The sequence below is a fragment of the Polaromonas sp. P4_F9 genome (genome assembly GCF_056401235.1).
Map to the genome: position 1 here is coordinate 1 of NZ_JBFUJT010000012.1, position 110,908 is coordinate 110,908.

A 110,908-nucleotide genomic window follows, 5' to 3' on the forward strand; every position below is an offset into this window, starting at 1 on the left:
ACCCGTTTGACCCCACTTGGGACGATTACTTCACCCGTAGAGCATACGCAATATGACCCGCATTGCTGCCCGGTCCGACCAGGACCGTTCGAAAGGCTTGAGCCGTATGAGGGGTGACTCTCATGTACGGTTCTGAGGGGAGGATGCGGTGGCGACATCGCATCCTTACCCGACTGAAGCTTCGCATCGGTGTGGATAGCCAAAGCGGCTTGGCCCACAGCGCAGTGGTGACAGCGGCCAATGTCCATGACAAGCATGCGCTCTCAGACCTGCTGCACGGTAATGAACAGCGCGTCTATGGTGACTCGGCCTATGCAAGTCAGAAGGTGTTGATTGCCAGCAAGGCACCCAAGGCCAAGGACTTCACAAGCCAGCGTACCCGCTACGCAGGATCATTGACGAAGCAGTGCGTGCCAGGAACCGCAACAAGTCACAGATCCGCTCACGTGTGGAGCATGTATTCGGTGTGGTCAAACGCCTTTGGGGATTTGGCAAGGTGCGTTACCGTGGCCTGCAAAAGAACGCCACACGGGCGTTCACTGCGTTGGCGCTGGCCAACATTTACCTCAGCCGCCAAGGGCTGGTGGCACAGGTACGTCCATGAGGCGAGAAATCGGGCCAATGGGCCTGCCAAACAGCCCCACTCGGGCCAAAAAGTCGCAGGAATTGATTCCGAATTCACAAACCTCGTCGTTGCGCGCCTATGCCTGCGCTTTGACCCCACTCATTCACCATAGCCCTAAGCCTATTAAAGATCAATCTATGGCCTTTCTACTTCAATGTCTGCGGGAGCTTCGAGCCCGTCAAGGCGACAACGACACACTCTTCCAGGAGTTTCCTGTTCTGACCGAAGGGTGGGGCACATGTGCTTCTTTTGCCGACCAGGCTCCGGCTTGCCAGGCTGAAGCATTGACTAACAAGCCCGACCCATTATGTTCCGCACGCTGCTCAAATCCAAGATCCACCGCGTCGCAGTAACCCACTGCGAACTGCACTATGGAGGAGGCTCTTGCGCCATCGATGAAGACTTGCTCGACGCGGCCAATATCGACGAGTACGAGCATATCCATATCTGGAACACCAACAACGGCGAGCGCTTTGTCGCCTACGCCATCAAGGGTGAGCGCGGCTCCGGCATGATCTCGCTCAACGGCTCGGCCGCACGTCGCGCATCTACTGGCGATTTGGTCATCATTGCTGCCTTTGCTCGGGTCCGCAACGACCAGGTGGCAGGGCATGAGTCTCGGCTGGTGTTTGTCGACGACAAGAATCGGCAAACCGAGTTACGTCACCAGGGTCCCAACCAGCGCTTGTGATGATGCAGGCCGGCCGCCTGCCGGCCAGCTCCCTGGTCCAGCGCAGTCTGGCTGGGGTTGGTGCCGTGTTTGGCTGCCCCTAATCCGGCCGTCGTAGCTGTGCACGAAGCCGGAACTCAAAGTGCGCTGTTGCCAACTTCCATTGCTCCAGAGCATCGAGGACTTCGAGGACAGGCTCATTGTTTGGGGTCTTTCACAAGGCGCCGTTTATTCCTGTCAGAGATCTCGCACGACTCCACGACCAACGCCCCTGTCTGCCACAGCCCTGGGAAAGGGTAACCACGGCAACCGCCGCCGAAAAACTCAAGCGTCTGGCCAAAACGCTTCGTAAAACCACCGGTACATCGCTTGCCCTCGCGCTGGATGCTGTCGCCAAGCAGCACGGCTACGAGCACTGGAAGCATGTGACCGTCTGCCTTGAGCAGACGGCCAACGTCAGCCGCAGCAAACCGCTTCCCGACTCGCTCAAGGATCTTCTGGATCGGGCCGCCACGCGCAAGCCCGCATCGGCCGAATCACAGAAGGCCTTCGCCCAAGGGTTTGTCTTCGCGATGGACGTCAAGGACGCGCAAGAGCTTTCCCTTACCTCCGAGTACGCTGAATGCGACGATGTTTGGTACCTCGCGGCCAAAGATTTATGGCGGGGCTGGTCCACTACCGTGACGACGAGACGGGCACCACCCTCTTCGAGACCCAGTCGCCCGAGGACTTGGCCAGCACGGCACTGGACGACCTGCAGAACTACAGGCTCTTCCGCTACTCGGCCGCGGCCGCGCCCGCCTCCCTTGAGGAGGCCTACAAGCAGACCCGCCAGCTCTCGTTCTTCCCACCCACCCACGTCTGGCTTGGCGGAAAGTTCATCGACATCGGCGAGGTTCCCGAAATCCGGGTGGGCGGCTAGGTGGTTTTCTCCACCACACCAGGTTTCACCGTGCTTCCGTCAGACGACGAGCGCACCCGCTTAGAAAAGTTTAGTCATCTGCTAAACGCAGCGGAGCGAGCGCTGTTCGACAGGATGACGGCGCAGGAACAGGACTCCTTGCTGCTCCAACTGGAAAAGCAGACGCCGGTCGGTCAGGCGCGATACCAGCCGGTGCACAGTTCGGCGACGTCCAACTGGCGGGACGCCAGGAAAATCTAGCTCTGTGGAGCGTCCTCTGCGGCGCCCTTGCCTGGTCGATCGTCGAACCACCATTTATCGATGGCTTCACGATCCTCCAGATGCGACACCCAACGGCCATCGAACAGCACATCGATGCTGAAGATCGGGTGAGCGTCGTAGGCAACCTCATGGTCAAAGAAGCGCCCTTGCAGCGCGTCGCAGTGGATGCAGCCATTGGATAGGTAGGGCTGTCCTTCCGTGCGGCTGCATCGCGGCTTGATCGGACCGATGCCGTGGCGCGCAAGGGTCTCGGCCGGCAGCGTTGACATCAACAGCGCGGCTCCCCTGCCCTCGTCGTCGAAGTCGTAGATCTTGGCCGTCACATCCGCGGCGCCCTGAAGCACCCGACTGGCGGCGAAACACAGATCGATCACGAGGCCCATCGTCTTCTTGCAGCGCCAGCAATCGGTGTACGCCGCGCAGACGTCCAGCGGCAAGGTGCGGCCGACTTGTGGCGCAAAGCGAAGTTTCCCACCCAATGCCCCCTCGACAAACCGGCCCAACTCGATGTGCTGCCCCCAGTAATTCGGACCATCACTGTTCTTGCTGGTCGCGAAAGCTGGATGGTAGTAAGGCCCCGGCAGTGACACAACGCACATGTTGGCCTTGGCATCATGGCTGAGCCTGAATGCCGGCACTGCCTTTTCGACGGGAATGCTCTGCTGCCGCATAAGCCACAGCGTGCGGATCCCGGCTGCCTGGAGCACGCCTTGGTAACGGGACACTTCATCCAGCGACAGGCGCCCCCATTGAAGCTTGAACGCCACCGGCTTCCCGCCCTCTCGGCTTGCCAGCACATCGACCGTCCACCCCTCCTCTCCACCCGATGTCCCAGCCGTTTCGACCGAAATATTCCAGCCCGCCCGGCGCACAGCCTTGGCGATGACCTCCCTTGCCAGCATAACCTCTGTCGGGTCCGTACCGGCCGGACAGCTCCCTTTCTTGGCATGCGCGAAATACTGAGTGCCGAGCTTCGTTTGCCGAAGAGTCACATCAGCGCCGCAGCACGTCATCTTCAATGCACGATCCTTGCGGTTTCGAGCCCGAAGGTCTTCCCAGCCCTCGGCATCGGAATCGACGGAGAGCAGTTCTTGATCGCCTGAAGTGCATTTGAACGACATGAAACTGGGTACCCTTCCCTCTACCTGTTGCGAGGGCAACCTAACGACAGCCCCCAATCGCGCTTCTCGACGGTCGCCCGGCTCTTGTCCTTCCATGCCCGAGATGTGCGCGAATGTATGGTATTCGATTGCCCGAAGAAGTCCGAGTCGTGAAGAAGCACCACATCGAGTTGATCGATGCAGAGCATTCACTCCTGTCTAAGATGCTCTCCAAACGACGCACAGACCTCTTGATGATGGTCACGCACAAGCAAGCTCCCATCCTTGCGCTGATGAAATCGCTCGGGGTTTCCCCACCTGATTGTTCGCGCCGAGGTCGACAGCGTGATCAGCAAAGCATTGCCACAGCTCGCCCCCCATGATCGCGCCAATAACGTCGCGGATACCCACCTCCGCGCCACACAGAACGAATCGCCTAGTTTCTGGACTGGCCGTGAAAGTGAGTGGCGAAATAGTCGATCACCTCCGCAGCCTGCGTGCCTTGGCGGAACCGGCGCTGTTCCTCGAAATCTATCGACGGCACCATATGGATGAACTGGTGGTCAGCATAGAGCCCCATCACTGCTTGGGCGTCCAGCTCTGCAGGACGCTGCCCAGTCAGCGTATTCGCTGCTTCGATAGCGGCGCCGATCATCACGTCGGCCACCTGCACCGCCGGGCTGGTCTTCGAGTCGACCTGCGTCACCGACGCAAGCTTGAGCGGAAACTTGATGCGCGCGATCTCGGATTGGCGGAACTCGATGGTCTGGTCGTGGTTGATGTAACGCTGCAGCAGGTCGTGGTAGGTGAGCAGGTTCTTGGACTGATCGTGTTCGACACAGTATGGCCCGGCGGCCATTTCCTCCATGCGACTGACTAGCGACTGCAACACCACGAAAGCCGCATCGGTACTGACACCGGGCGTTGCGATCGCATCCAGGCACTCCGGCGCCGCATACTGTGCCAACGGCCCCAGCGCCTCCGGTAGCGCTTGCCACTTGGTCTTGCGCGCCGCGGTGACCAGATCGCCAAGGGCCTCCAGTGTCTTTTCCTTGACGGCGCGCTGGAAGGCGGCTTGCAGGCCATCGAAGGCCGCCTTGCCCAAGAGCGTGGGGCCAACGGTGTACAGCAGGGACGCCATACCGTAGTTTTGCCCGTCCTCGTAGAAGTTCAGATCCCGCTCGTAATAGAACGGCTCGACCGCGTAGTCCAGGAACATCAGCAATAGCAGGTAGCGCTTGTCGCAGACGTATGTCACACACTTGTAGTTGGTCAGGACGTCCCGCTGCAGGCCCAACAGACGGGGATGGTTGCCGGGCCTGCGCGCGAGTGACCGGTACTTGAGCTCAGAGGCTTGCAGCTTCGGAAAATACTCCTTGATCAGGCGCGCGGCATCCTCGTCGTTGATAGCGACGGCCGTGGCCCCTTGGAAGCGCTGCTCGGCGTTCAGCAGGTCGAACCCCGTGTAGCCGCTCTCGTCGATTCGGAAGCATTCCATTCGATTCTTCCCTGCACGATGTTTACGCCGGTCCGACCCGCGCCAGTGACGGCGTGGTGGAGGACGGCTCATTACCGTTTCCACAATTTTGACTAGCATAATAACTTGACGAGCGCGCTCCCTGCCTGGGAATCAGCGCACCTGAATCGCAGGAGGCGACCCAATGAAACCCCGGAAGCTATACGTGATCGGCAACGGCTTCGACCTATGGCACGGCATCCCGTCCAGCTTGGCCCGGTTCAAACAGTACGTCCAAGCCACCGGCCGCGACGTTTACCGAGAAGTCGAGGACTACCTCCCCACCCAGGAGGACTGGAGCGACCTGGAGCGGGCTCTGGCCGACGTGGACGTGGATGCGCTGATCGACAACCTGGGGCATTTCATGGGCTCGTACGGAACCGAAGACTGGAGTGATGCCGGGCATCACGATTTCCAGTACGAAGTGCAGAACGCCGTCGAGCGCCTTTCCACCGGCTTGCGGCTGAGGTTTTCTGAGTGGATCCGGAAGCTGCCGATCCCCACCCCGGCAACAGCTCAACAGCTCGCGACGCTGGATGCCGATGCGGTGTTCTTCACCTTCAACTACACCAGCACACTGGGCTCGTTGTACGGAGTGCCTCCCGAGCAAATCCTGTTTATCCACGGCTGCGCCGATCTGGCGGACGATGACCTTGTGCTGGGCCACGCCTGGCATCCGCAGACCCGAAAGTCGCTGAACGATCGCCCCGACGTCGAGGATATCGACACGCGCTTGATGGAGGCCAACGACACCATAGACGGCTACTTCTCTGCGACATTCAAGCGCTCGGCCGACCTCATCGCGCAGCACCGGGGCTTCTTTGACGCCTTGACCGACATCGAGCAAGTGATCGTGCTGGGTCACTCACTATCAGATGTCGATGCAGCCTATTTCATGGCCCTGCTCGAGCAGCGCAGCGTCGCGGAAGCCGCTTGGCTCATCGCATGCCGTTCCCCGGCCGAATGGCCCGAAAAGCAATCGCTGCTCACGCACCTGGGTGTCGATTCCAACAAGGCTTTCCCGGTTGCCTGGGATAACCTGTAGGCAAATCGATCACCATGCTTCGGCCAAGAGGGGGGATATGTGCGAACGGCCGCCTTTGCTTATGTCACTTCGTCAGCCATTGGCCATAAGCCTCGACGTCGACCATGGAAACCGACCCGCTGAACTGAAGCAGGGAGCCACGGCTTGGATCAGTTGGTCCCACTCACAACTTTTCCGCGAGTGCCTTCAGCCTCTTGCTCGCCCGCGCTACCTTGATCTGCGCCTTCCCGTCCTTGCTCACTCGAATCGAGGTGGAATATTGAATGATGGCGTCATATGCCTCTTTGCTCTTCGCTTCATACCAGCCGGATTTATAGGACAGCCTTCCTGCAGCAACCATACCGTCCAGGTCAGGGTAGTTGTCTACTCGATCTCTGATCAGCTTCTTCAGGTCGGCGATCTCTTTCTGTGTGAGTGGCATGGTCGTTATCCTCGTCTTCGGTTAGTGCGTCGGTGAAAGAAAATGGCGGAGTGAAGGGATCTGGCCCCCTACCGGCTCTTCGGGGGTATCTGCTCACCATGTTCAAGCAAGCTGCGCAGGTTACGCCGTACGGTCGCTGCGACCGTGGCCGACGGAACACTATGCAAACTGCCCAGCAGTTCAACAACCACCGCAACATCTGCAGGCTTCGAAGGCCTCGACCCCGTCTTAGTGAAAGGCCCATCCGTCTCCGTCAGCAACCTGTCCATCGGGATGGCCGCGACCATGGCCGAGTGTCGCTGGTTGTCCAGCATCGCGGCATTGATCGAGAAGTAGCACCCCAGCTCGAGCGCGCGCTTGGCCTCCGCCTTCGTACCCGTAAACCAGTGAAGCACAACTTTGCCTCGTGTTGGTGGAAGATAGGACTCGATGTGATCGAGCACGATCTTGGCAGCACGGATGCTATGGACCGTGATGACCTTGTCCCCTGCTTCCGCGCAACGCTGCAGGACATGCTGAAAAACTCGCTTCTGCAGATCAAATGACTTGTAGAACCTTGGGCCCGCGTCAAGGCCCACTTCGCCGACATAACGGGTCTCCGACAAGTATCGATCCCAGAGATCGAGTTCACCTGACCGTTCTGCGACCAACTGGGGATGCAGTCCAAGCGCAGCACGAACGTGACGCGTGCTTTGGGCTAGTTCATGGTTACGTGGCCACGCCCTCGGAGTTGTCGTCACCGCCAACGTAAAGACACCCGCATCCTCCGACTCTTGAACCGCGACCTGATGATCCGGATACAGGTCCAGATGGCAATGAAAGTCCACGAGGCCTGCGGTGGTGACCGTGTTGGATCCTGGCATCAGCTTGGCCTTGTCTCAACGCCATCGATTAAGCGCGCAACTTCGTCAAGACCGCGGCGGTAGACATCTGCGAGCTGATCAAGGTGTGCAACCTCGTCGGCAAGCGAGCCAGACTTATGGATCAAGAGGTTTGCGAGCTGCGGCCGGCCACGCAGGCGCTCGATCGCGTACTGAAAGGATCGCACCTGCTTGCCCGTCGATTCTCGGGTGTCCAGTGTCTTGGCACGAAGATCGGGCACCGTATAGGTTGTCTTGTCCTCGCCCGCACCCCATGCGCTATCCAATGCGGCACGCCGAATCAGGCACGGCAAACAGTAACCGCAATGCTCGATGCCGAGCCCCTTCCACCGCCCCTTTGTCGGAGATGAACACGACAGAGAATCCGGCGCAAGCTTGGTCAGCAGCGCCTGGTTGCCGCAACTTGATGCCATCTCTCCCTTCGTCTTATCCCAACACGGATTCTCGATACGCCCGTTGATGCCCAGTTCTATGAGCAGTTCGTTCCAGCGCGCCATGTAGTAGGGATGCGTGGTACGCGTGCTGTTCGAACCAAGTCGCAATGGGTCGAGGGGAACGTTCAACGCAATCAGTCCATTCTCGGGCACCCGCAGGATGAAAGCCTTACCCAGCCCGGTCCCTGCGAACACACCGAGTGCAAAGAACAAGAATGAGCGACCCCGTGTGCTGTTCTCTGACCCGACATCCTCGACCAGCCCATCGACGAATGTCATGCCCACGCGCAAGCGTTCGAACGAGGACTTATAGTAGTGTTCCTTCAAAGCGGCGAAGAGCTTGCCTTGAGCATCACTGGTCGCGCCTTCCCCAAAGTGACTGACCAGCAGTGGCGTCGCTCCGACTTCCAACAGATCGATAGCACCAATCAAACTGTCCAGGCCACCCGAAAACAGGCTCACGGCGTCAAACGGCGGCGCAATCAAAGTGGGTGGGGCTTCTTTGGCGATGGTCGAAAACCTCGGCGGCCGCGCCCGGAACCCAATCGTCCAGCGATCGCCGGTTAAGAAATTCAGGGCTTTTGTCAGCGTTGAGACCGCGCCAGTCCAGCGCACCGGGTCGCTGACCGGAATGACCAAGCGGATCTCCCGCGTCCACGAGTCCTGAGACTGTTCCGCGCGAGAAATGCGGGTATCCGCCGCATGGACATGCGCAGCGACCACCAACAGATCGATACCAATTTCAGATGGGTAGACACCCAGCTTCTTCAAGCTCGTCAGCGCGCCACCGATGCCGTGGTCCAGTGATTTCTCGCCGGCGACCATCTGGAGTAAGGTGCGCTGTTCATCTTGGCCCGTGGGGATGTCCGCTCGATCGTCAGGGCCGAAGCGCCCCGCCAGGAGTTGTCGTTTCATTGGTCCGCCTCCGCTTGCCCGAGAGACTGCAGGATCGCGAACGCGGACTCATACACCATGTCCACGAACGACTGAATGCGCTCGGGGGGCAGGTTCGGAGATTCGGAACGCGCCCTCGTGAGCGCATCGCTGACACCGCCCCGGATGAAGTCGCGCAGTTGCGCCTCCACCCGATGCGCGGCCTGCACGTCAGTCGGCATCGTCACGGCCTTCGTGCCGACGTCGTTGCAGATGCGCGCTTCGATCGCATGCGTCACATACAACTCGAACACGGTTTGCATCTGGTCTGGCGTGAAGGTCGAAAGGTCGGTCAACCCTTCGGTGGTCAGTTCAATGATCGTTTCGATGTAGGCCTCCCGTGCGATGCCCTCATCGACAGTGCCGGCTCCAGGACAGATGACGTCGGCCAATCCCACAAAGATTTCTGCGATCGGGCGACCCGCAAGCGCCTCCAGATTGAACTCGCGCAGCGCTTCCCGCACGCCACGGGCCTGTGCATCCGCCAAGAATCCGAGCAATCTCTCACCGGATACCCGCGATGCTCCCATTCGTTGAGCCGCCTGCCGCGCGCCCCCGGAGGACGTGGATACGTATCGTGAGACGGCGCGACCGAGGCTGGCCCGGTCAGTTCCTCCTGAGCCAGCGAATCGGGTGAAGCTGTTTCGCGCGCCGGAAAAGCGCTGGGGATCGGCCGCAGCGGGAATGGCCGGTCGATTGGGCGCAGCAGGTGGTGCGGCGCCATCGCCGTTCGCCCCATCGCCAGCCGCGGGGGACGCTGGCGGCGAACCACTGCCGTCCGCATCCCCCAACCATGTAGGCACCAGCGGCGTGCCGCCGCCCGGACCGCCATATGCCGTCGACGTTCCCATCAGCGTGCTCCCTTCGTATCTTTCAGTGCCAGCTCGGCGGCTGCTTTGAGGGTGTGGTTGTTCATCACCTTGCTCCATTCCGTGAGCAACGTCGTAAGACGGCGGACACAGTCCGCATCCTTGACGACACCCTGCCAGCCGCTGACCGCCCACGGGCCGCACTTGCTACTCGGCAGAGCCTCCAGAAAGTCCAGCAGCTTGCTCTGCAACCCCGGTTGCGCCTTCACCAACACGATGAGGCCATTGACACCTGCGGGCAGAGTCTCAAGCGCACCGGTGCCCATGATCTTGGTGCGCACGGCCTCGAAGACCTTGTCCGCTTCCGGCTGCACAAGCTGCCTCAGCTCGGCCTCATAACCCTGAACGGTCATCTTTCCGCCGAACAGTTTCTCCACGACGCTGGCCAAGTGCCCCAAGACCGACACCGGGCCGAAGTAGTCCTTCTTGTCCTTTGTCACGAAGAGGTACGGGCGCAGATCGATGCCAGAAAGCAAGGGCTGCACCCGAGCCCAGTCGCGAACCGTTTCCGACGACTTCCATTCCGACAGGATGACGCTCTCCGGTTCCGACGCAACGACTTCCGTCGTCTTGGACGCGTTGCGCACGTCCGCCGCCGCCTTACCGTCACCCTTGACGTTCGCACCTTCGGCGACAAGGCTCTTCTCAAGGTGCTCCAAGTCGTCGCAAATCCCCTTGGGATGAACTGCCGAGACGAAAGCAATCTGCTCGAAGAGTCGGGGAATGAAACGCTCGGCGAGCATCAGCTTCGCCAGCACGGGCAAGGTGATGTCAGCACCGAATCCGCGCGCGTTCGCCGTGCGCTCCCGCAGCAGCAACGTATTGAGGAAGCGCTTGATCTGGCGAGGATTGCCTTTGGTACCGCTCGCCAGAATCGGACCGATCTGATCGCTGAGCGCGAGCGCGTTATTGGCCTTATCCGCCTTTTCCCCGAGTGCGGCCTTGACGGTCGCAGCATCGAGACCGGCGTTTTCCCAAGGTCGCTTGAGGCGTTCCCGCGCCGCGGCAATGAGCTTTGCGTAGTCCGAATCCCCGTCGCCGATCTCAGCACCCGTCAACAACAGCGTCACGTAAATGCGCGTCTCGGTCTCGCCCAAGGCCGGGATGCGAAACGGTACCTGGATCAGTTTCTCCAGGTAATTTCGAGCGTAATCGCGCGGCCCCGTGGTCTCTGGCAGGTCAGGGAAGTGCTTACGCACTGCGTATTCGATCATCGCCTCATCCGCGGCAACAACGAACGCCGTGCGGGCGGTAAACACGAACAGCCGGATCGCTTCGAGTGTCTCTATGGCCGTATCCGGCAAGCAGCGGTCAAGGTCATCAATCAACACAATGAGTTGCTTGATGCCGGCGTCCTTCAGAAGCTTGTCGAACGCCTTGCGAAAGGCTTCAACCTCCTCCGGAACGTTCTTGGTTTCTGCCGGCTTCATCATCGACTTCACGCCTTCAATTGCGGACGTGAGGTTCTCTTTCGTCGCCAGCTTGCCGGGGTCCGCGAACATTCCTTCAAGCGTCCCCACGATGGCACTGATCTGGTCCGGCGTCGGGATGCCGGTGAATGCTGTGACCGCCAAGCCACCTGCGCGCTTCGCGACCTTCAACCAATCAATGCGATTGAAGACATCCTTGACCGCGCCAGCGGCCTTCGTCATTGCCGGGCGCTTTTCAACCAAGCCGGTGACGATGCCTTCGATCAACGCAATCTTGGCATCCTCGAAACCTTGGAAGCGCCAGCCGTTGAACTTCAGGCACAACACATCGTCGTTGCCTGAAAAACCCACCTCGATCATCTCAAGGACACTGGACTTTCCGGCCCCCCAATCGCCGTGAACTCCGATCGTGACGGGACGGTCCGGCTTCTCCCGCAACAGTTCAATGATCGTCGTCGCGATCGCTTCGTTGTTGAGCAAGTCAATTTTGGTTTCGTTGTCGGTCAGAATCATTCGCGTAGTCCTCCCCCAGGTAAGTAGCTCGGCAGCGGCAGCAACACCGACCGAATCGCAGCGGAAATCGCATCACATGGCCCTTGACGTCTCAGTGCCAACGTCATCTCAATTTGCACGCCGACTCCGCGGCGCCCCCGGTTGCAGATGTTCTTCGGTTCGATTGCAGGGAATTGGTGGCCTTGCAACCGAGTGTCGATGCCAAGTTCGGCGATGGCTTTCCCCACCCTGGCCTTCAGGGGCTCATCAAGGCCACCAACAAGCACCTGTTGCTCTTCCCCACGACATCCGTGTATCGCAATCACATGATCGCATTTGGATAGCAGTTCCAAGCATCGCGGCTCATCAAACTTATGACTGGTCAGATGCAGCGCGGCGTAGTTTCCGGCGGGGCGAATTCCTTCGAACAGATAAAGGTTGAGATTCGCGCCGGCAATTGCGCGCGCGATGTCCGACGTATCTTGCTCGATGCTGCCTCCATGTGGCGCTATCACGGCGATGGACGAACCTGCGTTCGGACGCATGTGAACTCGGTAATCGGAGCCTTCGACCTGGACTTTGGCCAGATCTCTGAAGCCCCTGTAACTGTCCGCGGGGTTGCTCATAGCTCAGGCCGGCTCGGCGATTGCAACGCCCGCCTCCTGAAATCCACGGGCGAGCAAAGCCGGCCGCAGTTCCGCGAGCGCGTTGGCGGGCATGCCCAGCCATAGGAGATTTCTGGCGCGCGTGGCGGCGACGTAACCAATACGGCCGACCTCGGAGTCAACACCAGCCAGCAACGCGGAGACATGCTCCTTGGTTGCAAGGTAGAGCACCGCATCCAGGCTTTCGCCTTTCGCTTGGTGCACGGTGTCCACACGGATACGGTTCCTCATGTCCCGCCAGCAAGGCGCGGGCGCGCAGCGCATCGACAACCGCGGTTTTACCCACGTTGTTTGCGCCCACCAGGATGTTCAACCCGGGTTGAAAACTCAGCTCAGCCTTTTTCAGCTTCCTGAAGTTCGAGATGTTCAACTGAGCCAGATGCACCGGCTGTCCCTCCTATCGCATTTCTGACGATGCTTCAAATACTTATGGTTACATCGTAACGTATCGATCGCGAATTGACGCAGTAGTGGCTCCGTTGGCGAACGGAGAGCGTCCCGGCGCACGGCGCCGTGAGGCTCGCGGGCTGCGCCCCATGCCTCGTGGCGAGTCATGGCCGTCCGGCTTTGATCCCTGACGCCCCCGGCCCTTGAGGGCCTGCGCGCTACGCTTGCCTTGGGGGCAACGGAACGGACGGGGGGAGGTCTTGCTGTTCCCTTCAACGTCCCACGCTGTTCTCGCTTCTCGCTATCAAGGTCTGCGCGCCCTGGCAGCCGTCTGCGAACCCTGACATCTGCGCTGCAGCGTGCTGGGGCCGGTCTCGGGCAATACCGCCCGCTACAGACCGGATCAGACCATGTCGCAGCTTTCTCTTTCCATCGAATCTTCCCTTCTCGTTCGCGATATCGCGGGTGCGTACCGTCCAGCGAACGCCGACGAGGTGCTGCAGGCCGCGCAGCGGCTGCTTGGGGCCCACCTGCGCGGGCGCGAGGTGCTGACGTCGCCGCAGGCGGTGCGGGACTTCCTGCGGGTCAAGCTGGGTGCGCTGGAGCATGATGTGTTCACTGTGCTGATGCTCGATGCGCAGAACCGCCTGATCGAATACGTCGAGCCTCCCATACCAGGGTGATCAATCGCTAGCGCACGCCGCTCACGACCGAACAAAGGCATGCAGTCCGCCCAAAACTTGCCCAATGCAGCAAGCCCAGGAATGAGGAAAAGCGCCTCGCCGGCACTATTTTCCAGGGACGCTAACCAAGATTCCTTGGCGACTTCCGATAGTGGCACTACCTGAATACTCATTGAATTGGCGAAAATGTGGTGGGTCTCAGAATGCGCGTGTGTTGTGTATCTACAAGACCCACAACCGCCTCGAGATAGTTTTGCCATGCGGGATCGGCCATCATGCGATCCCTCGCTTCCAACCGGTGATCCAGGCTTTCGTAGCCCCACAGAGCCACTACATGATTTAGTTCGCCAAGCTCGGTCGTGAAGTACCCAATGAACTTTCCCAAATGGGCTTTTTGAAGCTCCAATCCATGGACTTGATAGGCTCGAACGAACTGATGTAGGTGTCCCGCTTTGATCCGATAGTCTCGCTCTTCAATTAACATTACTTATCCTTAGTGCATCCACAAGCCACCGGTCACATTTAGGGCCTGCCCTGTCATGTAGTCAGATTCGCTTGAAGCTAAAAACGCGACAATCTTCGCGATGTCATTGGGTAAGCCTACGCGCCCCAATGGGATCTGGCCGGCTCGTTGGGCAGACGTTGGACGGCCGAGGCGGATCGCCGCACGGTCAGTTTCCTCACGCATGGCGGTTTCCACGATAGTGCCCGGACACACAGAGTTCACGTTCACGTTGTATTCCGCCATTTCCATCGCCATTGACTGCGTCAAACCTATGACTGCGAATTTCGAAGAACAGTAGGCACCGTAACTGTGCTTTCCGATCTTTCCGTACCACGATGAGATGTTGACGATCTTGCCGGAGCGGCGCTCCATCATCTGGGGCCCCACAGCTTTGCAGCCATGAAATACGCCGTTCACATTCACTCGGAACGTGTTGTTAAATTGCTCTAGGGTGGTTTCGACAATGGTTCCCATTGGATTGATTCCGGCGTTGTTCACCAGGATGTCTATGCCTCCGTAGCTCTTGGTTCCATGGTCGACGGCGGCGACGACCTGATCGTAGTCACCGACATCACATTGCACAGCATCCGCCGCACCTCCTGCTGCGCGGATACTGGCTGCAGTTTCCCTTGCCAATTTCAGGTTGATGTCGGCGATTAAGACGGACGCCCCGTCCGCCGCCAAGCGCTGTGCGATGGCTCGTCCGATACCGATTCCACCCCCCGACACCAAGGCGGTCTTGCCAGTTAGCTTCTTCATGTGATTGACTTCCTTTCATTTTGAATTTGTCCTTTTTTTATTATAAAACTTACTTGCAGGTAAGCAAGTATAATTTGATTATTTCAAGATGGGGTTAGACTTGGAGCGTTCGCTATGCACCCTATATCTCCCACAGCCCAACGTGCAAGCCCGCGAAGAGCGCGCAAACAGTCTGAATCGCGCGGGAATCCAGAAATGGGCGCTCAGGACCAGTTGGACATGAAGCAGCGGATCATTGCGCTTGCGCAAGACCTCATGGTCAAACATGGCGTCCGAGGAGTGAGCTTCGGCGATATCGCTGAGATCCTGAAGATCACTCGCGCGAACATTCACTATCACTTTGGCAGCAAGAATGCCTTGGTCGACGAGGTGATTCGCGAGTATGTCCTTAGAACCCAGGGACGCTTTTCTTCGGTATGGATCGACGAGCACCTGAGTTTGGCCGAGAAGCTTGAGCGCACAATCCAGATCAATCGCGAGCGATACTTGCAGTTCAACGAATCCGGAACCGGCGGGAATGCGTGGAGTCTTTTTACCCGCATGCGCGCTGACGCTGATGCATTGGGGCCAATTGCCTTGGAACTCCTACGCAACTTTTCGGCCGAGTTGGACAGGGCAGTCCAACTCGGCCTGCAGCAAGCCATTGATGCAGAAACGCTCGGCCCCAATACACCGATATCTGCCGTTGGACTGCAGTTCGTGAACATTATGAGTTGCGCTGGATTAACGACTCAAGACGGTTTGAGCTTCGACCGCTTAGATCGGCTTTATCGAACGTGTTTGGAAATGACAATGGCCGCGTACGGAAGTAGGCGGCCAAGCAAGCGACCGGTTATTTAACTAGTCCAAAATACTTCGGTAGCGCAAGCGTCAGTTCGGGGATGAAGGCCAACAATAGAATGCAGGCTAACAAACCCGAAAAGTATTTCATTACGGGCTTCACCTCCGCAGCGCTCTCAGCTCCACGCTTGGTCGCCTTGCCCGCGCGCTTCCCACCGTCGCGTTCCGCCCAATCCGACCTACTTAGGCCCCGCTTCCATCGTCCCCCCGCGTCTTCAAACGAAAAGACGGCTTCGTGATAGCCATTGCCTGGTCCTGGATCTTGAGCGGAAGTAGTAGTGCGCTAGTGCGAAGAGCACCAGACGGAAGTCTGTGTGCAGGGCACTCACCCTCCCAAATTTTACGCAACTGACTTTCATGTAACCAAGTCGGTTCTGAGCGGTTGTGTAGTGGCTCGGACTCGAGCCGAAGAATCAGGGGCGGAACATTTGCGCCGTCTGGTCCTCGTTCGCTTGGCGCTCAGACACACTGCTGAGCCTGGCGACCATTTCCAGACTGCTGCGCTGACGCGGCACCGCAGATTCAACAGAGCTGGCCGTCCTGGAGAACAACTGGTGCCGTCAGCCCTGCATTTACGCATCCTCCCATGAAAAGAAAACTTCGATCATCCAACTTGCTTACCTGCACGTAAGTAAGTAGAATAATGCTAAGCGGTCGCCCACCGGGAGTCCGCCTCTTCCCAACAAACCAGGAGTTGCCATGTCCAACGCTTTTCTTGCTGGCTGCCACCGCAGTGCCCGGATCGCCACAGTTGCGGCCTTAGCCGTTTGCAGTATCTGGGCTCAAGCCGAGAGCTATCCGGCACAACGGATCGAGTTGGTAGTTCCTTACCCGCCAGGGGGCGGTACGGATGCTATTGCTCGGACGGCCGCTGAGTCGATTTCGAAGATTTTCCCCCAGCCGGTAGTCGTCATCAACAAACCTGGTGCCAGCGGAAGTATCGGTCTGGCGGACGTGGCCAACGGCAAGGCGGATGGGTACAAGCTCGCCATGATGACGCCAGAGGTGACCTATCTGCCCAGTCTGAACATCGGCAAAGTCTCCAACGATAACTTCGTTGCCTTAGCTCAATTCACGCAAGATCCCGCCTCTGTCACCGTGCGGGCCGATGCTCCCTGGAAAACCATCGAAGAATTTTTGGCGCACGCAAAAAAGGAGCCCGAGAGCATCCGTATTGCCAACTCAGGCCACGGCGCCATGTGGCACCTTGCGGCGACAGCACTGGAAGAAAAGGCTAAGGTCAAGTTCCTGCACGTACCCTACCAGGGATCGGCCCCCGCGTTTATGGCGCTGCTCTCCGGTCAAGTCGAAGCAACGACAGTAGCTCCGGGCGAGATGGCTACACACATAGCCGCAGGCAAGTTGAAGGTGCTGGCCGTGATGTCGCCAAAGCGTATCACGGGGTTTGAAGGCGTGCCGACGCTTGTTGAGCGCGGCGTTGACCTCAATGTCAGCGTCTTCCGAGGCATTGCAGCTCCCAAGGATACCCCTGAGCCTGTCGTTAAAGCATTGCGGGAAGCGCTAAAGAAGGCCAGCGAAGACCCGGCGCTTCGTGCGCGTATCGCTGGTCAATCGATGAATTTCAGCTACGCGGACGGCCCAGAGTTCGCCGCGTCGATGCAGAAGTCGGCAGCGCTATTCAGGCCCATCGTTAGCCGTATGAAGCTCAACTAACTCGTACACCACCATGAATCTCGATCTACAGGGGAAAACGGCTGTCATCACTGGAGCCGGTATCGGAATCGGCCGTGGTATCGCTTTGGAACTGGCGGCACACGGAGCAAACATCCTGGCCGTCGACTGGAATCAGGACACAGCCGAGGAGACAGCTCGCCTGGTTGCCGAGTTGGGCCGGCGATGCGAGGTCGTGCAAGCCGATGTAGCTAACTTTGAGCAAGTCAGTGCGGCAATCACGAAGGGAATCCACGTCTTCGGCGCGATTGACATCCTGGTAAACAACGCAGGAATCAGTCCGATGGGTACGCTGGTAGAGACCGATCTTGAGACCTTTGACAGAGTCATGCGTGTCAATGTCAATGGTGTGTTCCACGGCTGCAAGGCTGTAGGGCCCCACATGATGGAAAGGCGATCTGGAAAGATCATCAATATCGCCTCTTGGTTCGGAAAGATCGGAAGACTTAGCTACGGCGCGTACTCCGCGTCCAAGTTTGCAGTGATCGGGCTGACCCAAACACTTGCCATGGAGATGGCAGCTCATAAAGTGAACGTCAACTCCGTTTGCCCGGGGACCATCGTTGAAACGGCGATGCGCGAGGAGACAGATCGGGAAGCGGTGCGGTTGGGCAGATTGACGGCGAAGGAGCGGGAGTCTCAGATTCCGTTGGGGCGTGTTGGTTTGCCGAAAGACGTTGCCAAAGTCGTACTGTTCCTGGCCACCGAAGGATCTGACTACATGACCGGGCAATCCCTGAACGTCACGGGAGGCCTCTGGCTCCACTAGGACCACGAGGCGTAGCATAGGTCGACTGCATTCAGGGTTACCACTCGTGGAATACTGAATGAGTCCAATCAGCCGAAATTCATTCCGCGCGAGCACCCAGCTTCAGCGCTGAAAACTTTGTCGCTCATGCCGTGGACAGGTGGCTCCCGGCTGCCAGACCTTGTGGAGACCGGAGTCTGCTCTCTGGCGCGGGATAATGATTCCGGAATCGTTGGCTTGACCTATTTCGATGGCTCGGTGGCGTTTCTTGATCCCGCCCTACGCAGTTATGTCAAAACATTTTCCCTGCGCGAAGGTGCAAGGCGTGCGCGCATCATTTCACTGTCCAAAGGTGCCTTCCTCTGCCAAGACGGCTCGACGGGCCGCATTTTCAGCATCGTTAGGACTTGAGCCATCCGCACGAAGACTCCGCATCTACTTGAATGGAACACTGGCCGTGTAGACGCCGACAGTGTCAATCGGAGTTGAGTACTTGTGCACAGAGTGGCTGGACGATGCAAGGTAAAGGGGTGACGCGGGGTATGCTGGAACGAAATCCACGAGCCATGGTGCCAGGGAACTGGCGAGATCGCAAAGAATTGCCGACTCGCGTCGCAGGCCAAGTGCCTCGCGCATGCACTCCGCTCGGTGGAAAGTGCTTGCAGCTGACGCCGAGCCTCAGCTGTCGAAATGAGGGGTAATGGCTAGCGGCCGCGAGCGACGAGAAAATTCCAATGTCTATCTCGTGCTTGTCAGCGCCCTCAGGTGGCGATTTCGAGCCGTCCCGCTCCCAGCTCAGGGTTGTGAACTGCACAGAGACCCATGCCTCGTTTACCGGCGCCCCGGGTGCGTCCGTCAGTTCGAACCAAGAGTATTTCACCTTGTCTGCGGAACACGGCGAGCCCGCGAAATTCATCTCCCCATTGACCGCGTTCTTCAGGACAACCTGTCCATACGTTGGCGCGGCTGCGTAGGTGGAGAGGATGTCAGCCAGCACCACGATTTCGAAGAGACGCGCCGTGGACTTGTTCGCTTTAAAACTTAAGGCCGGAGCGGCGCTTGCCAACGACAAGAGATTCGCAACTTGGTTGTTCTTGTAGGTGCTGGCAGCGCTGGTCTTGTCAATTTCTTTCGGTTTCTTAGCCACGGTTATCTCCTTCCGGCGGAAATTTTCTTCCTCTTGACCACTCGCGCGAGGCGACTCTATCCCGAAAGAGCTTCAAGGTTACTTCTTCCTTGTCGTCAAATTTTCTGCGAACACCGAGCGCATCTCTGAGCGAAGAGCTATCTTGTGAATCGTCGAGAAATCGAACGTTCTGAATATCCGAGTGGGTCGCCTTCCGGATTTTTTGCAAGGCTACATCGAGCACTTCTTGATCCGGCGAATCCGCAATCAACAGAAGGAGCGATACAGCCGATTCGTATTTTCGCTCGCGGCTTCTCCGCAGCGCCTCGCCCTCGAGGCGCTCGTCGTCCTGCGCTGCGATGATCTCGGCAATGCGGTCAAAGACCACTTTATTGCGCTGCAGGCGACGCTTTCGGCAGAAGCCGAGTATCTGGGCTAGTGAGCCCTCAAGTTCCTCGTCTGAAATGTTCATGCCACAAGGGGATGTTTTATGATGAAGTCAATGGCATCATCGACGCTTTCGGTGATGTGGACATAGTCGAAGAAATCTTTTTCAGTGGCCAGTTTCTTGAGCACCGGGTACCTTCATACCAAGGACAGTGCTCGGTCGGGCCATCGTGTGCAAACCATCGATTCTGCCACCCTCGAATGTGCCGGGACAAATACAGAGGTCCGCGGCAGATGGCACATTGGAATCGCATCGCGGTGCCGCCGCGGCGTCGCTCAAGCCGCGCGGCCATAGCTTCCCTGCGGAGCCCGGTGAATTCGGCCTCGCGTAACTCCAGCAAGGCCTTCGAAGCTATCAGCTCCCCGGTCTCACTGTCGATCGCCAGCTTGATCGTCTGCTGACGCTTCGGTGACGAGGACTCGCCCATGCTCAGCGTGGGCGGGCATTCGGCCAGTTCAGCACAGTGGCTCCTGGCGTGACTTCAACGAGGTCGGTTGACTCGGCCGGGCGCTCGGCCTTTGACACCGAACCGGTCCAGTTCACGACGTTGCCGGTTGCCTGGGCTTGTGGCGGTTCAAGAAGCGCCTGCAGCAATTTGGGCTGCACGCGCATCTCTCTGGCCACTGCGGATTGCGGCACGCCAAAGTGTTCTCGCATGACCTTCAAGCTCTCGGCGATAACTTCGGGTTCTTCATTGACCATGAGATGGTCTTCCGATTCCTTAACGGCTTCGCCATGGCGATTGAGGCCTACGTAGCCAGCCCGCGCCTGGTCATCCGAGAACACCCCTAGTTGCCGCCCTCGAAAGAGGATGGCTGCCTTGGACATCCCCCAGCGAAGCTTGAGTTCAGAGAGGCCAGTCCAGTTCAGCCGCGTGCCGCGCAAGGCGATCCGACATTCAGTGGCGAAGGTGCTGCGCGGCAACAGCAGTGCACTGGCGAAGCGGTTAGCCTGAGTCTCCGTCAGGCGGTCGCCAGTCAGCACACCGATGTGCAGCGAGAAATGGCCCAGCTCATGGGCTATTCCGAAGCGCTCACGGCAAGCGGATCGGCCATCGCCGTTCAGCGCAATCACGGGTCGCTTGGTAGCGAAGGAGACGGCGTCGATTTCAGGCGCGAGGCCGTGCACCTTCAAAACCACGGCGCCGGCGTTTTCTGCGATGCGGGTAACGTTGCTCAATGGCCCAAGGCCCAGTCCGAACAGCGACCGAAACCGTTCGGCCGCATGCTCGATCATTTCGGGAGTTTCGGGGTCCGCTTCGCACACTTGGAAGCGTGGCAGCTCGACGTGCTCATCCAGCACACCTACCAAGCGTTTCAGGATTTCACCACGGGCCCGCGCCACTTGGCGTAGAGCGACCTTGGTCGTCAGCTGGCGCCTGAAATGGCACTGCTCATCGACGATGGGATTCGGATCGATGCGGTAGAAGAAGTCAGGCAGCACCGCCAAGGCATCGGCCAACCCAGCTTCTAGAGCGCCGGATACGACTTCCGCGCCGGTCTCGACCCGGCTGAGGAATTGTTTGGAGACGCCGACCTGCTCTCCCAGGTCTGTGAGTGACAGATCGTGAAAGAGGCGGATAAGTCGAAGGTTGGTTCCAACAAACTCGCTCATTGCACGGCTTCGGAGGCAGCGTCGCCTTCGTCGCGGCGCTTGGGTGCGACTTGGGGTTTGGCCACATGCACTGTAGGAGCTAGCGATTCCTGGGTCTCGATTCGGAGAACACGGAAGTTGTCGGATACCCAGCGGCATGCCACTTCCCCGCTGGGTGCGAAGCCCAGAAATTCGACGCGCGGCTCAGCCGACTCGTCGTGGCCGCGGTCGATAATGAAACAGAACCGGCCGGGCTCGCCAGGCGTGGTGAACTCCATAAAGTCAAACTGATAACGGTTGACCGTGAGGACTGCGTCTTTGGACGGGTTCGCAGGATCGTCGTTGCTAAACCGGCAGGGTACGCCCGACACGGTGAAAACCAGCGCGTTGCTGCTGTTGGTCAATGCCAGCCAAGAATGCCGTCCAGATAGAACTTCCGCGATGATCCGATTTTTCTGGCGCATGAATGTCGTACATCCCCGGCTGTATCCATTGTCCGTAGAACGGACGAGGTCATCCTCCGTGGCGTACAGCTCCTCCAGCAACCATTGCGCAACCAATTGAAGGCGGGCCGAGGTAAGGCCGGAATTGAACGTGGAGGGCAATGGCAGCGTCATTTTGTGCAGTTCCTTAATTTTGTCAACGCGATTTTGGTGCGAATTTCTTAAGTCGTCAACCTCTTTCGATTACATGCTGTCGAGACGGACTGTGCAAAATGTCAGAAACTCAGATAAAATTCTGATATCTGGAAGTACCACCATGTCCAAACTACCTGAAACCATCCTGTTGCATGCTCAGTCTTTGCCTGAGGGCGGCGTCCTGTCACCCAAGGAATTCCTGCATTTGGGGACTCGGGCGGCCGTGGATCAGGCACTTTCGCGCTTGACCAAGGAGGGTCGCCTGCTGCGCGTGGCGCGTGGTACTTATGTGACTCCGGTAACCACCCGGTTCGGCACCCGTGCGCCCTCCCCGGAAAAGGTCGTGCAGGCGTTGTCGACCCGTACCGGGGAAACCGTGACTCCGCATGGTGCGAGCGCGGCAAACGCGCTCGGGCTCACCCGCCAGGTTCCCATCCGGGAGGTTTACCTGACCTCTGGCCCTTCGCGCAAACTGCGGCTGGGGCGCTCCGAAGTCGCCGTCAACCATGCCCCGCGCTGGATGCTGGCCTTGGGAGGGTCGGCCGGGGCCGCCGTGCGGGCCCTGGCCTGGATGGGCCCGTCTCATGTCAGCGAGTCGCTGGCCACCTTGCGACGCACGCTGCCGTCTTCGGAGTGGCAAGCGCTGGCCGGGGCGCGCGCAGGTTTGCCTTCATGGATGGCACGGGCGATTGGTGAAGAGGCCGTCCGTGGCTGAACGCTTCATTGCGTTGAGCCCAGATGACCAGCGCGAAGTGCTGGAGCAGGTTCGTCAGACGACCGGCCGGCCCACCCATCTGCTGGAAAAGGACGTGTGGGTGGTGTGGGCGTTGGGCGCCTTATTCGAATCGCCCCTGGCCGCCGACCTGACGTTCAAAGGCGGTACCTCGTTGTCCAAGGCCTACAAGATCATTGAGAGATTCTCAGAGGACATCGACCTCACCTATGACATCCGCAAGCTGATCGGCGACTTGACGGGCAATGACGGCTCCCTGCCGACAAGCCGGAGCCAGGCAAGCAAGTGGACAAAGGCCGTGCGTGATCGGCTTCCCGGGTGGATTGCCGAATCGGTGCGGCCCATCCTCGCGGCGGCATTGGAGCGGGACGGGCTTAAAGCGACCTTGGAGATCGGAGGAGAGGAAAAAAACCAGCTTCTTTTGAGCTATCCACCGATCAACCAAGGCACAGGTTATGTTGCCCCAGTCGTTTTGCTGGAATTTGGTGGGCGAGCAACCGGCGAACCGCATGGCATCCTTCCGGTAACCTGCGACATGGCGGGCCAGATCGATGGCGTCCAATTTCCAGAGGCGTCACCGATGGTGATGAGCGTGGCTCGGACATTTTGGGAGAAGGCCACCGCGGCGCACGTGTACTGCGCCCAAGGACGCATACGTGGCGAACGGTATGCGCGACATTGGCATGACTTGGCGGCAATTGCGCGCAGTGGGTATTACGAGGGGACAGTKACGGACCGGGCAGTGGCGCAGGCCGTCGCCGAGCATAAGACGTGTTTTTTTAGTGAGAAGAATGTCGCCGGCGAAATCATCGATTATTTTGCCGCCACGAATGGGCAGTTAAAGCTAGTTCCCGAGGGGGCGGCAAAAGATGCGCTGGCCGATGACTACAAAAATATGGTGGCTGATGAAGTCATGGTGGGAAATGCCCTGCCCTTTGATGCCTTGATGCAGGCGTGTGCCGACATTGAAGCTCGCGCCAACGACACGGGTTCGGTCTGACTGAAAAATCCGACAGATCAAGGAGGACCTGTTTCTCCATCACCCCAAACCTCGCAGCGCTTTTCACAGTTTGAGGTCGCCAGTGCGCGGCGTAGCGAATTCAGCCGGCTCCAGACCGACGGGGAACGCGACGATATACAGGATTGTGGCCCCCATGGGCTTGGCCTCAGCATCGCTACCAAATTTAAATTTCACTTGCCGCTCCGCGCGGCACAAGGAAACCCCGAGTTTTCGCAGGTTGTCGATGTAAACCTGCAGTGCATCGTAGATTTCAAATTTGCTGGACTCGTTGTACATCTCGGCGCAGTCCCGGGACTCAGCCGTACAAGGCCTTGCGAACCTTGCTCGCGTTTTGGCTACAAATTGCTCTGAAGTTCTTGCTGATTCGCGCGTCGCCGCTTGCTGTTGCCCAGAAGTGCTCCGCCGCATGGGCGGCCGTGAGCCAGGCGTCTTTCTCGGCGGGCAGGGGCAGAGGGGGCACAAACTCCTTTACCGGCAACTCCACGCCGCGCACCGGGGCGTACCCCATGGGCAGCATGTCGTATACCGGGGCCGGTTGAAGCCCGGGCCTGAACGACAGGTTGCCGTCGTGCATGTCTGTGTTGGCAATGAGCTGCCCGAACAACCAAAGTCGTTGCAGGGCGGCCAGGCATTCGGTGTCGATGAGCCCTTGCCTGAGCAGGGCGGCGCCGCCCTCCGGCCAAGGCTTGCCGGCAAACCCAAACAGAGCTGCGTTCAAGGCTGACCAAGAGCAAACGGGCGAGCGCCCGAGCCTGCCATGGCGGTCAAACCGCTCCACCTCCAGGAAAGTTCGCCCGCCCGCCCGATGGATGCGGCTGACCGCGGCCTCAAGACCCAGGTGCTCGGCCACGGCGCACAGGGCCAAGTGTTCGCAGACCAGCAGGTCGGACCAGCGTACAGTTCCGGGCGCCTCATCGGAGCCCGAAAACTTGACGATGACGTGGATCGGCTTGCCCGCCACCTCGCGAAACGCGGTGAACTTCGGGAACTCTCCTCCTGCCGAGGAACCCGCAGTCCCGTGAGTCATAGCCTCTTCGGCCTTGAGCAGGTAGGCAGGCACAACTTGGCTCAATTCCAGGGGAAGTGCGTTCTGTTGAGAATGGGCCAGCCACTGGCGCAATGCCGGCTCTCCCAGGACGTAGTTGCCTGGCGTGTCACTGCCTAACAACGTCAGCGCATGCAGCGTATCGTCCTCCGACCAAACCTTGGGGTCCGCGCTGACTTGGAGCAAGTCGGCGTGACGTCGAGCAAAGTGCCGCCCCAAGAATCCTTGTGGGCGCATATCGTCCAGAAAGTAAGGCAGGCCTTCAAACCAGCCGTCCCGCATGTCTTCATCCAACGGCCAGTCAAGCGACTCAAGAAAGTCAAGCGCACACCCTGCCGGATAGACCGGATACAGCATCGCAACTTCGTGGGCCTGGCCGTCCTGGTCAATGCGGTAGAGCGGCAGCGCCTGCAAACTGCCGCGCAGCGCACGGCGGGCAGCGTATGCTGTCCTGCGCGCCCGCCCGCGAGCAACTACCTGCGAGCCAAGCTCACGAACTGCGCGCATGAGCGTCGCGCGACTGATGCCAAGCCGCTCAAGCAGTTGCTTGGCGGGCAGCTTGTGCCAGGTTTGTAGTGTTCGGAGCAGGTCCTCGGAAGTCGTCATGAAACGATTTTCAAGTAGATTAAAAAAAAATTTGTGAATGATAATTTCGCCAATAGTCATTGTAATTTGAAACGATTATTGAAACGATAAATTAAAACCTCAACACTTTTCATTCGAGGGGCACGTCGGCTTGGACTCGACCCCCGAGGCGTACTTGCGCCATGTGTTGCAGCGCATCGGTGAGCATCCGGTCAACCGGGTGGCTCAATTGTTGCCATGGAATGTGGCGGCCCAAATCCAGCGACAGCCAGACAATGACAACCAGCAGCCGCCCGCCTGACCTCTCCATCGCCTTTGCCTTGAAGGGTGTCCACCTGCGGTGCACACCAGCACGCCACTAAGCCTCATGGCGCTGGACTTGTACCCGACTCGTTGGGCACCTGCTCCGGCTCTGGCGCCGGGGCAGTGGTCGGGACTTGCGTCTGCAGCAGACCCTCCTTCAAGAGCGCTTCCACGATATCGGCCTGGCGCACATCGCGTCGCCGCTTTAGCTCTGGCCTTTTCTGCGCGTTGTCAGCCATCCAGCGTTTGAAGCTCACGAACACAGCGGGGTCAATGGTTCGCATAAGCGCCATGCGCCCCGTCGCGGAGATGRCCAGATGCTCAAACAGGGGCGTACTTGTCAGCACCGCAGCGCGCTCGGCTTGCACGGGCCACAAGTCCTCCTCGTCGTCCGTGAAACGAAACGGGTGGGGGTCACCCTCTGCGACCTGGCGGCGCAGGAAGTCCACCTCGAACCCCTTATCGTCAATCGCTGTTTCGGCCTGCCCCTCCTTGCGCCGAAAGCTCGGTTCGGCCTTTTGCAACACCTCGAGCATCGACTTGTCGAGCTTGTCCATGGTGGTGACAAAGCTCACGCGCCGCCCGGCATCCCAAAGCAGGTCGATATCCTGCGTTGCCAGCGCTCCCTGCACGATGCGAACGCCAGCAGCCGTCTCATAGGCGTACAGAGCGTGGGTACCAACCACCCTGAAATGTTCACCCAGACCCGCACCCTCAAGAGCCTGCAATACGGCAACGACTTTGGACGGCACACGACCCGCCTTCAGCGCCTTGTTCAATCGCTCGGCCTCTTTCAGGGCGCCTTGCAGTGACTTCAGTCGCGCCTCTATCTCGGTCTTGCGCTCGGTGAAATCCTTGAAAATCGCCTCCGTCTTGGCGGAGCGTGGGTCGATGCGCTTTTGACGGTTGTCGGGCAGGGTTTTGACGAGGTACTCATATTCCCCCTGCCGCTTCCAGTACATGCCGCCCACGTAGGCCCGCGCCGCCCTCTCAACGCGGCGCCACTCCTCGAAGATGGTGGAGGCGTCGATGACTTGTCGGGCTGCGTTGTCTGAAAGCGGTAGATAGTCCATTGGCCGTATAAATATTATTTTTGTATTTTGTACGGCCAATTCAATAAAATCAACAAGTTATATGAATTTTTACACCATCGATACGTCACCAACGACGTAAGTGGGGCCCCACACAGACGCTCATCGCAACGCCCCAGCGTGACCATACCGAAGCACATCCACTACGCGATCGAAGGCGCACGCCTCGATGCCGCGGGCAAGATCGCCATTTAGGAAGAGGTCCTCAGCGTATTCAACAATCTGAGAGGGCTCGGTGCCGCTCGCGCCCTGGCACACCTGTACGTTGGCTGTCGAGAGACGTAGCTCGTCCCGAATATCGTTCAGGTATTGCGGTTCTGTCTTCTCCCCTTCACAGACGATAAGGATCCGCTCGTACGGCTGGCGGACTGCGGCGCGACGTCTAAGGTTGCGAGCCGCTTGCCGATGCTTCGGTTGGTTGTCCTTACCCATGCTGAGCCCGCGTTCCGTACGGGCTCAGGCCGCAGTCGAAGGGCCAGACTTAGGGCTGGGGCGGGACGCCTTGGCCGGCATGCGCTGCAGGAAGTTTGGGAATTTCTTGAAGAACGGCACCGCGCCATAACGGCCAGTCAGATATCCTTCGTATAGATCGAGGACTAGCCTCCTAGTCCTCGAGCCACACGAAGGATGGAGTCGGCAGGAGGTCGCGCGCGTGTCCGCACCCGGCCAGCTCATTGCCCCACCCGGTGGAAATTTTTTGCATGGTCTGCTCGAGGTAATGAAGGGCCTCGGCTTTCTCGTAGCCGAAGTTGTCGCAGTTCTTCAGCAGGTTCACGGTGGTCGCGGCGGAGTCCCCCTCGCGGGTAATGGCCATCGCAAGTGTTCCTGAAAACGTGATGTAGGGGGCGATGTCAAAGGCGTCAGCCAGGCCCCAGCGCCCGTCCCGGTAAACCAGGCCGTGGTTGCGGGGGTGGTCGTCACCGTTTCCGCAGAGAGCATTGAAGGCCATGCGCCGCCACAGCTCGCGTTGCATTTCTCGGGTATCCACGTCCCCCAGGCCGCACCAGCGCTGGATTTCGTGCGAAAAACCCACGTAGGAGCGCTGCCGCTCGCCGCGTGTCTGAGTGTCCAGGCGCAGGACGGTATGCGCGCTAGCGTAGAGACTGCGGAACACGTTGCCCATCGCGTCCCTGTGCCGGTCAAAGCGCCTGACGAGCAGAATTTCGCGCTCACCTTGCTGCACAAACTCCACCTCGGCGGCCGTGATGCCGCATTGGGCGGCCAGACGCATTGCAACGAATTCTCGCAGCGGGGCATGGGGCGGGTCGCCGCGGTCCTGGAGCTTGGCAATCCACAGTTGCCCTTTGTGCAACACCGTTAGTTTGGGGCGCTCCCCGCCCAGGCTGGTGCCGTGCATCCCCTTCACCTCCCGCGCAGCCTGGCTGCTGGCGCGCTCGGGCGGCAGTTTCGCGATGGCGGCCAGCAACTGCTCTGAAGTAGGCGCGCTAAACGCCAGCTTGGACTCAATGTCATCGCACACCTCAATAGCCCCCACGGAGTCGCCTTCCGAAAGCTCCAGGCGGAGCATGGGGTCGGCCAAGGTGGTGCCACGCAACTGCTCAAGCAGCGCCAGGCCGAAGCCCTCAGGGCTCGCGTCGCGGATAACGCCAAATAGACCCCCTTGACGGGTCTCCTTGGCGCCGCGAACGCGCCGGGTGAACGGCAAGCTGAATGGGTCAAGTGACAGCGCGTCTTCACGTGCCCGGTAGGATGCGTCGTAGTGAAAAGTCCCCACACCTACCTGCAGGGAGAATGTGCCGCAATGCACCGGTTGCGCCTGGCCGGGTAGCCACACCCAAACCGGCTTTTCTGTGGCGCTCATCGCGTGCCTGCGCCGCGCACGCGGTGGGGAAGCTGGGCCTCCAGCAGTGCGACGTCCCCGGCTTCTCGTCCGAGGAGGCCAACCTGGTCCGCAAAGCCGCTCAAGAGGTCAAGGGCCCACAAAACTTGGAGCCAGTACCCGAGCTGGACACTGGACGTCCCTTTCTCCATAGCCAACAGGGTGTTGGTGCTGATTCCGGCCTTTGCCGCCAAATCAGGCTGAGTCAGGCCGCGCGCTTTCCGGGCTACACGAACGCGGCCGGCGAGCGCGCGCAACACATCCTCCGCTTCAAACGGAAGTCGACTGGTGGAAGAAGAAACTCTCATATGCTGTGACTTAACCAAGATAAATCGCAAGTTATTGTGATTATAGACACTCCCTAAACCTTGTAAATCAGAAGTGACCTCGGGCGGGGTTATGCGCAACCAGCGGGTTGGGTGAGTGCAAACTCAAAGACCTGAGAACCGATGAACACCAGCGCTTCCGGCCGGTTCGAATCAACCGGTACTGGATGCGGTGCACCGGGGAAATGCGGCCGTCAAAGGGGAACCTCGATCAGCCTGCCATGGTCTTCGCTTCGACTACACACGGCATCACGCCAACAGGGCCTCCAGAGCAGCTGCCTGCTTTTCAAAGTCCGCTGGCCGACGCTGGCGGAAGGTCTGCAAGTTGCCCACTTTCCAGCGCAATGCCGGTAACTCGGAGGCCTGCGGACATTGGAGCAAAGTCCAGTCAGGCTGTGCACGGGCCAGATCAATCAGGAACTGCTTGTGCTGTCCCGTCAGCCGTCGCGGAAGTTCCTCGCGCAGCCTGGTACGGGTTTCCAGCAGGACGTCAAGACTGACTGGCTCGGTGGTCATGCCCACGAAATTCTGGTGGTATTCATGGGCGATGTCTTTTTCATTGCCGAACAGCACTTCGTGGGTGGGCCGGTTATGCCCAGCCAAGTAGGTCACAAAGCATTCCACAGCCGCGTCCGACAAGCCGCCAGACTCGAACATCTTCAACACGCCGAAAAAGTCGCGCGGATGCTGGCGGTCCATGGCCGCGACCAGTTTGCTCCCATACAGCTCCGCAGGTGCCAGGACTGGCAGTTCCAGCGCCACGCTGAACAGGCCGGCTGTCTTCGGCTCAAAGGATGGCGCTCGACCGGAAGCACCGTGCCACGAAAAACCACGTTGACTTCAACCTTGACCTGGGCCTCGGCGTTTTCGATCAGTAGTTTGGTGTCGCCGAGATCCCTGGAGTTGACCTTGCGTGTGGCGAGACCCAATCGGCCCAGCCGATCGGCAATGGCGTCAAGCTCATCGCTAATGGCTTTCAAGGCCTGCTCGCGCGGAGTTCGCCACGGCGTGTAGACGACGTCGATATCGACCGAGAGTCGCGGCATGTCCTGCACGAACAGGTTGATGGCGGTACCGCCCTTCATGGCGAAGATGTCGTTAGCGAACACATCGGGTGCTGCTGTCAGCAGCAGGCGGACCGTATCGGCGTAGCTTTATCCATGAGGTTTGAGACTCAACAGGTTGCCGTCTTTCATGCGGGTGATCCATCGTTTGTCGCTGCCGACGGGCAGCGTGTACTGCTTTTGCAGGGCTTCCACGTCGACAACGTTGGTTTCGCGTGCCCAGGTCTGGAACAGGCGGACGGTTTTGACGCTGGTGCAGGACTGCAACAGCTCGCCCAAAACATTTTTGCGCAGGTTGCGAAGACCATCGAACAGGTTACGCGCCTCCTCCAGTCCCTGATGCGTGCCTACCTCGTAAAGCAGTTCGAGGACGGCGCGCTCCGGGACCGATACGCGCAAGCCATCCGTTACGCCGGGCGGCGTGGTCAGACTGTTGTCGGCAAGTGTGCTGTCCGGCCAGTTGAACAGCCTGGCCGACACGTAACGCGATGGAAATCGGGAGGTGAACCACGCCGGTAGCGCGAAGCGCACATCACCCCACAGCACCAAAGCCTCGCGCGTCGCGAGGTTGTGGCGCACGCCCTGAAGCGTCAGTGCGCTCCTGCCTGCCACATGCAGGCCAACGACACGGGTTTGCAGGAGCTTGATCGCGCCATGCGCGCTCAGGGTGTCACCGGCAAACGCATAAACGCCCTGGCCCAACCGGTCCAGCCAGCCGCTTTCAGCGTAGTGGGCCGCGAGTTGGGCAGACACACCGATACGCTCCAGAGTGGCCAGATCGAACGGCATCCCGCGCGGCAGACTGGTCTGGAGCTTCTTGATTAGAGCGTGTCGTCGTGTTCTATCCATATGCTAAAAATAGCACAATTTCTAATCACCCTCAAAAAATGTGATTGAATTAATCATATTTTTTATTTTCTTGTACTACTTTCAAGACATTATCCAATCAAAAATCACCGCATTGACTCTCAACAAAGACGGGCTAACCAGTGTCCGTAATGTCCACTGCTCTTATGCGAAGTTCGATCCAAAGATTGGACAACCAGACCCCGATGGCTAAGACCCCGTCAGCCGCCCTCCTCCAAGCGTGAACGCGGTAGCTTTGTTTTCAGCGCCGCCCGCATATTTCACGCTACCCCCTGTACGGTCTGATTTGCCTGCGCGCAGCTGGCGCAGCAGCCCAGAGTCCTGGGCGTTTCCCGTCCAAACTCCGCGACTTTTTTCAATGAATCCCACCACCCCTGCTTATTGTCATACGCATCCAGTGGACAATAAATTGATTTTGAACAAAAATGGCAATAAATAACCATTTTTTTACAGCCGCAATTCACTACACCTCACCAAACGTCACCGGTAATCATTTTTGAGCAAACCGGAGTCGGCACCTCAATGACATCCTTCGACAACACACTCCCCTCCGATCCGATCGGGGCTGCTTGGCTGGCCAGGGAGTTCGATATCCTGCCCATGGGCCGATTCCCTGTCCTGAGTCAAGTTGGCAGCCGACGTGCGAGCCAGGTCGAAGATGGATTCCGAGTTGAAACGTATCCGGAGGTTATGCGTCCCGGGGCGGACCCTGCGTCGCACCTGCAGTTTCACCTGCGTCATGAGGTGATGCACCTGGAGTTCCTCGCCCGCGTTTTCCCGAAGACTGGGCCGGCTCCAGTACAGGGTTGGATCATCGCAGAGCCTACCGGGCAGTACGCTCGACGCGCCGCTTTTCTCTACGAGTGGCTCACAGGGGAGCAACTGCAGGTCCCCGAGCGACTGGGGGGCAACTACGTTGACGCGATCGACGGCGACGTGATGTTGGCCGCCTCCCCAGAGAAGATCGTCAAGGTTAGTCGGTGGCGGATCAACGACAACCTGCCGGGCTCTAGGTTTTTTTGCCCAACTGTCACGAAAACGGATGCATTGAACGCGGCCGCGGCGCTCGATGTCCGGGCGCTGTTCGAGGAGCTCACGAATGAGTTTGGCGAGGAACTGCTGCTGCGTGCGGCCGCATGGATGACCCTGCGCGAGAGCAGGGCCAGCTTCACCATCGAGGGTGAGGCTGACCGCGGAACCAGGATCCAGCGCTTCGCGGATGTCATGGCCCGCCGCACTGGCCAAGGGGAATTGCCCTTGACAGATGGCGCCCTGGCTGAGCTGCAGCGTGAAATCCTTGGACCGGTGACCACACTTACTCGCCTCGGCATTCGGCAATCACCTGTCTTCGTCGGAGAGACAGTCCGGTACCAAGAAGTGGTGCACTATGTCGCTCCGCCGGATTCAGACCTGCGAGACATGCTGGAAGGCCTGCGCGTCTTCCTAGACCGCACCCAAGGGCAGTCCTCTGTCCTGCGCAGCGCTGTGGCGGCCTTTGCCTTCGTCTACATCCACCCGATGGCCGATGGCAATGGGCGTGTGCATCGATTTCTGATCAATGACATCCTGCGCCGGGATGGCGTCATTCCGGAGCCTGTGATCTTGCCTGTGTCAGCCGTCATCACCGCCGACGCCGGCGAACGACGCTCCTATGACCAGGTACTCGACCAGGTGTCCCAGCCCTTGATGCAGTCCATCCGTGACCAGGTGGAATTTGCCAGGGTCCACACACCATACCCCGATGGAGTTGTCTCGAATTTCGTTTTCAATGCCCCGGATATGGCTCGGCCGATCTGGCGCTATCCCGATATGAGCCCGCACATCGTCTATATGTCCAAGGTGATCGCACGCACCATCTCTGAGCAGATGCGTGAGGAATCTAAATACCTGAGTGGACACCATCGTGCGCGGGAAGCGCTCAAGGAGGTCGTCGAGATGCCAGATCACCAGGCTGACCGGCTCCTGCGTTCCATGGAGCAGAACGAGGGCCGGTTGAGCAACGCGCTGGCCAAGGAAATGCCGGTGCTGACGCAACCTGGCATCTGGGAGGCTATCGCCGATGCGGTGAATCAGGCGTTCAAGGGCAATGAGCCGCTGGATAACAGTGTGACCAGCCGGTACAGGCCGAAGTAGATGCGCACGAAACCGGTGGCTGTCAAGTAAGTTGTCGCCTGAAGATTTTGACGTCGGTGACCTGATGCCGAAACTGATCAGCCACGTGCTGGAATTCCGACCCGCAGCCTCAAAGTACGCAGCTTAGCTGGCAATGCCTATTGGCCAACCAAATTCGCCAAGCGCAAAAACTCCAGTCGGGTTGTCTTTGCACTTTCTGGCGAAGTGCTGTCGCCAGTGCAAATCGCGAACAAGTAGATGCCAAAATCCTGCAGGCAAGTGAACGCGTCTGGCGAAAGGAACACCGTGCCCCCTGCTTCCTCAGTTACCCGCACAACGCGAACTTCGTCCAGTTCCAACTGGACCGCAAGATCCCGCAACTCCGAGATTTCCGACGCCTTGGCAGAGCGAGCCAAAACCTCGGACAGGCCTCGTTACCCATCGTAGTCGTCCCAGTTTACGACCGGGCGAGGCCCGTCCTCGATTAACAATGCATGAGCGGGGTTGCGCTCGATCAAACGCAGATCGTAAAACGATTTCATTCAAATATTCCATTCATTGTGTAGTTGCAGCTATGGATGTTCTCGCCGACCATTTTTTTGACCAGCCAGGCAAGCGTGTGCCGACTCAGAACTTTCCAAGCGTAACACTCGGAAAACTCTGGTTAGCCCAAAATCGGCACGGGTGCTCAAAAGTTAACTGGCAGCAACACCCAGATATCCTTGCGCTTGAACGGTGCCTTCTGGCCGACGACCTTGCCCTTGTTCAATGGCTCGCGATGAAAAGCGTTGGAAACGGATCCCATGATGGACTCCCATTAAGTTGAGGGACATCAACAATGCGCCGACGAGCAATCAATGTGCTTGCCATAGGTCAAAGCGGCACAGGGTCCAAAGATGAGCCGCCGCTGGTCGGTTGGTGCTTGATTGGCCACGCACTCACTTCGAACGCCAGTTTTCTGGCAAGGCTACCAAAGAGTGATTTCTAAGCAGCAGTGGATTGCCTGCGCGCAGCTGGCGCAGCAGCCCAGAGTCCTGGGCGTTTCGGTCTTCATGCATCACTTCACTAGCCCACTGAGCAAGCATTTCCTGTGACATCGACTCGCGGCTGATAGCATTACTTCGAAAAGCAGGTCGAATCATGCTCTGTCCCTGCTTGAAGCGGTAGAGCAAGCACAGCCAGTGCCCGCGCACGGAGCCATAACGCGTACGAACCACCTTCAGTGTTTGGGACTGGGCGACGTAATACATGGTCAGCACCATGGCGCGACGAGTTGCATCCTCGCTGGCGGTGGCCATCCCATCTGCTGCACGCAGCAGTTCGCGATGAGCGTAGCTGACGGCCGCATTCCGCCGGGTATGGGAGCCTTCCAGAATGTCCGCTGCCTGAATCAAGTCGTCAGGGGCGACCGCACAGGCTCCACTCCAGCCGGTGCTGGTGTCGAAGGCGTAGATATTGGCCGATAGATGCGCAAGGGCTGCACCGCCCTCGCCCCAACTTTTTGCCATGCTCACCGACCATCCCGGATTGCTGCCCACCAACAAGTTTGCCCAGAACTGATCTTCGTTTTTTTGCATGCAGTCCCTGGGATTACAGGTTGGTCTCGGGGCCGTTGATTTGACCGGAAATGCTGGCGCCAGGATGCATATCCCGATCAGCCTCGTACTGGATGCTGCCCTTCACTTTGCCCGTCCGGCTGAAGCTGTCGCTCAGAACGCGAATCTCGCGCTGGGCGCTGTTGATGACTTTCACCACCAGGGCTTCGGAGCCTTCATTGGGGGAAAACGCGACTTCGATGCTGCCAGCGACTGCAACCGTGGATGGCTTGCTGGAAAGTTCTTCACTGAATTTCTTGCCTTCGCTGTAGATGGCGTGCCCGGTGGCCTTTATCACCATGGGGTGAAGACAAACGCAAAGCTGTGGCTGCAGGCCAGCATCACCGCGGACACCATGGCTGCTTTGAAGAGGGAGGCGGTCGGGTCATATGGGGTTCTTGCCGGAATCGATGAAATGGGTAATGGGTTGAAACCAGCTTCACACGGATTGCGGGTTTGTCAATGGAAGGGTCTGACGGAATTCGTTCCGGTAGCCGACTGGCGGCCTGGATAAGTTCGTAGCGCGCGCGTCCCCAGTCATGTCCGGTATCCCAGTATTACTGGGCCAGCATTGAAGAGGTTCAGGAGCACGCCACGCAATGGATGTGGTCCTACAATCACGACCGCCCGGACATGGCCCTGGGCGGTTTCACCCCAAAGGAGCATCTGGACATGGCTGCATAAACCCTCTACTTCTGAGCTCAGTGGAAAACGGGTGGATTACCTTCCCAGTTCGGGTGCCAGCGCGTGAGGTTCGCTTCCGACCACAGCAGATGCAACAGACCGCGTAGCAATGCGCGCTGCAACGGCGGCGCTCACGGCTGCGATGTCAGCCACGAAGTGTTGTCAGCAACTTCACCAATTCGACAATGGCGGTGAATGGTTCGGGATCGGTGTGCGCTGTGAAGCGCACCGCCAACCTTTCTGCACGCTGGGTGGCGACGGACAAATGCTCACCGGTGATCTCGAATGTGTTGCCCGCACCTTTGTCATAGCCCGGAATGTGCAGCTTGAGGCGGCGCATCACTTCATCACGATGCAGAGGAGCATGAATGCCCTCAAAATGCAGCAACAGCCAGAGCTCAAAACTAGGCACGGAAGCAATTGCCTGAAAAGCAACCGGCTGCTTGGCATCGTTCCTGAGCTTGCCATCAAGCGAAGCAGCCAGCGCCAGAGCATCGTGATAGCTGTCATGGTCATCACGATCAAAAACGGCATAGACCTTTTCGAATGTGCGACGCTGAATGTTCTTGTGGCGGTCGCCATCTTCAAACAACGCTTGGGCGTACTGCACCACCTGAATAGGCGCAGTGCCCAATTCGCTGGACCGGACTTCCACGTTGGCAGTGTGCAAGCGATAGGCTGCACGGATCTCACGAAAGTAGTTTGGCTCGGTCTTGCTGCCTTCAGAAACGATCAGGATACGGTCGTAACTCGCGCGCCGTCCCTGCTTACGCTCAAGCTGCTTCTGTTGGCGCTCTTTGGGGGAGCTGTCGCGAGCCATCAGTGTTTCAGCCCCAGGGTGTGGTTGAGGAAAGGCACGCCGCCGTACCGTCCCATCAGGTAGCCGCGTTCCAGTGCCTCGTTCTTTCGCGGGCTGAATTCGGATAAGCTGACCAATGCCGAGGTCTGATCACGGTCTTTTTCTACGAACCACACTTGATCGCGTCGGAACAGATCTGGTGCGTCCAGCAGTGACGTGTCGTGAGTCGTGAATATCAGTTGCGCACCGCCGGTGTTGATCTCCGGGCGGTGGAACAGTCGCACCAGTTCCCGCACCAGCAAAGTGTGCAAACTGGTATCGAGTTCGTCGATGACCAGCGTCAGCCCTTTGCTGAGGATGTCTAGCACTGGCCCTGCAAGAAACAGCAGATTCCGCGTGCCGTTGGACTCGTCCATCAGATCAAAGACGGCTTTGCCTTGTTCGGTGACGTGGTGGAAGCGCAGCTTGTGTTCTTCCATTTCTTCCGACCGCACTTCGGTTTTACCGGCCACCAAGTCAAAATGAACGGCCTGCCCAGGGACTTTGCGTGTTTCCACATCAATGTCGGCGATGCTTATGTCGGCGGCAGAGAGGAAGTTGCAGATCTCCTTGCGGCCGTCAACCTGCTTGAGCATCTGGATAGACACCTGCGGACTGAGTTGGGCTTGCTCGTTGAAGATGACCAGCCGATTCACGAACCAGTCGAACACCGGGCGCAAGGCTTCGCTATTGAGTTGTACGGCCATCGACAAGAAGAGGGCGTTCGGTCGGGTAGCGCCTTCCCACAGGTTCTTGGGGCCTTTCAGACCGGGACCGAAATCGTAGACATCCTTGTCGGTGTCAGTGTCAAAATGGCGCGTAAACCAGCGCTGCGGCTTGAACGCCTTGTAAACCAACAAATGCTCGCTGACGATGCGCTGCGCAGTCATGGCAAATCCATATTGGTAGCGCACACCATCGAGCAGGAACGTGACCTCGAACTCGCTGGGCTGACTGGCGGAATCGACATCGAGTCGGAAGGGCTGAACTGCAAAGGCCTGACCGGGCTGGATCGCCGTCGCGGACTCGGTCACTACGCCGCGCATGTATTGCAGGGCTTTGATGAGATTGGACTTGCCGCTCGCGTTGGCACCGTAGACCACAGCACTGCGCACCAGGGTGGGTGCGGCACTGATGCCGGTCGCTTGGGTGTGGGTGTCCTGCAGGGTCTTGTCCTTGGACGCAACAAGACTAAGCACCTGCTCGTCGCGCAGGCTGCGGAAGTTCTTGACGCGGAACTCGACCAGCATTGCATTCACCTTAGTTGTCTAAAATATAGTCTCATTATGACTTAAAAGAGCAAAAAATAAATATATTGCTGCATCCAATGGTTGTTTGAGTGATGCAGGTTGGCATCACTGGCCAGGGCAGACGGTTCTGTCGCATTGGCGGTCAAACAGCTTGCTCGTCTATGCTGAGCGCTTTGACTGAAAAGGCTTGAACGAGATGTTGGCTACCAAAGGAAAACCCGCCCGGCCACTACTTTTCGAATTTGGATGCCATGTTCAGCGCCAACGAAAAAGGCCCCGCCATCCAAAAGATGAACTAGGCCTTGAGGTTTGATAAAGATTGCTGCGCTGAGTTTGCTCAGTGGTAATCGCTTTCATGTTGATGCCTGATAGCACCGATGATGACTCGTTGAGAGTCAAGGATTTCGAATAAGGCAACATAGCCGGAGCCGCCGAACGAAATTATGAGTTCACGCACGAATACGCTTTCCCCAACCTTTCGGCAACTGAACGGACTGTGGGCCAATAGCAGGCATGCCTGCTGAATCGTCTCTATTGCGCGAGCTGGAATATCCAGATCCCCAGTTGGGCTGTTCAACTCACGCGCTAATACGTGATCGAACAATCTCTCCAGGTCTTCAACGGCCTCACGGCTGAAGATAACCTGATATGTCATGCTCGCTTGGATTTCCTGGCTGCAGCCAACTTCATCTCCAGTTTGGCAATAACGGCCTCTGCAGGCACGCCATCACCAGAGGAGACGGTGCTGTGAATCGCAGCCATGCCACGACGCATGAATTCTGAATGAACTCGACGCCGTGTCACCTCATTGCGAACCGCAGTTTCCACCAATGATGCCAAGCTTTCGCCTCCTGCAAGGGATTGCTCAATTTCTTTACGAAACGAAGGATCAATTCGCACTGGGGGGATAGTTGCGGTTTTCATGCCCGTAGTGTATCGCTTATGTGATGCATTGGCAATTCATTGCCTTGCCTTGTCCTATCTCCTTAGCCGCGATACAGGTGTTTGATACGCCGATTGCGTTGCCAGGCGAAGGTTTTCGTAAGCCTCCCAAGTAGGAGAGCCTTCCCGTCAGGGATTGGCATGGCTGCCCATGGACCCGCTCCGGTGACTTCCTCATCCCTCATCCCGCCGCCTTGCAGGCAGTTCAATTTCATATGCCTGGGCGATGCGGGCCACCAACTCGACGACGGCGACGTTGCCAAGCTGCAGCGCTTTCGGGTCGATGGACGTGTCGGCAGCGACTGCAACAAGAAACCGCGTCATGTCGGCACCGATCTTTTTGTCGACCGGGATGCGTGTGGCGGGCGCCAGCAGTTGTGAAAGGCGCAGAACATCGTTGAGGTGCTTGCGCACGTCCTTGGCGTCCACCTTGGCGCCCTGCTCTTTCCGCGCCGTCAGTTCCAGCCACGCGATAGCCTTGAGCGGGATCAGGCGGTCTTCGCCGACCCAGGGCAGGCCGTTGACTTCGCGGCGTCCAGCCATGATGAATGCGTAGTAGGCCGTACCACTGCGGCGGGGGCGTCGCATGTCCTGGCGCACTCTGGCCCCAACGGATAGGGAAACGGATTTCCAGCGTCCGCCATGGCCTGCCCATCGGCCTGGCTGATGCCGAAAACCCGCATGTCGTTGTGGCGGCTTTTGGCCTTGAGGGAGGTCGGGCGTACTGCTTGCTGACATGGTGTTTCCTTTCTGAGGGTAAGTTGAGGCTCTGAGTTATCCGGGGTGTGGGGCCGTGGTGCCGTCCTGAATCAGCGGACCATGAGTTCCAATGCGTCATCGGGCTGGCCAGCTTCAAAGTGCTCGCTGAGGTCGATGGCGCGGTCGTACATGCCCATGAGGCGCTGTTTGAGCATGAAGCGGGCATCCCCATCCAGGGGCTGGCAGCTGGCGGTCCGGACGATGAGCCGGAATTTCTCGCTGGCCACGACTTCCAGGCCCATGGCAAAGCGTCCCCCCATCCAGACGGCGACAACGCCGGCGTCTTTCATGGCGGTCTGGAATTCAGGGTTTTCCTCCGTGCGCTGTACCCAGTCACGGATGCGCTGTTTGCGTCCCTTTTCCATCATGGGCAGGGAGCCGGTGTAGGCCTGAGTGATGTCGGGGCGGAAGTGGCCGAGTTCGCGGCTGACCTGTTCCCGGGCGGCCAGATCGGCGCCGCGCACTTCGTCGGTCACGTGCAGGGGGGCGTTCTTTGTCACTGGCGCATCCATGCCTGCCAGTCGGGCATAGCGGCGGGCGGCGTACTGGTGGCGCAGGCCGTGGGCGGTGACGCCGAGCTGGTCGCGGGTGATACCAACTTTGCGGCACTGGTAGTAGAAGTGGGCCTTGCTCTGGTCGAGGCGTTTGCCCTGGATGGAGAGGGTTCCTTTGCGATTTTGCTGGGCGTAGAGTTTGGCCCGTTCAAGGACATCTCGCTGCCACTTGCGCATGGCGGGGTCGTCGTCAAAGTCCACGTCGCGTGGCAAGCCGCCCTTGGTGCCGTGGACGACGCGCAGGTAGGTGCCGCGGTCTGCCGCGTGGGGGTTGAGCTGGATGGATTCCTTCATGCGCAGGCCGAATGCCGCCTGTACCTCCAGTTGGATGGCGGTGATGGCGCTTTCCTTGCGCAGCTCGGCCAGTACCTTGTGCAGGTCTACCTGGTTTTCATCCCAGGCCTTGCTTTCGGTGGGAATGTTCTGACGGGTAATGGGTGCGGTGACGCCCTGGCGGTTGAGCCAAGTCTTCAAGTCCTCTCCCTTGGGGATGGCGCTGCCCTTTCCGATGAACGTGAGGAAGCGGCGCAGGATGCTGATCTTGTTCTGGATGGTGGAGGCGGCCTGGCCCTTGCTGCCCCAGTGTTTGATGAGTTTGGCGGCGTGGCTTTTGCCGATTTCGCCAATGTTCTGAACTCCCGCCCGGATCTCGCGCAGTTCATCGAGCATGCGAATCAGTTCGTCGGAGTAGACGGTGCGGGTGCGCTCGGACACCGGGCGGGGACGGCCGGTACCCGCACGAAGGGTGAATTCACCGAAGAACATGGCCATTTGGGCCTTGGGGTTCCCTTTGTGGCGTTGCTGGGCGCGCTGCAGGACGCTCATGCCCGCGCCAGTGCTCGCCCGTTCGGCCTGGGCGCTGCGCTTGGCGCTTTTGAGTTCCGCGGTGATCTGGCGGTTGACTTCCCGGGCGCTGGGTTCTTTGCCGCCGTCGAGAATAAGTTGGAGTTGTTGGGTCATTCTTACTTTTCCGGTTTTGGTGTACTTACGGGTTTGTGATGAAAGACAGACAACAACACGCTCGGCAATAGCGTGTTGTTGCTTGTCTTGGTCGCTCGGTCACTTTCCTGCTTTCAATTCATAGGGCGCATAAGTCGGGTACAGCTGCAGGGTGTGCGCATGTGCTCATAGGCATCGCTCTTTTCAATCTCACTTCTAAATTTCTATGGTGCTGGCCTCACAAGGGCGCACCTGTCCCCCCACGGTATTTCGTCGCTGGTGATTGGTTTCCTGTTTTTTGCGGCCCCAGGGTGGGCATGTCAGGTTTGGTCGCGGCGCGTTAGCAAGCTCTCCTGCCGGTCCCGTGCGAGGGGGGGCAACTCATTGCAGAGTCACCTGCGCCCCACCCATGATGGGGAGGGCGCAGGGGGTAACTGGATTCCTCCAGAGTCCTTTAAGAGAACCACTCTTCATCCGGCTCGTCGCCGAATGTCTATCATCTACTTGATCCCCTTCTGACATGGAGACCCCAATATGTCTGGCTTACTACCAATCCCTTTGTAGGCCCTGCGGCGGGCTCCCCTCCTCAAACGGAAAGGCGGATCGGTTGTCTCTTACCCAGCTTCTTAGAAGGCATAGCCTTTGAATCGGGAAGAGCAAACGCATGGAACGTAGGTGTTTATCGCGTACCGCTTGCGCGGCTCCTGCTTTGCCCCCACCAGGAGGAGCCAAGACAGGCAGGCTGGAGTTACCAGCGCAAAAGAGCTTGCTTGCGGGCCGACCTCAAACGAGGCGCCCCACTTCCAGCGACAACAAAGTCGGTGACTTGTTTCGTGGCTCAATGAGTATCAAGACTCATAAGCTAAATGTCCCGATGTGAACTTGCTTAGCGAATTGCCAAACAGATTTCAAAAAGGGACTGCTCTTGCGAGCGTTTTTGCCTCGCGGCATGCCGAAACGGCGGCGGTAGTTCAACTACCTGGAGTTCCTTCGTGTGAAGGGCCAGACAACGTATGCGTGTCTGGACTTGTTAAAGGCAGTCACAGGAACTGCGGGCGGCACTTGGCCGACACAGGCGCAAGTCTACTGCAATGTATTTTTCGTTGCAAGCGCGCTGTGCATAAATCGTGGCGGTGATGGTGTTGTCCACAGGTTCAACTTTTCTCTCAGGTACGGTTTCACAGTTTTAGGGTCTCCAGAAATTGCCAGTGGTGGCGCGGCTTTCCCCATCACTCTGGCTTTAATCTTTCTATAAAGGTGGCTCCAAGATGGCTTGTGGATAAAGAGCCACGGGCAAGGCTTTGGCAGGGGACTATGGGGCCTGGAATTGCAATGCCGGCCCCCCCGCACTTGCATATTCGAATGCCCGCTTGTGACCCCGTTTGACATCTCTGCCTAGTTCACTTGCGCGGTGCAAACCCGGCGTGATGCCGTGGCCAAAAATGGCCATTTAAAGCCCATTTTTGGCCACTTGAGTTCTTGAATTTGGTGATTCGAAGCGCGACAAAACACATTGGCCAGAATTGGCCATTTACGGCCCATTTCTGGCCAAATCATTCGACCGACGCAAGTTGCTCACCTAGAATTTTTATCAACACAGCTTGTGTTGCATTTAACTGGAGAGCTTCTATGAAACCTGAAACCCCTGTGCTGGTGGATGTTCACGCCGTGGACGTTGGCTACTTCTCTACCAGACTGCCTATGGGCCGAAAGTTGGTGGGTTACGCCAGCATTATTGCTACCGTATAAGCCATGGCAGATGCAAGCCCCGACAAAGTCCGCATTCGCTTTATTGTCGATAACGACACCCCTGAACTGTTGAAGCGGTTGGCTGATTCGAAGCGTCGGTCGCACGAGATTGTTTACCTGCTGCGACTTGGATTGCAACTGGAAATGAGGCTCAACGGCAAGGTGCCCATGGCTGGCCATGCTTCAGCGGAGCGCGCACCGCCATCGAATCAGGCTCCCGCGCCGGCGGCACCCGTACCTGCACCGGTCTCAGGGACGAGTACCCCAGCTGATATTCCGTTTGGCGGTGACTTCGCTGAATTGACTGGATTGGACGCCGACTACTTTGCGGGCGCGCCAAGCGCCTACTCCGACTAGAAGCGAGTTTGAGATCAGATGCAAAAGTGGCCGGATATTGCGGCCACTTTTTTGGGTCTAGAAAGCCACGAGCATGATTGCGACAGGCCTCTGCACGTTAGGTTTGACCTGCGCTAGATGTCGAATACATGCGGCTATAGAATTGCGTCTCCTTTTAATTTAAGAAATTCTTACTATGAACCGTACCGAACTGATCGAATCCATCGCCGCAGAAACTGACCTTTCCAAAGCCGCCACAGGACGCGTGCTGGAGGTGCTGCTTGAGACTATCCAGAAAGCAGTGAAGAAAGGTGATGGCGTACAGCTGGTTGGGTTTGGCACCTTCAAGTCAACGAAACGCGCGGCACGCACTGGGAAAAATCCACGCACGGGCGAAGCAGTGAAGATCCCGGCCACTACCGTACCCAAGTTTGTGGCTGGCGCAAAGTTCAAGGCAGTGGTGGACCCCAAGGCAGCGCAGCGCAAAGCCGCAAAAGCTGCCAAATAATCTGGACTGGATGAGAGCCGCCTCGGGTGATGAGCCTAAGGCGGTTTTCTTTTGCCTGTTGCATTTTGGGGGGTTGACCTAGGCGGTTTCTGTGAGATTCTGTACATGTCAAAACCAAATTGAGAGGTACATATGACTACTCGTGTTGATAAAGAGCTGACTGCAGAAGACTTTCGCCAGAATTACGTTCCTGAGCCAGCAATGGCTGTTGAAGGCCCGAACCGCCACTGGCTTCTGGATAGCCCTGCAGGTCGCGATCTGCTCAAGTTGAAGCTACTCAAGCTGGACCATCGCTCTGATGTGTCTCTGTGGGGTGAAGGTAAAGAGTTCGATGGCCACCTGAACCGTATGGTGGACGAACTGAAACTGCGTGACCTCGCAAAACCCGAACTCCCCATGGATCTTCTCAAGGTCAATTTCAAGCTGGTCAAGATGATGGCCGCTGTCCAGTTTGGCCTGTCCTAAAGCAGTTCTGTTTTGGGGCTGGCCGCCCTGGGCGGTGTCAGCAGCCCTTCTGTTGGCTGCAGGGTCGTGCTTTACGAAGCTGCCAAGAATGACGCATTTTCTCTTGTAGAACGATCTGAGGTCTTTGCCGTCCATTTGGAAAAGATCGCTGGTCAAATCCAGATTTTCGACATCGCTCCTCGATCCATCTTATGCGCTACCGCATGCGAGCTGAGCATTGAACATTCGCACGCCACGCGCGCACTATTTTTTGCCGGCGCTCCAAACTCAGCCTCTGTCACGTTGCGTGCCCAATATGAGGCCGTCTTACGGGGTGCCTGGGCACTGCACGTAGCAACTGATCATCAGGTGAAGAAACATGGCCAGCCGCTTGATGCTGGCCTTCGAGGCAGTATCGCCAAAGCTGATGACCGACGATGGCCGCAAGCTAGAGGTCAGTTTGGGCCATCGTCTACACGTGGAGATCACCCTACAGATCACTCGACGCGGGTCCATGCTGGAGGGAAGCGGAACAGATCGCTCGAAGGTTGCGCATTTTTGTAAGCGCCTGGAACGCTTGCTGGTCGCCAAACAAAGCGCCGGCATCCATTCATGCAGGCGCGGCTGACCCTTGAGAGAACCGGCTACGGATTAGCTGATATACAAGCCCTGGCCAAACCTGACAAGTAGGTTATCTGGCTTGAGACGGGCACAAGAAGAAATTGAGGGGTCCTATCCGCGAGTTTTAGCACGCGGCTCGGGGTCCGTGGCAGTCCAGGTTCCTCAAGGCTATGTTGCACAGGCGGCAGCCTTCTTGTCGCTGGTCGATGCGAACCTCGCCAGCCTTTGGGCTGAGCTGTTAGCAACAGCCACGCGAGATTGACATCCAGATCGGTCGCTGATTAGTGTTTCAACCAGTCTTGATTCTCAGCAAGCAGTACCTTGTTCTTGCGAGCAACGTACACGCTGAAAAAAATCCCCGCAACGATCACTGCGCCAAGTGCGATTTGGACTATGGTGATCGTTTCCATGATGTTTCCTGTATTTATTGTGCTTCTTAATGGTGCAGATCCATATAGGCATTGGTCATCCCTGCGATTGCTTGCTTATACTTTAAGCAAAACCTGCGTCTATTTCAAGCTCAGCAACGAGCGCTTTCACTATCTTTTCGGCAAGTAATGGCGCGAAGAACCCAAGGACTCACCAAGTGATAGCTAGCGGCCTGGGTCACACAGTCATCAGGTTGTCTCGGGCCTTGCGCTACTGCCACGTCACGGGAGACATCCTGTGCGAAAGCCGACTGTGTGGCGCCAATGGAAAGAATGGCCAGCACCGAAGTCGCAGGCACCCTAGAGATACCAACTTTCAGCACGCAGCCCCCAAAACCATCGCTACACCTCTCTGCACATCGGCAGCGCCAACTTCAATGAAATCATCGTTCGACTGAGAGATTGCACGGTTGACTGCGTACTGCAACACAGCCTCAGCGTTGGCAATGCTCTCATCACCCAACATGGATGCAATAGTCGAGGCATCCAAACCAGACTGCAAACCAATCTTGCGGTTTGTGAACCATTGCTCAATATGCGTGGTCAACTGGTCTTCGTCCGGACGGACAAATGCAACCTTCTCTGTGAAGCGACCACCACGCAGCAGAGCGGAATCAATCCGCTCTGGATTGTTGGTAGCAGCCACCCACACCACGTCGCGCACACGGTCATTCACGCCGTCCATGATGGTCAAGAGTTTATTGGTGGCTTCCGAATTGCGGGATGCTTCACGGGAAATCAGCAAATCATCTGCCTCGTCCACAAAGATGATGCACGGACGCAAATCCTTGGCCTGCGCGTAGAGCTTGTCCAGGGCCTTGGGGTCACGCACCAGGTCGGGACCGGTCCTGATCAGGAATGCCCACTCGACTTCCTTCGCCAGAGCCTTGCAAGCGGCGGTCTTACCCGTGCCAGGTGGGCCGAAGAACAGGACGCCAGAAGGCAATGTGCCACCGAGGCGTTCAATGCGCTGTGGGTCTTTCAGCCGGCTTGCAAGCATCGTGAGAGCCTCCCGCGTCACCTCCGGCAGCACCATGTCAGCCATGGCCTTGACATTCTCAGGCGAGGCGCCCTTACGGCCCTGCAGCCGGCGCAATGCTGCCATGAAGTCGTCAAACTCCAGCTCACCCTTGAAAGTGCCTTGCTCACGTGCTTCTGCCACGTAGGAAGGCATTTCCTCAGTCACGGCAAGGATTCGCTTCACGGAAAAGCCATTCCAACGTTGAGCGACGCTTTTGATGGTCGCCTGATTCACACGCAAAGTGGGTGCATTGGTGCTCAAACCGGCGGTCAGCAGGCCAATACGCGCGGCTTCATCCGGCGGGGTGATTTCGACCTTGAAGTCAAACCGACCTTCACGAATGGCGGCACCGTCAAGGCGATCCACGTAGTTCGTTGCAGCCACGACCACCACACGATGCTTGCGAATTTCGATCAGCAGCGTCAGAAGGGAATTGGTGACATCGCTGTCTTCCTTGGTCTGGGCGCTATCCGTTGACCGATCAGGCAAGAAGCTGTCGATTTCGTCAATGAAGAAGACGCAGGGCTGTGATCGAATCGCCTGCTCAAAAGCAGCCTTCACTTTTTCAGTGCGTTCTCCTACCCAGCGACTGGCCACATCCGAGTGGGTGAGTGTCAGCAATGGGAGCTTCAGCTCACCGGCAAGCGCTTCGGCAAAGACCGTTTTGCCATTGCCGGCTTCACCGTCCATCAAGATACCGTTTCGGGCCTTGCCCTGGCCACCCTTAGGCGCATCCACGATGGCGCGGCCAGCCTCCAACAGTCGACGCTTGATCGCTGTGTTGCCGTGAATGTCCCTGAATGTGATCTTGGCCACTTCCTTGCGTGCCACGTTCGTGTGCTGTGCCTGCTGGGAGGAATCACCGTAATGCACACGTGAGCGCTCGCCAATTACGAAACCGTAGAGCCAACCCGTTTTGATGATGACCCAGCTCAGGAACGTCATGGCGCCAAGTGCCGCCACAAGCACATAGTTGGTTGCCACAACCTTGGTGCCAAAGGCACCCCAAAAGGCGAAGAACACGATGTAAGGCGTCATGACTGCGGGCACAAAGGCACGAAGGCTGTCACTGGTCAATTCTGGCTCATAGGGAATCGTGCCGTTTGCATCTGCAAGGCGCTTGCACATCCAGATGCGCGCCACATGAAGCAGCAGTTGGTAGGCAATCAAGCACAGCAGCACACCGGCTTCGGGGGTGAAGTTACCGAGGACCCGGAAGCTCAGCGGAGCTTCCTTGCTGCTCGTCCAGACACCGAACAGCATCATGGCGGACAGGACGGCAATGGCTGCTGGCAATACGCCAAACAGCCAAAAGCCTACTGTTTGCAGAAGGCGGTTCAGGTAATGTGATCTAGCTTTCATATGAGAATCCCGTGTCTATTTACAATCAAATTAGCACGGTGTTGTCCACTGTCAACACCCCCATGGAGAAAGGAATGCTCTCTCCAATAACCAGTCGTGTGACGTTTTGATTGCTCAGCTGGATTCAGAAATCAGACTTGGATTGTTGACCCGGAGCAGTGGGCCTTTTCCCCGGAGGCCTCACCGGCACGCGCCATAGCATGGGCAATGACATTTTCCGCAAGGGATGCGCCCGCAACCTGTCCCTTTGCACCCGTCAGCTGGTCAACAAGCGAGGCGCCGCCACTTCGACGAGCTGCAGTAGCTGGCCGCTGGGTGTAAAAGTCAGTCACGATTTCAAAATCTTCTTCGCCCACACCATCGGTGGCGGCTGTGTAGGCCGTATCCACGTCAGCCTCCAACCCCGCTTCAGACTCCTCCATCCGGGCGTTCTTGACGGCCTTCATGGCGTCCAATTCAGTAGCCATTCCCAAGGCAATTTTGAAGACATCGAACGATTCGAAGTCACTGGCCTGATTGGAGGTCTGCCAGATCTGAAGCTTGAGCGGAACATGGCGCAGCCCACCGAAACGTCGTTCCACCAGCTCCAGCTGGCCCTTGAGGGTCTTGTAGGTGTTGTATGACGAGGAACGGACCTCAAAAGTGCTCAGGGGGTTGTCCTGGCCGGGTATCTGCACAGACATGCAGACCTGGCGCCGGCACCGTGCCTGGCCAGAGGCTACAAACTCGCAGGTTTCAGGCCCTGAGCAAGGCGCATCCATCACCACGCGCACGTTTTCATCCGACAGTGAGGTGCGTTTGGCCTTTTCCCCGTTGCCCCGGCAAACAGGGCGGCCATCTGCGTCATACGCCTGGTAGGCCACGGTCAGGGCATTGCTGGTCTTTCCAAAGAACATGCGGATTGGCAGCTCCACCAGCTTCCCGGCTTCCTTGTTGGGCTTTTCTTCCATCAGCTTATCCCGCATGGGGTGCTTCGCCAGACGGGGGACTTCAATCGCATCTGCCTCTCGGGCCTGGTGATGGCGTGAGAGAATTTCCATGCTGCCATCAAACACAATCTTCTCTGCGCCGGGCTCGGAAGTGGTGGCGATGCGAATGATCCCTTCGGCAAAGGGACGAACGGGAGTGGTGCTGAGGTTCATTTGTTAGCTCTCCGAATTGATAGTGCGCCAAGAGCGCGTTGCATACCCATATCAACACACAAACATCAGTTGTCAAGGGTCGGGTGGGCGGTTTTCTTGTGTTCCAACTCCTGCATGTCCACCGGTACGTCAAACATCGGCGCGATCTGCTGGAGCACGCTCAAAACGTCACTCAGTCTTTGTGTGCCAATCTGGTGAAGGCGCAATGTGAACTGGGTCAGCTCAACCTGCTTGTTCCTCAGTTTCAACGTCACTTTCACCACGTCGCGGGCCGCTAGTGAGGGCATCACCGTCCAGCCCTCAATGCCAACGGCCTCATTGAGTTTGCTCAACCACAAAGAAACGCCGTCCGTGATGGCGAACTGGATGCGCTCGGGAGCCAGGACAATGGGCGCTGTTTCCATGTGACTGGACGAAGTGGATGCCTGGATTTGCAAACAATATTTGATAACGTCCTTGAGACGCTTGTCCATCAGGCCATTGGAGCTGGGCAGGTCACGCCATCCCTTGTGCGTGGAGCGTCCAATTACCACGAATCCAAGGCGCGGCGCCTCGTCAGGCAGAGAAACCTGTTCCGTGGTGAATGAGGCCCGAACCTTGCGGCAGCCTGGAATGAGTCTTTCCAGGTGTGCGCGCAATACACCGGGTCGCCATGTCGTCACCCAGTCCATTGGCGCAATGTCGTCAAAAAGCGTTGTCCGGCCGTCATCGTTGAACCAGCTGCCCAGAGCCTCACGTACCTGATTGCGAACGCCTTTCCAGACTTGGGCGTTGTCGATCACATGGCAACCTTGCATGGTAATCACCGGCAGCATGAAGAGTTCACAGAAAACATTCCGCTCATGGTGCACATACGCAAGCCGGCTAACCAGGCTGGTCAAGGCCTCGTGCGCAGAGTCGTTGCTGGCTTGCTCATCCATCAGCCGCCAGATTGCCGGTTCGTCAGTGTTCGATACCGCCTCATCCAGCTGGGCGATCCAGCTTTTCATGCTGACGTCAGCCGAAGCATCTACTGCCATGTGTTCGATAGTGAGTTCAGTTTGCTGCATGGTTTTTGTTCATTCCTTGCATTCAAATTAACACGGCATCTGTGTTGGTCAAGACCTCTGCTGTGTCTTCTTGCCAATTTCTTTTCCCACCCCTTGACGAAGCGCCCTTTCGTGTTTTCATAGACAAAAGCACCTGAGAGGTTGATATGAACACCGAAACCGTTTTGAATTCTTCTGCATTGATGTTCGCCGCTGGCCAAGGCTATGAATCCGAGAGCACTCCTGGCTTTGCTGCAGGCTCGCGCATGTATGCAAATTTGCCCGCTGCCCAGTACCACAGTGACAAGGAAGCGTTGAGCTGCAGCATGCTCAAGCCGCTGCTCGAGTCCCCTGCCCATTTCCAGGCCCACCTGCTGTCGGTCAACAAGGCCACCAAAGCCATGGATTTCGGCAGCCTGGTGCACGGTCTGGTACTGGAGCCTCACCTGATCGGCACTGAGTTCTCCATCTACCCCGGCATAGCCGACGGACGCGCAGCCGAATACAAGTCCTTCCTCGCCAAACATGCAAGCCGCCTGGTGGTTGACGAGCCCACCTTTGCATGCGCCCGAAAGTTGGCTGAGAAAATTCTGCATCGCATCGTGTTTGGCCGCCCCTTTGGCGACTTTGTGAACGAAGGCATCCCCGAGGCCAGCATTTACGTGGAAGAGCCCACTACAGGCTTGATGCTGCGTACCCGCCTGGACCTCTACCACCCCGAATACAGCTTCGACTTGAAGACCACCCGCCATGGGACGATCAATGCCTTCATTCGTGACGCGGTGGACCTGCACTATGACTTCCAGGCCTTCATGTACACCATCGCCCGCTCTCTTTACGAAGGCAGGACCAATCCCGCAAAGTTTGTCTTCATTGCGGCAGAAACCGAAGCACCCAACTCCATCCATCAGATCACGGCGGGGCAATCATTCATGAGCAACGGTGCGAGGAAATTTCAGGAGGTTCTGTCTGTTTACACGGCCTGCATGCAAACCGGCTTCTGGCCTGACTCCAGTGGCAACGCAGAGGCCGAAATCGAGCCGTGGCAGAGTTTTAGCAGCAGCAAGTCCGACTGGAAAGCTGCGCTGGGCGGCTACCAGCTTTCTACGACGCATTAGGCCTACTTGGCGCGGATCAGTCTCGGTTTGATCCTGTTTACCACCTTCAACATGTCGTTATCCATGTTGAAGGATTTTGCGAAAAAATTGGGTGTCGAACGGAACGACGGAACTGCAGCGTTATGCAAAGATCTACGTCAAGTTCGTCGGCATGCACAAGCACTACGACGCCATTGACGCTGAAACCGTCGAGCAATTTTGAAAGGAGTTTGAGCATGGAAATCAAGCCCATCCACACCGACGCCGACTACAAGGCGACGCTGCGGGAAGTGTCCGGCCTTATCGATCTGGACCCGGAACCCGCCACGCCAGAGGGCGATCGCCTCGACATCCTAGCGACGCTCGTGCAGGCCTATGAAGCGAAGCACTACCCGATCGCCCCGCCCGACCCTATCGAGGCGATCAAGTTCCGCATGGATCAGGAGGTCTGACGGTCAAGGATTTGGAGTCCATCATCGGGCCGTCGCACCGTATTAGATGCTGAATCGCACGCGCCCGCTAACGCTGCACACGATCCGTCGCCTGCATCGCCGGCTGCACATCCCCGCCGAGGTGCTGATCCACCAAGGCGAAGAAGTCACCATCGCTTGACCGGCCAGCCTGCCGGAGTTTTTAACGCAATGGAGTGCGACAAGTTTCAGCACAAATTGTCGCAGGGCTCCGAGCAAAAAGCCGGTACATCTCAGGGTACCGGCTTGAGGCGCTGCAAGAATCGGCTCGGAGAGGTCGGGACCCGGCTGCTTATGGTTTCAGGCGCTCAAGCATGAAAGGGAGCACAACGTTTTCGACGGTGCGCACAAGCCGTAGCTCGCCGCCCAGGAAGACCCGCACGTGTGCAGGGTACTCTGCGTTCTGGGCTTCGATTTCCCGGCGCAAAGCCTCCAGCCCTTGACATGTCAGCCGTCATTCGGTCGAGCTCGCGTTCGCTGATTCGGCGGTTCAGGCACCATTACTCCACCCCCAACAGGCGACGCAGGTCGGCAGTATTCCAGGCTAGTCGCCCAAAAATGCGGATTGGGCTTACTGGACCGTTCTGATAGGTCGCCCAGCATCGTAATGTTTGCGGCTCTCGATTCAGATAATAGGCCGCCGCCGCGGTGGTTACTGTCGGCCTGGTTTCCCTCTCGAGAGGTTGAAACTGTCGCAGGCCTGTTGCCTCTTCCAATGTCGGTGTATTGGGCAGGCGGCGGATGTCATCACCCACGATGCTCGTCGGCTGATTTTTTGATTTACCTGAAAATAATCCCATGTGACGTTCCCTGCAGTAGTGCGCTAATCGTAGGTCAGTGGTCTGCATCTTTTTCCCGCCCAACACACATGAAACAGTGCATTGCTCGTGTGGAGGCGTCCGGATGCGAGGCTCCAGGACTTCCGAAACGCTTTGAACAGGCCAAGATAAAAGCCCCCACTGATGCTTCACAGCCTCGATGGGGGCCTCTTGTGTGCCACAGACTTGCGTCTGCAGCGCTTAACAGTCGTAGTGTTCGCTGAACGTTTGAGCAACGTAGTGACTGTCAAAGCAGCGATGCCGGGCGCTAGCCAGCATTGATTTTGCGATGGGCACTAAGGACCGGGTTGCCAAAGCAGTTTTGAACTGTAGAGCCTACACGGTCCGACTTGCAGTCAACAAGCTAACGCCTGTACGAACCGCCAGCCAGGCAAACCGCACAAGACTCCTGGTGAAAAGTGCAGCGCACTTAACGTCAGCTGCTGTATCGCCTATTGATCTCTCCGTCCACGCGCACAACTTCTTGCTCAAGGGCGCGCTGTTGTTTTCGATCTGGTATGACCTGCCGCACCGGCCGACGCGCGATGCCGACTTGTTGGGCTTTGGCCCCGATGACATCGACTCGATCGTGGCCACCTCCCGCGAAATCTGCCGGATCCCGGTGGAAGACGGGATCGGGTTCGATCCCACCTCGGTCAAGGGAGCGGAAATCGCAAGGAGGCCTGGCTACGGAGGCCACCACACGCAGCGCACCAGGCACAGACTTGGCATTGAACACAACACCGGCCTGCCCTAAGATGTACGCCTCGATCTGCTCCAGATACGGCCGCAGGGCATCCACACTTCGCGGCCTATAGCCCTCTGCGGTTGCGCTCGGCTGATGCCCCATCACTTGCGCAATGGCCCCTTCAGGAGCCCCGGCAGCTTCACCCAGCAGCGAAAACGAACGGCGCAGCCCGTGAATCGTCAGGGTCGTGATTCCAGCAGCCAGCAGCACCTTGGTGTGACTGGCGCGGGTGTCGGTGATGCGGCCAGACTTGCCAGCGGACGCAAAAACATATTTGCTCACTCTTGGCAGTGTTGCCAGCAGTTGCGCCAGATAAGGCGTCAGCGGAATGGTGCGGGTCGCCTCCACCTTGTCGGCCAGCGTCAACTTGTGCCACCGAAAATCCACATCAGTCCATTTCAGCGCCGCCATTTCTTCGCGGCGAGCGCCGGTTAGCAGCAAGGCACGCAGGTACACGCTGGCGGTGCGGTTGCCCAACTGCTCCGCTGCGCCCCACCAGCCGGGCAATTGGGCGGCCTCAAGCGCATCGGTGCGGCGCTTGTTACCGGGCAGGCTCTCCACAATGGCAGCAGCTTTGCCAGCGTCACGGTCAATCAGCGAACGGTAAGCCGGACGTGCAGAGCACCAGCGCAAAAAGCCCTTGAACATCATGAAGGCGCGGGCGGCTTGGTGCTTGCCGGCCAGGGACTCGCGGTCGAACCAGGCCTTCAGCGCATCCTCGTGCACCTCTGTCATCTGCAGCGCCAGCAGCGGGTAAATCGGGCCTTGGCGGGTCAGGCCCTGCCCTCGCTTCTTCTTCACGCCACCGGGCGTGGCCATCAGTTCGAGGTCGGCACGATAGCCGGGTTTCCACGCATCCCGGCGCTTGGGCTTGCCTTCCTGCAGATAGGTCTGCCACACTTCGCCCACGGTCAACGAGGCCACCTTGTCGGCCAGCACCTTGGCAGCGGCGGCGGCCTTCTTTTCGGCACCAGCGGCCACGGCATCACGCTTCAGGTCTCGCGGATCGCGCCCTTCGTCAATGAGGCGCTGCAGCGCTCTGGCCTTTTCTTGAGCCTGGGGGATGCTCCATGCGTCGGGGCTCCCGATGGTCACGCGGATGGTCTTTTCCTGATAGCGCCCCTGGAACACATAGGACGGTTTTCCGGCTGCTGTTGTCCTGAGCCCGAGCCCCGGGGTGGCTGCGTCCCACAAAAAAACCTGGGACTTTTCAGCCGGGCACTTGAACCCGGCCACCCGGCCGGCGGTGAATGCAATCCTTGCCATATCGAACCTTCTCCTTACGATTACATTGCCACGATGTAACGGTGGATGTAAGCAAATTTTCCGAATATTGATCAATTTCCATCAACGCTTGGCCTGTTCAAATATCCAGGCAACCCATTGTAAGCTATTGATCTATATAGATTTTACAACGAAGATCAACGATGACAAATAGTTGCATTTTGTCATTCGTAATGAGAAGGTCGGGTGTTCGATTCATCTCTCCGGCACCAATTCAAGCGGTAAATAGCGATAGTGGTCACTTACAGGTGATTGCTGATGTCATTTCTGGCGACAGTCGATTTTCCGCATTAAAAAGCCTCCCTTGTGGAGGCTTTTTCTTTTTCTGCTCAATTTTGTCAACGTTTGCCCGGTTTCAGGATCATCGGTCGGCACACTTTGATCATCAGCTTTACGGCGTCAGACGCGGTTTGGTCGGCTACATCTTCAGCGTCCGCAAAAGAAACTAAATGAATGGGCGGGTTATGGCGCTCATTTTGTAAAGTCAATTTACCCAGAGCTTTAGCGACCACAGTATTTGCGTCAAACTGTCCTCGCAAACATTTCCTGAGGCCAGATGCAAGTAAGTCTGCGACCTGGACGCCGATTGAATTTCTCGAGTCCTCAAATTTGAGATCTTCTCGAATCAGCTTCTGTATGTTCATCGCATGCTCAATTTTGACGTTGTGCTGCTCTTGCAAGTAATTGGGTACGTCACCATCCGCTACGTCGTAGGAATTGAAGTGACGGTAGTCAAAGCCTTCTACCTTTGCAGAAGGTTCACGAAGCGATCTTGTCTGTAACAGCGCAGGGGCTATGTTTTCGAAGGCTTCTTCAAACGTGGTCTTCGACGTATTTTTTTGATCGATAGGCTTTCGGGTCTATCCCCTTCTTCACGTAGTCAGTACGTAACCGCTGCGTAATTATTGCCCCAAGTCGTCTTTTCCTGCAGGCTTGGCACTAGACCGCTTTTTGGCTCCTCCCACTCGGATGATGGAACGAACTCTCCCGTTTGCCCATAGCTCAGCCCTTAACGGCCTGCCCCACCATCTCGATCAAACCCTTCAATTCAGCCGCCATAGGAATCAACGCAGGCGTTTGCCCACTATGAACTATGGTTTTCTTTTCCCCCTGCTGATACCGAAAATAAAAATCTGGCCCGTGGCCTGAACTTAGTATCGTGACCCAATCCGGCGGCACGCGTGGAATGCTCAAACGCATTTCCTCGTATGCCATATTCCACAAAATCACCAGATTGTGTCGAACATCATGGTCACCCAGAATCTTGCGCTTTCCCGCATGCCATAAGAAAGCTTTAAGCGCACACTCCAAAGCATGCGCGGCAAGTAATGCGCAGCCCCTTGAAGAAACTGTCGGCGGCAAAGCGGAAAGTGCCTCCACCCCTTGCAAAAGATCGCGCGCAACAATCATGTAGCCATCGCCTTCAGTTGGCTGGAGCATGTGCATAGCTGGCATTAAGTTGCCCGTTGTGGGGCCGTTTGGGGACTTGTAGTGCCGTCCCGCGTTTTCGTTGGCGACGGCTCGGTCACCGCTGCAATGAAGTGTCGGCCGAAGCTCGTCACTTCCAATTCGATACGCCGATGCTGTGCGCTAAGCTGATTTATCAGTTCACCCTTCAGCCGCTGCACATCATTGACAAGGTCAACAAGCACCTGCATGCCTTGTTCTGGACGTATGAAATTCCCGTAGGGCTTCGGCGCAAGCTTTTTCAAGTCGGTCTGCCCGTAAGGCGTGGCTCGCCAATCCAAAAGACCTAGCCTCACAAGATTGGAGAGCGCCTGTGCGTAGTCGTCGGGCTCAATGTCTGTCGCACGGGCAGCGGAAAATGGGTGGATTCGTCCGTGAGATACCGAGCGAAGAACGACCGCGTCGACGGCCCGCATCTCGCCAATGACGGTGGCAAAGCCGGGATGCACATGCTTCACCATTTCTGTGTTTGATGCGGCGGCGAGCAGGTTGGCAAATAGCTCTTGGATGTCCGGCTCATCCGCGGAATATGCTGCGTGCTTGAGGACTGCGCAGCCGATCCGCATCGGCGGCTCCTGGCGATGCTCCAAGGGGATTTCTTCAAACCGATGCGCATATTTGCTGCGGAATCGCTCTAGGTTGCTGCTCACGTAGTCAACGGGAAGACCAACTACGTTGTCGATCAAGCGAAGGATGGAATCGGAAGTCTTGACGGCGCGACGTACCAGCGGTCTCAAGTCTTCCACCACCCCGCCCTTCAGCGTGACCCCATCCGGGCCTAAAGAAACTTCGCCGTCAGCCATCACGTCTCCTAGGGAATCGATCACGCATTCTCACCGAGAACCTACTGGATGCGCAGGTTCAGGCCGGGGCGCACGGGAAGGTTCAGAGGAACATCCGGCTCAACTTGCTTCAGCTTGAAGGCCACACGTTTGAAAAGTCCATCTTGACGCGAACCTGGGCGCATTGCACATTCTGGCCGAGGTTCGCCGCTAAGCAACCACCACGGTGATGCGGTGGAGGAGAAGCAGTTCGATTGTAATAAACACTAAATGTAGTGTCAAATAGCGCCAGCGCACACTACCTGTAGTGTCCAATGGCTCTAGGCGCCCACGTCCCAATTTGCTCGATAAGTTGCTCTGAAGACCTGAATGATTGAGCTTGGCCGCAGCTGTTTACGTTGACGTGCCTGAATCTACAGGCGTCACCCTCTGCGAGCGTAGAGCCCGCGGTTCATTCGACAGGATGCCTTCCGATCAATGCAGCTTCACCGCGGCGCGTTCCTCGCAAGAGCGCCAATGCTGATGTCATGACCATGCAGGTCAAAGCACCGGGCTGATCATCTCCGATGAAACACTGCCGGGCGTGTTGTTCGCGATCCCTGCTTTTTGCGCCCTGTTTTTTGCGATATGCCGACCTTGGGGTGCGGTGCAACATGAGGGAATGGCCAGGCAAGGGCGTTGATTCGTTTACTTCCACGTCAGCAACGAATCCTCGCGGCAACCCTGGCGCGCTCAGCAAGCCAAGCCGGAACTTACCGCTTCTTGCTTTCGGGCAGCTGCCCGTCTTGCGGCATGATGAAGGAGTCTTCCCACTGCACCGCGAAATTGTCACCCGCGTCCTCTTGCACGCTCTCCTCCACGTGGTCTGCACTGGCGCTGAGGGGGTCAAAATTGGTGAAGCGTATCTTGCGGTTGCGCTCAAGCTTGGCGCGCAGGCTGGCGCGGGCTGCCGCCACGGCCTCCATGTCGATTTCAGAGGACATTTCTGGCTCGGCGCCGCTGGCCGGACGCAGGGTGTCGGGCACCGTGGGCAAGGCCCCGTTGTCGAAGTCCATGTCCGCAAACGACTGCGACATCGGTGGCCGGCTGTTCAGGGCGAGGTCTTCATCCGAAGGATCGATTTCACCCAGGAATGCAGCGCGCACCTCTACCAACGAGGGGAGTTTTCCCGCCCGGACGACGGCATACGCGATGCGGCACTCCTCAAACAGTTTTTGCTTGAGGTCACGGTTACTGGCGCTCAACCCGCGGGGCCCGGGGACATCCAGGCAGCCGATGACGGTGCCGTCGGAGGCGCACACGGTGAACGTGCAATAAACACTGTTAAGCAATTCATGGGAACGCAAGCCCTCGGCGACATTGCGGGGCGACGTGAAACGGATGGCGGCCACCTTGACCAGCACATGCTGGTCAAAAAAAGCACGTTTCAGCCAGTGCCAGACATCCTGTTCCTGCTCCGTCAGAAGGGGTCTGGGCCGAAGCTGCCAGCGTACGGGAATGCGTCTTTTACTCTTCGCAGCGCGTGCCGCCCATCGGCGATGGCACAGCGCGCCCAAAGCCATTCCGGACACCGCCGCGGCAGCCAGTGTCAATGCAAGAGAATTCAACATGCGCACCCTATTTTTTTTGGAGTTTAAACACAGCACCCAGAAAGTTACAACTGTGAAGGCGCCGATTGTTGCGGCAATGTCTGAAATATGAGCAATAGCGCCTTGCGCGGTGCGAATCCCCCGCAAATTCAACCAGTTCGGGGGAATTGGGCCTAAGCGCCCGTGGATACGGCTGTCCGGCTGGCCAGCAGCTTGTCAATGCGCTTGCCGTCCAGGTCCAGAACCTCAAACCGCCAGCCTGCGCAATCGACCTGCTCCCCCGTCTTCAACAGGCGGCCTGAGACGCTTTGCAGCAGGCCTGCCGCGGTGTTGTAGCGCCCCCTGTCCTCTTCCGGGAGCTCCCTGATATCGAGCCGGACCTTGAGTTCGGACACCGGCATGACGCCATCAATCAGCCAGCTGCCATCTTCGCGCTGAGTCGCCCAGGCATCGATCTGGGCACCAGGCTGCAATTCGCCGGTGATGGCCTCCAGCATGTCCATGGGCGTCATCAGCCCCTGCACCACGCCGTATTCGTCGACCACAAACACCATGCGGGTAGACCGGGCACGAAACTGCTCAATCAGTTCCATGCCCGTGAGGGTTTCGGGAACGAAGACGGCCGGCACGGCATAGGCGCCAATGCGGTCGGCCACCGAGGGGGTTGCATTCTCGCCCGGCTCGGGAGGAGAGGACAAAATCCGGCCGCGCAGGCCCAGCAGCTTGGCCACATTGACCACGCCGATCACGTCGTCGAGGCTGCCCCGGCACACCGGGTACCAAGAATGGCCGGTGGCCCCGGCTTTGTCAATGGCCTCGGCCACCGTGTCGGACGCATCCAGCCATTCGATGTCGGAGCGCGGCAGCATCAGGGAGGTGAGCAAGCGGTCGTCGAGCAAAAACACGTTTTGCACCATCTGGTGCTCGTGTTCCTCGATCAGGCCGGCGTCAACGCCCTCTTCCAGGCTGGCGGCGATTTCTTCCTCGGTCACGCCGCGCTCTCCCGCGTTGTCAACGCGCAGCAGCTTGAGCACCGCGTGGGTGCTGAAGGACAGCAGCCTGACAAATGGCTTGGCCCCCGTCGCTACCCACATCATGGGCCGCGACACCAGGCGCGCCACCGTCTCGGGGTAGAGCTGCCCGATGCGTTTGGGCACCAGTTCGCCAAACACAATGGTGATGAAGGTGATCACAGTCACGACCAGGGCCGTGGCGGAAATATCGGCAGCGCGCGGCGAGGCCCCGAAACTCTGTATCCAGACGGACAAGCCGTCACTGAAAGCCGCCTCGCCAATAATGCCGTTGAGCATGCCGATGGAGGTGATGCCCACCTGGACCGACGACAGGAATTGTGTGGGGTTTTCCAGCAGGCCCAGCGCCGCGTGCGCACCCTTGTCCCCTGATTCGGACATAGCCACCAGCCGGGCCTTGCGACTGGATGCCAGGGCCAGCTCGGACATGGCAAACACGCCGTTGAGCAAGGTTAAAAAAACAATCAGCAGGAAATCCATGAATCCGGAGGGAGAATAAACACATGTCACTTTACTGTATTGGCGACCTGCAGGGTTGCAATGAGCCATTTCAGCGCCTGCTGGAGAAGATTGATTTCTCACCAAGCCGTGACACGCTGTACCTGCTGGGCGACCTGGTCAACCGCGGCCCGCACTCGCTGGCCGTGCTGCGCCACCTGAGCCGCCTGGGCGATGCCGCCCAGTCCCTGCTGGGCAACCACGACTTGCATTTGCTGGCCTTGTGGCAGGGCATGGGCAAGCTGCACCGCAGCGATACCGCACAAGACATCCTGCAGGCCAGCGACCGCGGCGCCCTGCTGGAGTGGCTGCGCCACCGCAACATGGCCATCCATGCGCACGGCTGGCTGATGGTGCATGCCGGTGTGCTGCCCCAGTGGAGCACCGCCAAAACCCTGGCACTGGCCGCCGAGGTGGAGCAGGCCTTGCGCGGGCCCGATCTGAAGGGATTCTTGAGCGACATGTATGGCAACACCCCTAACCAGTGGCACGACAGCCTGCAGGGCGCGGACCGGCTTCGGGTCGTGGTCAATGCGCTGACGCGCTTGCGCTTTTGCACTCCGCAAGGGGTGATGGAGTTTGCCACCAAGGAAGGCGCAGAGGCGGCGCTGCACGGCTACCTGCCATGGTTTGATGTGCCGGGCCGTCAAACCGCAGACACACCGGTCATGTTTGGCCACTGGTCAGCGCTAAAGGCACAAGACGCCCAGAAATCGGGCAGCCTGCTGCTACCGCTGGACACCGGCTGCGTCTGGGGCGGGAGCCTGACCGCCGCCAGGCTTGGGGCAACGCCAGCGGCGTATGAACTGATCTCGGTGGCCTGCTCGCAGGCGGAAGACCCGAAGGTAAAACGGGGCTGAACCGCTGCACTCAGGCCGTCATGCCGGGCACAGCGGCCTGCGCGGATTGAACACCTTCCCGCTCGCGGACCTCGCCAGCCCATGCCCGCGACACGGGCGGCCAGGCTGGGAGCCCCGTTCGCCTTTACCCTTCAGCCAGATGCCTCGGCCCGGGCCGCCGCGTCGTCCGCAGGCGGCGCCACGTTGCCAGAAGCCTCGTCGGACCAGGCGCGCGCCACGCTCGCAGCGAGCAGAAGCACCGCAGATGAGAAATAGATCCACATCAGGATGACCACCAGGGAGCCCGCGGCACCATAGGCAGATACCACGGCTGCGGTAGACAGGTAAAACGCCATCAGGTGCTTGCCGACCGCGAACAGCAGCGCGCCCACCGCCGCTCCCCTCACCAGGTAGCGCAGGGCCGGCTTGGGCCCGGCGCTCATTCTCATCAGGGCCACAAACAGCGCCACGGAAAACCCGAAGGATGCCACTTCATTGATGGCGTAGGCGAATTTTTCGACAGGCCAATACTCGCCTGCCCAGCCCGACAGAAGGTTTAACAAAGTGGAAACCACGAGCGAAACCAGCAACAGAAAGCCGATGGCCAGGATGTAAGCCACACCACGCAGGCGCAAGGAGGCGGTGTACCACCACTTCTGCTGGGGCGCCTTGCCGCTGCCCTGTCGCCACAAACGTTCGAACGCGTCCTGCAACTCGGCAAACACGCCGGTGGCGCCGGAAAGCAGCAGGCCAAACGCCACCAGCGAGGCGGTAATTCCCTGCGAGGGCTCCCGCGCGCTGGAAAGCGCCTGCTGGACCACCTGCGCGCCTTGGGCACCCACCACACTGCGGATCTGGTCGACCAAGCTGATTTCAATAACGCTCTGCTCCACCCACCAGCCCAGCACCGCCACCAGCAAGACCAGCAAGGGCGCCAGACTGAGAATGCCGTAGAAGGACATGGCCGCACTCATGCGCAGGCCATCGGCCTCAATCCACTGATCCACAGCGCGCCAGAGCGGTCTGTAGATATGCTGGAGCCTGTGCTGGAGCGATGAAAGGCCAACCGCCGGCAGGCCCGAAAGGCGCCGGTGAGCTGACTGGTTATCGGTATCGGTATCGGTGTCGGCGCTTTTTGCCGTCATGCAGACAGCATGAGGATACGGCGGCAGAACCCGCGCCGGACGGCCCCGCGAAGAATCGTAGGTGCGCGCCGACGGTCCGGCCGGACGGGAAAGATCTCAGTCGCTGGTTTTGAACAGCGCGGCGACTTTTTTCTTGGGCTTGATGTTGGCCGAGACGCTGCTGCGCACAGGGCCGGCCTTGGCGGCGGCTTCCCAGGCTGGTTGGGCATCCGCTATAACGGTTGCCTCGTAGGGCTGGTCAAAAAATGGATCGCGCGGCGCCGCCGGCTGGCGATGCGGCGTGTACTCGCGACGCTCCCTGCGTTCCGGCCGGTCGCGCGGTTCCCGCGAAACAAACGCTTCACGCCCCGCGCCCTCTTCACCGTCGCCGCCCTGGCGGTACATGCGGCGGCCGTCGTTGATGCGGCCCTGCTCGCTGATGCGCGGGCGGTCTTCATCAAACTCGATCGGCTCCAGCTCGATCTTGGTCTTGATCAGCTTTTCAATATCGGCGACCAGGCGCTGGTCGCTGCTGGCGACAAAACTCACGGCCAGGCCTGAAGCCCCGGCACGGCCAGTGCGGCCAATGCGGTGCACATAGTCTTCGGCATTGAATGGCACGTCGAAGTTGAACACCGCCGGCACATCCTTGATGTCCAGACCGCGCGCAGCGACGTCGGTACACACCAGCAGGTCCACCTCGCCTTTTTTGAACGCATCCAGCGCCTTCAGGCGCTCGTCCTGGCTCTTGTCGCCGTGCAGCGCGGTGGTTTTAAGGCCTTCGCGTTCCAGTGAACGGGCCAGGCGTGCGCAGCCGAGCTTGCTGTTGACGAACACAAAGGCCTGCTTCATGCCGCGCTCTTTGAGGATCTGGTGCAGTGCACGACGCTTGTCGTCAGCGCCCACACTGTAGAAGTGCTGCTCAACCGTCGAGGCGGTGGCGTTGGAGCGCGCCACCTCGATCGTCACCGGATCCTGCAGGTAGCTGGAGGCCAGGCGCTTGATTTCAGGCGAGAAGGTTGCCGAAAAGAGCAGCGTGATGCGCTGCTTGGGCAGGTAGCTCAGAATGCGCTGCAGATCCGGCAGAAAGCCGATGTCGAGCATGCGGTCGGCCTCGTCGAGCACCACGTATTCAACCTGGTTGAGCACGGTATTCTTGGCTTCGATGTGGTCGAGCAGACGGCCTGGCGTGGCCACCAGCACTTCAACGCCTTTTTTGAGCTCCAGCGTTTGCGGCTTCATGTCCATGCCGCCAAACACCACCGCACTGCGCAGGTTGGTGTGCTTGGCGTAGAGCTTGACCTGTTCGGCCACCTGGACGGCCAGCTCCCGGGTGGGCAGCAGCACCAGCGCGCGCACCGGGTGGCGCGCCGGCGAGGTCGAGGCGTTCTCGTGCTTGAGCATGCGTTGCAGCAGCGGCAGCGAAAAAGCAGCGGTTTTACCGGTACCGGTCTGCGCGGCGCCCATCACGTCTTTGCCCTGCAGGACGACCGGAATGGCCTGCTCCTGAATGGGCGTCATGGTTTCGTAGCCCATTTCGGCTACGGCGCGGGCCAGCGGTTCTGCCAGCGAAAGATTGGAGAAGGAAGATGTCATTTAACCCACTATTGTCGCACTTTGGGCGAAATCCCCCTTTTTGCCCGCCAACCGGGGGTACCGCCGCCCGGGTGCAGCGACACGGATAGCCAGCCCCGAGCCCCTGCAAGCTATTGATTTAATAGCTACATACCCAGGGAAAACACGGCTCACAACCATCTTTACTATAAATTCCGGGCACTGAAAGTGTCGCAGGCCTTGATGCTGCCGGTTTTCAGGCCGGCGTCAAACCAGCGCTGGCGCTGGGCGCTGGTGCCGTGGGTGAAGCTCTCGGGCACAACCGCGCCGCCGCTGGAGCGCTGCAGCGCGTCGTCGCCAATTTTGGCGGCCGCATTCATGGCCTCCTCGACATCGCCCTGCTCCAGGATCTGGCGCGCGCTCTGCGCGTTGTGGGCCCACAGGCCGGCAAAACAGTCGGCCTGCAATTCCAGCCGCACGCTCAGGGCGTTGTACTCGGCCCGGCTGACCCGGCCGCGCATCTGCTCCATCTTGCCGGTGATGCCCAGCAGATTCTGCACATGGTGGCCGACCTCATGCGCAATCACGTAGGCCTGCGCAAAATCGCCCGGCGCCCCCAGGCGGCTTCTCAGGGTTTCGTAAAAGCCGAGGTCGATATACACCTTCCGGTCGGTCGGGCAGTAAAACGGCCCCATGGCGGCCTGGCCCTGGCCGCAGGCGGTGGGCGTGGCGCCCCTGAACAGCACCAGCCGCGGCTCCTGGTAACTTGCGCCGCCTTTGGCAAACACGTCTTTCCAGACGTCCTCGGTATCGGCCAGCACGGTGGAGACAAACTTCGCCATGCGGTCATCGGCAGGCGGCCGCTGGGCCGGTCTTTGTTGCGGTACCTGCTGCACCTGCGCCGGCGGCGAACCGCCGCTCAGGAGGCTCAATATGGTCAGCGGATTGATGCCGAAAATCCAGCCGCCGACCAGCGCCACCACAATGGTGCCAATGCCGATGCTGCGGCCGCCCAGCAATCCGCCGCCGCCAAAACCACTGCCCCCGCCACCCTCGTCGCGCCTGTCCTCAACGTTGTCGGATTCCCGATTGCCTTCCCATTTCATGATTGCCCCAGTTGCATAGAGAGATATATAGCGAGAGGTGGTGAGGCCGAATAGCTCGCATGGTCCGGACAGGCCGAACGCCTCACGAACGCCTCAAAATTGCTTCAGCGCATGAGCCAACTTTACTAGAGAGCCATGCGCTGCGTGGAACAAAATTGAACCCCGATGTATCCATCTTTCATGGCATTTTCTGCACATTTACACCCTCCGCGGTCGATTCGCCTTGGCATGGCCCTGCTCTTTATGGCCCTGCTGGCCGGCTGCGCCAGCCCGATCACGGCCCGGGTCACCAGCTTTAACCAGTGGCCCGCCGATGCGGCGGGCAGCACGTTCAGCTTTATCAGCCCGGTCGACAGCACCCGCGAACTGGAGCAGGCCACCTATGAAAGCCATGTGCAGGCTGCGCTTGAAAAGCAGGGCCTGCGGCGGGCACCACCCGGGCAGGTGGGGCGCATCCAGGCCGAGGTGCGGGTGATCAGCCACGGCGAGCAAAAAACCTGGCTGCAACCGGTTTACCACGACCGGCCTGTTTTTTTGCCCCCGCACCGTGATGCGGCCGGACGTGTGTTTCCGGGGGCCTGGATGCCCGATCCGTTCGGGCCGCGCTATGTGGGTGACCGCCAGGTGAGCCGCATCGTGTGGCTCGGCAACTTGCGCCTGCGCCTGCTGGACACACGGGGAAGCCCGCCGGGCAAACCGCACACGGTGTTCGAGTCGCGAGCCAGTTATGAAGGTGACAGCGACGATTTGCCGGCACTGGTGCCCTACCTGGTGCGGGCGGTATTTGACGATTTTCCCGGCCAGAACGGGCGGACACGCAACGTGAGCTTTGACAGCGAAACCGGTGCGTTGATCAAAAAATAATCCTGCTACACCTCTTAAGGCTGCGCCGGGCTGCCAGCGGCTCCGCACTCCAGCGCGCGCCAGCCAAAGGGTTTCAGGGGATCAAGACTTGAGGCCATCAATGTCATTCAAAACACAGGCGCAACCCCTCGAGGTCCTCTGCCACCGGGTCTGGCGATTGAATGTCCGTGTGCCATAGTTGTCCGGCCTGTACCGGCCAGGCATCGGTCAGACTGCCCGTGGTGATCAGATCACCGGCCAGCAGTGGTGGCGCGCCCGGGGTGGCGCGCAGCGCCTCCACAAAATGCAATAAAGCCTGCAACGGCCCACCCAGCACGTTGGCGCCCACGCCTTCTTCCTTCAGATCCCCATCCACGTAAAGCCTCAGCCGCAAGCCGGCGAGCGCCTGAACCAGCGCGTCCGGCGCAATACCTGCGGTCAATTTCACGGGATGGCCCACCAGCAGGTGGGCATGGAGACCGGCATCCGCCACCGCCTGCGCGGCCGTGAACTTCCAGCCCGGGAAATGGGTGTGCACAATTTCAAAGCCGTGGGCTATCCAGTCAATGGCGTCCACCAGCTGCGCCAGCGTGCATGCGGGCGGTGGCGGGAAGCGCAGGCAAAACACGATCTCGGGTTCGATGCGGGGCTCGCAAAGGCCCTCCAATCGCACCTTGCCGATGTTCGGCGCCCCTGCATCAATCAGCGTCAAGCCACTGTGCCAAACAGTGCCCCAGACGGGCGCATAGACCTCATAGCGCGGCCACATGTTGCGGTTGGTAAAGCCGACTTTGTAGCCTGCGGCGCGCTCTCCGGCGGCACAGCGCGCCTCGCGCACAGCCAGCGCCGCAGCGTAGGCGGTGCCTACATCAGACGGTACCGTCGCAGGCCAGCGCAAAGGCTCCGCGTGAAGCCGGGCACGCGACAGGTCGGACACGAGGCTGGAAAGCGGGAGTGAAGAACTCATGGCCGCATGTTAGCCACAACCAGACCCACCGCGCAACGGAAAGCGCCATTTCGCAGACCACAGCGATACACCCCAGCCATCCTTCACAATGGCAACATGGACACGGCCTCCACCCCTCCCCGCGTGCTGCTCACCGGTTTTGATGCGTTCGGGCTTGGCGAAGCCGGGCTTGCTGGCCCTGCGCTCAACCCCAGCTGGCTGGCCGTCCAGGCACTGCACGCCACACGCATCGCGGGCCACGAGGTGATCGCGGCACAGTTGCCGACCCGGTTCGACACATCGGTGACAGAGCTCATGCGCCTGTTGCGTCTTTACCGGCCTGCACTTGTGATTTGCGTCGGGCAGGCAGGCGGGCGAAACGCCTTGTCGCTGGAAAGGGTCGCCATCAACGTCAACGATGCCCGCATCCCCGACAACGCGGGCATGCAACCCGTCGACACGCCTGTCGTACCGGGAGGCCCGGCGGCCTACTTCAGCACGCTGCCCATCAAGGCCATGCTGCAGGCCCTGCAGGACGCGGGCCTGGCTGCCGAGGTGTCGCAGACAGCGGGCACCTTTGTCTGCAACCACCTGTTTTACGCACTGATGCACGCGCTGGCCACGCAGCGCGGCTTCAAACGCACGCGCGGCGGCTTTGTCCACGTGCCTTATCTGCCCGAACAAGGCTCGCCCAGCCTGCCACTGGAAGACATGGTGCACGGGCTGCAAGTGGCGATAGCCGCTGCGCTGGCAACGCCGCACGACATCACAAAGAGCGCGGGCGCAGTCAGCTAGGGACTAGCCTGGCGGCGTCGGGCTGCCCCGCTGCTCCGGCGCATCGGCGGTGGGGTCATTACGCATCAGCCGCCAGGCCAGCCAGATGCCGATGGCCGCATTGCCGATGGCGAAGCCGCTCACGAGCAAGGCGCCCCAAGCATTGAGCGGGCGGTTGTGCGCTACCCAGGCCAATGCCGTTGACAGGCCATTGAGCACGAGCATGATCCAGAACAGGGGGTTGCGTGGCTGGAACAGACGGGAGAACTTCATGGGAGTCCATGCTACCCGCTGTTGAGCACAGCTGGTCCGCACCGGCCTGGTCGCTTCGCCCTTCCCCGCTTGCCGCGCTTCAGCGGGCCGTCATCAGCGGGGCGTGAACATCGCGGGCCTGAAGTCCTGCATCTGATGGGCCGCGAGGGCACCGCTCCCATCGTCGAAATTGCTGGCCACCGCCTGGCTGTTCTGCCTGGGGTCGATGACCTCTGAAGGAAGGTTGGCGGCCTTCGCCTGCTGCAAGCAACTGTGGCGCGCAGCCCCCATGCTGCTTTCCATGCAGTGGGCAGTGGCGATTCGCTCCGAGGTCCGCTGGGTCTCGCGTACCTGCGCTTTTTTGACCTGTTCATCCGCCACCATCGCCAGGGCAACCAGCTGGCACAGAATCACGAAGCCACCCGTCACGCCGAGCAGGGTCTTGTACGGGATCTCTTTGATTTTTCGCAAATGATCTGAAAACATCGCTCGCTCCCATTTTTGTCTGACGACTCCATGCTGAGGCGAAGCTTTCAAAAGGCCACCCGGTGCAGCGCCCGTGACGCTGTAGGATGGAAACGCGAAGCAGGGCTTGCAGTTCCGTGCATCGCAGCCTCAGGCTGTCTGGAAGCAGCAACGGGGTGCGTCGAGATGTGGCGAGGCGGCATTCGCGCCATGCCGGCGCAAGCGGCTTTGTTTGCGGCAACCGCTGGTGCAGGTGAAGCACCCTTTGTTGCTCTCTGCCTCTATGCTCCTATGCCGCCCTGCCTCTATAGCGCTTCCAGCGGCTTCAACTGCTGCAGCAACGTTGGAATCAATTCGCTGACGGTGGGATGGATGTGCATCGCACGGGTGATGGCCGTGTAAGGCTGGTCGGCGGCCATGATGTCGACCAGTGCGTGAACCACTTCGTCGCCGTTGAGGCCCAGGATGGCGGCGCCCAGCAGGCGCTTCGTGTCTGCGTCGACGAGGGCCTTCATGAATCCCTGCGTCTCGCCTGCTTCGCGGGCGCGGCCTACGCGCTGCATGGGCATGCGCGCTACCAGCGCCGCACGCCCGCTGGCGCGCACTTCCCGCTCCGTCAGGCCCACGCGGCCGAGCGCGGGGTCGATGAAGAGTGCATAGCACGGGATCCGGTCGCTCACGCGCCGCGGGTCGCCATCAAACAGGTTGGCTGCGACGATCTCGTAGTCATTCCAGGACGTGTGGGTAAACGCGCCCCGGCCATTGCAGTCACCCACGGCCCACACCCCCTCGGCACTGGTGCGAAGCTGATCGTCAACGATGATGTAGCCGCGCTCATCGAGCTGGATACCCGCGACGTCCAGCCCCATGCCGTCTGTATTGGGGCGCCTGCCGACGGCCAGCAGCACATGGCTGGCAATGAGGGCGGGCAACTCCGTGGCGCACACGGTGCCGACCAAAATCCCGCTCCCTTCCCGCGCCAGCGACAGGCACTCCGCCTCCAGCTGGAACCCGATGCCCTCCGCCTCCAGGATGGCACGAATGCCATCCGACACATCCTCGTCCTCGCGGGACAACAACTTGGCCGAACGCTCCACCACGGTGACCCGGGCGCCAAAGCGCCGCATCATTTGCGCAAATTCGAGGCCGATATAGCTGCCACCAACAATCACTAGGTGTTCCGGCACCTCGGTCAGCTCCATGATTGACGCGTTGTCCAGATACGGGACGTCATGGACACCCGCCAGCTCCGGAACGGAAGGCCGGCCGCCCACGTTGAGGAATATCCGCGGGGCCGTCAGCGTCCGCTCGCCGACCTTGACAGTGCGCGGCCCCACGAATGCTGCATCACCCTGAATCACCTCGGCGTTTTTCAGGCCCTGCATCCACTGGTAGACACCGTTGCGCGACTTCAGGACGATTTCGTCTTTTCGTGACTTGACGCGCTGCATGTTGACCTGGATATCGCCGGCGGAAAATCCGAACTCGGCGCCACGCCTGGCCATGTGGATCGCCCGCGCACTGGCTACCAGTGTTTTTGTGGGTATGCAGCCGTCATTGACGCAGGTGCCGCCGAAATGGGCGCGCTCGATCACCGCCGTGCGCAGGCCTTCCCGGGTGCAACGCTCTGCCAAAGCAGGCCCTGCTTGCCCGGCGCCTATGACGATGGCATCGAAAGATTCGACTTGCATGAGCTTCTCCGGTTTCCGTGGATGGGCACGGACACAAGCACAAGGGAGGCGATGACCTGGTTCCTGAAGCCGCCTGCCCGGATGCAATGCCACGGGAGTGCGCTACGGCAGGTTCATGACCGTCCAACCAACAGTATCCGCCTCTGTGAATCCTCTGCGAATCCTCTGTGAATGATAGTGAGCCTTCTTCGTGCTGACTACAGCTTGACCACGGCTTGACTACAGCTGGCAATCATTGTCAGGACCGACCAAACCCGGCAATTGACCACAACGGCCAGACCCACAGATACTCGGGGGCAGGAGCGCAGCCTGACGCTGCCTGCCTGTCACATGCCTTTATTTGCCACAACGGTATTCCTGTCGGCCTTCCTGCTGTTCCAGATCCAACCCATCGTGGGCAAGCTGATCTTGCCCTGGTTTGGCGGATCGTCATCGGTCTGGAGCACCTGCATCGTCTTTTTCCAGGCCGAGCTGCTGCTGGGTTACGCCTATGTGCACTGGCTGCACGAGAAGCTGCCCGGGCGGCGGCAGGCGATGGTGCATGCGGGCCTGCTGCTGCTGAGCCTGGCTACGCTGCCCGTGGTGGCCGATCCCGCCTGGAAGGGCACGGCGCTGGCCCATCCGGGCCTGAGCGTGCTGGCCGTGCTGGCCACGGCAGTGGGGGCGCCGTACCTGTTGCTGTCAACCACCGGGCCGCTGATGCAGGCCTGGTACGCGCGCTCGCATTCGGCGTCGCTCACTACGGCACGGCCCTACCGGCTGTATGCGCTGTCGAACCTGGCCTCGATGCTGGGCCTGCTGTCTTACCCGGTGCTGATTGAACCGCTGTTGCCCGTCGGGGCACAGCTCCAGTCCTGGTCGGCCGCCTATGCCGTGTTTGTGGTGGCCTGCGTGGCCACCGCGGTGCTGGCATGGCACCGCATGGCGCCGCCAGCCATCACCCAACCGGCCTCGCTGGCGGCAACCCCTCCGCCGGGGTGGCGGGAATGCCTGCTGTGGATCGGCCTGTCGGCCACGCCGTCTATCCTGTTGCTGGCCATGACGCGCCACCTGACACAGGATGTGGCGCCGGTGCCCTTCCTGTGGGTGTTGCCGCTGAGCATCTATTTGCTGAGCTTCATCCTGTGCTTCGATGCACCGCGCTACTACGTGCGGCCAGCGTTTCTGGCCGCGCTGCCGCTGGCCTTGCTGGCGATGGACAGCGTGCTCGGCAACGGCATGGAGGTTCCGCTCCTGGTTGGGCTGCTCTGCGCCTGCCTGTTCGTCTTCTGCATGGTCTGCCATGGTGAACTGGTCAGGCGCAAGCCGCCGGTGCGGCACCTGACGCTGTTCTACCTGATGCTTTCGGTGGGCGGGGCGCTGGGTGGCTTGCTGGTCGGTCTGGTGGCGCCAGCGATTTTCACCGCCTACTTCGAGTTGCCGCTGGGACTGTTCCTGTGTGCGGCCCTGGTGGTGACGGTGCTCTGGCGCGAGCTGCGTCCCGTCTGGCGCGGGCTGCTGCTGGTGGCGCTGCTGGGCTATGGCTGGCGGCTCGGCGACATCTCGCAGGAGTACGTTCAGGGCTACCGGCGCGTGGTGCGCAACTTCTACAGCCAGTTGCGCGTGCAGGACAGCACCGATGCCGCGCTGGGGCCGCAGCGCACCATGCTGCATGGCCGCATCAACCACGGAGAGCAATACACCGCGCTGGCGCACCGGCGCCAGCCGACGGCCTACTACTGCGAGAACTCAGGCATTGGCCGGGCCATCCGTGCGCTGCCGCAGGCGCAGCCGCTCAAGCTCGGGGTGGTCGGGCTCGGGGCCGGCACGCTGTCGGTCTATGGGCGCGCGGGCGACGAGATGCGCATCTACGAGATCAACGAGCAGGTGCTCGACCTCGCCCGCAGCGAGTTCAGCTACCTGGCCGACACCCCCGCACGCATCGTGCCGGTGCTCGGCGACGGGCGGCTGATGCTGGAGCGCGAGACACCGCAGCAGTTCGACCTGCTGGCCATGGATGCCTTTTCAGGCGACTCGATCCCGACGCACCTGCTGACCCTCGAAGCGATACAGACCTACCTGGGCCATCTGAAGCCCGAAGGACTGCTTGCCATCCATATCACCAACCATTACCTGGACCTGCGGCCGGTGATGGCGGCCGCAGCGCAGCACTTTGGCAAAGCCGCGCTGCTCTATGAGCTGGAGCCGAAAGACAGCGATGCCTATTGCCGCCACTCGATCTGGGTGCTGTTCATGCGCCCGGAAAGCGCGGCCAGCCTGCCGGCCGGGCTGCAGGGGGGTGAACGGCTGTTACCCCGCCCCGGTTTCGCCCCCTGGACCGACAGCTTCTCAAACCTGCTCGGGATTCTGAAATAAGCCAAGGCCCTGCCTGCGGCCTCGGCCAATCGTCGCGCTCGGTGGCTCAAGGGCTCAGCCAAGGCTCCTGCCGGACCCATGCGTCGCTGAGCATCACCGCGGCAACGCTTTTCAGGGCAAACCGGCGAGCAGCTTGCGCATTTCGGCAACCGTGAATCCGCGCAGCGTCTGCGTGCGGACATTCCCCAGGCTGGCGGTTTGCAGGCTCAAGGCCATGAGAGCGTCTTCGGAGCCCTCGGTAACAAGTACCAGGTCGTAAGCGCCCAGTGTCCAGTGAACACTTTTCACCGTGACGCCTTTGCTTTCGGCCGCAGTCTTGAAAGCCTCGAAGCGGTCTGGTGAACCCTTGATCGTGCGGGCGCCCTGGTCAGTGAAATTCATCAATGTGATGTATGCAGGCATTGCCGTTCTCCTTGCTGTATTGAATGCGTGGATAAACCTGCGGTCGCTTGGGTATTGCCGATGCGCCGAGGAAGACCGCCATTGCCTCGGCCTCAGAGTACAAACCCTTTGCCAACCAAAACTATAGACTCCGCCGGCGCAAAAGCAAGCGATGCAGCGCCTTTTTCAGCACTTCCCAGCCAACCCGCAACGCAGGGCCGATGCGCCGACGCCGGATGGCGCGTACTTCTGATGCGCCACGCGGCGTGGATAGCAGTGCCAAGAATCAGGCGGGCTTAATATTCTGGTTCGTGCTGAAGAGGTTCGTAGGGTCATACTTGCGCTTGATCTGGGCAAGGCGATCGTAGTTCTGGCCATAGGCAGCTTTCACGCGATCACCCTCGTCAGCAGTAAGGAAATTGACGTAAACGCCGCCGCTGGCGAAGGGTGCAGATGCCTTGAAATAGTCGCGTGCCCAGCCTATGCAGCGCTCATCGTCGGCCGGATCGGTCCAACGGCCGTGGACGTTCATCACAAACCGGGCGTCACGGTGGGCGTACGCGGACGAATCAGGCGCTGGCCGCATCGTTGCGCCGCCGATGGCGCCAAAGAAAATCTCGCACTGGGGCGACGGCAGCTTCTTGATGTACTCAATGACGGCTTCGAACAGCCCGTCGTCGAGCACCGAGAAATTGTGCGACTTCCAGTAATTGCGTGCGCCGGGGGTGAGCAGCGGGTCGAAAGCCTGTTGCCAGGCGGTGTACGGTTGCACGCCGACGTGCTCTCCCAGGGGAGTGCCGAACTTGCGCAGCGGCTCGATAAGCGACTCACCTTGCTTGGGGTCACCCGCGTAGAGCAACGCCAGCGCAATGATCTCCTTGCCGTGGACCTTTTCGGAGAGGAAGGGCAGAGGCGGCGCCTGGCGCAGGACGACCCATACCGAGAGTTCGTCCGGCGCCTTCGCCATGAATTCGCGGTACTGCTGCAGCACCGCCTTCGCCTCGGAAAGCGGGTAAACAATCAGGCCGCTCAGAACGTTCGGTCCGACAGGGTGGAGTCGAAACTCAAAGCGGGTAACAACGCCGAAATTGCCGCTACCGCCCCGCAGCGCCCAGAAGAGGTCGGGGTGTTCGGTCGCGCTGGCGCGCACCACCTCGCCGGCTGCGGTGACCACCTCGGCAGACTCAAGGTTGTCAATGGTCATGCCGTATTTGCGACTGAGCCAGCCGAAGCCGCCGCCGAGCGTCAGACCCGCGACACCGGTGGTGGAGTTGATGCCGAGCGGTAGGGCCAGGCCGTGAGCCTGGGTAGCGGCATCGAAGTCCGCGAGCGTGGCGCCGCCCTCGATAGTTCCCCGGAGCGAACCGGCATCAACGTGCGCGGCCTTCATCTGCGAGAGGTCAATGATGATACCGTCGTCGCACAACGCACTGCCCGCTATGTTGTGCCCGCCGCCACGAACGGCGAGCACGAGGCCGTTATCCTTCGCGAAGTTCACCGCGCCAACGACGTCCGACGTGGTGGCGCAGCGCGCAATCAGCGCTGGATGCTTGTCGATCGTCGCGTTCCAGACTTTGCGGGCGCTTTCGTAAAGATCGTCGTCGGGGAGAATCACTTGCCCCTTGAAATTTCCTTTTAGCGCCTCGATCCTGGTGGCTTGCAATTTGGTCATGGCTTACTCCCTGGTTGTACTGTGGGGCTGGCGGCGCCCGACTCACAATAGCGGTTTTGGCGACTCCGAACATCTTCCCCATGCGGCACCTGTCGCCCTGATATGGCACCGGGGATTCCTTGCAAACCCGCCTGCAGCCTGGAGTTGTGGCAATGCGCTGCATAAATGAGCAGCCATCACGGCTCCAGAAAAAATCAGCACGCTAATTTTTCAACTCACGCGGCGGGAATCAATAGCTTGAAAAATTTGCCCCCCGTAACTTCTAGCACCAACATTCGCACCTCGCAAGAGTTGCAAGTCATACGGGCGTAACCCTTACCATTATTTACACCCCGTACTCGGGGTGCCCACAGGTAGCGTCCCCTGTCTTTCTTTATCAACAAATCCTTACGCCCGTGGCAAGCAGCGAATCGATTCGCCGCAGGAAATCGAGAAAGCCAGATTGCTGCTGGAGCTGACTCAATTGGGGTGGGTTCAGGAAAAACATGCGTTCCCGCAGGTTTGGGCCACCGCGTTCCAGCTCGGCGGCACGTTGGAGCATTTGCGTTCGTGGCGTGAAATGCAGCGCATCAGCACGTCGGCGGAGACGGCGGTGGCACTGAGCCGTGTGTCTTTCGGCGTCGACGTACGCGCAACGGTGCCCCGGATTGCATGCCCGACACTCGTGATTCACGCCGATCGGGATGCGGTAGTTCCGATCGAGGAAGGGCGGATTGTTGCCTCGCTGATTGCCGATGCACGCTTCATTCAGCTCGATAGCGACAACCATATGCTGCTGCCGGCAGAGCCGGCCTGGGCGCGATTTCTCTCGGAGCTCCGCGGCTTCCTGCCCGAGGGCATCAACTACCGGAGCGCATCAGGCGAGCAGCTACGTCTCGCCGCAATCACATCACGCGCATCTTTGACAAACTGTCGGTGCAGACCCGGGCGCAGGCGCTTGTGCTGGCGCGCGAGGCCGGGTCTGGCCAGGAGCGCCAGGCCTCGACGCACTGAACCTGGACGGCGGGCCCCCGGCGCCGTGCCATGAACGGGGAGTCGCCGTTGTGCCAGGCCCACCCGGGGCGAGCGCATCAAATGGCCTGTCAGGCCTTGGGCAGCGTCACCCCATGCTGGCCCTGGTACTTGCCGCCGCGGTCCTTGTAGCTGGTCTCGCACACTTCGTCGCTCTCGAAGAACAGGACCTGCGCGCAGCCTTCGCCCGCGTAAATTTTGGCGGGCAGCGGTGTGGTGTTGGAGAATTCCAGCGTCACATAGCCTTCCCACTCGGGCTCAAACGGCGTGACGTTGACAATAATGCCGCAGCGGGCGTAAGTGCTTTTGCCCAGACAGATGGTCAGCACGTTGCGCGGGATGCGGAAATACTCCAGCGTGCGGGCCAGCGCAAAGCTGTTGGGCGGGATGATGCAGCTGTCGCCATGGAAGTCGACAAAGCTTTTTTCATCGAAGTTTTTCGGGTCCACCACCGTGCTGTGGATGTTGGTGAACACCTTGAACTCGGGGGCGCACCGGATGTCATAGCCGTAGCTTGAAGTGCCGTAGCTGATGATCTTCTTGCCGTCGGCCTCGCGGATCTGGCCGGGCTCGAAGGGCTCGATCATGCCCGTGCTTTCCGCCATCCGGCGTATCCATTTGTCGCTTTTGATGCTCATTGGGGAGATTCCTTGGGTTGGCTAGATTGTAGGCAAGCCATGGCCGGCCCCAGCCGGCGCAAGTCACCATGAGTTTGATGGTTTCCCGGACCCGCTTTTCATGGACATGGGCCAGGAGCCGATTTCGCCCCTCAAAACCAGCCGGTCAGGCTGATTCCGCCTGCGAAATCACGGTTTTCTCGATCAGCCGGTCATCGCCCAGCACGATCAGGGAAAACAGCAACTCGTCCAGGTTGCCGGCCTGCCCGGTTTTGCGGGCCAGCAGCGGCGTGGCTTGCGGGTTGAGCACGACAAAGTCGGCCTCGCAGCCGGGCAGCAGGTTGCCCACCACGCCCTGCAGGCCCAGCGCCCGGGCCGCACCGGCGGTGTGTTGCCACCACAGGTGCTGGGGCTTGAGCGACACGCCCGCTTTGGACTGCCCCTCACGCCCGACGTAATACGCCGCCAGCATGGTGTGAAAGGGGCTGAAACTGGTGCCACCGCCCACATCGCTGGCCAGGCCATACAGAAAGCCTGCGCGGTCGGCGCCGGCATGGTCAAAGAAGCCGCTGCCGAGGAACAGGTTGCTGGTAGGGCTCACCGCTGCGGCGGTGCCGGTGCTGCGCATCAGGACGCGGTCCTCGTCGTCGAGGTGAATGCAGTGCGCATAGACGGCGCGCGGCCTGAGCAGGCCGAAGTCCTCATACACGCTCAGGTAGCTGCGCGCCTGGGGATAGAGCTGGCGCACCCAGGCGACTTCATCCCTGTTTTCCGCCACGTGCGACTGAATCCACACATCCGGGTATTGCGCGGCCAGTTCGCCGGCGCCGCGCAGCTGGGCCTCGCTGCAACTGGGCACAAAGCGCGGCGTGATGGCGTAGCCCAGCCGGTCCACGCCATGCCATTTTTCAATCAGAGCTTCGGTATCGATCAGGCTTTGCCGGGTCTCGTCCCGCACGCCATCGGGCGCATTCTGATCCATCAGCACCTTGCCGGCGATCATGCGCAGGCTGTGCCGTTGCGCTTCACCCAGCAGCGCGTTGACCGATGCAGGGTGCGAGGTGGCAAAGGCCAGCGCCGTCGTCACGCCGTGGCGCAGCAGTTCCGCGATGAAAAAAGTCGCCGCTTCCGCACTGTATTCGGGCGCCGAAAAGCGTTTTTCATGCGGAAAGGTGTAGTTCTCCAGCCAGGGCAGCAGGCCCTCGGCGGGCGAGCCGATCACGTCGATCTGGGGATAGTGGATGTGCATGTCCACAAAGCCCGGCGCAATGATGCGGCCCGGCAGGTGTTCGATCTGCAGGCCGGGGTACTGGCTCTGTGCCTGGGAGGCGAGTTGCTGGTAGCTGCCAATGGCCTGCACCACCTGCCGGCCCGCTGCGTCGGGGCCCACCACCAGCAGGCCGTCCTGCTCGAACGCAGCCTGGCCCGGCAGGCTGTCGGGTGCGGCAAAGTACAGGAGGCTGGCGCGATAGGCTTTCATGCCCGCAAGGTTACCGCAGCGCCGGCCGCGGTGCATATGCCGCGCCGGATGAGCACTATCTGGCCGGCGCCCCGGGCCCCCCGCGCAGCGTGCAGCTGTCACCGACCGACTCGCGCCAGACGCGAACCGCCGCCAGTGACGGCAGGGCCGGCGCCAGCTGGCGCCAGATAAAGGCGCACAGGTTTTCCAGGGTGGCCGGGCCCAGGCCCGCGATGTCGTCGAGCATGTGGTGATCCAGCTGGGGGCGCAGCTGCTCGATGGCCCGGCGTACCAGCCCCAGGTCCACCACCATGCCGGTCCGCGCGTCGGGCTGACCGGAGAGCGTGACCTCAGCGTTGTAGGTATGCCCGTGCACACGGCGGCTGCTGTCGGCCTCGACCTCGCGCCTGAGCGTGTGGGCCGCATCAAAAAAGAACTTCTGGCTGATTTCGTAGCTCATCGTATGCCCGTGATCTTGTGGGTCTGCAGGCTCAGCCGCCAGGCGGGCCGCTGCATGCACAGGGAAATGCCGGCCTGGGTGTTGTCGGCGCGCCGGGCGTTGTCCATGGGCTGCAGAAAGCGGTGCGTGAAGCGGGCCGCCTCCAGCTCGGACAGCTCGAAGCCGGCCTGCGGCCACACCACCTTGAGCTCCTGGCCTTCCCGCTGTATCCATGGGGCGCCGGCCTTGGGGCTGACGCAAATCCAGTCAATGCCGGCGGGCGCGGCAATCGTGCCGTTGGTCTCCACCGCGATCTGGAAGCCGCGCGCATGCAGGGCTGCGATCAGTGCCGCATCGACCTGCAGCAGCGGCTCGCCGCCGGTCATGACCACCAGGCGGTGTTCGCGGTCATCCGCGGGCCACTGGGCTTCAATCAGGCGCGCCAGTGCATCGGCGTCGGCAAACTTGCCGCCCAGCGTGCCGTCGGTGCCGACGAAATCCGTGTCGCAAAACTGGCAGACCGCCGTGGCGCGGTCCTGCTCGCGGCCGGACCAGAGRTTGCAGCCGGCAAAGCGGCAAAACACGGCCGGACGCCCGGCATTGGCGCCTTCGCCCTGCAGGGTGTAGAAAATCTCTTTGACCTGGTAGCTCATGCGGCCCTCCGGAACGAGGGAGGGGGCGGCAGGGAGCAAGCGCGAGAAATGGAAGAAATGGGAGAAATAAAGCTGGCGGCCACGCGCGTCGACATGACAGTGGCTGCGAGGTTTTTATACATGGTAGTCCTCTACATGGCCCCGGAACACAGTAAACACGAAACACCAGCACGCCGGGACAGCATGCTGGCAGCCTGTGATTTTAACGCGTGAAGCCGGACGGCGCCTTGTCAGCCGGTAAAGCCCGCCTCAACAGGGGAATGGGCGCCAGCGCCGGCACCGCAGCAGGCGCGGCGGCAGGCGCCCTCGTCGTCCTGACCCTCGCTCGATACAGGGCCGGGTTCACGCCGGCCGGGGGTAGGCCCTGCTCATCCAGCCGTAGATGGCCGCGCCGGCCAGCAGCGTGGTGGCCGCGATTTCCAGCGACAACGTGAAGCCTTGACCCGGGTTGCGGGTGTGCCTGAGCAGCACGGCCACCAGCGGCGGCCCCAGAGTCTGCCCCACACCGTAGGTGGCGGTGAGCAGGCCCATGAAACTGGCCGCGGTGACGGGGCGCAGGCGGCGAACCTCCTGCATCGCGAAGAAAGTGATCGCCGTGAACGGCAGGCCGAGCAGCAGGCTGCCGCCGGCAAAACCGGCCAGGCTGGGACTCCAGATACTGGCTGCAATGCCAAGTGCCTGCGTGACATAGCAGCCCGCCAGCAAGAGACGAAAGTCGATGCGGGGCGAAATGCGCGTGGCCAGCAGCGCACCCACCATCACCCCCAGCCCGAAGATGGGCCAGAACAGGTCCAGCCAGGCCGATCCCGGCAGCGCGGTGCGGGCAATCACCGGCAAAAACGTGGCGGTGATGATGTAGCCGAAGCCCGCCAGCCCGTAGGCCAGCGTCAACAGCACCATCTCACCCCGGCCGTGCCGGACCGGCGTGTCGCCGGATGAGCCGGTCGCGCGCGCGCCCAGTGCCACCAGACGCTCGTCGCCCCCCCGCAGGATGCGCCATACCATGGCCGCCAGCCCAAAAGCCAGCACGCCAAAAATGGCCCATCCGGTCGCGGCCGTCCAGTGCCAGGCCACCATGCCGCTGGCGAACACGCCGCTCACCACAATGCCCGCGCCCGGACCGGCGTAAATCAGGCCCCCCAGCGCCGGCACGCCGAGCCGGGCCAGCCGCGACAGGCACCAGCCCGAGGTGAACACAAACACCACCGCGCTGGTCACGCCGGCGGCGAAGCGCAGCGCCGGCCAAGCCGCAGGCTGCTGCCAGGCCATGGCGAGGGTCAGCGCACCGGTGGCCACCAGCCCGACGCGCACCAGGGACACATAGGCCAGCGACGGCAAGCCCTGGAATCGGGCCCACAGCCAGGGCTGCAGCGTGCACAGCAAGGCGCCCAGCATGTAGCCGAAGTAGTTGGCGCTGGCGAGCCAGCTGGCCGATGGCAGATCGATGACGCCGTCGTTCAGCATCATGGGCAGGAGCGGCGTGAAGGCAAAGCGGCCTATGCCCATGGCCACGGCCAGCGACACCAGCCCGGCCAGGGCGATGGCCTTGGGGCCGGGCGATGCAGGCGTCCGCTGCGGCTGCGGCTGCGGCATCAGCGCCATGCCTGGAAATTCATCATTGACAGCATCATCGAAGCCTCTCGCCGGGCCGGCGCAGCGACCCGCTCATTGAAAGGTTTCAAAGGCTTCGTCCAGACGTTGGATCAGGGCCTGTCGGGCAGGTGCGTCGATAAAACTGGCCTCAAAGCCGTTGCGGGCCAGTGTGTAGGCGTGCCCCGCATTCAAGTCCACCGCGGCAAAGGTTTGCGTGAAGTTGTCGTTCATGTAGCCGCCAAAATAAGCCGGGTCATCCGAATTGATGGTGGCCACCAGCCCCGCATCCAGCAACGTGCGCAGGTTGTGACTGGCCAGGTCGGGAAACACGCACAGCTTGAGATTGGACAGCGGACACACCGTGAGCGGAATGCGGTCCTGGGCCAGGCGCCGCATCAGGGCCGCGTCTTTGCTGGACTGCACGCCATGGTCGACCCGCTCCACCTTGAGCAAGTCCAGGGCCGTCCAGACATAGGCGGGCGGCCCTTCTTCGCCGGCGTGCGCGACCAGGTGAAAACCCAGCTCACGGCAACGGGCAAACACGCGGGCAAACTTTTCGGGCGGGTTGCCCACTTCGCCGGAGTCCAGCCCGACACCGATGAATTTGTCACGGTAAGGCAATGCCTGCTCCAGCGTTTCAAACGCCTCCTGTTCGCTGAGGTGGCGCAGGAAACACAGGATCAGCGTGGCGCTGATACCGAGTTCGGCCCCGGCATCGACGCAAGCGCGGTGCAGGCCGTTGATGACGGCGTCCATGCCGACGCCGCGGGCCGTGTGCGTCTGCGGGTCGAAGAACAGCTCGGCATGGACCACGTTGTCTTGTGCCGCCCGCAGCAGGTAGGCGCGCGCCATGTCGTAGAAGTCCTGCTCTTTCAGCAGCACGCTGGCGCCGGCGTAATAGATGTCGAGAAAGCTCTGCAGGTTGGTGAAGGCATAGGCGCTGCGCAGCTCGTCCACGCTGCGGTACGGAATCGCCACGCCATTGCGCTGCGCCAGCGCAAAAATCAGCTCGGGCTCCAGCGAGCCCTCGATGTGGATATGCAGCTCGGCCTTGGGCATTTTCCGGAGCAGCTCGGGCAGGCGGTCGGCAGATACAGGTTTAGCTAGATGCATGGTCAGCTCCAAAAGAAAAAGCTGCACTAGGCAGCCGAGGCATGATGTTTTGTTCCTTTCCCGCTGGGGGAGGCCGGGATGGGACCGCTCGCGGTGCACACAGCAGTAGCAGTAGTTGCGCCGCGGCCCTCACCCCTACCCTCTCCCAGAGGGAGAGGGAGTCAAAAGACTCAGTTACCGGGAACCTTGCCTTCCACGCCCTTGACGTAGGTCTTCAGGCCACCCAGGAACTTGTCGTCAGCCACCACGTCCTTGCCCAGCAATTCCTTGCCGGTGTTGTCCATGATCGGGCCCTTCCAGATGGCAAAGCTGCCGTCCTTGAGGCCGGCCTTGATTTCGTCGATGCGCTTTTTGGTTTCGGCGGGCACGTCCTCGGCGATGGACACCATATCGATCGCGCCTTCCTTCACGCCCCACCAGATCTTGTCCGGCGAAGTCTGCCACTTGCCTTCCAGCGCGTCGCGGGTGGCCTTGATGTAGTACGGACCCCAGTTGATGATGGCGGAACCGAGGTGGGCCTTGGGGCCGTAGGCCGTCATGTCGGAATCCCAGCCGAAGGCGCGCTTGCCCTTTTCCTGGGCGGTCTTGAGCACGGCGGGCGAGTCGGTGTTCTGGAACAGCACGTCTGCGCCGCCATTGATCAGGGACGTCGCAGCCTCGGTTTCCTTGCCGGGGTTGAACCACTCGTTGACCCAGACCACCTTGGTCTTGATCTTGGGGTTGGAGCTCTGTGCACCCAGCGTGAAGCTGTTGATGTTGCGCACCACTTCAGGAATCGGCACCGAGCCGACCACGCCCAGCGTGTTGGACTTGGTCATCTTGCCGGCGATCACGCCGGCCATGTAGGCGCCTTCGTAGGTGCGGCTGTCATAGGTGCGCATGTTCTCGGCGGTTTTGTAGCCGGTGGCATGCTCGAACTTGATGCCCTTGTTGTCGGCCGCCACCTTGAGCATGGACTCCATGTAGCCGAAGGTGGTGCCGAAGATCAGCTTGTTGCCTTCACCGGCCAGGTCGCGGATCACGCGCTCGGCATCGGCCGACTCGGGAACGCTTTCCACAAACTTGGTGACCACCTTGTCGCCGAATTCCTTTTCGACCGCCTTGCGCCCGTTGTCATGCGCAAAAGACCAGCCGCCGTCGCCCACCGGCCCCACATAGGCAAACGCTATTTTCAGCGGCTCGGCCTTGGCTGGAGCCGGCGCCGAAGCCGCGGGGGCGGGCGCAGGTGCGGGTACAGGCTCATCCTTTTTGCCGCAACCTGCCAGGGCCATGGCAGCCACTGCGGATGTCGCAGCCAGTTGGAGCAAGGAACGTTTTTTCAGGTCAGTCATGTCGTCTCCTGTAGCGACGGGTTTGCAAAAAAAGGCCATTATGAGCCCGGAAATGAGTCCGAAAAATCAGGACCCAGGGTAAAACGGTTTGCCAATGGAGCCCGGCATGTTCACGCGTATCCACTGGGGGTTGCGTGAAATCAGTGCCAGCACCACGATGGTAGCCAGGTAAGGCAACATGCTCAGGAACTGGCTGGGAACATTCACCCCCGCGCCCTGCAGGTGGAACTGCAGCATGGTCACGCCGCCAAACAGGTAAGCCCCAAGCAAAACCCGGGCCGGGCGCCAGGTGGCAAAGGTGGTCAGTGCCAGCGCGATCCAGCCCCGGCCGGCCACCATGCCTTCAACCCACAGCGGGGTGTAGACCGTGGAAATGTAGGCCCCGGCAAGGCCGCACAGGGCACCGCCCGCAACCACCGCCGCCAGGCGGATGCGCCGCACCGGGTAGCCCAGCGCATGGGCCGACTCGGGCGATTCGCCCACCGCCCTGAGCACCAGGCCGGCGCGTGTACGGTAGAGAAACCAGATCAAGCCAAACGCCAGCGCAATGGTCAGGTAGACCAGGGGGTGCTGGCGAAACAGCGCCGGCCCCAGCACCGGAAGATCGCTGAGCACCGGAAGCTCCAGCGGTGTGCGCTCGGGCAACTTGGCCTGCACGTAGGGGATGCCGGCAAAAGCCGAGAAGCCCACGCCGAAAAGACTGAGCGCCAGCCCGGTGGCGTACTGGTTGGTATTGAGCCAGATCACCAGCACGCCAAAGATGGCCGCCAGCACGGCCCCGGCCGCCATGCCCGCGGCAAAACCCAGCCAGGTATTGCCGGTGTGCACCACGGTGGCAAAACCGGCAATCGCCGCGCACAACAGCATGCCTTCGGCGCCCAGGTTGACGATGCCGGCCTTTTCGTTGATCAGCAGGCCCAGCCCGGCAATGGCCAGAACCGTGCCCGCGCTGAGCGTGGCGGCAAACAGCAGTGCATAAGACTCCATCAGTGCGCCTCCCGGGGGGTTGTTTGCGGGATGACGGGAACGGGCGCCTGACGCGCAGCCCTGACGAATTTGATGCGGTAGGCGATCAGCGTGTCAGCCGCCAGCAGCGTGAACAGCAGCAGGCCCTGGAAGACGCCGGTGAGCGATTTGGGCAGCCCCAGCCGCGACTGGGCCAGCTCGCCGCCGATGTAGAACATGCTCATCAACAGGGCCGAGAAGACCATGCCCACCGGATGCAGCCGCCCGACGAAAGCCACGATGATGGCGGCAAAGCCATAACCCACGGGGACATGAGGCGTGAGCTGGCCGATAGGCCCGGCCACCTCCAGCGCACCGGCCAGGCCGGCCGCACCGCCCGAGGCCAGAAGAGCCACCCACAAAGCCTTGCGCGAGGAAAAGCCGGCATAGCGCGCCGCCGCCGGCGCCAGGCCACCGACCTGCAAGGCAAAGCCGGCTCGGGTACGAAACAAAAACACCCACAAGGCGGCCACGCCCAGCAGCGCCAGCAGCAGCCCGATGCTCACGCGCGAGCCCTGCATCAGCCGGGGAATCTGCGTGACGGCCTCGAAATTTTTCGTCTGCGGAAAGTTATAACCAGCCGGGTCCTTCCAGGGCCCGTAAACGAGGTAGCCGAGCACCAGCACCGCCACGTAAACCAGCATCAGGCTGACCAGGATTTCGTTCGCATTGAAACGGTCCCGCAGCAAGGCCGTGAGCGCCGCCCAGGCCATGCCGCCGGCCACCCCGGCCAGCAGAATGGCCACCACAATCCAGCTGCCGGTGGTTTTGTCGGCCAGCAAGGCCATGCCACCGGCTGCCACGGCGCCCATCACAAACTGCCCTTCGGCGCCGATATTCCAGACGTTGGAGCGAAAGCACACCGCCAGGCCCAGCGCAATGATCAGCAGCGGCGTGGCCTTGACCATCAGCTCGCCGAGCGCATAAGGCGTTTTGATGGGGTCCCAGAAGAACACCAGCAAACCCTTGACCGGGTCCTTGCCCAGCGCCGTGAACATCAGCACGCCAATCACCACCGTCACCAGCAGGGCCAGCAGTGGCGAGGCATAGCTCCAGAACTTCGAAGTCTGGGGTCTGGCTTCAAGCCGCAGCATGTGGAACTCCTTTTTCCGTTTGGGCACCCTGATCCCAAAGCCCGCTCATCCACTGCCCCACCCGCTCCACCGTCGCGTCGGCGCGCCGCAGCGAGGGCGAGAGGTGCCCTTTGGCCATGACGTAGAGGCGGTCACAGATTTCGAACAGCTCTTCCAGCTCTTCGCTGATCACCAGCACGGCACAGCCGCTGTCGCGCAGTTTCAAAATCTCGCCACGAATTTGCGCTGCGGCCCCGACGTCAACACCCCAGGTCGGCTGCGAGACGATCAACAGGCTGGGCTTGGCCTCAATCTCGCGGCCGACAATGAATTTCTGCAGGTTGCCGCCCGACAGCGACATCGCCGCGGCATTGGCTCCGTTGGCTTTCACGTTGTAGCGCCCGATGATGCCCTCGGCCTGCGCCTGCAAACCGGCCAGGTGAATCCAGCCCCCCGCCTTCACGGCATCGCCCCGCGTCAGCAGCAGGTTGTGCGCCAGCCCCAGCGTGGGCACGGCGCCACGCCCCAGCCGCTCCTCGGGCACAAAGTTCAGGCCCAGCTCGCGGCGCTGCATCGGGCCCAGCCTTCCGGCGTCCTGGTTTCTGACCAGGATGGTGCCCGCGGCAGCCCGCGTGTCTTCGCCGGACAGGGCGTACAGCAGTTCTTTTTGCCCGTTGCCCGACACACCGGCAATGCCGACCACCTCGCCGGCACAGACCTGCAGGGCGACCCGCTGCAAGTCCACGCCGAATTGCTCCTCACGGGCCAGGCTCAGCCCGCGCACGTCGAGCACGGTCGCACCGACCTGCACCTCGCGGTGCTCCAGGGCCGGCGGCTCGGCGCCAATCATCAGGCGGCTCAGCGAGGCATTGGACTCCAGGCGCGGATCGCAGACCCCCGAGACGCGCCCGCCGCGCAGCACGGTGCAGGCGGTACAGAGCGCGCGGATTTCATGGAGCTTGTGGCTGATGTACAAAATGCTGCAGCCCTGCTCCGCCAGCCGGCGCAGCGTGATGAACAGGCTCTCCACCGCCTGCGGCGTCAGCACCGAGGTGGGCTCGTCCAGGATCAACAGTTTGGGATGGGTCAGCAATGCCCGCACGATCTCCACGCGCTGGCGCTCGCCCACGCTCAGGGTGTGCACGGGCCGCGTCGGGTCGAGTTCCAGTCCGTAGGCCTGCGTCGTTTGCGTGATGCGCTGCGACACCTCGGCCAGGCGCAGCTTGTCCAGCCCGAGCCAGACGTTTTCGGCCACCGTCAGCGTATCGAACAGGCTGAAATGCTGAAACACCATGCTGATGCCCAATGCACGCGCCTCGTGCGGGTTGCGCACCAGCACCGGCTGGCCGTCCACCACCACGCTGCCGGCGTCGGGCTTGACCGAGCCGTAGATGATTTTCATCAGGGTGGATTTGCCGGCACCGTTTTCACCCAGCACGGCATGGATCTCGCCGGGCTGCACCGTCAGCGCAATGTCGCTGTTGGCCAGCACGCCGGGGTAGCGCTTGGTGATGCCCGCAAGCTGCAGCCGGGGTGGCGCGCCCCCGCCCGCCATGCCGCTGCTTTCGGTGGGATTGTCAGTGACAGTAGGTGAAGCAGTCATTGTCTTGGGTTGTCTGATTTGAGGATGTTGCAGGCCTGTCACCATTGATTGATGCGTACTAAATGCTATTCTTTTTGCTATTCTTTTCGGAGCGAAGTAGCCACTGACTTGACGCGCTCGCGCAGCCATTTGGCGGCATTGGAGGCATGCGTGCGTTCGTGCCAGAGCTGGTAGTACATCATGCGGGGAAACTCGATCGGGCACGGCAGTATTTTGACCGGCAGCAGCCCGGCAAACCGCTCGCAGTACTGCCGGCCGGTCGTCATGATCAGCAAGCTCGATGCCACCATGGAGGGCATCAGGCCAAAGTGAGGGCAGCGCACCGTGATGTTGCGCTGCAGCCCGAGTGTGTCCAGGTGCTCGTCGATCACGCCCTTGGCGCCCGGGTGCGTGGCCATCGGTGCAATGTGCTCGGCCTCCAGCCAGTTCGCGACGTGCGCCGCGCTCCAGCCGCGGCGCACGGCTGGATGGTCTTTGGCGACCAGGCACACCACCTCGTCGCCAAACAGCCGCCCCATGTGCAGGTCATCGGGCGGCGCGGCCCAGTTGCCGATCACGATGTCCACCTGCCCCTGCGCCAGGTGGGCGCGGTAGTCGGACTCGGCCGTGAGCGGATGGATTTCAATGTGGCAGCGTGGCGCCTGCGTCTTGATTTGCGCCACCAGCTGCGGCAGGAACAGGGGATCGAGGTAGTCGCTGGCCGCTAGGCGGAAGGTGGTTTCGGCGGTGGCCGGCTCAAACCCCTTGGCGTTGCTGAACAGCATGCTGGATGCGCGAAGAATGCTGGCCGAGGGCTCGATCATGCGCAGGCCGGCATCGGTGGGCACCATGCCGGCGCCCGAGCGCACAAGAATCGGGTCGCCAGCCAGCTCGCGCAGGCGTTTGAGCGCCGCGCTGACAGCGGGTTGGTACATTCCCAGGCGCATGGCGGCGCGTGATACGCTGCGTTCAGTAAGCACGGTATTCAAGACCCTGATGAGGTGGAGGTCTATCTTGTCGAAAAGCGCCTGATCTTTCATACGCTCTTGCCCATGCGCGTGATATGCGCTTTTGTATGCCGACTGTGGACTGACTGTTTTACCCTGAAACTCATGTCTAGCATGGCCATCCGATCTGACACCCAGAACACTGTCAAGCCCATCCGGTTCATCCGGCGTGGTGAAGTGGTAACGCTTGCCAATGTACCACCCAGCCGCACCCTGCTGGAGGTACTGCGCGAAGACCTCGCCTGCACCGGCACCAAGGAAGGCTGCGGCGAAGGCGACTGCGGCGCCTGCACCGTGGTGCTGGGCGAGGCCGACGGCAAAACCATCCGCTACCGCGCCATCAACAGCTGCATCCGGCTGGCGCATTCAATTGACGGCCTGGCGCTGTGGACGGTGGAAGATATTGCCCCCACGCTTTTCACTTCGCCTTCGGCTTCGTGTAATGCGCTGCCCCCCGAGGGGGCGCTGCGCCTGCGGCCCGGCAAAGCCGGTTCCGCGGCCCCTACTGGCGAAGAAGAAAGGGGTGAACCAACACTACACCCCGCGCAAGAGGCCATGGTCCAGTGCCACGGTTCCCAATGCGGCTTCTGCACCCCCGGCTTTGTCATGAGCCTGTTCGGCATGTACCAGAACCATGTGTGCCAGGGCGAACCCATCACGCGGGAGCTGGCGCAGGAAGAACTCTCGGGCAATCTGTGCCGCTGCACCGGCTACCGGCCCATTCTCGACGCCGCGCAAGCCATGGACGCGCTCCCGAAGGTGGCCATTGACGAAACCGCCCTGCTACAAAAACTGAAACAACTGGCGCCCTCGTCGTCCCGGCCAGGCGCCGATTTCGCTTACGAATCGCCGTCCACCCTGGCAGCGCTGCTGCAGGCGCGGGCCGCGCACCCCAAGGCGCAACTGGTGGCCGGCTGCACCGACGTGGGCCTGTGGGTGACCAAGCAGCACCAGCAGCTCCGCCAGGTACTCGACGTCACCAGGGTGCAGGAACTGCGCCGCATTGAAGACTACCCGCAGCACATCGCCATAGGCGCCGCGGTGACGCTGGCCGATGCCTATGCCGCGCTGGCGAAAGACCGGCCCCAGCTGCACACCTTTGCCGCACGCTTTGCCGGCCTGCCGGTGCGCAACGCGGGCACCTTGGGCGGCAATGTCGCCAATGGCTCGCCGATTGGCGACTCCATGCCGCTGCTGATTGCGCTGGGCGCCAATGTCGTGCTGATGAATGTGCACGGCCACCGCGAGATGCCGCTGGAGCAGCTCTACACCGGCTATCGCCAGACCGTGATGGCCTCGGATGAAGTGCTGGCCTGGATCAAGGTGCCGCGGCCGGGGAGCCCTCACCCTAACCCTCTCCCAGGGGGAGAGGGGATTGAAGAAAAAGACGGTATTGCTCCCTCGCCCTTCTGGGGAGAGGGTTGGGGTGAGGGGCAGGAGTTGCTTCGCGTCTACAAAATCTCCAAGCGCTACGACGACGACATCTCCGCGGTCTGCCTGGCCCTGAACCTGCGCATCGACAAGGGCATCGTGACCAGCGCGTCGATAGGCGCGGGCGGTGTCGCCGCAACGCCGGTGCGCGCCGTCAAGACCGAGGCAGCGCTGCTCGGCCAGGTATGGACTGCCGAGACGGTGCAACAAGCCATGACCACCTTGCGCGCCGAGTTCTCGCCGATCTCGGACATGCGTGCTTCCGCCGCCTATCGCAGCACGGTACTGGGCAACCTGCTGCAGCGCTACTGGCTCGAAAGCCAGGGCTTACGGCAGATCAACCTGGAATCCTTCCGGCTGGAGGAGACGGCATGAACGCCCCCGAAGCACTGCCGGTTCATGCGGCCGCCGGACGCCCGCACTTTCATGAAAGTGCCCGTGCGCAGGTGGCCGGTTCAGCCCTTTATGTCGACGACATTCCCGAAGTCAAGGGCACGCTGTTTGCGGCGCCCATCCTGTCGACCGTGGCCCACGGCAAACTGCTGGGAGTCGATGCTGGCGCCGCGCTGGCCATGCCTGGCGTGCGCGGTGTGGTGCTGGCCGGCGACATCCCGGGCGACCCGCTGCTCCCCACGTTCGGGCAAGACGAGCCCGTGCTGGCGACGACCAGGGTCGAGCACATCGGCCAGGTGATCGGTGTGGTCGTGGCCGACACCGTGATGCAGGCCCGCCGCGCGGCGCGCAAGGTTCAACTCACCATAGAAGCGCTGCCGCCGGTGCTCGATGTCCGGGACGCGCTGGCAGCACAAAGCTTTGTCTTGCCGCCCGTGGTCGTCAAGCGCGGCGATGCCGAGGCCGCGCTGGCAGCGGCGCCACACACCCTCCGTGGCTCGTTCGAAGTGGGTGGGCAGGAGCATTTTTATCTCGAAGGCCAGGTGGCCTATGCGCTGCCGCAGGAACAGAACCAGTGGCTGATTTATTCCAGCACGCAGCACCCCGGCGAAGCCCAGCACTGGGTATCGCACGCGCTGGGCATTGACAGCCACGCCGTGCGCGTCGAGTGCCGCCGCATGGGCGGCGGGTTTGGCGGCAAGGAAACCCAAAGCGGCCACATGGCGGTGTGGGCGGCGCTTGCGGCCCACAAACTCGGGCGGCCCGTCAAGCTGCGCATGGACCGCGACGACGACTTCCTGGTCACCGGCAAACGCCATCCGTTTGCCTATGACTACACGGTCGGCTTTGACGACAGCGGCCGCCTGTGCGGCCTCAAGCTCACGATGGCCGTGAATTGCGGCTTCAGCGCCGACCTCAGCGGCCCGGTGGCTGACCGCGCGATTTTTCACGCCGACAACGCCTACTTTCTCGAAGACGTGGCGATCACGTCCTACCGCTGCAAGACCAATATGCAGAGCAACACGGCGTTTCGCGGTTTTGGCGGGCCGCAAGGCATGATCGCGATCGAAACCATCCTGGGCGATATTGCCCGGACGCTGGGGCTGGATCCGCTCGATGTGCGCAAGCGCAACCTGTACAGCGACGAGATCGTCGCACCGAAGACCGACACCACGCCCGAAAGACGCCGGGACACCACCCACTACGGCATGCAGGTCGAAGACAACATCCTGCACCCCCTGCTGTCCAGGCTGGAGCAGACTGCGCACTATCGCCAGCGGCGTGAAGCCATGGCTGCATGGAATGCGCAAAGTCCGGTGATCAAGCGCGGCATCGCCATCACGCCCGTCAAGTTCGGCATCTCGTTCACCGCCACCCTGTTCAACCAGGCCGGCGCGCTGGTGCATGTGTACACCGACGGCAGCGTGCAGGTGAACCATGGCGGCACCGAGATGGGCCAGGGCCTGAACACCAAGGTCGCGCAAATCGTGGCCGACGAACTCGGCGTGGCGTTTGAGCAGGTGCTGGCCACGGCGAGCGACACCAGCAAAATCCCCAACGCCTCGGCCACCGCCGCATCCGCCGGCACCGACCTCAATGCCAGGGCGGCTCAGTACGCCGCCCGCCAGGTGCGTGACAACCTGGCGCAGTGGGTGGCCGGGCTGGACCGCTGCGATGTGGGGGCGGTGCGTTTTGCAGGCGGCGAAGTCACGACACCGGCCCGCACGCGTGCGTTCACCGAGGTGGCCAAGCTCGCGCATGCCAACCGCATCCAGCTCTGGAGCGACGGCTTTTACCGCACGCCCAAAATCCATTACGACAAAACCACGCTGACCGGCCGGCCGTTTTACTACTTCGCCTATGGCGCGGCATGCACCGAAGTCGCCATCGACACCCTGACCGGTGAAAGCCGCGTGCTGAAAGTCGACATCCTGCACGACGTGGGCACCAGCATCAACCCGGCGATCGACATCGGGCAGATCGAGGGCGGTTTTGTGCAGGGCATGGGCTGGCTCACCACTGAGCAGCTGGTGTGGAATGACCAGGGCGCGCTGTCGACCCACGCCCCCAGCACCTACAAGATCCCGGCCACCGGTGACGTTCCCGAACACTTCAACATCGCACTGTGGCCCGAGCCCAACCGCGAAGACAACGTGTTCGGCAGCAAGGCCGTGGGCGAGCCGCCGCTGATGCTGGCGATCAGTGTGTATGAGGCCTTGCGCGATGCGATCGCCTCAGTCCGGCCGGACCGGACCGTCGTGCTGCAGGCGCCGGCCACGCCCGAGCATGTGCTGGCGGCGCTTGACCGCCCTGCCGATATCCCTGCTCACATCTTCATGTCGAGGAAACCCCGCAAGGTTTGAGACGTGTTGCCGACATGCCAGGCCAGGAAGAACTCGGTTTTCGCCCGGGTCCCGCGCAGCGCCCGGTACAAAACATTCTGCATCTGCAGCCCCTGCATCGATTCGGGAACGATGGCAATGCCGACGCCCGCCGCCACCAGCCCCACCACGGTCGACATCGGGTAGGCCTCTTGCACGATGCGCGGTGAAAAGCCCGCGGCCTCGCACATCTTGCGCAGCTGTTCGTGGATCGCGGGCGCCTCGCTGCGGCTGAAGAATACGAAGTCCTCCTCCGCCAGCGACTGCAGCATGACCCTGTCCTGCCCCGCCAGCCGGTGATGCGCCGGCAGCGCGGCCATGAAGCCTTCCTTGAACAGGCTGCGCGTGGCCAGCCAGGGCTCGGTGACGGACTGGCGAATGATGCCGACGTCGATCTCGCTGTTTTTGAGCATGACGGTTTGCCGGGCCACCGTGAGCTGCTGCACGGACACCGCCACGTGGGGATAGAGCTGCCGGTATTGGCTTAACAGGGCAGGCACCGAGGTGTAAATGGTGGAGCCCACAAACCCGATGCGCAACGAGCCGGTTTCTCCGCGGCTGGCGCGGCCGACGACCTCGGGAATGCCCGCCGACAGCGCCAGCAGGCGGCGCGCTTCCTCCAGCAGCGCCTGGCCCGCCTGCGTCAGGGCCACCTCATGCGAGGAACGGATCAGCAAGACCGCCCCCAGTTCCTGTTCGAGCCTGGCGATCTGGCGGCTCAGGGGCGGCTGTGAAATGTGTACCCGCAAGGCGGCACGGCTAAAGCTCAGCTCTTCGGCCACGGCCACGAAGTAAGACAGTTGGCGCAAGTCCATGAATACCTTTCTGGTATAGCCAATGACTTTATTATGCATTGGACAGCAATAAAGGCGGGGCATAGCATCCACTCCATGACGACTGCTTCTTCTGCTTCTGGAGACAAAATGACCCCTCACCTTCCCCCCGGTTCCGGCCGGCGCCGCCTGCTCTCGCACAGCCTGAAGCTCGCCGCCCTGGCGCTGGCCTTGTCGGCCGCCTGGGCACCGCCCGCAACCGCCCAGGCGGCTTACCCGTCCAAACCCATCAAGCTGATTGCACCTTTTGCCGCGGGTGGCGCGGCCGACACGGTGGCGCGCATCCTGGCGCCCAAGCTGTCCGAATCCCTGGGCCAGCCCATCATCATTGAAAACCGCGCCGGCGCGAGCGGCGCCATTGGTTCGGCCTATGTCGCGGCGGCAGCGCCGGACGGCTACACCCTGCTGATCAACCTGGGCCCGCCGCACCAGACCGTGCAGTTCTTTACCAAGGGAATCAAGTACGACCCCGTCAAGGACTTCACCGCCATTTCGCACGTGGCCACCGCGCCGCAGTCGCTGGTAGTGCCCGCGTCCTCGCCGATCAAGTCGGTGGCCGATTTCGTCGCGGCGGCCAAGGGTTCGGCCAAGGGCCTGTCCTATGCGACCTCCGGTTCGGGGACCTCGCAGCACCTGGCCGGCCTGCTGCTGGCGAGTTCGCAAAAACTCGCGCTGACGCACGTCGGCTACCGTGGCGGCGCGCCGGCCCTGACCGACGTCGTCGGCGCGCAGATAGACGCCGGCCTGCTGGTGCTGTCCAACACCCTGCCTTACATCCAGGCCGGAAAACTCCGCGCGCTCGGCGTGGTGGAAAGCCACCGCTCCAAATCGGCCCCCAACATCCCGACGCTGGCCGAAGGCGGCCTCACGGGCTTTTCGGTGCCCGACACCTGGGTGGGCGTCATGGGGCCAGCCGGCCTTCCCGCACCCATCGTGCAGCGGCTCAATGCCGACATCCTCAAGATCCTCCGCAATCCGGACGTCAAGGCGCAACTGCAGCAAAACGGCTATGACGCCGTCGAAGCCTCGCCCGAAGAGTTCGCCAGGCTGCTGGCCGACAGCACGCAGGTCTACAAGTCCATCGTCCAGAAAGCCGGCATCACGCCCGAATGAATTGAACCAGGAAACCAACGACAAAATGACAACCCAACCAGCCACCACCCCCGCAGGCCGCAGGGCCAGCGCCGCCTTTCCCCGGATGACGGTCGTACTGACCTTCCTGATGGAGAACTGGTCCGTCGGCAAGGCGCCGCCCTATTCGCCCATGACCAGCCCGCCCAAAGCGGGCGAGATTGACCGGGCCGGCATTCTCTGGGCCAACTACGGCGGGCGCTCCGGCATCGCCAGGCTGATGCGAATCGCCGAACGCCACGGCGTGTCGGGAACGGTCTGCGTGAACGCGCGCTCGGCGGAGCTGTTTCCCGAGACGGTCAGGCACATCGTGAAGTCGGGCTTTGAGCTGGGCGGCCACAACTACGCGCAGGATGAGGTGCTGTCCGGCCTGAACGAGGCCGACGAACGCGCGCTGATCCAGAAAAGCCTGCGCATCCTGCAGGAAGTCTCTAGCGTGCGCCCCACCGGCTGGCTGAGCTCCACCATCGCGACCACCGACCGCACGGCCGACCTGCTGAGCCAGGAAGGTCTGCTCTGGCACGGCGACTACAACGACATCGACCAGCCGCACCAGGTGGCCACAAAGTCCGGCCGCATCGTGGCGATTCCGCACAGCGACTACGCCGACAACCGCGTGCTGCGCGGCGCGCCGGACGACTGGTACCACTGCTACAAGGACATGTTCGACTACCTCTACCGCCAGGAATCGGGCTCGCTCATCAACATCACCATGCACGGCAACTTCGGCGGCCGGCCCCTGATGTCGGCACAGCTGGACAAACTGCTGACCTACATGCTGGCCCATGACGAGGTCTGGATGCCGCGGCATGACGAGCTGGCCCACTGGGTCAACGAGCACGGCATAGCCGAAACGCCCTTCATCCAGCGCTTTGCGGCCTGAGCCGGCTCCCGCCCGCGTAACACCACCGACAGGACACCCGAGACATGATCACCGAGATTGAACACCGGCAGGCCGCGGACGCGCTGCTGGAAGCCGGCCGCACCCGCCAACCAATACGCCAGGTCAGCCAGACCTGGCCCGCGATGGAAATTGAGGACGCCTATGCCATCCAGAAGCTCTGGGCGGACAGCAAGGTCGCACAGGGCGCGCGCATCGTCGGCCACAAGATCGGCCTGACCTCGCGCGCGATGCAGATGGCCTCGAAGATGACTGAGCCCGACTACGGCATGCTGATGGACGACATGCTGTACACCGACGGCGCCCGCATCCCGGCCAGCAGCTTTCACGCGCCGCGCCTGGAAGTGGAGCTGGCTTTTGTGCTGGGCCGGCCGCTGGGCGGCAAGAACGTCACCATCTATGACGTGCTGGACGCCACGGCCTATGTGACGCCCGCGCTGGAAATCATCGACTACCGCACCGACGTGCCGCGCGCGATTTGCGACACCATCGCCGACAACGCGGCAGCGGCGGCCATGGTGACGGGCGGGCGTGTCGTCAAGCCCATGGACGTCGACCTGCGATGGGTCAGCGCGACGCTGTCCAAAAACGGCGTCATCGAAGAGTCCGGCGTTTCCGCCGCCGTCATGGGGCACCCCGCCATGGGCATCGTCTGGCTGGCCAACAAACTGGCGCTGCACGGCATCACGATGCAGGCGGGCCACATCCTGCTGGCGGGCTCGTTCACGCGGCCCACGCCGGTCGCCGCGGGCGACACCATCCATGCCGACTTCGGCCCATTGGGCTCCATCGGCGTTTCTTTCAGCTAGGCACCGCTCTAAACTGGCCTCCGGGCGTGCGGATTCGTTTCACCGCTCGGCCATAACGCGAGCAATAGCGCACGCACTCATCAAGCAACAAGGCGGAACCATGGAATTGCCAGTCAACCAATTCAAGAAAATGCTGCTGGGCGGCCATCAGCAGATAGGCCTGTGGTGCACGCTCTCCAGCCCCTACGGCGTCGAGCTGCTGGCCGGCTCCGGCTTCGAATGGCTGCTGCTGGACACCGAGCATTCCCCCAGTGACGTCACCAACGTGCTGGCCCAGCTCCAGGCCGTCGCGCCCTACCCGGTTTCCGCCGTGGTGCGGCCCGCCTGGAACGACCCGGTGCTGATCAAGCGCTACCTCGACATAGGCGCGCAGACCCTCTTGATCCCCTATGTGCAGAACGCCGAGGAAGCCAGGCGGGCCGTGCAGAGCATCACCTACCCGAGCGGCGGCATGCGCGGCGTCTCCGCGCTGACGCGGGCCTCGCGCTTCGGCCGTGTTCCGAACTACGCCAAAACCTGCCGCGACGAGCTGTGCCTGCTGGTGCAGATTGAAACCCTGGAAGCGCTCGACAATCTCGAAGCGATTGCGGCCGTCGACGGCGTGGACGGCATCTTCATAGGCCCGGGCGACCTGGCGGCCAGCATGGGCTACCTCAGCGAGCAGGGCAACCCGGCTGTTGTCGCGAAGATCGAAGAAGCCATCCAGCGCATCGTGAAATGCAACAAACCCGCCGGCATCCTGACGGGCGACGAGGCCTTTGCCCAGCGCTGCATCTCGCTGGGGACCACCTTTACCGCGGTGGGCGTGGACGTGGGGCTGTTGGCCCGGTCCACCTCGCAACTGCGGCAGCGCTTCGGCGGTGGCAAGGCCTGAGCCAGGGCGTTCCGTGGGTTTCGCGTGAGCAGCTGCGCTGGCCGGGATTTGTTTTCTCCCTCTCCCTCTGGGAGAGGGCGGGGGCTGAACGCTGCGGCTCCAGATGCGCCTGCGCGCATCTGGACAGCGTGAAGAAGTCCGGGCTCAGACCGGGCTGCGGTCTGCAAGACAGGGCCGCAGCCTTTGCATGCGCCGCGGCATTTTTCCCGCCGCAGGCCCTCACCCTAACCCTCTCCCAGGGGGAGAGGGAATAAAAAAGGAGAGAGGGTCAACGCCTGCCTCCACAACACGCACAAAAGCACGCATGGCCAAAGGCGGGGCACTGCCATCCCCCCTTTTGATGGCGCGTGTCAACCGCCCTGAATCAGCGGGCGGAACAAATCCAGCAACATCATCAGCACCGCAAAGCCCATCACCACCACGCCGCCCCAGCCGAACCAGGTGGTCTTGAAGCCCGAGGTGAATTTGCCCATCACCGACTTCCGGCCGGCCAGCAGCATCAGGCCGGCCATGATGGGCGCGGCCACCACGCCGTTGATGACCGCGCTCCAGTAGAGCGCCTTCATCGGGTCTATGGTGGTGAAATCCATGCCGGTGCCCACGATGGTGGCGATGACGATGATGGCGTAAAAGCGCTTGGCCTCGTACCAGCGACGCTCCAGGCCCTCGGGCCAACCGAAGGCTTCGGCCACCGCGTAGGCGGCCGACGAGGCCAGCACCGGCACGGCCAGCAGGCCGGTGGCGATGATGCCGCCGGCAAACAGCGCAAAAGCAAAGTCGCCGGCCAGCGGGCGCAGGGCCTGCGCCGCCTGCGCGGCCGAGGTGACGTCGTGGATGCCGGCCGCATACAGCACCGCCCCGCCCAGCACCATGATGAAAAAAGCGATGGCGTTGGAGAAGAACATGCCGATGTAGGTGTCGCGCTTGACGCGGCGCAGGTCGCGGCGCACTTCCTGTTCCGACCCGTGCCCCGCGCCCTTCAGGCGCAGCTCCTCAACCTCCTGCGAGGCCTGCCAGAAAAACAGGTAGGGCGAAATCGTGGTGCCCAGCAGCGCGACGATCATCATCCAGTAGCCCGAGGTCCATTGCAGCCTGGGGATCACCAGGTCATGCAGCACCTGGGTCCACTGCACCTGCACCAGGAGCACGGCGATCAGGTAGGCAAACAGGAACAGCGTCAGCCACTTGAGGATGGGCGCCAACTTGCGGTAAGGCACGAAGACCTGCAGCAGCACCGTGATGACGCCGAAGGCCACCGCATGGAAATGCTCGCCGCCGCCCACCGCCAACTGCAGCGCCTCGCCCATGGCGGCGATGTCAGCCGCGATGTTGATGGTGTTGGCGATCACCAGCAAAAACACCATGCTCATCAGGAAGGCACGCGGCGTGTGCTCGCGCAGGTTGGCCGCCACGCCCTTGCCGGTGACACGCCCTATGCGCGCGCTGACCAGCTGGATGGCGATCATGAAGGGCAGCGACAAAAACACCGTCCAGAGCAGCCCGGTGCCGAACTGCGCCCCCGCCTGCGTGTAGGTGGCGATGCCGGAAGGGTCATCATCGGCGGCGCCGGTGACCACGCCTGGGCCGACATGGCGCAGGAAGGAGGGGATGCGGTTCAACATGGGCGCGAGGCTAACAAGGCGCGATTAGGCCAGGCTTAAGGCCGGCTGACGGGCGGCTTGCAGGCCGATGGATCACGGTGGATACGACTGCAGACCTTGAGAAACCGACGTCAGACGCCGGAAAATCAATAGCAGCCCAAATCCTTCACCGCGTTTCGCTACGAGCTTGAGGCCCCTACTCACTCATCACCACCAGCACCTGCGCATCGGTGCGGCCCAGCGAGAGATAGATGTGGCCAACGCCGCTGTCGAAATAGGCCGACTCATGACGGCCGACTTCGACGATTTCGCCGCTCTCGAACTCGATGCGCACCCGGCCTGACAGCACCGTCACGAACTCCTGCCCCGGGTGGCGAATGAAATCAGGGAACTGGCCCCGCTCGCGCGCCACGATGCGGCCGTGCAGCGGCGTCATGCGCTTGCCGGGAAAGCTGGTTGCGAGCATGCGGTAGTCGTAATTGCCCGAACTGTAGGCCGGCGCACCGCCGGCTTCGGACCACACCACGACGGGCGCCGCCGTGCCGGCCGGTGGCGTGGCCCGCGCATCCAGCAGTTGCCCCACGTCCAGCGACAGCGCCCGCGCCACGGCGGCAAGTTTTTCGTAGCTGACCGAAATCTGGCCCAGTTCCATCTTGGACAGCGTGGACAGCGCCACGCCTGACTGGCCCGACAGGTCCTTGAGCGTCAGCCGCCGTGCCTTGCGGTGTTCGCGCAGCCTGAGGCCTAGCTGCACCCGGTCGGCCTCCGGGGCGGCGGCAGGGGTGCGGGCAGAGCTTGCAGAGCGTGCGGGCATGGTGTTTTCCCTTGTTCAGACTGAAAATAGGCGGATGGCACTGGACAGGCACGATTCTCGCATGTGAGAATTCTCAAATGCGAGAATTTGACATTGTTATCTTTGGTGCCGGCATCGCCGGTGCATCCGTGGCCTGGCGCCTGGCCGGGCAGCGCAGTGTGCTGCTGCTCGAACGCGAGGCCCAGCCCGGCTACCACTCCACCGGCCGCTCGGCCGCTCGGCCGCCATGTTCATGGAAAGCTACGGCCCGCCGGCCGTGCGGGCGCTGACCCGCGCCAGCCGGGCCTTTTACGAACACCCGCCCGAAGGCTTTGCCACCGCGCCGCTCATGCAGCCACGGGGCGCGCTGTACCTCGCCACGCCCGGGCAGGAAGCGCTGATGGCGAAAACCCGCGCCGAACTGGCCACGACCTGCCCCTGCCTGGAAGTGCTGGATGCCCGTACCACCCTGGAGCGCGTGCCCTGCCTGCGGCCCGAAATGGTGCACGGCGCCCTGTACGACCCCGGCGCCCAGGACATCGACGTGCATGCACTGCACCAAGGCTTTTTGCGGGGCTTCCGGCAGCGCGGCGGCGAGCTGCGCACCAGCACCACCCTGACCCAGGCCAGCCATGACGGACAGGGCTGGGCGCTGCAGTTTTCCGACGGCCAGACGCTGCGGGCACGCACGGTGGTCAACGCCGCCGGCGCCTGGGCCGACGAGTTGGCGGGCCTGTTTGGCGCAGCCCCCATCGGGCTGGTGCCGCACCGGCGCAGCGCCTTTACCTTCAAGGCGCCCGAGGGCGTGGACGTGTCCGGCTGGCCGGCCGTGGTGGGCATGGACGAAAGCTATTACTTCAAGCCCGACGCCGGCCAGTTGCTGGGCTCGCCCGCCAATGCCGACCCGACGGTTGCGCACGACGTGGTGCCCGAAGAGCTGGACATTGCCACGGGCATTTACCAGATCGAAAGCGTCTCGACCCTGACGATTCGCCGTCCCGGCAGCACCTGGGCCGGGCTGCGCTCGTTTGTGCCCGATGGCGAGATGGTGATCGGCTGGGATGGCGCCTGCCCCAGCTTTTTCTGGCTGGCGGCCCAGGGCGGCTACGGCATCCAGAGCGCGGCCGGCGCCAGCGCACTGGCCGACGCCCTGCTGCGCAACGTGGCCCTGCCAGCAGACCTTGTCCAGCACGGCGTCGAAGCGGCCGCGCTGTCACCGGCCCGCCTGCGTTGACAACGCCACCTTGATTAATACCGGAACACCACGACCATGAACAAGCCCTCCACGTCTTCCTCAACCGAAACCGCGCTTGATTCGGCCCTGGCCGAAACCACCGCCCGCTACCGTGCCCGCAACCCCGGCAGCGAGCGGCTGCTGCGCGAAGCGGCCGACGTGCTGCCCGCGGGCAATACCCGCAGCGTGCTGTTTTACACGCCGTTCCCGCTCTACATGGCGCGGGGCGAAGGCTGCCATCTGTGGGACGCCGACGGCCACCGCTACCTGAACGCGCTGGGCGAATTCACCGCGGGCATCTACGGCCACTCGAATCCGGTGATCCGGCAAGCCATCGTGGCCGCGCTGCAGGACGGCCTGAGCCTGTCGTCGCATACCGCGCGCGAGGCCGCGCTGGCGCATGAAATCCAGCGCCGCTTTCCCGGCATGGCGCTGCTGCGCTTCACCAACTCGGGCACCGAAGCCAACCTGATGGCGCTGGCGGCTGCCACCACGCACACTGGCCGGCGCAAGGTGCTGGTGTTCAACGGCGCCTACCATGGCGGCGTGCTGTCGTTTGGCGGTGGCGGCTCGCCCGTGAACGTGCCGCATGACTTTGTGGTCGCGCCCTACAACGACCTGGATGCCGTGCGCGCGCTGGTCCAGGCGCATGGCCCGCAGTTGGCGGCCATCCTGGTCGAGCCCATGCTGGGCGCGGGCGGCTGCATTCCCGCAGAACCCGCCTTTTTGCACGGCTTGCGCGCACAGGCCGACGCCTGTGGCGCCCTGCTGATCCTCGACGAAGTCATGACCTCGCGCCTGTCCGGTGGCGGGCGGCAGGCCTTGCTGGGTTTGAGGCCCGACCTCACCACGCTGGGCAAATATTTCGGCGGCGGGTTGTCGTTTGGCGCGTTCGGTGGCCGGGCAGACGTGATGTCGCGCTTCGACCCGCGCCGCGCCGACGCACTGGCCCATGCCGGCACCTTCAACAACAACACGCTGACCATGGCGGCCGGCCTGGCCGGCCTGACGCAGGTGCTGACACCGGCCGCGCTCGATGGGCTGAACCAGCGCGGTGAGCGCCTGCGCAAGCGACTCAATGACGTGTTCAAACGCCACGCGGTGGGCCTGCAGTTCACCGGTCTGGGTTCGGTGATGCAACTGCATGCCACCGACCGTACCCTGCGCAACGCGGCCGACCTGGCCGGCGCCGACGACCGCGTCAAGGCGCTGCTGTTTTTCGACCTGCTGGAGCGCGGCATTTTTCTGGCGCGGCGCGGGCTGGTGGCGCTGTCGCTGCCCTTCGGCGATGCCGAGGCCGATGAATTCGTTGCAGCGCTGGACGCCGTGGTCACGGCACGCCATGCGCTGCTGCCCGTTGCAGGTTGAATCGTTTTCTTTTTACGAGAGGTCATCATGTCAAGCACGTTCAGAGCTCCAAGTACTTCAGGCACGTTCTTCAACCCACTGCGCCGCGCATTGGTCGCCGGCAGCTTCCTCCTTGCCGGGCTCGCCTGCGCGGCGGGCTACCCTGAGCGACCCCTTACGCTGGTCGCGCCCTACCCTGCCGGCGGCGCGGCCGACGTGCTGGCCCGCCTCCTGGCCCGCAAGCTCGAAGAGCAGCTGGGCCAGCCGGTGGTGGTGGAGAACAAGCCCGGCGCCGGCACGGCCATTGGCGCGGCCGCCGTGGCCAATGCCAAACCCGACGGCTACACACTGCTCGTCAGTTCCAACTCCACCTTCACGCTGAACCCGGCCTTGCAGGCCAAACTCTCGTATGACCCGGTCAAGGGCTTCGAGCCCATCGGCATGGTCGGCTCGGTGGCGCTGGCGGTGCTGGCCCATCCGTCCGTCACCGCGAGCACCGTGCCGCAACTGGTGGCCGCCGCCAAGGCCAACCCCGACAAGTTCCTCTATGGCAGTTTCGGCAACGGCACCAGCTCCAACTTTGCGGGGGCCATGTTCAACAACGCCACCGGCCTCAAAATGACCCATGTGCCTTACAAGGGCAGCGCGCCGCTGATGACCGACCTGATCGGCGGGCAAATTCCCCTGTCGTTCGACACCGTGGTGGCCGCAGCGCCGCAGCTCAAGACCGGCAAGATCAAGGTGCTGGCGGTCACAACGGCGAAACGCTCGGCTCTGCTGCCCGACGTGCCCACCGTGGCCGAGTCGGGCTACCCCGGTTTCGACATGACCGCCTGGCTGGCGCTGGTAGCGCCGCACGGCCTGCCGGCCGACGTCAAGGCGCGGCTTGAAAAGGCCCTGGCCACCATGATGGCCAGCACCGACACCCAGGACAAGATGAAGGCCGCCGGCTTCGAGCCCGGCTACCGTGCCATTGCCGACTGGCCCGGCATGATCACCGCCGACATTGCCCGCATGAAAGCCATTGCCGAACGCTCGCAAATCAAGGTGGACTGATATGACTGCCCCCACGCTCGTCGAAAAATCCGCGGTTGAACTGCGCCGCCTGATCGGCAGCCGCCAGCTCTCGCCGGTGGAACTGCTCGACGCCTGCATTGCGCGCATCGAAGCCCTCAACCCGGCGGTCAACGCGATCTGCGCGACCGACTTCACCCGTGCCCGCGAAGCCGCACGCCAGGCCGAGGCGCAGGTGATGCGCGGCGAGCCGCTGGGTCTGCTGCACGGCCTGCCCCTGGGCGTGAAAGACCTGCAGGACACGGCCGGCTTGCTCACCACCTATGGCAACGTGCGGCTGCGTGGCAATGTGCCCAGCGCCGACAACGCGCTGGTGGCCCGGCTGCGCGCGGCCGGTGCCATCGTCACCGCCAAGACCAACGTGCCCGACATGGGCGCAGGCGCCAACACGCGCAACCCGGTCTGGGGCGCCACCGGCAACCCGTTCAACCCCGCACTCAACGCCGGCGGTTCCTCGGGCGGCTCGGCCGCGACGCTGGCCGCCGACATGCTGCCGCTGTGCACCGGTTCGGACACCGGTGGCTCGCTGCGCATTCCGGCGGCGCTGTGCGGCGTGGTGGGCCTGCGCCCCTCGCCCGGCCTGGTGGCCAACGATGCACGGCCCCTGGGCTGGTCGGTCATTTCGGTGCTGGGCCCCATGGGGCGCAATGTGGCTGACACCGCGCTGATGTTTGCCGCCAGTGTGGGGCCCGACGCGCGGGATCCGCTGTCTTACCCGGTCGATGCCTCGGCATTTTGGCCGCTCCAGCAGCTTGATCTTTCAACGCTGCGCGTGGGGACGACGGAAGACTTCGGCCTGTGCATCGTCGACCCCGAAATACGCCGCGTGTTCCGCGAGCGCGTCGAGGCGATCCGGCCGCTGGTGGCCAGCTGCGAGCCGGTGGACCTGCAGCTGGGTGACGCCGACCGCGCCTTTGACATCCTGCGCGCCGAAAGTTTTGTCGCCGCCTTTGCCGAGACCTGGCAAAAAGAGCCCGAAACGCTGGGCCCGAATGTGCGCGCCAACATGGATATCGCGGCAGCGATCACCCTGGCCGACCGGGCCTGGGCGCACCTGGAGCAGACCCGCATTGCGCGCCGCTTCGCCAGGGCCTTCGAGCAATACGACCTGATTCTCGCACCGACCACGCCGGTCACGCCCTTCCCGTGGACGGAGCTGTACGCCGGCAACGTCGACGGCCAGGCCATGCGCAACTACTACCACTGGCTGGGTCTGACTTATGTGGTCACGCTGGCCACCAATCCGGCCCTGTCGCTGCCCTGCGGCAGCGACGAACACGGCATGCCGTTTGGCCTGCAGGTCATCGGGCGCCTGCGCGGCGACGCGCAGCTGATGGCGGCGGCCCAGGCGCTGGAGCAGGCGTTCGAAGCCACGCCAGCGCTGCGCCGTCCGAAGCCGGCAATCGATGCGCTGCGCACTGCGCGGCCCGAACTCAAGTCCATCGTCACGCACCCGCCGGAGACAGACAGTTTCAAAGACTCCGGCGACGGCATGACAGCTGTTTAGCTGGACAGGTCCTACGCATCGGTGAACGGGTCCGTATCCGCGGCAAAACGGCCTCAAGGTAAAACGGGGGTCGACAGAGGTAACTCAAGGCCCCGGCGCCTCATCTCTTCGCGTACCAGATCGGGGCGGTCGCTCAAGAGGCCATCAACCCCCATATCCATCATTCTTGCCATGAGGCCGGGGTCGTTGACTGTCCAGGCCAGTACCTTCAGGCCCAGACCGTGCGCCTCTTTCACTTTTGCCGCGGTCAAGTCGCCGTGGTATGCCGACCAGGTGTGGCCACCGGCCGCCTTGATCATTCGCGGGACAGAGCCGTGGTCCTTGTACCGCAGACCGGCAGTCCACGGCGAAGCACCCGCCTTGTCGGCTTCGATGTTGTCCATAAAGCGCTGCTGGGCTGTCAGGTACACCGTGGGGATGTCGGGCGCTTCACGTTGCACAACCTGGAGGGCACGCCATTCGAAGGACAAAACCGAGCTGCGTGGCGCGACCCCGGCCTCGCGGATTGAACCGAGGACGGCACGGGTGAAGGCCTCGACCTCCATCGTGTCGTGTGGGGCCAGAGGTGACACTTTGGTTTCGATGGCGAAGCGAACCCTGTCATTTCCGGATTTCTTCACCAATGCGAAAAGATCGGACAAACGGGGTATTCGCACGCCGTCCATCCCACGCTGATCCGGGTAAAGCCGCGCGTACTGTGTGCCCGGTTTGATACGGCCTACGTCATATCGGCTGAGCTCATCAAACGTCAGACTGCTGATGACAGGACCGCGAGCTTGCAGAAACTTCCCATCGGGTCCTCTGGTGATGTCGGGATTAAGCGCCGAGTCGTGAGAGATGACCAGGACACCGTCTTTGGTTATCGCTATGTCCAACTCCAGGGTGGTTACCCCATAGCTGAGTGCTTGCGCGAATCCCTCAAGCGTGTTCTCTGGCGCAATCGCCCGGGCGCCACGATGGCCTTGCAAGTCGAAGGCGTAAGTGCTGGCACTTATCAGCAGGAACACAAAGGCGACGAGAGTCGGTCGCAGTGCTGCCATTGAAGTCTCCTTCAACTGCAAGTTTAGGCTTGCAAACACTTTCGATTGATAGAGGATTACCAGAAGTCCTCGGTACCGTCGACGATCTCATTGGCGAAGATCACTCCCGGAGGGTGACCGATGTTTCGGTGCTACCCGGCATGCCTTGTTGCGTCATTCGCGCGAAAAGTGCGAACATGCTGTTGTTATCAGCATTGAATCGAAATCTGATGGGCACGTTGTTGGTGACTCTGCAATTCGGCCTGCTTGTTGTGCTGGCAGCGTTAGCGGCACGCGATATCCTGCTTGGCGATATTCCCGCGGGAGCGTTGATGATGATGGGGATCTCCATCGCACTCATCACGTGGGCGCTGATGCACAACAGGCCGGGAAACTTCAACATCCACCCTGCGCCCAAGGTTCGGGGCGTTTTGGTTACAACCGGTCCGTATCGGTGGATTCGCCATCCCATGTACACGTCGCTCCTTCTGGGCGCGGCAGCGCTGGCGTGGACGTCCAGCACCTTTCTGGGGTGGGGTGCATGGTCCATGCTGGCCATTGTCCTGTTCATGAAATCAAGCCTGGAGGAGCACGGCATGCGCAAGCAGCATCCTGGGTATGCCGCCTACGCTCGTGAAAGCAAACGCTTTTTACCCTGGCTGTTTTAAAGCCCATCATGCCGCTGGCCAGCGTTTCCCGAGCTCAGCGGGACACGCCAAACTCCCGGGCGAGCTGGCGGTATTCCGCGATCTGCTTGTCGATGAGCGCGTCAAGCGCCGCGCCAGTCAGCCCGCCGGGCTGAAAGCCGGCGCGTTCCAGTTCACGGGGAAAGGACTGATGCGCCATCGCGCGGGCCAGTGCGTCGACCCATTCGCGCTGCTCCCGCTCACTGACCGCCGGCCCGAGGTAAACCCCGCGCACGATGGGCCAGCGAATGTCAAAGCCCTGCTCCCTGGCGGTGGGAACCTGGGCCCAGCGACCCGGCAGGCGCTCCGCCGCCAGCACGGCCAGCACCCGGACCGGCGCGCCCTGATCGATCTGCCGGGCCACCTCGGCGGCATCCCCGGCGAGGACCTGAACATGGTCGCCGCGCAGCGCGGTCAACGCTTCTCCGCCGCCTTCAAAGGCTACGAAACGCATCACCTTGTGGCTCACGCCGGCAGCCCGGGCCAGCAGCGCCGCCTTCATCCAGTCCTGGCTGCCAATGGATCCGCCGGCACCGAAGACGATGCGGTTCGGTGACTCACGCAGTGCGCTCATCAATTGAGCGAGTGTCTGGAACGGGGCATCACGGCGCACGGCAATCACGCCGTAGTCCAGTCCCAGGCTGGCAATCCAGCGCACGTCGCGCGCCGTGTAGGGACCAAAGCGGCCCTGCGCCAGGTTCAGCAGCGAGCCCGAAGAAAACGCCACGATGGCCTGGCCATCGGCCGGCCTTTGCGTCACCACGCTTTTGAAAGCCAGGGCACCTATGCCGCCGGGCTGATAGGCAATGGACAGCGGCGCGCGGGTCAGGCCCGCCTCCTGCAAGGTGGCGCGCGCCAGCTGGCAGGTCAGGTCAAACCCGCCGCCGGGCTTGGCAGGTGCGATGCAGCGCGCGCCCTCCAGCGCGCCCGCATGGGCCCCCGCGCCGGCAAGACCCAGCAGCAAGAGCAGCAGGAGTAACAGCAGGCTCAGCAGGACGGGGAAACGTTTCATGATCGGGGCCACCATATTGCAACGCAGGTGCCGTTGGCCGCTGGCGTCGGCTCAATGCGCAGGCGGCCGCCGTGGCGCTCGGCCACCGAGCGGGCAATGGCCAGCCCCAAGCCGGATCCCCGACTGCCCCGGCTTTTGACAAAACGCTGGCCGATTCGATCCAGCACCTCGGGGTCAATACCGCCCCCGTCGTCGATGACCTGCAGGCTGAAGCCCAGCGCGTCGGCCGCCGCCTGCAACGTGACCGTGCCCTGTTCGCGGCCATGCTGGATCGCGTTGTGGACAATATTGAGCAGGGCCTGCTGCAGCAGGCTGCGGTCGCCCTCAGCCTCAAGCGCTTCGGCCTGCACTTCCACGCCAAAATCGATGCCGCGCGCCCGCGCCAGGGGCAGCAACTCCAGCGCCACCTCCCGCGCCAGTTCACCCAGGTCAAACTTTTCCCTTTGCGGCGTGGCCGCGTCACTGCGAGCCAGGGTCAGCAGCTGGTTGGTGGCACGGATGGCATTGCCCAGTTCTTCGGACAGCGCCTGCAGCGCCAGGTGCCGCCGCGCAGGGTCGGGCTCGCGCAGCACATAGTCGAGCTGGGCACGCAGAATGGTCAACGGGGTGCGAAGCTGGTGCGAGGCATCGTCGACAAAGCCCCGGCGCTCGGCCACCAGCTGCTCGGTGCGCGCCATTTGCTGATTGACGGCATCGACCAGGGGCCGGATGTCGTTGGGCAAGTCACCCGTTTGCAAGGGACGCAGGTCGTCAAGCTCCCGGGCCCGCGTTTGCGCTGCCAGGCGCGTCATCGGGCGCAGGGCCACCGTCAGCCCCATCACCACCGCCAGGCCCATCACGACCAGCAGCAGCACGTCCCGCAACGCCGCACGCCGCACGAAACTGGCGGTGAACTGCTCGCGCGATGACGTGCTCTCGGCGACCTGGATCACCAGTTGCGGATCACCGCTTGCGTTCAGGGGCTGCTCCAGGGGCCGCATGAAGGCACCCACACGTACCGACTCGCCAAAATAGGTGGCGTCATAAAACATCGGCTGGCCTGTCCGCAAGGCCGATGGCGGCGGCGGCAGATCGGGATTGCCGATTTCCACCAGGCTGTCGGCTGTGGCCACCCTGAAATAGACGTTTCCCGTGGCCGTGAGCTGGAAAAATTCGAACAGGCGGTAAGGGAGCTCAACGGACAAACCACCCGAGGCCGTCGAGACATTCAGGTCCAGTGCCTTGATGGCCCCGAGCAGCGAGCGGTCGTAGGCCGCATTGGCTGAACCCACGGCATCGGCACGGGTCAGCCACAGGCTGGCCGCCGTCACCAGCGCCATCGTGGGCAGCAGCAGGGCCAGCAGCCTGACCCTAATGCTGGCCCGGCGAATCCAGTTCCAGTACATAGCCCAAGCCCCGGTAGGTCTGAATGCGAACGCCGCTGTGGTCAAGCCGCTTGCGCAGCCGGTGCACCAGTACGTCTATCACGCTGGGTTGCACGTCTTCCTCGTCACTGAACACGCGGTCCATCACCTGCTGGCGCGACAGCGGTTCGCCGCTGCGCTGGATCAGGGCCTTGAGCAGCGCATGCTCGCGCGGCGAAAGCGGCAAGTTCTCCGAGCCAAGGGTGAACTGGCGCGACACGGTGTCGAACAGCAGCGGGCCGCAGGCAAAGCGCGGATGCTCGCTACCGCGGGCGCGGCGCACCAGCGCGGTCAGCCGGGCTTCCAGTTCGGCCAGCGCAAACGGTTTGACCAGAAAATCATCCGCGCCCTCGTTGAGCGCGTTGACCCGGTCGGCGAGCGAGTCACGGGCGGTCAGTATCAGGACCGGCAGGCGTTTGTCCTGGGCGCGCAGCCGGCGCAGGATCTCATTGCCGCTGCGGCCGGGCAGACCGAGATCAAGCACCACCGCGTCGTAGTCGTGATCCACCAGCGCACGCTCCACCAGGCGGCCGTCGTCACGCCAGTCCACGCGGTTACCGCTTTGTTCAAGCGCCTTGGTCAACCACTCGCCCAGGGCGTGCTCGTCTTCAGCCAACAGGATTCGCATGTCGAAGATTATCGTGTCCACGGCACGGCAGGACTGAAAGGCAATTGTTAGGTTCACCAGGGCACGATAGCGACCMCATTTCCCAAAATCCCAGGAGACAACCCATGACCGATTTGACCTTCAACCGCCGCAGCCTGCTCATCGCGGGCACGGCAGCCGCCTCCAGCCTGTGGCTACCGCAGGCACGCGCCCAGGCCGCATGGCCCGCCAAGCCACTGCGCCTGGTGGTGCCGTTTGCACCGGGTGGAAGCTCTGAAATCGTCGCGCGGGCGGTGGCCGGCGAAATGGCCAAGACCATCGGCCAGAACGTGTTTGTGGACAACAAGCCAGGCGCGGCAGGCAACATCGCGATGCAGGAAGTTGCCAACAGCACCGATGACCACACCCTGATACTGGGCCACATCGGCACCCTGGCCATCAACCCCTACATCTTCGCCAAGCTGCCTTATGACGCCAACCGCGACTTCGTGCCCGTCACCCTGGTCTCCAAGGTACCGAGCCTGTATGTGGTGCACCCCGACCTGCCGGTGAAAAACCTCAAGGACTTCATCGCTTACGCCAAGAGCCAGCCAGGCAAGCTGAACTATGGCTCTGCCGGCAACGGCAGCGCAGGCCACCTGGCCTTTGAGTACCTGAAGCTGGTCAGCGACACCTTCGTCCTGCATGTCCCCTACCGCGGCACCGGCCCCATGCTGACCGACCTGATGGCCGGCCGGCTGCAGGCTGCGTCGGTCGGCGCGCCAGCCCTGTTGCCCTTCATCAAGGCCGGAAAACTCCGTTGCATCGCCACCGGCACCTCGCAGCGCCTGCCGCAGCTGCCCGACGTTCCCACCGTGGCCGAGCAGGGCTTCAAGGGATTCGAGATGACGCAGTGGTACGGTTTGCTGGCCCCGAGCAAGTGGCCCAAGGCCCACATTGCCAAGCTCGAAGCCGAGGCCATCAAGGCCGCCCGTGGAAGCGTGGTCAAGGAAAAACTGGCCCAGGAAACAGCGCTGGCCGTGGGCAATACGGGCGCCGAGTTCGACGCTTTCATCAAGTCCGAACAGGCGCGGTGGAAGCCCGTGATCGCCCGCGCCGAGATCAAGCCTGAAGGGACTTGAGTCCACTGTTGGCCGCGGAGCAGATCAGCTCCCGGCCATCGGCGATGCTTCCGGGCACACATTCGGGGCGCAGCAACATTCCGCGGATTAAAAACTCAATTTTTTAACTGGAGAGGCGCTTTCTTCGCAAGAAGACTCACCAGATGTTGGCGGATCACGGACGTAATGTGTTCACGCTTCCCCTGCTCAAGCATGCCGATCTGCCGTGTCGCCGGACGGCCCGGTAGCGGCAGGACGCGCAATGTAGGGTCGTTCACCCAGTCGGCATTTCTCCAATGCGGCACGACGGTGACGCCGACATTCTGGCGCACCAGATCGATGATGCTGGACACCGAACTCAGCTCCAGAAAGTCCTGCGGCATCAGGCCCAGTTTGCGCAAGGTCTGCTCGATACGGATACCGCTGGGGGTGCGGCGGTCAAAACGCAAAAACGGGTTTTCACGCAGCAGCTTCTTGATGTCGCTGTCGGGCCCGGCCACCAGCGAACTGGCCACCAGGGTCAAGGGCTCCACGTACAGCGGCGTCCACAGCAAGCCCTGGCGTTCCAGCGGGGGGCCTTCGATCATGACCGCGGCATCCAGCGCCCCACTGATGACACTCTGGGCCAGACCGCTGGACTCCTGCACCACCAGGCGCACATTCAGGCGCGGAAACCGCGGCTTCATGGCGACCACCGTGTTGGACAGCAGGCCCATGGCCGAAACCGTCGAACCCACGGTCACCGTGCCGGCGATCTCGTTTTCTTCTTCCAGGCCTTCGCGCATCTGCTCATAACAGGCAATGATTTTTTCCGCATGGGCGATCAAGGCGCGCCCGGCCACCGTCAGCAGCACGCCGCGCCCCGACCGCTCAAACAGCCCGGTGTTCAGCTCGGCTTCCAGCGCCCGCATTTGCAGTCCGACGGCAGCCTGCGTCAAGGCAACCCGCTCGGAGGCCGCGGCGAAAGAGCCTTCTTGTGCCACAGCCAGAAAGGTCCTGAGAAATCGAATGGTGCTCAAGGGAAAAACCCCATTGTTGGGCCAAAATTGGACCCAAAAATACTAAAGGATAACTTTAGCATTGCAAAACAAAATATGGATATATTTTTTAGATTGGATGGAGAACAATGGCTCACCAACCTGTTGTTTGACATGCAATTGTGCTAACGCGCAGCGCTGTCCAGTGCAGGTTTATGGCCCTTATGGCCCTTTTTAACCTGACCATTTATGCCTGACTTGCTCTCCCCGACAGCCCGCGCCGACAGTCCCGCCGATGCCTTTGGCACACAGCGCGCCGAGGCGATTTACGACCTGGGCCACAGCACCATCTTTGCGTCGCGCAGCGACCCGCGCTTTTCCTACTGCACCTACGCACCGCCCACGTCGGGCAATGAGCAGCATCCCAAGGCATTGGTCGTGATCGTGCATGGCACGGGCCGCGCATTCACCGAATACCGCGATGCGTTTGCCGAATTTGCCAAATGGAACGACTGCATCGTGCTGTGCCCGCTGTTTCCCGCCGGACCCCAAGGCGACGGCAACCGCGACGGCTTCAAACACCTGCAGGAAGCCAATATCCGCTACGACCGGATCTTGCTGGATATGGTGGACGAAGTCGCCACCAAGTTCGGCGCTGATTTTTCCAGGTTCGCGCTGTTCGGCTATTCGGGCGGCGGCCAGTTCGTCAACCGCTTTGGCCTGCTGCATCCAGAGCGCCTGTGGGCGCTGTCGATCGGCGCGCCGGGTTCGGTCACCCTGCTGGATTTCAACCAGGACTGGTGGGTCGGCGTGCGCGACTTTGCCCGCCAATTCGGCCAGCCGCTCAACCTGGATGCGCTGAAAGCCTTGCCGGTGCACATGGTGGCGGGCAAGGCCGATTTGGAAACCTGGGAAATCACCCACCAGGCAGGCGGCAAGTTCTTTATGCCCGGCGCCAACGATGCCGGGCGCACCCGGCCGGAGCGGCTGGAAACCCTGCGCAAGTCCTTCGAGGCAGCGGGCGTGCAGGTGCACCTGGATCTGGTGGACAACGTGCCGCACAACGGCCTGGCCTGCGTGGACAAGGTGCAGGACTTCTTTGCCGCCACGCTGCGCCGCTTGCGGGCGGCCAGCCGCTAAGCGGCCTCAGTCACTTCACCATTTCACCACTTCAGCCACTCCACTGACAACGGAAGAGCCATCATGCTGCGTTTTGCGCTGTCCCGTCTCGCCATGGCCATACCGACGCTGCTGATCGTCGCGGTGGCCGTGTTCGTACTGATCCGATTGATTCCCGGCGATCCGGCGCAGCTGCTGCTCGGTGACCTCGCCGACCCGGTCCGGCTGGCCGACCTGCGCGCCCAGCTCGGCCTCGACAAGAGCTGGCCGGTGCAATTCGCCATCTGGGGCCGCCACGTGCTGGGCGGCGACCTCGGCGTTTCCATCAACACCGGCGAACCCGTGCTGCACCTGGTGCTGAGCCGCTTTCTCGTCAGCGCGCAGATTGTGATCATTGCCGTGTTCTTCGCCACCCTCGTCGCCGTGCCCGCCGGCATGATCGCCGCCTGGAAGCAAAACCGCCTGCCCGACCTGATGCTGGTCGGCACGGCCACCCTGCTGGTCTCCGTTCCCACCTTCTGGCTGGGCCTGTTGCTGCTGCTCTTCTTCGGCCTCAAGCTCGAATGGCTACCCGTGGTCGGCTATGTCTCCATCATGAGCGACTGGAAGTCCGGCCTGCTTTATTTGTTGATGCCCATCCTCACGCTGTTCCTGCATGAGATCGGCGTGCTGATCCGCATGGCCAGGGCCAGCACGCTGGAGGTGCTGCGGCTGGACTACATCACCCATGCGCGGGCCAAAGGTCTGTCGGAGCGCGCGGTGCTGCTGCACCACGCCTTTCGCAACTCCTTCGGCCCGACCTGGACGTTGATAGGCTTGGTGCTGGGCAACCTGCTGGGCGGCGTGGCCGTTGTCGAGACTGTCTTCACCATCCCCGGCCTGGGCCGCTTGCTGGTCGACGCGATCTTCGCGCGCGACTACCCGGTGATCCAGGGCTGCCTGCTGCTGGTCGCCGTGATCTACGTCGTCACCAACCTGGTCATCGACCTCTGCTATCCGATCTTCGACCCGAGGGTGCTCGCGGAATGAAAAAGTTTTTAAGTCCGCAGGCCCTGATAGGCCTCATCATCGTGGGGCTGATGCTCGCGGCGGCCGTACTGGCTTTCTTCTGGACGCCGCACGAGCCGCTCAAGATCA

107 protein-coding genes and 9 pseudogenes (1 of these 116 cut by a window edge) are annotated in these 110,908 nt (G+C 61.2%); 43 read left to right on the forward strand and 73 right to left on the reverse strand.

What is annotated here, in order from left to right; translation table 11 throughout:
* Nucleotides 1-173 precede the first annotated feature (173 nt).
* The 4 genes and pseudogenes from AC1DUB_RS12160 to AC1DUB_RS12175 all read left to right on the forward strand — a co-directional run.
* Nucleotides 174-604, forward strand: a pseudogene (locus tag AC1DUB_RS12160) (transposase); the annotation flags it as partial.
* Between the two features lie 328 nt (nt 605-932).
* Nucleotides 933-1,316 carry an aspartate 1-decarboxylase gene (gene panD / locus AC1DUB_RS12165; protein WP_477729695.1) on the forward strand — a complete coding sequence of 128 codons (384 nt, stop codon included), beginning with the start codon at nt 933-935 and terminating at the stop codon, nt 1,314-1,316.
* A 601-nt stretch (nt 1,317-1,917) separates the two neighbouring features.
* Nucleotides 1,918-2,217 (forward strand): hypothetical protein, encoded by a 300-nt coding sequence (locus AC1DUB_RS12170; protein WP_477729696.1) that lies wholly within the window; start codon nt 1,918-1,920, stop codon nt 2,215-2,217.
* Entirely contained in the window at nt 2,218-2,457 is a 240-nt protein-coding gene (locus AC1DUB_RS12175) for a hypothetical protein (protein ID WP_477729697.1), read from the forward strand.
* Here the strand turns inward: AC1DUB_RS12175 and AC1DUB_RS12180 are convergent.
* Both AC1DUB_RS12180 and AC1DUB_RS12185 read right to left on the reverse strand, forming a co-directional pair.
* Nucleotides 2,454-3,599 carry a competence protein CoiA family protein gene (locus AC1DUB_RS12180; RefSeq protein WP_477729698.1) on the reverse strand — a complete coding sequence of 382 codons (1,146 nt, stop codon included), beginning with the start codon at nt 3,597-3,599 and terminating at the stop codon, nt 2,454-2,456. The two genes, AC1DUB_RS12175 and AC1DUB_RS12180, sit on opposite strands and share 4 nt — an antisense overlap.
* Before the next feature lie 415 nt (nt 3,600-4,014).
* Nucleotides 4,015-5,076, reverse strand: coding sequence for a DUF3800 domain-containing protein (locus tag AC1DUB_RS12185; protein ID WP_477729699.1), 1,062 nt, complete (start codon nt 5,074-5,076; stop codon nt 4,015-4,017).
* A 163-nt stretch (nt 5,077-5,239) separates the two neighbouring features.
* Here AC1DUB_RS12185 and AC1DUB_RS12190 point away from each other — a divergent pair, with 163 nt between their 5' ends.
* Nucleotides 5,240-6,139: a bacteriophage abortive infection AbiH family protein gene (locus tag AC1DUB_RS12190; protein WP_477729700.1), complete on the forward strand. Its 900-nt coding sequence runs from the start codon at nt 5,240-5,242 to the stop codon at nt 6,137-6,139.
* 163 nt (nt 6,140-6,302) lie between these two features.
* Here AC1DUB_RS12190 and AC1DUB_RS12195 read toward each other — a convergent pair whose 3' ends face one another.
* The 8 genes from AC1DUB_RS12195 to AC1DUB_RS12230 all read right to left on the reverse strand — a co-directional run bounded on the left by AC1DUB_RS12195 (nt 6,303) and on the right by AC1DUB_RS12230 (nt 12,649).
* Complete coding sequence (locus tag AC1DUB_RS12195) at nt 6,303-6,560, reverse strand: hypothetical protein (RefSeq protein WP_477729701.1); 258 nt, start codon at nt 6,558-6,560, stop codon at nt 6,303-6,305.
* A 68-nt stretch (nt 6,561-6,628) separates the two neighbouring features.
* The gene (gene qatD, locus AC1DUB_RS12200) at nt 6,629-7,423 is read right to left on the reverse strand and encodes a Qat anti-phage system TatD family nuclease QatD (protein WP_477729702.1); all 795 of its coding nucleotides are present in this window, start codon (nt 7,421-7,423) and stop codon (nt 6,629-6,631) included.
* Entirely contained in the window at nt 7,423-8,790 is a 1,368-nt protein-coding gene (gene qatC, locus AC1DUB_RS12205) for a Qat anti-phage system QueC-like protein QatC (RefSeq protein ID WP_477729703.1), read from the reverse strand. The genes qatD and qatC overlap by 1 nt, the downstream gene beginning before the upstream one ends.
* Entirely contained in the window at nt 8,787-9,737 is a 951-nt protein-coding gene (gene qatB / locus AC1DUB_RS12210; protein ID WP_477729704.1) for a Qat anti-phage system associated protein QatB, read from the reverse strand. The genes qatC and qatB overlap by 4 nt, the downstream gene beginning before the upstream one ends.
* Nucleotides 9,659-11,620 (reverse strand): Qat anti-phage system ATPase QatA, encoded by a 1,962-nt coding sequence (qatA, locus tag AC1DUB_RS12215; RefSeq protein WP_477729705.1) that lies wholly within the window; start codon nt 11,618-11,620, stop codon nt 9,659-9,661. The genes qatB and qatA overlap by 79 nt, the downstream gene beginning before the upstream one ends.
* Nucleotides 11,617-12,225 carry a poly-gamma-glutamate hydrolase family protein gene (locus AC1DUB_RS12220; RefSeq protein WP_477729706.1) on the reverse strand — a complete coding sequence of 203 codons (609 nt, stop codon included), beginning with the start codon at nt 12,223-12,225 and terminating at the stop codon, nt 11,617-11,619. The genes qatA and AC1DUB_RS12220 overlap by 4 nt, the downstream gene beginning before the upstream one ends.
* A gap of 3 nt (nt 12,226-12,228) precedes the next feature.
* Complete coding sequence (locus AC1DUB_RS12225; RefSeq protein WP_477729707.1) at nt 12,229-12,477, reverse strand: hypothetical protein; 249 nt, start codon at nt 12,475-12,477, stop codon at nt 12,229-12,231.
* On the reverse strand, nt 12,383-12,649 hold the full coding sequence (locus AC1DUB_RS12230; protein WP_477729708.1) for an AAA family ATPase: 267 nt from the start codon (nt 12,647-12,649) through the stop codon (nt 12,383-12,385). The genes AC1DUB_RS12225 and AC1DUB_RS12230 overlap by 95 nt, the downstream gene beginning before the upstream one ends.
* Nucleotides 12,650-13,061: 412 nt before the next feature.
* Here AC1DUB_RS12230 and AC1DUB_RS12235 point away from each other — a divergent pair, with 412 nt between their 5' ends.
* Nucleotides 13,062-13,334, forward strand: a complete 273-nt coding sequence (locus AC1DUB_RS12235) for a JAB domain-containing protein (RefSeq protein ID WP_477729709.1) — start codon at nt 13,062-13,064, stop codon at nt 13,332-13,334.
* Nucleotides 13,335-13,503: 169 nt separating this feature from the next.
* On the opposite strand, the gene AC1DUB_RS12240 is transcribed toward AC1DUB_RS12235, so the two are convergent.
* Together AC1DUB_RS12240 and AC1DUB_RS12245 are read right to left on the reverse strand one after the other, a co-directional pair.
* The gene (locus tag AC1DUB_RS12240; RefSeq protein WP_477729710.1) at nt 13,504-13,818 is read right to left on the reverse strand and encodes an NIPSNAP family protein; all 315 of its coding nucleotides are present in this window, start codon (nt 13,816-13,818) and stop codon (nt 13,504-13,506) included.
* A 9-nt stretch (nt 13,819-13,827) separates the two neighbouring features.
* Nucleotides 13,828-14,598, reverse strand: coding sequence for an SDR family NAD(P)-dependent oxidoreductase (locus AC1DUB_RS12245; protein ID WP_477729711.1), 771 nt, complete (start codon nt 14,596-14,598; stop codon nt 13,828-13,830).
* A gap of 219 nt (nt 14,599-14,817) precedes the next feature.
* On the opposite strand from AC1DUB_RS12245, the gene AC1DUB_RS12250 reads away from it, so the two are divergent.
* The 4 genes from AC1DUB_RS12250 to AC1DUB_RS12265 all read left to right on the forward strand — a co-directional run bounded on the left by AC1DUB_RS12250 (nt 14,818) and on the right by AC1DUB_RS12265 (nt 18,289).
* Complete coding sequence (locus tag AC1DUB_RS12250; RefSeq protein ID WP_477729712.1) at nt 14,818-15,438, forward strand: TetR/AcrR family transcriptional regulator; 621 nt, start codon at nt 14,818-14,820, stop codon at nt 15,436-15,438.
* Nucleotides 15,439-16,137: 699 nt separating this feature from the next.
* Complete coding sequence (locus tag AC1DUB_RS12255; RefSeq protein WP_477729713.1) at nt 16,138-17,112, forward strand: Bug family tripartite tricarboxylate transporter substrate binding protein; 975 nt, start codon at nt 16,138-16,140, stop codon at nt 17,110-17,112.
* A gap of 13 nt (nt 17,113-17,125) precedes the next feature.
* Nucleotides 17,126-17,899, forward strand: coding sequence for an SDR family NAD(P)-dependent oxidoreductase (locus tag AC1DUB_RS12260; RefSeq protein WP_477729714.1), 774 nt, complete (start codon nt 17,126-17,128; stop codon nt 17,897-17,899).
* Nucleotides 17,900-18,115: 216 nt separating this feature from the next.
* Nucleotides 18,116-18,289 carry a hypothetical protein gene (locus AC1DUB_RS12265; protein ID WP_477729715.1) on the forward strand — a complete coding sequence of 58 codons (174 nt, stop codon included), beginning with the start codon at nt 18,116-18,118 and terminating at the stop codon, nt 18,287-18,289.
* Between the two features lie 64 nt (nt 18,290-18,353).
* Here the strand turns inward: AC1DUB_RS12265 and AC1DUB_RS12270 are convergent, their stop codons facing one another.
* From AC1DUB_RS12270 to AC1DUB_RS12285, 4 genes are all read right to left on the reverse strand, one after another.
* On the reverse strand, nt 18,354-19,025 hold the full coding sequence (locus tag AC1DUB_RS12270) for a hypothetical protein (RefSeq protein ID WP_477729716.1): 672 nt from the start codon (nt 19,023-19,025) through the stop codon (nt 18,354-18,356).
* Nucleotides 19,018-19,476 carry a hypothetical protein gene (locus tag AC1DUB_RS12275; RefSeq protein ID WP_477729717.1) on the reverse strand — a complete coding sequence of 153 codons (459 nt, stop codon included), beginning with the start codon at nt 19,474-19,476 and terminating at the stop codon, nt 19,018-19,020. Before AC1DUB_RS12275 ends, AC1DUB_RS12270 begins: the two co-directional genes overlap by 8 nt.
* A 405-nt stretch (nt 19,477-19,881) precedes the next feature.
* Nucleotides 19,882-21,066, reverse strand: a complete 1,185-nt coding sequence (locus AC1DUB_RS12280) for a helix-turn-helix domain-containing protein (RefSeq protein WP_477729718.1) — start codon at nt 21,064-21,066, stop codon at nt 19,882-19,884.
* Nucleotides 21,063-21,662, reverse strand: a complete 600-nt coding sequence (locus tag AC1DUB_RS12285) for a hypothetical protein (RefSeq protein WP_477729719.1) — start codon at nt 21,660-21,662, stop codon at nt 21,063-21,065. The genes AC1DUB_RS12280 and AC1DUB_RS12285 overlap by 4 nt, the downstream gene beginning before the upstream one ends.
* A gap of 142 nt (nt 21,663-21,804) precedes the next feature.
* Between AC1DUB_RS12285 and AC1DUB_RS12290 the strand changes: the two genes are divergently transcribed.
* Both AC1DUB_RS12290 and AC1DUB_RS12295 read left to right on the forward strand, forming a co-directional pair.
* A complete protein-coding gene (locus AC1DUB_RS12290) occupies nt 21,805-22,398 on the forward strand; it encodes a DUF6088 family protein (RefSeq protein WP_477729720.1) in 594 nt (197 codons plus the stop codon).
* Complete coding sequence (locus tag AC1DUB_RS12295; protein ID WP_477729721.1) at nt 22,391-23,416, forward strand: nucleotidyl transferase AbiEii/AbiGii toxin family protein; 1,026 nt, start codon at nt 22,391-22,393, stop codon at nt 23,414-23,416. Before AC1DUB_RS12290 ends, AC1DUB_RS12295 begins: the two co-directional genes overlap by 8 nt.
* A gap of 63 nt (nt 23,417-23,479) precedes the next feature.
* Here the strand turns inward: AC1DUB_RS12295 and AC1DUB_RS12300 are convergent, their stop codons facing one another.
* Both AC1DUB_RS12300 and yjjJ read right to left on the reverse strand, forming a co-directional pair.
* Nucleotides 23,480-23,713 (reverse strand): hypothetical protein, encoded by a 234-nt coding sequence (locus tag AC1DUB_RS12300; RefSeq protein ID WP_477729722.1) that lies wholly within the window; start codon nt 23,711-23,713, stop codon nt 23,480-23,482.
* A 19-nt stretch (nt 23,714-23,732) separates the two neighbouring features.
* A complete protein-coding gene (gene yjjJ, locus AC1DUB_RS12305; protein WP_477729723.1) occupies nt 23,733-25,148 on the reverse strand; it encodes a type II toxin-antitoxin system HipA family toxin YjjJ in 1,416 nt (471 codons plus the stop codon).
* A 67-nt stretch (nt 25,149-25,215) separates the two neighbouring features.
* On the opposite strand from yjjJ, the pseudogene AC1DUB_RS12310 reads away from it, so the two are divergent.
* Nucleotides 25,216-25,368 (forward strand): annotated as a pseudogene (locus AC1DUB_RS12310) (transposase domain-containing protein); the annotation flags it as partial.
* Nucleotides 25,369-25,432: 64 nt separating this feature from the next.
* Here the strand turns inward: AC1DUB_RS12310 and AC1DUB_RS12315 are convergent.
* The 6 genes and pseudogenes from AC1DUB_RS12315 to AC1DUB_RS12340 form a co-directional block, all read right to left on the reverse strand.
* Nucleotides 25,433-26,443, reverse strand: a complete 1,011-nt coding sequence (locus AC1DUB_RS12315; RefSeq protein ID WP_477729724.1) for a GSU2403 family nucleotidyltransferase fold protein — start codon at nt 26,441-26,443, stop codon at nt 25,433-25,435.
* A gap of 120 nt (nt 26,444-26,563) precedes the next feature.
* On the reverse strand, nt 26,564-26,893 hold the full coding sequence (locus AC1DUB_RS12320; protein ID WP_477729725.1) for an RloB family protein: 330 nt from the start codon (nt 26,891-26,893) through the stop codon (nt 26,564-26,566).
* A gap of 172 nt (nt 26,894-27,065) precedes the next feature.
* Complete coding sequence (locus AC1DUB_RS12325) at nt 27,066-28,283, reverse strand: type II toxin-antitoxin system HipA family toxin (protein ID WP_477729726.1); 1,218 nt, start codon at nt 28,281-28,283, stop codon at nt 27,066-27,068.
* The gene (locus tag AC1DUB_RS12330; RefSeq protein WP_477729727.1) at nt 28,280-28,609 is read right to left on the reverse strand and encodes a helix-turn-helix domain-containing protein; all 330 of its coding nucleotides are present in this window, start codon (nt 28,607-28,609) and stop codon (nt 28,280-28,282) included. The genes AC1DUB_RS12325 and AC1DUB_RS12330 overlap by 4 nt, the downstream gene beginning before the upstream one ends.
* A gap of 267 nt (nt 28,610-28,876) precedes the next feature.
* Nucleotides 28,877-29,760: pseudogene (locus AC1DUB_RS12335) on the reverse strand (nucleotidyl transferase AbiEii/AbiGii toxin family protein).
* A gap of 21 nt (nt 29,761-29,781) precedes the next feature.
* Nucleotides 29,782-30,540 carry a type IV toxin-antitoxin system AbiEi family antitoxin domain-containing protein gene (locus AC1DUB_RS12340; RefSeq protein ID WP_477729728.1) on the reverse strand — a complete coding sequence of 253 codons (759 nt, stop codon included), beginning with the start codon at nt 30,538-30,540 and terminating at the stop codon, nt 29,782-29,784.
* Nucleotides 30,541-31,080: 540 nt separating this feature from the next.
* On the opposite strand from AC1DUB_RS12340, the gene AC1DUB_RS12345 reads away from it, so the two are divergent.
* The gene (locus AC1DUB_RS12345) at nt 31,081-32,691 is read left to right on the forward strand and encodes a Fic family protein (protein WP_477729729.1); all 1,611 of its coding nucleotides are present in this window, start codon (nt 31,081-31,083) and stop codon (nt 32,689-32,691) included.
* A gap of 685 nt (nt 32,692-33,376) precedes the next feature.
* Here AC1DUB_RS12345 and AC1DUB_RS12350 read toward each other — a convergent pair.
* The 3 genes and pseudogenes from AC1DUB_RS12350 to AC1DUB_RS12360 form a co-directional block, all read right to left on the reverse strand.
* Nucleotides 33,377-33,475, reverse strand: a pseudogene (locus tag AC1DUB_RS12350) (integrase); the annotation flags it as partial.
* 133 nt (nt 33,476-33,608) lie between these two features.
* Nucleotides 33,609-34,247 (reverse strand): hypothetical protein, encoded by a 639-nt coding sequence (locus AC1DUB_RS12355; protein ID WP_477729730.1) that lies wholly within the window; start codon nt 34,245-34,247, stop codon nt 33,609-33,611.
* A 13-nt stretch (nt 34,248-34,260) separates the two neighbouring features.
* Complete coding sequence (locus AC1DUB_RS12360; RefSeq protein ID WP_477729731.1) at nt 34,261-34,566, reverse strand: hypothetical protein; 306 nt, start codon at nt 34,564-34,566, stop codon at nt 34,261-34,263.
* A 266-nt stretch (nt 34,567-34,832) separates the two neighbouring features.
* On the opposite strand from AC1DUB_RS12360, the pseudogene AC1DUB_RS12365 reads away from it, so the two are divergent.
* Nucleotides 34,833-34,949: pseudogene (locus tag AC1DUB_RS12365) on the forward strand (integrase core domain-containing protein); the annotation flags it as partial.
* A 17-nt stretch (nt 34,950-34,966) separates the two neighbouring features.
* On the opposite strand, the gene AC1DUB_RS12370 reads toward AC1DUB_RS12365, so the two are convergent.
* From AC1DUB_RS12370 to AC1DUB_RS12400, 7 genes are all read right to left on the reverse strand, one after another.
* Nucleotides 34,967-35,071, reverse strand: coding sequence for a DUF1173 family protein (locus AC1DUB_RS12370; RefSeq protein WP_477729732.1), 105 nt, complete (start codon nt 35,069-35,071; stop codon nt 34,967-34,969).
* Nucleotides 35,072-35,094: 23 nt separating this feature from the next.
* A complete protein-coding gene (locus AC1DUB_RS12375; RefSeq protein WP_011482501.1) occupies nt 35,095-35,769 on the reverse strand; it encodes an RloB family protein in 675 nt (224 codons plus the stop codon).
* Complete coding sequence (locus tag AC1DUB_RS12380; protein ID WP_011482500.1) at nt 35,769-37,037, reverse strand: AAA family ATPase; 1,269 nt, start codon at nt 37,035-37,037, stop codon at nt 35,769-35,771. The genes AC1DUB_RS12375 and AC1DUB_RS12380 overlap by 1 nt, the downstream gene beginning before the upstream one ends.
* Before the next feature lie 337 nt (nt 37,038-37,374).
* The gene (locus AC1DUB_RS12385) at nt 37,375-37,692 is read right to left on the reverse strand and encodes a type II toxin-antitoxin system RelE/ParE family toxin (protein ID WP_041388545.1); all 318 of its coding nucleotides are present in this window, start codon (nt 37,690-37,692) and stop codon (nt 37,375-37,377) included.
* Nucleotides 37,689-37,961, reverse strand: a complete 273-nt coding sequence (locus tag AC1DUB_RS12390; RefSeq protein ID WP_011482498.1) for a YlcI/YnfO family protein — start codon at nt 37,959-37,961, stop codon at nt 37,689-37,691. Before AC1DUB_RS12390 ends, AC1DUB_RS12385 begins: the two co-directional genes overlap by 4 nt.
* Nucleotides 37,962-38,153: 192 nt before the next feature.
* Nucleotides 38,154-38,567, reverse strand: coding sequence for a hypothetical protein (locus tag AC1DUB_RS12395; RefSeq protein ID WP_041389398.1), 414 nt, complete (start codon nt 38,565-38,567; stop codon nt 38,154-38,156).
* A 221-nt stretch (nt 38,568-38,788) separates the two neighbouring features.
* The gene (locus tag AC1DUB_RS12400; protein WP_477729733.1) at nt 38,789-40,252 is read right to left on the reverse strand and encodes an integrase domain-containing protein; all 1,464 of its coding nucleotides are present in this window, start codon (nt 40,250-40,252) and stop codon (nt 38,789-38,791) included.
* 1,731 nt (nt 40,253-41,983) lie between these two features.
* Here AC1DUB_RS12400 and AC1DUB_RS12405 point away from each other — a divergent pair.
* The 5 genes and pseudogenes from AC1DUB_RS12405 to AC1DUB_RS12425 all read left to right on the forward strand — a co-directional run bounded on the left by AC1DUB_RS12405 (nt 41,984) and on the right by AC1DUB_RS12425 (nt 43,896).
* A complete protein-coding gene (locus AC1DUB_RS12405; protein WP_477729734.1) occupies nt 41,984-42,337 on the forward strand; it encodes a hypothetical protein in 354 nt (117 codons plus the stop codon).
* Between the two features lie 175 nt (nt 42,338-42,512).
* Nucleotides 42,513-42,824, forward strand: coding sequence for an HU family DNA-binding protein (locus AC1DUB_RS12410; protein ID WP_477729735.1), 312 nt, complete (start codon nt 42,513-42,515; stop codon nt 42,822-42,824).
* A gap of 132 nt (nt 42,825-42,956) precedes the next feature.
* Nucleotides 42,957-43,289, forward strand: a complete 333-nt coding sequence (locus tag AC1DUB_RS12415; protein WP_477729736.1) for a hypothetical protein — start codon at nt 42,957-42,959, stop codon at nt 43,287-43,289.
* Nucleotides 43,290-43,355: 66 nt separating this feature from the next.
* Nucleotides 43,356-43,607: pseudogene (locus AC1DUB_RS12420) on the forward strand (DUF6988 family protein); the annotation flags it as partial.
* Nucleotides 43,608-43,647: 40 nt separating this feature from the next.
* The gene (locus AC1DUB_RS12425) at nt 43,648-43,896 is read left to right on the forward strand and encodes a hypothetical protein (RefSeq protein ID WP_477729824.1); all 249 of its coding nucleotides are present in this window, start codon (nt 43,648-43,650) and stop codon (nt 43,894-43,896) included.
* Between the two features lie 274 nt (nt 43,897-44,170).
* Here AC1DUB_RS12425 and AC1DUB_RS12430 read toward each other — a convergent pair whose 3' ends face one another.
* The 4 genes from AC1DUB_RS12430 to AC1DUB_RS12445 form a co-directional block, all read right to left on the reverse strand.
* Complete coding sequence (locus AC1DUB_RS12430) at nt 44,171-44,299, reverse strand: hypothetical protein (RefSeq protein ID WP_477729737.1); 129 nt, start codon at nt 44,297-44,299, stop codon at nt 44,171-44,173.
* A gap of 334 nt (nt 44,300-44,633) precedes the next feature.
* Nucleotides 44,634-46,700, reverse strand: coding sequence for an AAA family ATPase (locus tag AC1DUB_RS12435; protein WP_477729738.1), 2,067 nt, complete (start codon nt 46,698-46,700; stop codon nt 44,634-44,636).
* A 131-nt stretch (nt 46,701-46,831) separates the two neighbouring features.
* Nucleotides 46,832-47,842, reverse strand: coding sequence for a recombination directionality factor (locus AC1DUB_RS12440; RefSeq protein WP_477729739.1), 1,011 nt, complete (start codon nt 47,840-47,842; stop codon nt 46,832-46,834).
* 65 nt (nt 47,843-47,907) lie between these two features.
* Nucleotides 47,908-48,891, reverse strand: coding sequence for a hypothetical protein (locus AC1DUB_RS12445; protein WP_477729740.1), 984 nt, complete (start codon nt 48,889-48,891; stop codon nt 47,908-47,910).
* 146 nt (nt 48,892-49,037) lie between these two features.
* Here AC1DUB_RS12445 and AC1DUB_RS12450 point away from each other — a divergent pair, with 146 nt between their 5' ends.
* Both AC1DUB_RS12450 and AC1DUB_RS12455 read left to right on the forward strand, forming a co-directional pair.
* The gene (locus AC1DUB_RS12450) at nt 49,038-49,988 is read left to right on the forward strand and encodes a PD-(D/E)XK nuclease-like domain-containing protein (RefSeq protein WP_477729741.1); all 951 of its coding nucleotides are present in this window, start codon (nt 49,038-49,040) and stop codon (nt 49,986-49,988) included.
* 215 nt (nt 49,989-50,203) lie between these two features.
* Nucleotides 50,204-50,579 (forward strand): annotated as a pseudogene (locus AC1DUB_RS12455) (helix-turn-helix domain-containing protein).
* Nucleotides 50,580-50,937: 358 nt separating this feature from the next.
* Here the strand turns inward: AC1DUB_RS12455 and AC1DUB_RS12460 are convergent.
* Complete coding sequence (locus tag AC1DUB_RS12460) at nt 50,938-51,237, reverse strand: hypothetical protein (RefSeq protein ID WP_477729742.1); 300 nt, start codon at nt 51,235-51,237, stop codon at nt 50,938-50,940.
* 307 nt (nt 51,238-51,544) lie between these two features.
* Between AC1DUB_RS12460 and AC1DUB_RS12465 the strand changes: the two genes are divergently transcribed.
* Entirely contained in the window at nt 51,545-52,012 is a 468-nt protein-coding gene (locus AC1DUB_RS12465) for a nucleotidyl transferase AbiEii/AbiGii toxin family protein (RefSeq protein ID WP_477729818.1), read from the forward strand.
* A 66-nt stretch (nt 52,013-52,078) separates the two neighbouring features.
* Here the strand turns inward: AC1DUB_RS12465 and AC1DUB_RS12470 are convergent.
* The 6 genes and pseudogenes from AC1DUB_RS12470 to AC1DUB_RS12495 form a co-directional block, all read right to left on the reverse strand.
* Nucleotides 52,079-53,269 (reverse strand): annotated as a pseudogene (locus AC1DUB_RS12470) (tyrosine-type recombinase/integrase); the annotation flags it as partial.
* A 356-nt stretch (nt 53,270-53,625) separates the two neighbouring features.
* Nucleotides 53,626-54,135, reverse strand: a complete 510-nt coding sequence (locus AC1DUB_RS12475) for a DUF3800 domain-containing protein (RefSeq protein WP_477729819.1) — start codon at nt 54,133-54,135, stop codon at nt 53,626-53,628.
* 154 nt (nt 54,136-54,289) lie between these two features.
* Entirely contained in the window at nt 54,290-54,697 is a 408-nt protein-coding gene (locus tag AC1DUB_RS12480) for a hypothetical protein (RefSeq protein WP_477729743.1), read from the reverse strand.
* A 44-nt stretch (nt 54,698-54,741) separates the two neighbouring features.
* Nucleotides 54,742-55,557, reverse strand: coding sequence for an Abi-alpha family protein (locus AC1DUB_RS12485; RefSeq protein ID WP_477729744.1), 816 nt, complete (start codon nt 55,555-55,557; stop codon nt 54,742-54,744).
* Nucleotides 55,558-56,288: 731 nt separating this feature from the next.
* On the reverse strand, nt 56,289-57,146 hold the full coding sequence (locus AC1DUB_RS12490; RefSeq protein ID WP_477729745.1) for a DUF2726 domain-containing protein: 858 nt from the start codon (nt 57,144-57,146) through the stop codon (nt 56,289-56,291).
* Nucleotides 57,147-57,298: 152 nt separating this feature from the next.
* A complete protein-coding gene (locus AC1DUB_RS12495) occupies nt 57,299-58,636 on the reverse strand; it encodes a hemolysin family protein (RefSeq protein WP_477729746.1) in 1,338 nt (445 codons plus the stop codon).
* Between the two features lie 23 nt (nt 58,637-58,659).
* On the opposite strand from AC1DUB_RS12495, the gene AC1DUB_RS12500 reads away from it, so the two are divergent.
* On the forward strand, nt 58,660-59,514 hold the full coding sequence (locus AC1DUB_RS12500; protein ID WP_477729747.1) for a symmetrical bis(5'-nucleosyl)-tetraphosphatase: 855 nt from the start codon (nt 58,660-58,662) through the stop codon (nt 59,512-59,514).
* A gap of 131 nt (nt 59,515-59,645) precedes the next feature.
* Here the strand turns inward: AC1DUB_RS12500 and AC1DUB_RS12505 are convergent, their stop codons facing one another.
* The 3 genes from AC1DUB_RS12505 to ypfJ all read right to left on the reverse strand — a co-directional run bounded on the left by AC1DUB_RS12505 (nt 59,646) and on the right by ypfJ (nt 63,277).
* Nucleotides 59,646-60,638 carry a YihY/virulence factor BrkB family protein gene (locus AC1DUB_RS12505; RefSeq protein ID WP_477729748.1) on the reverse strand — a complete coding sequence of 331 codons (993 nt, stop codon included), beginning with the start codon at nt 60,636-60,638 and terminating at the stop codon, nt 59,646-59,648.
* Between the two features lie 96 nt (nt 60,639-60,734).
* Nucleotides 60,735-62,213: a DEAD/DEAH box helicase gene (locus tag AC1DUB_RS12510; protein WP_477729749.1), complete on the reverse strand. Its 1,479-nt coding sequence runs from the start codon at nt 62,211-62,213 to the stop codon at nt 60,735-60,737.
* Between the two features lie 164 nt (nt 62,214-62,377).
* The gene (gene ypfJ / locus AC1DUB_RS12515) at nt 62,378-63,277 is read right to left on the reverse strand and encodes a KPN_02809 family neutral zinc metallopeptidase (RefSeq protein ID WP_477729750.1); all 900 of its coding nucleotides are present in this window, start codon (nt 63,275-63,277) and stop codon (nt 62,378-62,380) included.
* A gap of 228 nt (nt 63,278-63,505) precedes the next feature.
* Here ypfJ and AC1DUB_RS12520 point away from each other — a divergent pair, with 228 nt between their 5' ends.
* Nucleotides 63,506-64,141: a DUF4136 domain-containing protein gene (locus AC1DUB_RS12520; RefSeq protein WP_477729751.1), complete on the forward strand. Its 636-nt coding sequence runs from the start codon at nt 63,506-63,508 to the stop codon at nt 64,139-64,141.
* A 103-nt stretch (nt 64,142-64,244) separates the two neighbouring features.
* Here the strand turns inward: AC1DUB_RS12520 and AC1DUB_RS12525 are convergent, their stop codons facing one another.
* On the reverse strand, nt 64,245-65,087 hold the full coding sequence (locus AC1DUB_RS12525) for a 2-keto-4-pentenoate hydratase (protein ID WP_477729752.1): 843 nt from the start codon (nt 65,085-65,087) through the stop codon (nt 64,245-64,247).
* A 96-nt stretch (nt 65,088-65,183) separates the two neighbouring features.
* Between AC1DUB_RS12525 and pcp the strand changes: the two genes are divergently transcribed.
* A complete protein-coding gene (pcp, locus tag AC1DUB_RS12530; protein WP_477729753.1) occupies nt 65,184-65,861 on the forward strand; it encodes a pyroglutamyl-peptidase I in 678 nt (225 codons plus the stop codon).
* Nucleotides 65,862-65,864: 3 nt separating this feature from the next.
* Here the strand turns inward: pcp and AC1DUB_RS12535 are convergent, their stop codons facing one another.
* The 3 genes from AC1DUB_RS12535 to AC1DUB_RS12545 all read right to left on the reverse strand — a co-directional run bounded on the left by AC1DUB_RS12535 (nt 65,865) and on the right by AC1DUB_RS12545 (nt 68,248).
* A complete protein-coding gene (locus AC1DUB_RS12535) occupies nt 65,865-66,113 on the reverse strand; it encodes a hypothetical protein (protein WP_477729754.1) in 249 nt (82 codons plus the stop codon).
* A 93-nt stretch (nt 66,114-66,206) separates the two neighbouring features.
* Entirely contained in the window at nt 66,207-66,578 is a 372-nt protein-coding gene (locus tag AC1DUB_RS12540; protein WP_477729755.1) for a hypothetical protein, read from the reverse strand.
* 284 nt (nt 66,579-66,862) lie between these two features.
* Nucleotides 66,863-68,248, reverse strand: a complete 1,386-nt coding sequence (locus AC1DUB_RS12545; protein WP_477729756.1) for an FAD-containing oxidoreductase — start codon at nt 68,246-68,248, stop codon at nt 66,863-66,865.
* A 330-nt stretch (nt 68,249-68,578) separates the two neighbouring features.
* Between AC1DUB_RS12545 and AC1DUB_RS12550 the strand changes: the two genes are divergently transcribed.
* On the forward strand, nt 68,579-70,603 hold the full coding sequence (locus AC1DUB_RS12550) for a spermidine synthase (RefSeq protein WP_477729757.1): 2,025 nt from the start codon (nt 68,579-68,581) through the stop codon (nt 70,601-70,603).
* A 111-nt stretch (nt 70,604-70,714) separates the two neighbouring features.
* Here AC1DUB_RS12550 and AC1DUB_RS12555 read toward each other — a convergent pair whose 3' ends face one another.
* The gene (locus AC1DUB_RS12555) at nt 70,715-71,005 is read right to left on the reverse strand and encodes a GYD domain-containing protein (protein WP_477729758.1); all 291 of its coding nucleotides are present in this window, start codon (nt 71,003-71,005) and stop codon (nt 70,715-70,717) included.
* Between the two features lie 265 nt (nt 71,006-71,270).
* Entirely contained in the window at nt 71,271-72,656 is a 1,386-nt protein-coding gene (locus AC1DUB_RS12560; protein ID WP_011482453.1) for an FAD-binding oxidoreductase, read from the reverse strand.
* Between the two features lie 442 nt (nt 72,657-73,098).
* Here AC1DUB_RS12560 and AC1DUB_RS12565 point away from each other — a divergent pair, with 442 nt between their 5' ends.
* Nucleotides 73,099-73,683: an alpha/beta fold hydrolase gene (locus tag AC1DUB_RS12565; protein WP_477729759.1), complete on the forward strand. Its 585-nt coding sequence runs from the start codon at nt 73,099-73,101 to the stop codon at nt 73,681-73,683.
* 55 nt (nt 73,684-73,738) lie between these two features.
* Here the strand turns inward: AC1DUB_RS12565 and dcd are convergent, their stop codons facing one another.
* The 11 genes from dcd to AC1DUB_RS12620 form a co-directional block, all read right to left on the reverse strand.
* Entirely contained in the window at nt 73,739-74,305 is a 567-nt protein-coding gene (gene dcd, locus AC1DUB_RS12570; RefSeq protein ID WP_305634601.1) for a dCTP deaminase, read from the reverse strand.
* Between the two features lie 145 nt (nt 74,306-74,450).
* Nucleotides 74,451-75,764 (reverse strand): guanine deaminase, encoded by a 1,314-nt coding sequence (guaD, locus tag AC1DUB_RS12575; protein ID WP_477729760.1) that lies wholly within the window; start codon nt 75,762-75,764, stop codon nt 74,451-74,453.
* Between the two features lie 55 nt (nt 75,765-75,819).
* Nucleotides 75,820-76,203 (reverse strand): 6-pyruvoyl trahydropterin synthase family protein, encoded by a 384-nt coding sequence (locus AC1DUB_RS12580; RefSeq protein WP_477729761.1) that lies wholly within the window; start codon nt 76,201-76,203, stop codon nt 75,820-75,822.
* Nucleotides 76,200-76,835, reverse strand: coding sequence for a 7-carboxy-7-deazaguanine synthase (gene queE, locus AC1DUB_RS12585; RefSeq protein WP_477729762.1), 636 nt, complete (start codon nt 76,833-76,835; stop codon nt 76,200-76,202). Before queE ends, AC1DUB_RS12580 begins: the two co-directional genes overlap by 4 nt.
* A 342-nt stretch (nt 76,836-77,177) precedes the next feature.
* Nucleotides 77,178-78,437 (reverse strand): YbfB/YjiJ family MFS transporter, encoded by a 1,260-nt coding sequence (locus AC1DUB_RS12590; RefSeq protein WP_477729763.1) that lies wholly within the window; start codon nt 78,435-78,437, stop codon nt 77,178-77,180.
* 63 nt (nt 78,438-78,500) lie between these two features.
* A complete protein-coding gene (locus AC1DUB_RS12595; protein ID WP_477729764.1) occupies nt 78,501-79,541 on the reverse strand; it encodes an adenosine deaminase in 1,041 nt (346 codons plus the stop codon).
* A gap of 170 nt (nt 79,542-79,711) precedes the next feature.
* On the reverse strand, nt 79,712-80,872 hold the full coding sequence (locus AC1DUB_RS12600) for a BMP family ABC transporter substrate-binding protein (protein ID WP_477721803.1): 1,161 nt from the start codon (nt 80,870-80,872) through the stop codon (nt 79,712-79,714).
* Nucleotides 80,873-80,938: 66 nt separating this feature from the next.
* Complete coding sequence (locus AC1DUB_RS12605) at nt 80,939-81,859, reverse strand: ABC transporter permease (RefSeq protein WP_477729765.1); 921 nt, start codon at nt 81,857-81,859, stop codon at nt 80,939-80,941.
* Nucleotides 81,859-82,971, reverse strand: a complete 1,113-nt coding sequence (locus AC1DUB_RS12610) for an ABC transporter permease (protein WP_477729766.1) — start codon at nt 82,969-82,971, stop codon at nt 81,859-81,861. The genes AC1DUB_RS12605 and AC1DUB_RS12610 overlap by 1 nt, the downstream gene beginning before the upstream one ends.
* On the reverse strand, nt 82,958-84,505 hold the full coding sequence (locus tag AC1DUB_RS12615) for an ABC transporter ATP-binding protein (RefSeq protein ID WP_477729820.1): 1,548 nt from the start codon (nt 84,503-84,505) through the stop codon (nt 82,958-82,960). Before AC1DUB_RS12615 ends, AC1DUB_RS12610 begins: the two co-directional genes overlap by 14 nt.
* A 125-nt stretch (nt 84,506-84,630) precedes the next feature.
* Nucleotides 84,631-85,572 carry a LysR family transcriptional regulator gene (locus tag AC1DUB_RS12620; protein WP_477717942.1) on the reverse strand — a complete coding sequence of 314 codons (942 nt, stop codon included), beginning with the start codon at nt 85,570-85,572 and terminating at the stop codon, nt 84,631-84,633.
* An 81-nt stretch (nt 85,573-85,653) separates the two neighbouring features.
* On the opposite strand from AC1DUB_RS12620, the gene AC1DUB_RS12625 reads away from it, so the two are divergent.
* Both AC1DUB_RS12625 and xdhB read left to right on the forward strand, forming a co-directional pair.
* On the forward strand, nt 85,654-87,345 hold the full coding sequence (locus AC1DUB_RS12625; RefSeq protein ID WP_477729767.1) for a xanthine dehydrogenase small subunit: 1,692 nt from the start codon (nt 85,654-85,656) through the stop codon (nt 87,343-87,345).
* Complete coding sequence (xdhB, locus tag AC1DUB_RS12630) at nt 87,342-89,726, forward strand: xanthine dehydrogenase molybdopterin binding subunit (RefSeq protein ID WP_477729768.1); 2,385 nt, start codon at nt 87,342-87,344, stop codon at nt 89,724-89,726. Before AC1DUB_RS12625 ends, xdhB begins: the two co-directional genes overlap by 4 nt.
* Here xdhB and AC1DUB_RS12635 read toward each other — a convergent pair.
* Nucleotides 89,690-90,559 (reverse strand): LysR family transcriptional regulator, encoded by an 870-nt coding sequence (locus AC1DUB_RS12635; protein WP_477729769.1) that lies wholly within the window; start codon nt 90,557-90,559, stop codon nt 89,690-89,692. The genes xdhB and AC1DUB_RS12635 overlap by 37 nt on opposite strands.
* Nucleotides 90,560-90,667: 108 nt before the next feature.
* Between AC1DUB_RS12635 and AC1DUB_RS12640 the strand changes: the two genes are divergently transcribed.
* From AC1DUB_RS12640 to AC1DUB_RS12655, 4 genes are all read left to right on the forward strand, one after another.
* Entirely contained in the window at nt 90,668-91,690 is a 1,023-nt protein-coding gene (locus tag AC1DUB_RS12640; RefSeq protein WP_477729770.1) for a Bug family tripartite tricarboxylate transporter substrate binding protein, read from the forward strand.
* Nucleotides 91,691-91,715: 25 nt separating this feature from the next.
* Nucleotides 91,716-92,591, forward strand: a complete 876-nt coding sequence (locus tag AC1DUB_RS12645; protein WP_477729771.1) for a polysaccharide deacetylase family protein — start codon at nt 91,716-91,718, stop codon at nt 92,589-92,591.
* 44 nt (nt 92,592-92,635) lie between these two features.
* Entirely contained in the window at nt 92,636-93,418 is a 783-nt protein-coding gene (gene hpaH / locus AC1DUB_RS12650; protein ID WP_477729772.1) for a 2-oxo-hept-4-ene-1,7-dioate hydratase, read from the forward strand.
* Between the two features lie 100 nt (nt 93,419-93,518).
* The gene (locus AC1DUB_RS12655; RefSeq protein WP_477729773.1) at nt 93,519-94,292 is read left to right on the forward strand and encodes an aldolase/citrate lyase family protein; all 774 of its coding nucleotides are present in this window, start codon (nt 93,519-93,521) and stop codon (nt 94,290-94,292) included.
* 350 nt (nt 94,293-94,642) lie between these two features.
* On the opposite strand, the gene AC1DUB_RS12660 is transcribed toward AC1DUB_RS12655, so the two are convergent.
* Both AC1DUB_RS12660 and AC1DUB_RS12665 read right to left on the reverse strand, forming a co-directional pair.
* Nucleotides 94,643-95,914, reverse strand: coding sequence for an Nramp family divalent metal transporter (locus tag AC1DUB_RS12660; protein ID WP_477729774.1), 1,272 nt, complete (start codon nt 95,912-95,914; stop codon nt 94,643-94,645).
* A gap of 175 nt (nt 95,915-96,089) precedes the next feature.
* Nucleotides 96,090-96,707: a helix-turn-helix domain-containing protein gene (locus tag AC1DUB_RS12665; RefSeq protein WP_477729775.1), complete on the reverse strand. Its 618-nt coding sequence runs from the start codon at nt 96,705-96,707 to the stop codon at nt 96,090-96,092.
* Nucleotides 96,708-96,784: 77 nt separating this feature from the next.
* On the opposite strand from AC1DUB_RS12665, the pseudogene AC1DUB_RS12670 reads away from it, so the two are divergent.
* The 4 genes and pseudogenes from AC1DUB_RS12670 to AC1DUB_RS12685 all read left to right on the forward strand — a co-directional run bounded on the left by AC1DUB_RS12670 (nt 96,785) and on the right by AC1DUB_RS12685 (nt 101,848).
* Nucleotides 96,785-97,920, forward strand: a pseudogene (locus AC1DUB_RS12670) (NAD(P)/FAD-dependent oxidoreductase).
* A 36-nt stretch (nt 97,921-97,956) separates the two neighbouring features.
* A complete protein-coding gene (locus tag AC1DUB_RS12675) occupies nt 97,957-99,288 on the forward strand; it encodes an aspartate aminotransferase family protein (RefSeq protein WP_477729776.1) in 1,332 nt (443 codons plus the stop codon).
* A 27-nt stretch (nt 99,289-99,315) separates the two neighbouring features.
* A complete protein-coding gene (locus tag AC1DUB_RS12680) occupies nt 99,316-100,323 on the forward strand; it encodes a Bug family tripartite tricarboxylate transporter substrate binding protein (RefSeq protein WP_477729777.1) in 1,008 nt (335 codons plus the stop codon).
* Nucleotide 100,324: 1 nt separating this feature from the next.
* Nucleotides 100,325-101,848, forward strand: a complete 1,524-nt coding sequence (locus AC1DUB_RS12685) for an amidase (RefSeq protein WP_477729778.1) — start codon at nt 100,325-100,327, stop codon at nt 101,846-101,848.
* Nucleotides 101,849-101,901: 53 nt separating this feature from the next.
* On the opposite strand, the gene AC1DUB_RS12690 is transcribed toward AC1DUB_RS12685, so the two are convergent.
* On the reverse strand, nt 101,902-102,888 hold the full coding sequence (locus AC1DUB_RS12690; RefSeq protein WP_477729779.1) for a glycerophosphodiester phosphodiesterase: 987 nt from the start codon (nt 102,886-102,888) through the stop codon (nt 101,902-101,904).
* Between the two features lie 29 nt (nt 102,889-102,917).
* On the opposite strand from AC1DUB_RS12690, the gene AC1DUB_RS12695 reads away from it, so the two are divergent.
* Nucleotides 102,918-103,535, forward strand: coding sequence for a methyltransferase family protein (locus tag AC1DUB_RS12695; RefSeq protein WP_477729780.1), 618 nt, complete (start codon nt 102,918-102,920; stop codon nt 103,533-103,535).
* A gap of 34 nt (nt 103,536-103,569) precedes the next feature.
* On the opposite strand, the gene AC1DUB_RS12700 is transcribed toward AC1DUB_RS12695, so the two are convergent.
* Genes AC1DUB_RS12700 through AC1DUB_RS12710 form a run of 3 tightly spaced genes read right to left on the reverse strand, consistent with a single transcriptional unit; the run spans nt 103,570 to nt 106,596 of the window.
* The gene (locus AC1DUB_RS12700) at nt 103,570-104,565 is read right to left on the reverse strand and encodes a tripartite tricarboxylate transporter substrate binding protein (protein ID WP_477729781.1); all 996 of its coding nucleotides are present in this window, start codon (nt 104,563-104,565) and stop codon (nt 103,570-103,572) included.
* Nucleotides 104,562-105,950, reverse strand: a complete 1,389-nt coding sequence (locus AC1DUB_RS12705) for a sensor histidine kinase (RefSeq protein WP_477729782.1) — start codon at nt 105,948-105,950, stop codon at nt 104,562-104,564. The genes AC1DUB_RS12700 and AC1DUB_RS12705 overlap by 4 nt, the downstream gene beginning before the upstream one ends.
* Nucleotides 105,916-106,596 carry a response regulator gene (locus tag AC1DUB_RS12710; protein WP_477729783.1) on the reverse strand — a complete coding sequence of 227 codons (681 nt, stop codon included), beginning with the start codon at nt 106,594-106,596 and terminating at the stop codon, nt 105,916-105,918. Before AC1DUB_RS12710 ends, AC1DUB_RS12705 begins: the two co-directional genes overlap by 35 nt.
* A 104-nt stretch (nt 106,597-106,700) precedes the next feature.
* Here AC1DUB_RS12710 and AC1DUB_RS12715 point away from each other — a divergent pair, with 104 nt between their 5' ends.
* Nucleotides 106,701-107,696, forward strand: a complete 996-nt coding sequence (locus AC1DUB_RS12715; RefSeq protein ID WP_477729784.1) for a Bug family tripartite tricarboxylate transporter substrate binding protein — start codon at nt 106,701-106,703, stop codon at nt 107,694-107,696.
* Between the two features lie 95 nt (nt 107,697-107,791).
* Here the strand turns inward: AC1DUB_RS12715 and AC1DUB_RS12720 are convergent, their stop codons facing one another.
* Entirely contained in the window at nt 107,792-108,694 is a 903-nt protein-coding gene (locus AC1DUB_RS12720; protein ID WP_477729785.1) for a LysR family transcriptional regulator, read from the reverse strand.
* A 207-nt stretch (nt 108,695-108,901) separates the two neighbouring features.
* Between AC1DUB_RS12720 and AC1DUB_RS12725 the strand changes: the two genes are divergently transcribed.
* The 3 genes from AC1DUB_RS12725 to AC1DUB_RS12735 form a co-directional block, all read left to right on the forward strand.
* Entirely contained in the window at nt 108,902-109,792 is an 891-nt protein-coding gene (locus tag AC1DUB_RS12725) for an alpha/beta hydrolase (RefSeq protein WP_477729786.1), read from the forward strand.
* A gap of 63 nt (nt 109,793-109,855) precedes the next feature.
* Nucleotides 109,856-110,800, forward strand: a complete 945-nt coding sequence (locus AC1DUB_RS12730) for an ABC transporter permease (protein WP_477729787.1) — start codon at nt 109,856-109,858, stop codon at nt 110,798-110,800.
* Nucleotides 110,797-110,908, forward strand: the 5' end (the start) of a protein-coding gene (locus tag AC1DUB_RS12735) for an ABC transporter permease (RefSeq protein ID WP_477729788.1). The gene runs 710 nt beyond the window's last position; the window shows 112 of its 822 coding nt (coding positions 1-112); it begins with the start codon at nt 110,797-110,799; its stop codon lies beyond the right edge, outside the window. Before AC1DUB_RS12730 ends, AC1DUB_RS12735 begins: the two co-directional genes overlap by 4 nt.

Coding starts and splice junctions, on each gene's coding strand:
- panD (WP_477729695.1), top strand. CDS start 933: ATGTTCCGCACGCTGCTCAAATCCAAGATCCACCGCGTCGCAGTAACC.
- AC1DUB_RS12170 (WP_477729696.1), top strand. CDS start 1,918: ATGCGACGATGTTTGGTACCTCGCGGCCAAAGATTTATGGCGGGGCTG.
- AC1DUB_RS12180 (WP_477729698.1), bottom strand. CDS start 3,599: ATGTCGTTCAAATGCACTTCAGGCGATCAAGAACTGCTCTCCGTCGAT.
- AC1DUB_RS12185 (WP_477729699.1), bottom strand. CDS start 5,076: ATGGAATGCTTCCGAATCGACGAGAGCGGCTACACGGGGTTCGACCTG.
- AC1DUB_RS12190 (WP_477729700.1), top strand. CDS start 5,240: ATGAAACCCCGGAAGCTATACGTGATCGGCAACGGCTTCGACCTATGG.
- AC1DUB_RS12195 (WP_477729701.1), bottom strand. CDS start 6,560: ATGCCACTCACACAGAAAGAGATCGCCGACCTGAAGAAGCTGATCAGA.
- qatD (WP_477729702.1), bottom strand. CDS start 7,423: ATGCCAGGATCCAACACGGTCACCACCGCAGGCCTCGTGGACTTTCAT.
- qatC (WP_477729703.1), bottom strand. CDS start 8,790: ATGAAACGACAACTCCTGGCGGGGCGCTTCGGCCCTGACGATCGAGCG.
- qatB (WP_477729704.1), bottom strand. CDS start 9,737: ATGGAGCAAGGTGATGAACAACCACACCCTCAAAGCAGCCGCCGAGCT.
- qatA (WP_477729705.1), bottom strand. CDS start 11,620: ATGATTCTGACCGACAACGAAACCAAAATTGACTTGCTCAACAACGAA.
- AC1DUB_RS12220 (WP_477729706.1), bottom strand. CDS start 12,225: ATGAGCAACCCCGCGGACAGTTACAGGGGCTTCAGAGATCTGGCCAAA.
- AC1DUB_RS12235 (WP_477729709.1), top strand. CDS start 13,062: ATGTCGCAGCTTTCTCTTTCCATCGAATCTTCCCTTCTCGTTCGCGAT.
- AC1DUB_RS12240 (WP_477729710.1), bottom strand. CDS start 13,818: ATGTTAATTGAAGAGCGAGACTATCGGATCAAAGCGGGACACCTACAT.
- AC1DUB_RS12245 (WP_477729711.1), bottom strand. CDS start 14,598: ATGAAGAAGCTAACTGGCAAGACCGCCTTGGTGTCGGGGGGTGGAATC.
- AC1DUB_RS12250 (WP_477729712.1), top strand. CDS start 14,818: ATGAAGCAGCGGATCATTGCGCTTGCGCAAGACCTCATGGTCAAACAT.
- AC1DUB_RS12255 (WP_477729713.1), top strand. CDS start 16,138: ATGTCCAACGCTTTTCTTGCTGGCTGCCACCGCAGTGCCCGGATCGCC.
- AC1DUB_RS12260 (WP_477729714.1), top strand. CDS start 17,126: ATGAATCTCGATCTACAGGGGAAAACGGCTGTCATCACTGGAGCCGGT.
- AC1DUB_RS12275 (WP_477729717.1), bottom strand. CDS start 19,476: ATGAACATTTCAGACGAGGAACTTGAGGGCTCACTAGCCCAGATACTC.
- AC1DUB_RS12280 (WP_477729718.1), bottom strand. CDS start 21,066: ATGAGCGAGTTTGTTGGAACCAACCTTCGACTTATCCGCCTCTTTCAC.
- AC1DUB_RS12285 (WP_477729719.1), bottom strand. CDS start 21,662: ATGACGCTGCCATTGCCCTCCACGTTCAATTCCGGCCTTACCTCGGCC.
- AC1DUB_RS12290 (WP_477729720.1), top strand. CDS start 21,805: ATGTCCAAACTACCTGAAACCATCCTGTTGCATGCTCAGTCTTTGCCT.
- AC1DUB_RS12300 (WP_477729722.1), bottom strand. CDS start 23,713: ATGTACAACGAGTCCAGCAAATTTGAAATCTACGATGCACTGCAGGTT.
- yjjJ (WP_477729723.1), bottom strand. CDS start 25,148: ATGACTATTGGCGAAATTATCATTCACAAATTTTTTTTTAATCTACTT.
- AC1DUB_RS12320 (WP_477729725.1), bottom strand. CDS start 26,893: ATGGGTAAGGACAACCAACCGAAGCATCGGCAAGCGGCTCGCAACCTT.
- AC1DUB_RS12325 (WP_477729726.1), bottom strand. CDS start 28,283: ATGAGCGCCACAGAAAAGCCGGTTTGGGTGTGGCTACCCGGCCAGGCG.
- AC1DUB_RS12330 (WP_477729727.1), bottom strand. CDS start 28,609: ATGAGAGTTTCTTCTTCCACCAGTCGACTTCCGTTTGAAGCGGAGGAT.
- AC1DUB_RS12340 (WP_477729728.1), bottom strand. CDS start 30,540: ATGGATAGAACACGACGACACGCTCTAATCAAGAAGCTCCAGACCAGT.
- AC1DUB_RS12345 (WP_477729729.1), top strand. CDS start 31,081: ATGACATCCTTCGACAACACACTCCCCTCCGATCCGATCGGGGCTGCT.
- AC1DUB_RS12355 (WP_477729730.1), bottom strand. CDS start 34,247: ATGCAAAAAAACGAAGATCAGTTCTGGGCAAACTTGTTGGTGGGCAGC.
- AC1DUB_RS12360 (WP_477729731.1), bottom strand. CDS start 34,566: ATGGTGATAAAGGCCACCGGGCACGCCATCTACAGCGAAGGCAAGAAA.
- AC1DUB_RS12375 (WP_011482501.1), bottom strand. CDS start 35,769: ATGGCTCGCGACAGCTCCCCCAAAGAGCGCCAACAGAAGCAGCTTGAG.
- AC1DUB_RS12380 (WP_011482500.1), bottom strand. CDS start 37,037: ATGCTGGTCGAGTTCCGCGTCAAGAACTTCCGCAGCCTGCGCGACGAG.
- AC1DUB_RS12385 (WP_041388545.1), bottom strand. CDS start 37,692: ATGACATATCAGGTTATCTTCAGCCGTGAGGCCGTTGAAGACCTGGAG.
- AC1DUB_RS12390 (WP_011482498.1), bottom strand. CDS start 37,961: ATGAAAACCGCAACTATCCCCCCAGTGCGAATTGATCCTTCGTTTCGT.
- AC1DUB_RS12395 (WP_041389398.1), bottom strand. CDS start 38,567: ATGCGACGCCCCCGCCGCAGTGGTACGGCCTACTACGCATTCATCATG.
- AC1DUB_RS12400 (WP_477729733.1), bottom strand. CDS start 40,252: ATGACCCAACAACTCCAACTTATTCTCGACGGCGGCAAAGAACCCAGC.
- AC1DUB_RS12405 (WP_477729734.1), top strand. CDS start 41,984: ATGGCAGATGCAAGCCCCGACAAAGTCCGCATTCGCTTTATTGTCGAT.
- AC1DUB_RS12410 (WP_477729735.1), top strand. CDS start 42,513: ATGAACCGTACCGAACTGATCGAATCCATCGCCGCAGAAACTGACCTT.
- AC1DUB_RS12415 (WP_477729736.1), top strand. CDS start 42,957: ATGACTACTCGTGTTGATAAAGAGCTGACTGCAGAAGACTTTCGCCAG.
- AC1DUB_RS12425 (WP_477729824.1), top strand. CDS start 43,648: ATGGCCAGCCGCTTGATGCTGGCCTTCGAGGCAGTATCGCCAAAGCTG.
- AC1DUB_RS12430 (WP_477729737.1), bottom strand. CDS start 44,299: ATGGAAACGATCACCATAGTCCAAATCGCACTTGGCGCAGTGATCGTT.
- AC1DUB_RS12435 (WP_477729738.1), bottom strand. CDS start 46,700: ATGAAAGCTAGATCACATTACCTGAACCGCCTTCTGCAAACAGTAGGC.
- AC1DUB_RS12440 (WP_477729739.1), bottom strand. CDS start 47,842: ATGAACCTCAGCACCACTCCCGTTCGTCCCTTTGCCGAAGGGATCATT.
- AC1DUB_RS12445 (WP_477729740.1), bottom strand. CDS start 48,891: ATGCAGCAAACTGAACTCACTATCGAACACATGGCAGTAGATGCTTCG.
- AC1DUB_RS12450 (WP_477729741.1), top strand. CDS start 49,038: ATGAACACCGAAACCGTTTTGAATTCTTCTGCATTGATGTTCGCCGCT.
- AC1DUB_RS12460 (WP_477729742.1), bottom strand. CDS start 51,237: ATGGGATTATTTTCAGGTAAATCAAAAAATCAGCCGACGAGCATCGTG.
- AC1DUB_RS12465 (WP_477729818.1), top strand. CDS start 51,545: ATGGGCACTAAGGACCGGGTTGCCAAAGCAGTTTTGAACTGTAGAGCC.
- AC1DUB_RS12480 (WP_477729743.1), bottom strand. CDS start 54,697: ATGATTGTTGCGCGCGATCTTTTGCAAGGGGTGGAGGCACTTTCCGCT.
- AC1DUB_RS12485 (WP_477729744.1), bottom strand. CDS start 55,557: ATGGCTGACGGCGAAGTTTCTTTAGGCCCGGATGGGGTCACGCTGAAG.
- AC1DUB_RS12490 (WP_477729745.1), bottom strand. CDS start 57,146: ATGTTGAATTCTCTTGCATTGACACTGGCTGCCGCGGCGGTGTCCGGA.
- AC1DUB_RS12495 (WP_477729746.1), bottom strand. CDS start 58,636: ATGGATTTCCTGCTGATTGTTTTTTTAACCTTGCTCAACGGCGTGTTT.
- AC1DUB_RS12500 (WP_477729747.1), top strand. CDS start 58,660: ATGTCACTTTACTGTATTGGCGACCTGCAGGGTTGCAATGAGCCATTT.
- AC1DUB_RS12505 (WP_477729748.1), bottom strand. CDS start 60,638: ATGACGGCAAAAAGCGCCGACACCGATACCGATACCGATAACCAGTCA.
- AC1DUB_RS12510 (WP_477729749.1), bottom strand. CDS start 62,213: ATGACATCTTCCTTCTCCAATCTTTCGCTGGCAGAACCGCTGGCCCGC.
- ypfJ (WP_477729750.1), bottom strand. CDS start 63,277: ATGAAATGGGAAGGCAATCGGGAATCCGACAACGTTGAGGACAGGCGC.
- AC1DUB_RS12520 (WP_477729751.1), top strand. CDS start 63,506: ATGGCCCTGCTCTTTATGGCCCTGCTGGCCGGCTGCGCCAGCCCGATC.
- AC1DUB_RS12525 (WP_477729752.1), bottom strand. CDS start 65,087: ATGAGTTCTTCACTCCCGCTTTCCAGCCTCGTGTCCGACCTGTCGCGT.
- pcp (WP_477729753.1), top strand. CDS start 65,184: ATGGACACGGCCTCCACCCCTCCCCGCGTGCTGCTCACCGGTTTTGAT.
- AC1DUB_RS12535 (WP_477729754.1), bottom strand. CDS start 66,113: ATGAAGTTCTCCCGTCTGTTCCAGCCACGCAACCCCCTGTTCTGGATC.
- AC1DUB_RS12540 (WP_477729755.1), bottom strand. CDS start 66,578: ATGTTTTCAGATCATTTGCGAAAAATCAAAGAGATCCCGTACAAGACC.
- AC1DUB_RS12545 (WP_477729756.1), bottom strand. CDS start 68,248: ATGCAAGTCGAATCTTTCGATGCCATCGTCATAGGCGCCGGGCAAGCA.
- AC1DUB_RS12550 (WP_477729757.1), top strand. CDS start 68,579: ATGCCTTTATTTGCCACAACGGTATTCCTGTCGGCCTTCCTGCTGTTC.
- AC1DUB_RS12555 (WP_477729758.1), bottom strand. CDS start 71,005: ATGCCTGCATACATCACATTGATGAATTTCACTGACCAGGGCGCCCGC.
- AC1DUB_RS12560 (WP_011482453.1), bottom strand. CDS start 72,656: ATGACCAAATTGCAAGCCACCAGGATCGAGGCGCTAAAAGGAAATTTC.
- dcd (WP_305634601.1), bottom strand. CDS start 74,305: ATGAGCATCAAAAGCGACAAATGGATACGCCGGATGGCGGAAAGCACG.
- guaD (WP_477729760.1), bottom strand. CDS start 75,764: ATGAAAGCCTATCGCGCCAGCCTCCTGTACTTTGCCGCACCCGACAGC.
- AC1DUB_RS12580 (WP_477729761.1), bottom strand. CDS start 76,203: ATGAGCTACGAAATCAGCCAGAAGTTCTTTTTTGATGCGGCCCACACG.
- AC1DUB_RS12590 (WP_477729763.1), bottom strand. CDS start 78,437: ATGGCGCTGATGCCGCAGCCGCAGCCGCAGCGGACGCCTGCATCGCCC.
- AC1DUB_RS12595 (WP_477729764.1), bottom strand. CDS start 79,541: ATGCATCTAGCTAAACCTGTATCTGCCGACCGCCTGCCCGAGCTGCTC.
- AC1DUB_RS12600 (WP_477721803.1), bottom strand. CDS start 80,872: ATGACTGACCTGAAAAAACGTTCCTTGCTCCAACTGGCTGCGACATCC.
- AC1DUB_RS12605 (WP_477729765.1), bottom strand. CDS start 81,859: ATGGAGTCTTATGCACTGCTGTTTGCCGCCACGCTCAGCGCGGGCACG.
- AC1DUB_RS12610 (WP_477729766.1), bottom strand. CDS start 82,971: ATGCTGCGGCTTGAAGCCAGACCCCAGACTTCGAAGTTCTGGAGCTAT.
- AC1DUB_RS12615 (WP_477729820.1), bottom strand. CDS start 84,505: ATGGCGGGCGGGGGCGCGCCACCCCGGCTGCAGCTTGCGGGCATCACC.
- AC1DUB_RS12620 (WP_477717942.1), bottom strand. CDS start 85,572: ATGAAAGATCAGGCGCTTTTCGACAAGATAGACCTCCACCTCATCAGG.
- AC1DUB_RS12625 (WP_477729767.1), top strand. CDS start 85,654: ATGGCCATCCGATCTGACACCCAGAACACTGTCAAGCCCATCCGGTTC.
- xdhB (WP_477729768.1), top strand. CDS start 87,342: ATGAACGCCCCCGAAGCACTGCCGGTTCATGCGGCCGCCGGACGCCCG.
- AC1DUB_RS12635 (WP_477729769.1), bottom strand. CDS start 90,559: ATGGACTTGCGCCAACTGTCTTACTTCGTGGCCGTGGCCGAAGAGCTG.
- AC1DUB_RS12640 (WP_477729770.1), top strand. CDS start 90,668: ATGACCCCTCACCTTCCCCCCGGTTCCGGCCGGCGCCGCCTGCTCTCG.
- AC1DUB_RS12645 (WP_477729771.1), top strand. CDS start 91,716: ATGACAACCCAACCAGCCACCACCCCCGCAGGCCGCAGGGCCAGCGCC.
- hpaH (WP_477729772.1), top strand. CDS start 92,636: ATGATCACCGAGATTGAACACCGGCAGGCCGCGGACGCGCTGCTGGAA.
- AC1DUB_RS12655 (WP_477729773.1), top strand. CDS start 93,519: ATGGAATTGCCAGTCAACCAATTCAAGAAAATGCTGCTGGGCGGCCAT.
- AC1DUB_RS12660 (WP_477729774.1), bottom strand. CDS start 95,914: ATGTTGAACCGCATCCCCTCCTTCCTGCGCCATGTCGGCCCAGGCGTG.
- AC1DUB_RS12665 (WP_477729775.1), bottom strand. CDS start 96,707: ATGCCCGCACGCTCTGCAAGCTCTGCCCGCACCCCTGCCGCCGCCCCG.
- AC1DUB_RS12675 (WP_477729776.1), top strand. CDS start 97,957: ATGAACAAGCCCTCCACGTCTTCCTCAACCGAAACCGCGCTTGATTCG.
- AC1DUB_RS12680 (WP_477729777.1), top strand. CDS start 99,316: ATGTCAAGCACGTTCAGAGCTCCAAGTACTTCAGGCACGTTCTTCAAC.
- AC1DUB_RS12685 (WP_477729778.1), top strand. CDS start 100,325: ATGACTGCCCCCACGCTCGTCGAAAAATCCGCGGTTGAACTGCGCCGC.
- AC1DUB_RS12690 (WP_477729779.1), bottom strand. CDS start 102,888: ATGGCAGCACTGCGACCGACTCTCGTCGCCTTTGTGTTCCTGCTGATA.
- AC1DUB_RS12700 (WP_477729781.1), bottom strand. CDS start 104,565: ATGAAACGTTTCCCCGTCCTGCTGAGCCTGCTGTTACTCCTGCTGCTC.
- AC1DUB_RS12705 (WP_477729782.1), bottom strand. CDS start 105,950: ATGTACTGGAACTGGATTCGCCGGGCCAGCATTAGGGTCAGGCTGCTG.
- AC1DUB_RS12710 (WP_477729783.1), bottom strand. CDS start 106,596: ATGCGAATCCTGTTGGCTGAAGACGAGCACGCCCTGGGCGAGTGGTTG.
- AC1DUB_RS12715 (WP_477729784.1), top strand. CDS start 106,701: ATGACCGATTTGACCTTCAACCGCCGCAGCCTGCTCATCGCGGGCACG.
- AC1DUB_RS12725 (WP_477729786.1), top strand. CDS start 108,902: ATGCCTGACTTGCTCTCCCCGACAGCCCGCGCCGACAGTCCCGCCGAT.
- AC1DUB_RS12730 (WP_477729787.1), top strand. CDS start 109,856: ATGCTGCGTTTTGCGCTGTCCCGTCTCGCCATGGCCATACCGACGCTG.